Raw genomic sequence first — 114,260 nt, forward strand, 5'->3', positions numbered from 1 at the left:
CGGTTACGCCGCCCCGAGATAGGCCGCCTCCAGGGCGGCGTCCGCCTTCAGTTCGGCCGCGGTGCCCGATGCGGCGACGCGCCCCTGCTCCAGCACGTAGCCCCGATCCGCCACGGTCAGCGCGAGTGCTGCCATCTGATCGACGATCAGGATGGTGGTGCCGGCGTCGCGCAACTCGGCGACGGTGGCGTAGAGGCTGTTGATGATCGCGGGCGCGAGCCCCAGCGAGGGCTCGTCGAGGAGCAGGATGCGCGGGCGCGCCATCATCCCGCGGGCGATGGCGAGCATCTGCTGCTCCCCGCCCGAGAGCAGCCCGGCGCGGCTGCCGGCCCGCTCGCGCAGCCGCGGGAAGCGGTCGAGCAGGGCTTCGACCTCGGCCGGATCGACCCGGCCACCCCGACTCCACGCGCCGAGGCGGATGTTCTCGACCACCGTGAGCTCGGGAAAGACCTGGCGCCCCTCCGGCACCAAAGCGAGGCCGAGCCGGGCGATCCGGTGCGCCGGCAGCGCGGCGATCGGCTGATCCTCCAGCACGATCGAACCCTCGACCGGGCGCAGCAGGCCGGCGAGCGCGCGCATCGCCGTCGACTTGCCGGCCCCGTTCGAGCCCAGCAGCGCCACGGTCTCGCCGGGCCGTACCGCCAGCGCCACGTCGTCGAGGACGGGCGCGGCGCCGTAGCCGGCGGTGAGGCCGTGGGCGGAGAGCACCGCGTCGGCCGGGCCGCTCCAGGGGGCGGCGCGCGGCCGGGCCGGGGTCTCGGCGGCGCCGAGATAGGCCCGCAGCACCGCCGGGTTCCGGCGAATCTCGGCGGGCGTGCCGAGGGCGATGGGGCGGCCGGCATCCATCACGAGGATGCGGTCGGACAGGCCCATCACCAGCGGCATGTCGTGTTCCACGAGGATCACGGCGATGCCGCGGGCCGCGATTCGCCGCAGCAGGCTCCCGAGGCGGTCGGTCTCGGCGCGGGACAGGCCGGCGGCGGGCTCGTCGAGGAGGAGGACGCGGGGTGCGCCGGCCAGCGCGCGGGCGATCTCCACGAGGCGCCGGTCGACATGGGGCAGTTCGGAGGCCGGACGGTCGAGGGGGCCGGCATAGCCGACGAAGGCGAGCAGGGCCGCGGCCTCGTGCCGGTCTTGGGTTTGCGCCCGGCGCAGCAGGCGGCCGGGGGCGCGGGCGAGCGTCACGTTCTCGATCACGCTGAGCGAGCCGAACAGCCGCGTGGTCTGATAGGTGCGGGCGATGCCGGCGCGGGCGATGGTGTGGGCCGGCCGCCCGGCCAGTTCCCGGTCGCCGAAGCGGATGCGGCCCGCGCTCGGCCGGTAGAAGCCCGAGATCATGTTGAGGACGGTGGTCTTGCCCGCCCCGTTCGGGCCGATCACGCTGGTGACGGCGCCGGGCTGGGCTTCGAAGGCGACGCCTTCCGCCGCGCGGATCCCGCCGAAGGCGATGCCGAGGCCCTCGACCGCGAGCCCTTCGCCCTCGCTCCGGTTCAGGAAGGCCGGCGGCTCTGCCCCGGCATCCGCGCGCGCCTGCCCGCCCCGCGGCAGGAGGCGTGCGAGGCTGCCGACGAGGCCGGCGGGCACGAGCCAGAGCACCACCAGCGTCGTCAGGCCGAAGAACAGCAGGCGGTACTCGGCCAGCCCGGCGAGCGCTTCCGGCAGCAGGACCGTCACCAGCGCGCCGAACAGCGGCCCGAGCACGGTGCCGGTGCCCCCGACCACCACGGCCAGCACGAACAGGATCGACTGGGTGAACGGGAACGAACTCGGCGCGATGAACAGCATCAAGGGCGGCAGCACCGCGCCGGCCAACCCGGTGAGTGCTGCCGAGATCGCGAAGGCCGCGGTCTTCACCCGCACCGGATCGAAGCCGAGGGAGGCGGCGGCGACGTCCGCGTCGCGCACGGCGCGCAGCGCCTGGCCGAGGCGGGCGTGGCGCAGGCGGTGGAAGCCGTAGAGGCTCGCGCCCGCCAGGATCACGGCGAGACTCGCGAGGTCGCGCTCGCCGAGCGCCACGCCGAACAGGCTCGGGCCGGTGGCGACCACGAGGCCGTTCTGCCCGCCGGTGAGTTCGCCGCCCTCGATCAGCGCGTGCTCGACGAGGAAGCCGAAGGCGATCGTCACCATGGCGAGATAGGGTCCGCGCACCCGCATCGCCGGCACCGCGAGCGCCGCGCCGACGAGGCCGGAGAGGGCCGCCGCCGCGGGCAGCGCCAGCCAGAAGCTGAACCCCTTGAGCGTCAGGATCGCGCCGGCATAGGCGCCGAGCGCGTAGAACCCGGCATGGCCGAACGAGATCAGGCCGCCGAGGCCCAGCAGGACGTTGAGGCCGGTGCCGGCGAGCACGGTCAGCGCCACCAGCGCGATGACGAAGTGGCTGTAGCCGCTCGTCAGCCCGACGAGGCCGAGGCCGGCCAGCGTCAGGCCCAGGATGGCGAGCGGCATCGCGGCCGGCGCCCGGGGAAGCGCGCGCATGGGTCAGACCTTGTTGACGGCGGCGCGGCCGAGCAGCCCGTTGGGGCGGAGCGCCAGGGCGAGGATGATGACCGAGAACACGACGATCTGGGTCGCGCCGGAGCCGAGCGTCGCGGTGACGCCGGCCTCGACCACGCCGTAGAGCAGGCCGGCCAGCACCACGCCGGTGGCCGAGCCGATCCCGCCGAGGATCGCGACCGCGAACGCCTTGATCCCGAACAGCGCCCCCATCTCGGCCGAGACGGAGAAGAGCGGCGCGATCAGCAGGCCCGCCGCGCCCGCGAGCACCGCGGAAAGCGCGAAGGCGCAGGCGACGGTGCGGGCCACATCGATGCCCATCAGCCGCGCGGCTTCCGCGTTCTGCGCCACGGCGAGCAGCACGCGGCCGAGTTCGGTCCGGCGGAACACCGCGCGGATCGCGAGTGCCGCCGCGATGCCGACCACCGGGATCACGAGCTGCAACGGGTAGATGCCGGCGCCGAGCACCTGGATCGGCGCCGAGACCAGGGCGGAGGGCAGGCCGCGCGGCTCCTTGCCGAAGGTGAACAGCAGCACGTTGTCGAGGATGATGCCGCCGGCGACCGTGGCGAGCAGCCACGCATCGGAGCCGCGCACCACGAAGGGGCGCACCAGCAGGCGCTCCACCGCGAGCCCGAGCAGCGCGCAGCCCGCGAGCGCGGCGGCGGCCGCCAGCGGCATCGGCCAGCCGAGTTGCACCGCGAACACGTAGCCCAAAACCGCCCCCAGCGTGACGGCGCTGCCTTGGGCGAAGTTCACGGTGCCGGAGACCGCGAAGGTGATGTGGAAGCCGAGCGCGACCAGCCCATACATGCTGCCGAGGCCGAGCCCGCTGACGAGGGTTCCGATCAGCATGCGCCTTGCCCCTGGCGGCGCGGGCGAGCCGCAACCGCGATCCCCTTCACCGCCGTCATTCCGGGGCCGCGCAGCGGAACCCGGAATCCACCCGTGATGCGGGAAGCCGGGCTTAAGCTGCTCCGTCGCGGCCAGTCGTGGATTCCGGGTTCGCCTGCGGCGCCCCGGAATGACGGCGGGATAGGAACGAACCTGCCGTTCGCCCGCTGGACGGAACTCCTCACTTCGCCACCGCGACGATCTCGCCGTTGCGGAAGCTGGCGAAGATGTAGTCCTCCGGCCGCAACGCGTCGTGCCGGTCCGGGGCGAAGGGCTTTTCGTAGGTCTTGATCAGGCCGGCATAGGCCGGGACCCCATAGAAGCCGTCGCGGACCTTGGGCCCTTCCGTCGAGCCCGCCGCCTGGATCGCGAGCGCGATCAGGTGGGTGGCGTCGTAGGCGTTGGCGATGCCGACGGCGGGGGTCACGTCGGCCATGGACTTGATCGCCGGGTACTTCGCCTTCAGCGCGTCGAGCACCGCCTTCGCCTTCGGGCTGTCGTTGCCGGCGAAGGTGAAGGTCTGGACGAAGTGGACCCGCGCGGCGCCGGGGCCCGCCAGTTCGTCGAAGCGCCCGCCCGCCGGGCCCCAATGGGAGATGACCGGCACGGTCCAGCCCATCCGGTCGAGCGACTTCACCACCTGCGCCGAGGGGCCGACATTGCCGACGAGGAACAGCGCGTCGGCCCCGGCCTCCCGCAGGCGGGAGAGCTGGGGCACCATGTCGATGTCGTTGGCCTCGTACTTCTCGATGCCCGCGCTCGGCAGGCCCGCCGCCTTCAGCGCCGCGACGAGGCCCTGCTGGTTCGACTCGCCCCAGGCGTTGTTGACGAGGATCGCGCCGGGCTTCTTCGCGCCGTAGGTCTTCACCGCGTAGGCGACGAGCGCCTCGTCCACGAGGGCATCGACCGCCGAGACCCGGAACACGTAGTTGTCGGCGGCGCCGTTGCGGGTGATGCCGGTGCCGGCCGCCCAGGGTCCGACGAAGGGTACCTTCATCTGGTTGGCGATGGGCACGATCGCCATCGAGACCGGCGTGTCGAGCCCGCCGATCAGCGCCACGACGCCGGCCCGCTGGATCAGTTCGCGGGCGGCGAGCACGCCCTTCGACGGGTTGGCCTCGTCGTCGCGCGCCACCAGTTCGAGCGGTCGTCCGAGCACGCCGCCCACCTTGTTGATCTCGTCGATCGCCAGCCCGATCCCGCGGGAGATCGCCTCGCCGGACTTGGCCGACTGGCCGCTCAGCGCAGTGACGAGCCCGAGCCGGATCGGCTCCGCGGCTTGGACCGGAGCGAGGCCGGCGAAGCCCGCGAGCAGGGCACCGAGGGCGAGGCGCCGCGTGAGGGTGCGGGCAGCGGTGAGGCGTCGAGGCATGGCGGTCCGGTCCCCATATCTGGTCGACCCATGTCCGCAACGGCCGTGCCAGTCGGGCAGCCGTTGATTTCGTTCGGTTTTTCCGAATCGCGCGCGACCTGCGGAAGGAGTGTGCACAAATCTCCAACAAAGTGCATACACTTTCTGCATGCACGGCGATGGTGGCTGCGCCAAGCTGGCTTGGCGGCGCCGCGCTTGCTTGCAGGAAACCGGGCACCGGGGAGATTGCGGATGGACATTCAGGACACGGGGGCCGCGCGCGACGCGGCGGCGGTGACGGCCTATCTCGAAGCCTCGATGGTACCCGATCCCGAGACGGCGGCGCGCTACATGGCGCCCGGCATCGCCATCGTCTTCACCGGCGGCCGGGTGTTCCGGCATCCGCGCGAGGTCACGGCCTTCAACGCGGGCCGCTACGCCTGGGTCAAGAAGCGGATGGAGCGGCTCGACGTGGTGCCCGGCGAGGGGCTGACCACGGTCTACAGCCTCGGCACGCTCTACGGCGCGTGGCCGGACGGCACCGCCTTCGAGGGCAACCGCTACGTCGATCGCTTCACCGTGCGCGACGGTCTGATCGTCTCGATGGAAGTGTGGAACGACAGCGCCGAACGCATCCTCGACCGCCAGGGCATGTCGGATTAGGTCCTGGGATACCGAAGGGATCATCCCTTCGGCGGGGTTTGGGGCAGAGCCCCATGATGGCTTCGCCGACCGGGCTCCGCCCTGGACCCGCGAAGGGCTTGCCCTTCGATCCCAAAAATCCTCAGCCTTCGACGTAGGGGGCGAGCAGGCGGATGAGGTCGCGTTCGCGCCTCGGTTCGGCGACGATGCGGGCGCGCTCGGCCACCGCGTCGAGATGGTGGTCCATCAGGGCCACCGCCCGCCCAGCATCGCCCGCGGCCAGCGCCGCCACGATCTCCCGGTGCTCGCTCACCGCGCAGTCGGACGAGTGCGGCCGGCTGTAGAGCGACAGGACCAGGGCGCAGCGGTAGCCGAGTTCGGCGACGTAGCGGGTCAGCACCGGGCTGCCGGTCATCTCGGCGAGCAGCAGGTGGAACTCGGTGGCGAGCCGGATCGAGGCCGCCTCCGGGCCGCCGCTCGCCCGCTCCTCGCCCGCGATATGCGCCTCCAGCGCGGCGCGCTGCGTCTCGCTCAGGGTGCCGGCGAGCCGCTGGACCACCAGCCGCTCCAGGCTGATGCGCACGTCGAAGGTGTCGCGCGCCTCCTCCCAGCTCGGGCTCGCGACCGTGGCGATGCGGTTGCGGCGCAGTTCCACCAGCCCCTCGCCCGCGAGTTGCAGCAGGGCTTGGCGCGCGATGGTGCGGCTGACGCCGAAGCGCTCGCCCAGCGCATCCTCGGGCAGCCGGTCCCCGGGGGCGAGCGCCCGCTCGACGATGGCCCGCCGCAGCGACCGGCAGATCGTTCCGACGCGGTCGGTCGGGGGGCTTGTCTCGCCCTGTCTCATCGTCGATGCAGATCCAATCGCAGACAACGCGCGCTCGCCCGATCCGGCATGCCCGCCCCGTGAGGCGCGGGGCCCCGTCTCCCGCCAGATGCATGATCGACGCCGAGGCGTCTCGGCCCCATCGCCGCGACCGTGTGAAACCCGGTTCGCCCGCAAATGGGAAGACCGACCCGCTGCCGGCCCACAGGGTCGCCGGCATCCGGCCGGAATCGGCGCGGGCCCTGTCGAGCCGGCGACGCCTCGGCCCTCGATCGTATCGATCCGGCCGCCGACACGCGCGCGGCGACGCTCGTTGCGTCGTCGCTCAGACGTCCCGGAGGCACTTGACGCGCGAGGATTGCACGGACATAGTGAGTCACAATCGATTTGTCTGTATAAATGCAAAATTGATCCTCCCGTTTCAGCGGCTTACAGATCAAGCAAAAAAGAATTTAAGATAAGATTTGGAGGTTGAGATGGACGCCTTGCCATCGACGATGCCGGGTCGTTGGACATACCGGAGCTATCGAAACACGTTCGACCTCGTCAACGGCGAAGCCGAGAAGGCACTGCGGCTGATCTTCGGGGAGGGGACGTTCCTCTTGGAAGAGAGCGCCGGGGGCGGCCTTCAGGGTACGCTCGACATGGGCGGCGGCTATGTCCTCGACCTCTCGGGCACGGTCTCGACCGACGAGACGGCGGCGTTCTCCCTCGTCGGCCTCGGCCGGCCGGGAAGCGCGACCGCGGGATGGCAATACGATTATCGCGGCCAGCGTGCCCCGACCTGGCCGAACGGGGTCGATCAGGTTCCGGCCCTCCTGGGCAGCGTGATCCGGGCGAAACCGCACGACGGCGCGCCGGCGGGCGTCACGGCCTCGTTCATCGCCGTCCGGCAGCCCTGACCGGTTGCGTCGTCGCCCCGGCCGCGCATCGCGCGCTTCGAACACGAACTCTCGTCTTGAGGAGATCCCGATGACCTCATTGTCCGGGTTGGCCGCGCGTCTCGGTCCGGCAGCGGCAGGGATGCTACTCGTCTCGGTCGGCGCCGCGCAGGCCGCCGACCGCCCGTTCGCGAATCCCACCGAGATGACGGTGGTCCGCAACGCCCCGGAGGCACGTCGCCTCTCGGCCCCCGGCCTGACCCCGATGTCGGCGCAGCCCGGACTCCGCGCGGCCGAGCCGGTGGGAACGCCGGTTCCCGGCGAGGCGGCGATCGATCTCGGCATCCGCATGGTGGACGGGACGATCGCCAACCCGACCACGAACACGCGCGATGCCGTGCAACTGCGCGCCTACGTCGATCTGAAGCGACCGCCGGCGGAGGACAAGGATCAGGCCGTCTACGCGGGCCCGACCATCCGGGTCCTGCCCGGCGACACCGTGCGGATCACGCTCCGCAACGAACTGCCGCTGGAGAACTGCGTCGCGCCCGAGGGCACGCACAACATCCCGAACTGCTTCAACGTCACGAACCTGCACTCGCACGGCCTGTGGGTGTCGCCGACGGGCAACAGCGACAACGTCCTGCTGGAGATCCAGCCGGGCAACGTCTTCCAGTACGAGTACAACATCCCCGCCGACCACCCGGCCGGGACCTTCTGGTATCACCCGCACCGGCACGGCTCGACGGCGCTGCAGGTCGCCAGCGGCATAGCGGGCGCGCTGATCGTGCGCGGGACGCGCAAGCCCGGCCAGAACGGCGAGGTCGGCGACATCGACGTCCTCCTGCCGAACGGCCAGGACGAGCGGGAGAAGGCCTACGAGAAGGTGCTGGTGATGACGCAGGTCCAGTACGCCTGCCGCGACGCCAACGGCAACATCGAGGTCGATTCGGCGAGCCAGGCGTGGCTCTGCCAGGCCGGCGAGACCGGCACCGTGAGCCGGTACGACCAGTTCGGGCCCGGGAGCTGGAACACGTCCGGCCGCTACACCTCGATCAACGGCCTCGTCCAGCCCACGCTGTCGATGGAGCCGGGCAAGGTCGAACGCTGGCGGCTCGTCCATGCGGGCGTGCGCGACACCATCTCGTTCGAGCTGCGCCGCGCCAAGGGGCGCGTCACGCTGCCGGAATACGGCATCTCGGTCCGACAGTCCGAGGCGTGGGTCAAGGAGAACTGCGAGACGACGCCGATCGAGACCTTCGAGATCGCCGCCGACGGCCTGACGCACGCGCGGGCGCTGCCGAAGACGACGGACGTGCTCCAGCCCGGCTACCGCAGCGATCTGCTCGTCTCGGTGCCGACCGGCGGCGATTACTGCGTGATCGACAACCGTCTGAACAACGCCAACAGCGATGTCGGCGGCCCGAACAAGACGATCCGGCTGCTGGCGCTCGTGCGGGCCGGCGCCGCGGAGGGCGGGTCCGCCCCGGGCGGGCCGTCCGCCCCGCCCGCCGCTTCCGATCCGGCGAGCGTGATCCGGGACTATCTCGTCGCGCGCGCCGAGGCGGTGCTGTCGGCGCCGGTCGCCGCCCGCGTCGTGGCCGACCTGAAGGACGGCCTCAAGCTCGCGGCCTTCGTCCCGCACAAGCCCATCGCGGCCGACGAGGTCCGGGGCCGCCAGGACGTGATCTTCAGCATCGATCTCTCCGCCGGCGCCCCCCGCTTCGGCATCAATCACAAGGCCTACGCGCCCGAGCGGGTCGATCGGCTGCTGGCGCTCGGCGGCGTCGAGGAATGGCACCTCACCTCGACCATCGCCGGCCACCCCTTCCACATCCACGTCAACCCGTTCGAGATCATCGCGATCTACAACACCGTCGGCGGCAAGCGGGTCGATCTCACGGACCCCGCCATCCCCTACGCGGAGCGGCTGAAGATGGAGAACGGCGATCCGCAGTTCCTCGATCTCAAGGGCGTCTGGAAGGACACGATCTTCACCAAGCAGGGCTACGAGGTCGTCATCCGCACCCGCTATCAGCGCTACATCGGCGAGTTCGTCCTGCACTGTCACATCCTCGACCACGAGGATCAGGGCATGATGCAGAACGTCAAGATCGTCCTTCCCAACACCCACGGCCTGCCGGCCGGCCCGGGCGGGCACGCCCATTGAGGCCGACCGAAGGCGGGTGTCGAAGTCCCGTCGGTGCACCGAAGCGTGACGTGGAGGAGCGTCTAGAGAGCGATGAGGCGGAAGCGGTCACGCGCAGTGGTTGGCGCCCCGCCGAATGGCTGCGTTATCGACACGCATCAAACTCCGGCGGCGAGCTTCGCTTGATCGAGGTGGATGAGCCATCGAAGGTAGCCTGCGCCCGAACTCAGGATGGCGACAGCAACCTCTAGCGGGGGCTGGTTGGGCTCCTCCTGCCCCTGGCCGTGACGGTAGAATTGAGCGGAGGCCACCCAGTTGGTGAACCCTTGTACGAGCTTCTTCGCGGCCTCTTGGGCAGGCGCGTCGCTTGCGTAATACTGCTCAACGAACGGCATCAGGTTCGATCCAATCTCGGGTGCACCCACGCGCCGAGCGGAGGGGAACATGAGCTTGAAAGTCACCTCGCAGGCTTCGAAGATGCCTCGGATCGCCTGCTTGCCGTCCGCGTGGGTAGCGGAGAGGGCTGTATAGGCACCCTCAAACTCGGCTCGGACACCTCCGTAACGACTGGACTGAAGGCCAGCGAGTGCCGCTTCTCTATCAAGCTCAAATGAAGCGTCTACACGAAGCCGGACAGAACCACCGGAATCGATAGCATACTTAACATGCTGCTGGTCAAATATACGCTGAACCTCTCGAACCCATTCGTCCCTTGAAACTTCATCATCTTGATTGATAAACCAATCTGCGATTGCAGTAAGCGAGTCGAGAACATCAACCAACTCGCCTTCGCTGAAATGAATATCCAGCGGGGCATACATCTTACTAGATTGAGGCATGATGCCACTATGTTGCTGAATATAGTCGCGAACATCAATCCGGAAACCTGAACCAACAAAATTTGCATAAGCAGCAGCGAGTTGAGCGCGCATACGCTTAGAGTCATCCTGCAATGCGGAAGGCCGGAGGTAGGTATCGCTAAAAGTAGCTGTCATGGCTCTGCCACCCTGGGGGACACATTGGGTGCCAACTTGGGGGACAAGCCCATCATGGCGCCAGCCAAGTCACTGATTATAAATCAAAATTTATCACTAAGAACAAGTGGCGGAGGGAGCGGGATTCGAACCCGCGATACCGTTTCCGGTATACACACTTTCCAGGCGTGCGCCTTCAACCACTCGGCCACCCCTCCGGAGTCCCACCGGGAACCGCGGTGAGCCGAGGCTCGGTGCGGTCCCGCGCGGCGGGAGCCGTGCTGTAACCGGGGCGCCGGCTTCTGGCAAGCGGGAGCGTGAGGCTCCCGATCGATCGCCGCGGAAGCGCGCGATCCGCTTGGCCGAGGCCGGCGCCCCGCGCCGTCAAGCGATGTGGCGCGGGCGCTCCACCGGTGTGCCCGGCGGGACCGGGGCGCGGGGGATGGCGGGCGGCGTGGGTGTCGCCGCGGGCGCCGTCGTCGCGGCGGGCGTCGCCGGGGCGGAGGAGCCGGCGCCGGTCTCGAGGAAGCCGGGCTTTGCGGCCGGCGCGGCCTCGACGGTGGTCGGCGGCGGGACCGGCACGGCCGGGGGCGGAACCGGCGCGGTGGGGGCAGCGGGCGCCGGGGCGGCCGCCTCGATCCGGGGGGCGTCGGGCTCCGGGGCCACGGGGGCGTCGTCGTCCTCGGGCGCCGCCAGGATTTCCGGCGGGGTCTTCCAGACGAAGGCGTCGAGGCGCCCGGTCGTCGGCGAGATCGGGGCCCAGCGCTCGGAGATGACGCCGTCGGCGACCCAGGCCGGATCGCGCGGGGCGCGGGCGGCGCGGGCCAGCCACTCGCGGGCGCGTCCGCTGTCGCCGCCGTGCTCGGCGGCCTCGATCCGCGCCATCATCCGGCAGACCCGCACGGTCGGGCGGTCGTCGAGAAGCGGGGTCAGGGTCTCGCGGGCGCGGCCGAACTCCTTGGCCTCGGCCGCGGCCTGGGCCAGCACCAGCCGGGCCTCCGGATCCCAGGACGAGAGCTTGGCCAGCGTCTCGGCGCGGGCGACGCGGTCGCGGGCGGAATCGCCCGTGCGCAGGTTGAGATAGACGCGCCCGAGTTCGGGATGCGGCGTGGATTTCCACGCGGCCTCGACGATCTTGGCGGCCTTGCGCAGGTCGTTGCGGCGCGCGAGCAAGCGCCCGGCGATGACGGCGGCGGGCACGAGGTCGGGGGCGAGCTTGACGGCCTTGAGCGCCTGATCGGTGGCGGTGTCGGGGGCGCCGGCCTCGTTGCTCTGGGCGGCGGCGGTGAGCAGCACCGCGCGCTGGCGGCGGGCGGCGTGCTTGTCCATCAGGCCGAGCGAAGCGCGGCGCTCCACGGTCTCGGTCGCGGCTGACCAATCGCCGTCGGCGCAATGGGCCTCCATCACCGCCTCGTTGGCCCAGGTGACGCTGGGGGCGAGGCGCGCGGCCTCCACGGCGTAGGCGCGGGCGGTCGGCTCGTCCTCGCGGCGGCGCGCCTCGACGAACAGGCCGCGCAGACCCAGCACCCGCGTCTCGGGATCGTCGGCCATGCTGCGGAAGGCGCGCTCGGCGGCGTCGCGGTCGCCCGAGATCTGGGCGGCCTGCGCCTTGAGCAGCAGGGTGAGGGGCTGCGAGCCCAGCAGCCGCTCGGCGTCGCTGGCATGGCGGCGGGCGGCGAGCGGATCGCCCGAGCCCACCGCGATCATGCCGCGCGACAGCGAGGCGAGGCCCTTGTTGCGGCGGCGCTCACGGGTGGAGCGGCTGATGCTCGCCGGCAGGCCGATGACGCCGGTGACGATCGCCCAGATCAGAGCGACCACGATCGCGGCCACCAGCACGCCGGTGAGCGCGATGGCGAGGCTCATCTGGACGTCGTAACCGCCCCAATTGACGTTCACGGTGCCCGGATGGTCGGCGATCCACACGGCCCCGTAGGCCGCAAGGGCCAGGAGGGCCAGGAAAACGAGGGCGCGCCACATGGGTCAGGGCCTCCTTGGAAGCACGGCGAGCGGGCGCTCGCGGCCCGGACAAGCAGGAAGGGAATGAGGGCGCGCGGAACGCGGGCCCCTCGTCGAAAACACCGTCATCGGCCGCGCGGGTCCTAGCGCGCCGGGGGGAGGCCGGTGAAGGCGTCGGTGAGCAGCGACTGCGCCGCCTTGCCGGCCTCGGCCCGCGCGGTCAGCCGGGCGCCGAAATCGCCGGCCTGCGACTTCGCCTCCTCGGGCAGAGCCGCGAAGGCCGCCGCGGCCGCGGGCAGGTCGCCGTTGTCGAGGGCGGCCTGGACCTGCGCGGTCGAGCCCTCGGCGCCCGCAGCGGGTTGGCCTTGAGCCGGGGCGTCGGCGCGCTTCACCTGCACCAGCGAACTCGCCATGTTCATCAGCCGGTCGCCGACGCTGCCGCTCTCGGCCACCGCCTTGGCCTGGGCGGCGCGCTTGGCCTCCGCGATCTTGGCCGAGATGGTGCGGAACTCGGCAGCGAGCTTCGCCGGGGTCGGCGCGCCCTTGTCAGCGAAGGGCGCCAGCGCCGCGACGCGCTTGGAATCCGCCGGCTCCTGGCTGCGCAGGCTCGCCAGCGCCTCCGGATAGGGCTGGCCGGCATCGAGCGCGGTCGCGATGCGGTCGGCGGCGACGATCCGGAGCGCCGATTGCACGGTGGCCGCCTTGGCGGTCTGGTCGAGCGCCTTGTCGAGGGTGGCGAGCTTGTCGGCCTGCTCCTGAAGCTTCCGGTCGAGACCCTTCACGGTCTCGTCGGAACGGGCCTGGGAGGCTTCCGCCGCCTGCTTGCCGGCTTGCGTGGCGTCCTGCACGGCCTGCGTCGCCGCGCCGATCTTCGCGTCCAGCGACTTCTGCAGCTCGTCGAGGCGCTTGGCGAGGCCGGCATCCGCCGTCTCGTTGGCCTTGGTGCGGCTGTCGATCTCGCCCTGGAGCGCGGCAAGCTTCTGGGTCAGGTCGGGCGCGGGGGCCCCATCCTTGCCCGCGGCCTCCAGCGTCTTGATCCGCTCGTCGAGGGCGGCGAGCGCCGTGCCGTCGTTCGGCTGCGCCTGCACCGCCTTGGCTTCCGCGTTGCCGTCGCGGCCGGGCTCTTCCTGCAGGGCCGAGACGCTCTGGTCGAGGGCGTCGAGGCGGGCAGCGAGGTCGGCGGGCACGGAAGGCGCCGGGGCGGCGCCGTCACCCGTGGGCGCGGCGGCAGGGGCGGAGCCGGCCTTCTGCAGGGCTTCCTGCGCCTTGTCGCCCGCCGTCTTGGCGGCGGCCTCGGCGCGCTTGATCGCCTCCGACAGGGGCTTCAAAGCCTGCTCGTCGGCGGCGATGCGCTTGTCGAGGGCGGCCACGGCATCCTTGGTGGCCAGCCCCGCCACCGCCTTGTCGAGGGTGTCCTGGCGGGAATCCCCCGCGCGCTGGAACGAGGTCACGCCGTAGAGCAGGCCCGCGCCGACGAGACCGCCGAGCAGACCGGAGACCGCCACGGCGCCGAGGCCCGCCCGGGCCTTCGCCGTCTCGGCGGATTTGGGATCGGGGCGGGTCTGGCCCTTTGCCGCGTCCTTGGCGGCATCCTTGGCCGCGTCCTTCGCGCTGCCCTTGCCGGCCTCGGCCGGGTCGGGGACGCGCTTGGCCTTCATGTCGAGGATCGGCCCATCGGTGAGCGAGGCAGCCTCGGTCACGCGGGTCGGGCCCGCCCCGGACGGGCTGCCGGTGGTGGTGCCGGAGGGTTTTCCGTCGGATGGCTTGGCGCCAACGGGGGGCACGGCGCTGCTGCCGGTGGCGCCGGGCTTGGCCGGGCTGTCGGGCTTCAATTCAGCGGACTTCGCGGCGGCGCCCACGGGCGGCACGGCGCTGCTGCCGGTAGCGCCGGGCTTCAGCGGCGTGGCGCCGCCGGAGGTGCTGGCCGTGGCGGTGCCCGGCGTCGGGGAGGCGGCGACCGACGCCTTGGCCGGCTCGGAGGGCTTGGACTCGGAGGGCTTGGACTCGGAGGGTTTGGCACCGACCGGCGGCACGGGGCTGCCCGCGGTGCCGGGCTTCGGCGGCGTGGCGGACGCGCTGGTGGTCGATCCGGCGGACGAGGCCGACGGCGCGGCGCCTGCGGGCTTCACGGGCTCGGACGGCTTGCCGCCCACCGGCGGCACGGCGCTGCTGCCGGTGGGGCCAGGCTTGAGCGGCTCGCCGGGCTTGGCGTCCTGGGGGCGGCCGGCGCCGGTCGAGGCGCCACCGGGCAGCGCGCTGCTGCCGGTCGGGCCGGGCTTCACCGGCTCGGATTTCGTCAAGACAGGCTTGCCGGCCGGGGGCGTACCCGCGGCGGCGGGCGTGCCGGGCTTCGGCGTGGGGGAAGAGGCGGGGGACGCGCCCTTGTCCGCAGGCTTCGGACCATCCTTGGGTGAAGTCACCGGCGTTCGCTCCCTTCGCCACCTTTGCGAGGCACCGCGCTCCCTTAGAGCGGTCGGGCGGCGCCATCCATCCCGTCGTTTCGTTCGAACCGTCCTCGGGCCTCGGGACGGTCCCTCAAGAGGGACGATCCGGTCGGTCCGGGGGCGGAAGTCCGGCGAGGAGGGCGTCCTCGCTCGGTCGCGTCGCCACAAAATGGGCCGCGAGTCCGAACTCGGCCAGTCCCGCTTCCACATCCGGCGACAGGCAGTAATGCTTCAACGCGCGAAACGCTCCGGCCAAGCCGGCCTCGCGGCACAATTCCGCGGCCACGCGGGCGCTGCGGCGGGAGAAGTGCAGCGCGATCTCCGGCCCCGGCCCGTCCTCATCCCGAAGTGCTCGTGCCGCGGCCTCCGGCAGGGCGCCCTCCGCCCGCGCCGCGTAAGCCGCCCACACCGCAATGTGAAAGCCCGCCGCCGTCAGGCTCGCTGCGGGCTCGGCCTTGCGATCCTCGCCCGCGGCGTGGAGCAGGCGGCGGCCCGGCGGCAGGCTCGCCGCGACCAGGGCCGCGAGATCGCCCGCATCCCCTTCCGCGCAGTGAACGCGCGAAAACCTCGCCCGGCGGGCGCGCTCGGCGGTGCGGGTGCCGACGGCAAAGACCAGGCGATCGCGCGGCAGGCCCTCCGTGGCGGCCACCGCGTTGCCGCTCGTCAGGATCAGCCCGTCGAAGGGGCCCTCCGGCACCGGCGCCCCGGTCGGGGCGATCCGCAGCACCGGCGCGACGAGGACGGCGTGGCCGAGTTCCTGAAGGCGCCGGGCCGTGCGCGCGGCGCCGGGCTCGGGCCGTGACACCCAGATCCGCATCTGTCCTCCGGATTCCCGTGCCGCATCGGCTTTTTCCCGAAAGCCGGCATCCACCTTGCGGGCCGATGCTCCCGCCCACGGCAAAGCGCGGCCTCGTCCCTGTCGAACGTCGCGGTTTTTGCGTAAACCTGCCCCGCGAGGCGGTGAAGGTGGCGCGCGGGGTCCCGGCGCGCAACGGCGCCTCGCCCGTTTGAGAGCCCGTTGAAAACCCGATGAAGATCCTCGGCATCGAGACGACCTGCGACGAGACCGCCGCCGCCGTGGTGGCCCTCGCCGAGGACGAGCGCGGACACATCTTGTCCAATGAAATCCTGAGCCAGATCGCCGAGCACGCGGCCTATGGCGGCGTCGTGCCCGAGATCGCGGCACGCGCCCATGTCGAGGTGCTCGACCGGCTGATCGCCCGCGCGCTGGAGCGGGCCGGCACCGATCTCACGGGGCTCGACGGCATCGCGGTCGCGGCCGGGCCCGGTCTGATCGGCGGGGTGCTGGTCGGGCTCGTCACCGCCAAGACCCTGTCGCTGGTGGCGCGCAAGCCGCTGCTGGCCGTCAACCACCTGGAGGCGCACGCGCTGACCCCGCGCCTCACCGACGGGCTCGCCTTCCCCTACCTGCTGCTGCTGGCGTCGGGCGGCCACACCCAGCTCGTCGCCGTGAAGGGCGTGGGCGACTACGTCCGCCTCGGCACCACCATCGACGACGCCATCGGCGAGGCCTTCGACAAGGTCGCCAAGCTCCTGGGGCTGGCCTATCCCGGCGGGCCGGAGGTGGAGCGGCTGGCGGAGGGAGGCGATCCCGAGCGCTTCGCCCTGCCCCGGCCGATGCTGGGCCGGCGCGAGGCCGACTTCTCGCTGTCGGGCCTCAAGACGGCTTTGCGCATCGAGGCCGAGCGCCTCGCCCCGCTCGCGAGCCGCGACGTGGCCGACCTCTGCGCGAGCTTCCAGGCCGCCGTCGTCGATGTGGTCGTGGACCGCGTCCGGGTGGCGTTGCGCGGGTTCGGTGCGGTCGCGGGCCATCCGACGGCGCTGGTGGCGGCAGGCGGCGTCGCCGCCAACGGCGCGATCCGCCGGGCGCTCGCCGCGCAGGCCGGCGAGGTGGGCCTGAGCTTCGTCGCCCCGCCGCTGCCGCTGTGCGGCGACAACGGCGCGATGATCGCCTGGGCCGGGCTGGAGCGGCTGCGCCTCGGCTTGGTCGATGATCTCACCGCCCCGGCGCGGGCGCGCTGGCCGTTCGCGAAGGCGTCTTAATTGTTTAGCCTCAAGCGCCGGCGGCCGCATCCGCGGCCTTAGGCTTCTCGCTCCGCTAGACGGCCTCGGCTGGCGCCGAGGCCCGCTGCGCGGGGCGCTCTTCGCGCCCGGCCATACGGCCGTTCCTTTTTCGAGCGATCATCCTAGCCGCACGCGGCCCGGCTCAGCCGATGGCGCGGGCCGCCGCCGTCACCTTCTGCACGGAGGTGTCGATCTCGCCCGCGGCGGTGGCGATGCCCTCGGCGTTGCGGCGCACGGCATCGACGTTGCGGGCCGCGACCTGCATGTTGTTCGAGATCTCGTGGGTGACCGCGGCCTGCTCGGTCACCGCCGAGGAGACGCTGAGCGAGATCTCCGACAGGTTGCCGATGGTGGCGGTGATCGCCCGGATCGCCTCGACGGCGCGGCTCGTCGAATCCTGCACCGCCGCGATCTGGTGGCCGATATCCTCGGTCGCCCGCGAGGACTGGCTCGCCAGCGCCTTCACCTCGGTGGCCACGACCGCGAAACCCCGTCCGGCCTGGCCGGCGCGGGCCGCCTCGATGGTGGCGTTGAGGGCGAGGAGGTTGGTCTGGTCGGCGATGGAGCGGATCACCGAGACCACCTCGCCGATGCGCTCGGCCGCCGAGGTGAGCCCGGCGACGATGCCGCTCGCCTCCTCGGCCCGCGCGACGGCCTCGTCTGAGGCGCCCTTGGCCTGCGCGGCGTGCCGGCTGATCTCGGAGATCGAGGCGGCGAATTCCTCCGAGCCGGCGGCCACCGCCTGGACGTTGCCGGAGGTGATCGTGACGGCCTGCGCGGTCTCCTGAGCCTGCCGGGTCACGTCGGACATGGCGAGGGTGATGTCGCCGAGCTCGCGCTTGATCGAGCGCTGCCCGTCGGCGCGGCGGTTGCGCTCGGCCACCTGCGCGGTGACGTCGCTGGCGAACTTCACCACGGCGCAGGGGCGCCCATCGCTGTCGAGCACCGGGTTGTAGGAGCCGTAGATCCAGACCTCGCGCCCGCCCTTGGCCAACCGCCGGAACTCGCCCGCCCGGTACTGCCCGGCCCCGAGCGAGCGCCAGAACGCGGCGTAGTCGGCCCCGCCGACTTCCTGGGGCTCGACGAACAGGCTGTGGTGGCGTCCGCGGATCTCGTCCAGCGCATAGCCCATCGCGGCCAAAAACTTGTCGTTGGCGTCGGTGATGGTGCCGTCGAGCGCGAAATGGATCACCGCCTGCGAGCGGTTGATGGCGGCGATCTGCCCTTCGTAGGAGGCGTTGCGCTGCCGCTCGGCGGTGATGTCGGCGGCGAACTTCACCACCTTGAACGGGCGCCCGCGCCGGTCGAGCACCGGGTTGTAGGAGGCCTGGATCCAGACCGGCCGCCCGTCCTTGGCGATGCGCCGGAATTCGCCCGCGCGGAATTCGCCCGCGCGCAAGGCCTCCCAGAACGCCCGGTAGGCCGCGCTCTCGCGCTCGGATTCTGGCATCAGCGCGGCGTGCTTGCGCCCGCGCAGTTCGTCGAGGCCGTAACCGACCAGCGCCAGGAAACTCGCGTTGGCGTCGGTGATCGTGCCGTCGAGGGTGAATTCGATGCGCCCCATCGACCGGTCGATGGCAGCGATCAGGGAGCCGGAATCGGAACGGAACAACGACACGGCGCGAAACTCCCGGCGCCCTGGCCGGCGCCGGATATATGTTGCACGCAATTCTTTTCAGCCCCTTAATTCGGCGGGCGAAGACCGGATTTTACAGACGCCGCGGACACCGACCAAAGATCACGAAACCGTGTCGCGGGACGTATTATCATTTGTTGAGCATATTCGATCGCCAACACTGTCTAGGCAGGTCGGGCTAGGCCTCGCCGCCGCGAATTCAAAATTCGCCGCCCCGGCCGCCCCGGCCGCCCAGCGGATCGGAGCCGCCCTTGCCGCGACCGCATGCACCAAAGTGCCGGCCCCGCACGTCGCGGCGAGCCAAGGGAATGTCGCTGCCGTGGCAGCGGGCCGGGGTCGCAACCGCGATAGTCGTCTCAAGCCTGATCATGGCTTTGCGAGGCCACCATGCTCGACGTGACCCCGACTCCTCTGCAGCGCCTCCTGCGCGAGCGCCGCCGCGGCTACACGCTCCCGGCCCCCTTCTATCTCAGCCCCGAGATCTTCGAGGCCGACATGGAGGTGATCTTCGGCCGGCACTGGATCTATGTCGGCGTCGAGCCCGACGTGCCGGAGGCCGGCGACGTCATGGTGGTCGATATCGGCAAGACCTCGGTCGCCATCGTCCGCGACGACGACAACGAGATCCGCGCCTTCCACAACGTCTGCCGCCACCGCGGCGCGCGCCTCGTCCACGACGAGAAGTCCACCGTCGGCAACCTCGTCTGCCGCTACCATTCGTGGACCTACGACCTCACCGGCAACCTGATCCATGCCGAGCATATGGGCCCGGACTTCAAGAAGGGCTGCCACGGCCTGAAGCCGGTCCACATCCGCTCGCTCGAAGGCCTGCTGTTCATCTGCCTCGCCGACGAGCCGCCGGCCGATTTCGACGAGATGGCCGAGCGCCTCGGGCCCTACCTCGCGCCCCACAACGTGCGCGAGACCAAGGTCGCGTTCCAGAAGGACATCATCGAGCCGGGCAACTGGAAGCTCACGATGGAGAACAACCGCGAGTGCTACCATTGCGGGGCCAACCATCCCGAGCTGACCGTGCCGCTCTTCGCCTACGGCTTCGGCTTCGCCCCCGAGGAGATGGACGAGCACGACCGCGCCAACGCCGAGCGCTACGGCTGCCTGCTCAAGACGCGCCACACCGAGTGGGAGGCCGACGGCCTGCCCTCGCGCGAGATCGACGAACTCGACACCATGGTCACCGCCTTCCGCACCGAGCGCCTGCCGCTCGACGGTGACGGCGAGTCCCACACCCTCGACACCAAGGCGGCCTGCAAGAAGCTTCTGGGCAACCTGACGAACGCCAAGCTCGGCGGCCTCTCGGTCTGGACGCAGCCAAATTCCTGGCACCACTTCCTCGGCGACCACATCGTCACCTTCTCGGTGCTGCCGCTCGATGCCGAGCGCTCGCTGCTGCGCACCAAGTGGCTGGTCCACAAGGATGCGGTCGAGGGCGTCGACTACGATCTCGCCAACCTGATCGGCGTCTGGGAAGCCACCAACGATCAGGACAGCGAACTCGTCGGCATCTGCCAGCAGGGCGTGAAGAGCCCGGCCTACGAGCCCGGCCCCTACTCCCCGAACACCGAGATGCTCGTGGAGAAGTTCTGCAACTGGTACGTCGGTCGCATGACCGCGCATCTGGGGCGCTAGCCATGGCGTCGGTCCCCTCCTCCGAGCCGGCCGCCCGGCGGCTCACGGCCTCCACGCCCTGGGATGCGGAGGCCGACGACAGGCTGGTCTGCCTCGCGGTGCGCGACGAGACGCACGACGTGAAGACCTTCGTGCTGGCCCCGAAGGAACCCCGGCTGTTCGCCTACGCGCCGGGCCAGTTCCTCACCTTCTCGTTCGAGATCGGCGGCGAGACCATCCACCGCTGCTACACGATCTCCTCGACCCCGACCCGGCCGCACGCCGTGTCGTTCACGGTCAAGCGCATGCCCGGCGGCCCGGTCTCGAACTGGCTGCACGACAACCTCAAGCCCGGCGACACCGTCCGCGCGCTGGGGCCGATGGGCGACTTCTCCTGCTTTCAGCATCCGGCCCCAAAATACCTGCTGCTGTCGGGCGGCAGCGGCGTGACGCCGATGATGTCGATGGCGCGCACTTTTTACGATCTGGCCGAGGCTCGCGACGTGGCTTTCGTCCACTCCGCCCGCACCCCCACCGACATCGTTTTTCGCGCCGAACTCGAGACGATGGCGCGGCTCGACAAGAATTTCCGCTTCCACGCGGTCTGCGAGGCCGACGCACCGGACGAGGCCTGGACCGGGCCGAAGGGGCGGCTCTCGCTCGACATCCTGCGCCAAGTCGTGCTGGATTTCATGGACCGCGAAGTCTTCGTCTGCGGCCCAAAACCCTACATGGACGCCGTCAAGGCGATGCTGAAGGACGCGGGCTTCGACATGGCCCGGCACCATCAGGAGAGCTTCGACTTCGGCGAGTTGCCCGAGGCCGAGCAGGCCGCTGCCGCGGAGGCCGAGAAGAGCCTCGACGCCGCGCCCGCGCGGGGCGTGCGCACCTTCCGGGTCGAGTTCGCCAAGACCCGGCGCGTGCTCGAATGCCCCGAGGACACCACGGTGCTCGACGCCGCCCGCAAGGCCGGCATCCGCCTGCCCTCGTCCTGCGCCAAGGGCCTGTGCGGCACCTGCAAGTCGAAGCTCACCAAGGGCACCGTCTCGATGTCTCACGCGGGCGGCATCCGCCAGCGCGAGATCGATGCCGGCATGGCCCTGCTCTGCTGCTCCAAGCCGACGAGCGACCTCGTGGTCGAGCGCTGAAGCGCGCGCCCGACCCGTTCGAAGACTCGCAAAAAATCGTTCAACTGTCGGGAGTCGTCCCGTGATCGCCAATGCCGACGCGCTTCTGAAGCCCCTGACCATCAAGGGCCTCACCATCCGCAACCGGGTGATGTCCACGAGTCACGCCCCCGGCTACGGCAAGGACGGCAAGCCGCAGGAGCGCTACCAGCTCTACCACGCCGAGAAGGCCAAGGGCGGCATCGGGCTCACCATGTTCGGCGGCTCCTCCTCCGTCGCCGTCGACAGCCCGGCCGCGCCCTGGAACCAGATCTCGGTCGCCGACGATTCGGTGATCCCCTACTTCCGCCAGTTCGCCGACCGGGTGCACGCGCATGGCGGCAAGCTGATGATCCAGCTCACCCATATGGGCCGGCGCACCAAATGGGACACGGAGCACTGGCTCCCCACGGTCTCGCCCTCGCCCCGGCGCGAGCCCGCCTCCCGCACCATCCCGAAGGAGATGGAGGCCGAGGACATCGCCCGCATCGTCAAGAGCTTCGCGCAGGCCGCGCGCCGCTGCCGCGAGGGCGGTCTCGACGGCTGCGAGGTCTCCGCCGCCCACGGCCACCTGATCGATCAGTTCTGGTCGCCCTCCGTCAACCAGCGCACCGACAAGTACGGCGGCAGCCTGGAGAACCGGATGCGCTTCGGCATCGAGGTGCTGGAAGCGATGCGGGCGGAAGCGGGCGACGACTACGTCATCGGCATCCGCATGTCGGGCGACGAGATGATCGCCGATGGCCTCTCGCAAGAGGATTGCGTGACGATCGCGTCCGAGTACGCTCGGCGCGGCCTCGTCGATTTCCTCAACATCCTCGGCGGGCAGGCGCGCGACCACATCGCCCACGCGATCTCGCTGCCGAATATGTCGTTTCCCGTGGCGCCGTTCCTGTTCCTGCCGAGCGCGATCAAGCGCGAGGTGGACGTACCGGTGTTCCACGCCCAGCGCGTCACCGATCTGGCGACCGCCGCGAGGGCGGTCGCGGAGGGCCATGTCGACATGGTGGCGATGACCCGCGCCCACATCGCCGACCCGCATCTGGTCAAGAAGCTGTCGGAAGGCCGGGCCGACGACATCCGGCAATGCGTCGGCGCGGGCTACTGCATCGACCGCATCTATGTCGGCGGCGACGCCCTCTGCATCCAGAACGCCGCCACCGGCCGCGAAGCCACCATGCCGCACGAGATCCGCAAGGCGGATGTCCGCCGCCGGGTCGTGGTGATCGGTGCCGGCCCCGGTGGGCTGGAAGCCGCCCGCGTCTGCGCCGAGCGCGGCCACGCGGTCGTGCTGTTCGAGAAGAGCGGGCAGGCCGGCGGCCAGATCGGCCTTGCCGCCAAGGCCGGCTGGCGCGAGGCGATGTCCGGCATCACCCGCTGGCTCGTGTCGCAAGTGCAGAAGCTCGGCGTCGATCTCCGGCTCAACACCGAGGCGACCGAAGCGGCGGTTCTGGCGGAGAAGCCCGACGTGGTGATCGTCGCCACCGGCGGCACGCCGTTCCGCGGCCACGCCAAGGGCGCCGCCGAGCACGCGGTGACCACCGCCGAGGTGCTGGCCGGCACGGTCGAGCCGACCGGCTCGGTCCTGCTCTACGACGAGATGGGCCAGCACAACGCCGCCTCCGTCGCCGAGTTGCTGGCCAAGCGCGGCTGCCTCGTCGAGATCGCCACCCACGACCGCATGATCGCGGAGGAGGTCGGTACCACGAACCAGCCGATCCACCTGCGCGAACTGTACAAGCTCGGCGTGGTGATGAGCCCGAACATGGAGCTGATCGAGGTCTACCCCGAGGGCAACCGGCTGGTGGCGGCTCTGCGCAACACCATGACGGATGCCGAGGAAGAGCGCGTCATCGACCGCCTCGTGGTCGAGCACGGCACGCTGCCGGTGGAAGGCCTCTACCGCGCGCTGAAGGACGCCTCGATCAACCGCGGCCAGACCGACGCCGAGGCGATGATCCGCGGCGAGCCGCAGCCCTACGACCTCTCGAAGGGCTACGCCCTCTACCGCATCGGCGATGCGGTCGCCGGCCGCAACATCCACGCGGCGATCTACGACGCGCTGCGGCTGTGCAAGGACATCTGATCCGGGTGGGGCGCTAGCGCCGCCGCATCGTCCCTCCCCCCAACGAATCTCGGGCTTGCCCGAGATTCGCATATGGAAGCCCAAGTCAGGCAGGCCTGACTTGGGTGGGGGAGGGTGGCCCCCGAAGGGGGTCGGGAGAGGGAGCGACGGTGCCGCTTGGCCGCCCTCGCAAGCGAATTCACCGGAAGCGGCGCTCCCCTCTCCCGCCTCGCTCCGCGAGGCACCCTCCCCCGCAGAGGGGGGAGGGTTCGTGCTGTCGCCAAGCCTTAGGCACCGTCATGACCAGCCTCATGCCCCTGACCACGGTGTTTCCCGGCCTCGTCTGGCTGATGGCCGCGCTCGCCCTCATCCAGGGCCTGCGCCGTGCCGCGCTCTGGCGGGTGGGCGCGAGCGCGCCCGTGGCGTGGCTCGACGGGCTCGTGAAGCTGCCCAAGCGCTACCTTGTCGATGTCCACCACGTGGTCGCCCGCGATCCTTACGCCTCCCGCATGCACGCGGTCGTGGCCGGCGGCCTGCTCGCGGCCTCGATCCTCACGGCGCTCGCGATCCTGCCGCCGATCGCGAGCTTTCGCCCCTACTGGTTCGTCGTCGCGCTGGCCTTCGGCGTGACGGCCATCGGCTCGCTGCTGGTGGGCGCCCGGCGCTACCCGGCCAAGCAGAAGCGCCTCTCCGCCGGCCGCTTCCAGATCCTGCCGTTCCTGCTCGTCGCTTACGCCGTCGGCGGCACCATGACCGCGCTGCTGCTCGCCTTCGGCGTCGGTGGCGTGTTCGCGCCGCTGGCCCTCGCGCTCGCGGCGGCCGGGGGGCTCGGCCTCGCCTTCGAGGTGCGGCACGGGCCGATGCGCCACGCGGCGGCCGGCGCGCTGCATCTCGTCGCCCATCCCCGCCCCGGCCGGTTCGAGGGCCGGCCCGACACCGCGCTCCAGCCCCTCGACCTCGACGCGCCCCGGCTCGGCTCGGAGATGCCCGCCGACTTCACGTGGAACCGGCTGCTCTCCTACGACGCCTGCGTCAGCTGCGGGCGCTGCGAGATCGCCTGCCCGGCCTTCGCCGCGGGCCAGCCGCTGAATCCGAAGCGCCTGATCCAAGACCTCGTCGCCGGCCTCTCGCCCGCCGAGCCCGCCTACGCCGGCAACTCCTACCCAGGCGGGCGCGAGGCCCAGGGCGAGCGCGGAGCGCTGGCCGGGCTGATCGGGCCGGATGCGCGCATCCATCCGGACACGCTGTGGTCCTGCACCACCTGCCGCGCCTGCGTCGAGGAATGCCCGATGATGATCGAGCACGTCGATGCCGTGGTGAGCTTACGCCGTCACCAGACCCTGGAGCGCGGCGCGCTCCCCGAGAAGGCCGTCGGCCCGGTGACCGAGCTGCGCCAGTCCGGCGATCCCGGCGGGCGCCCGCTCTCGGCCCGCACCGACTTCGCCGCGGGCGTCGATCTGCCGGTGATGGCCGACCGAAAGCAGGCCGACATCCTGCTCTGGCTCGGCGAGGGCGCCTACGACCTGCGCTACGGCCGCTCGTTGCGCGCCCTGATCCGCCTGCTGCGCGAGGCCGGCGTCGATTTCGCGGTGCTGGGCGCCGAAGAGCGCGACACCGGCGACCTCGCCCGCCGGCTCGGCGACGAGGCGACCTTCCAGGCTCTGGCACGGGAGAACATCGCGACCCTCGCCAAATACCGCTTCGAGCGGATCGTGACGGCCGATCCGCACGCGCTCCATGCGCTCCGCAACGAGTACCCCGCAATGGGCGGGCACTTCGAAGTGACCCACCACACCGCCTTCCTGCTGGAACTGATCCGGGCGGCCAAGCTGAACCCGGCCCGACTGCCGGACCTGTCGGTGACCTATCACGACCCCTGCTACCTCGCCCGCTACAACGGGGAGACCGAGGCGCCGCGCGCCGTGCTCGACGCCATCGGGGTGTCGCGCTCGGAGATGGCCCGGTCGGGCAAGCGCGCGATGTGCTGCGGCGGCGGCGGCGGCGCGCCGGTCAGCGACATTCCGGGCGAGCGGCGCATCCCCGACATCCGCATGGCCCAGGCCGCCGAGACCGGCGCCGGCATCGTTGCGGTGGCCTGCCCGTCCTGTACGGCGATGCTGGAAGGCGTGACCGGCCGCGATGCGGAGATCCGCGACATCGCCGAATTGCTGCTCCAGGCGGTGGAGGCCGGCCGATGACCCGCCCCCGCCGCGATCCCCGCGCCGAGCGAGCCTCCATTCAGGTCGCCGGTGAGGCCCGTCCCCGCTTCGACCGCACCGCCCGCCGCACGGGCAGCGGCCGGCCCCGCCGCGACCCGCGAACTGAACGCGCCGGTCAGCGCGTCGCCGCCGAGGCGCGCCCGCGCTACGACCTCAGCCAGACGGTGCGCTTCGACGCGCCCGTGGCCACCGACGCCCAGCCCAAAACCGCGGCGGCGCCCCCCCCAAAGATCCTCATCGTTGAGGCCCCCGCCTTCCTCGTCGCGGTGGTGCCGGACGCACCCGGCGGGCGCCTCTCGTCGCACGACCGACAGGTGCTCGGCGCCGCCCGCGCGCTCGCCGGCCGCGAGGGCGGCGTGGCGATCCTCACCCTCGGCGCGTGCGAGGGCGTCGGTCCGGCCGGGGCCGACCGTTGGCTCCCGCTCGATGTGGTGGAGGGCTACGATCCCGCCACCCAGGCCGCCCGCGTCGCCGCGGCGCTGACGGCTTTGGCGCCGCGCTACGTCCTGTTCCCCGAATCCCTCGACGGCGGCGACCTCGCCCGCCGGGTCGCGGTGCGGATGGGCGAGCCCGTCTTCACCAATGCCGAGGTGGTCGCCGCCAACGGCCTCGTGCGCCCGGCCAGGGGGCGCCGCGTCGAGCAGCGGATCGCGCCGGGTCTGCTCGCCACCGTCGCGCCGGACGCGGTCGCCGAGTACGGCGGCCCGCCCCGCGAGGCCCGCCCGCTGCCGGTCGAGGCCGAGGCGCCGACGCCAAGTCTCAAAAGAATCGTGTCGGCGACTCGCGTCCCGGCCGATCCGGCGACGGTGCCGCTGGCGCTCGCCGAGTTCGTGGCGTCCGTCGGCAACGGCATCACCGATCTCGACACGTTTCGCCAAGTCGTCGCGGCGCTGCGCGCCACGCCCGGTGCCAGCCGCGTGCTGTGCGATGCCGGCTTGATGCCGCGCCACACCCAGGTCGGCGCCTCCGGCACGGTGCTGGCCGCCACCTGCTACTTCGCGCTCGGCATCTCCGGCGCGCCGCAGCACCTCCAGGGCGTGGCCGGCTGCGAGCACGTGGTCGCGGTCAACACCGACCTGCACGCCGCGATGATCGAGCGCGCGGGCCTCGCCATCGTGCAGGACGCGCAAGTCGTGATGCCGGCCCTGCTCCGACTGCTGGCTGACGAAGCGGGAGAGAGCGTATGAAAATCGTGGTCCTGCTCTCGGCCGGGCGCCATCCAGTCTCCGGCGCCCCCGTCCTGCCGCGGATGGAGGCGCAGGCGATCCGCATCGCAGCCTCGCTCGGCGAAGTTTTGGGCCTCCATGCCGGGCCGGACGCGGACGCCGTGCGGGAAGCGCTCGGCCTCGGCCTCACCCGCATCGAGCACATCGCCGTTGCGAAGGGCCTCGATCCGGTGCCGGCGCTCGCGGCCCGGCTCGCCGCGCTGGCGCCCGACCTCGTGCTCGCCGGACGGCGCGGCCAGGGCGGCGCGGAGAGCGGCGTCGTCCCCTACGCGCTGGCCGAGGCCCTCGATCTGCTGCTGATCCCCGACGTGGTCGCGGTCTCGGGCGGCGGCGACACGCTGACCCTCGACCAGAGCCTCGGCCGCGGCGCCCTGCGGCGCGTCGCCGTGCGCGGGCCCGTCCTCGCCACGGTGCATCCCGACGCCGCCGCCCCGCTGGCCTACGCCTACGGCAAGGCCCGCCGCGGCACGATCGAACGCGTCGGCGCTGCCGCCACCGCGGCGGATGGGCCGGAGGCCGCGGTCGAGGAACGGCCCTATCGCCGCCGCCCCAAACTGGTGAAGGGCGCGCCGACCGGCGGCTCGGCCGCCGAGCGTCTGAAGGCCGCGACCGGCGAGGGCGGCTCGGCCACCAAGGGCCGGCTCCTCGTCGAACCCGACCCGGAAGAGGCGGCGCGCGAGATCCTTGCCTATCTGCGCCAGATCGGCGTGATCGCCGACGCTTCGAAGCCAAAGCAGTGAGTGTTTCCGCGATGCCCCTGAGCCCCGACGACCTCCTGACCCGCCTGCGCGAGCGGGGCATCGCCTACAAGCTGTTCGAGCACCCGCCGGTGCTGACCGTCGAGGCGATGATGGCGGTGTGCGGCGACATCGCGGGCGCGCACACGAAGAACCTGTTCCTGCGCGACGGGAAGAAGACCTATTTCCTCGTCACGCTCCACCACGACGCGGCGGTCGATCTCAAGGCGTTCCGGGCGGTGCTCGGCGCCCGCGGCGGGCTGTCGTTTGCCAGCGCCGACGCGTTGCGCGAACAGCTCGGCGTCGAGAGCGGCGCCGTCTCGCCGCTCGCCGCGCTCAACGCGGCGCCGGGCAGTGTGAAAGTCTTCGTTCAAGACAGCCTGCTGGAGGAGACGCGGGTCAACGTCCATCCGCTGGTGAGCACCCGCACCCTCAACCTCGTGCCGGGCGACCTCGTGCAGGCTTTGCGCGCGGAGGGCCACGAGGTCACCGCCTTCGCCCTGCCGCAGGCCGGCACCGAGGCGGCCTGAACGACAAAGGCCCGGACGCGATTCCGGGCCTTCGAAACTCTAATCACTTGTCTCGGTAAGACCGACGGCGATGATCCCCGATCATCGCCGTTCGTGTTTTCAGGCCGCCTGCGCCATCGGCGCGAAGGGCATCGCGAACAGCGAACCGGTCAGGCCGCCGGTCTCGAGGCGGGCCGTCTCCGGCGGCACCGACACGCGGCCGAGATCGGCGCGGATCAGGCCGATGTCGTCGAGGGCAGCGTCGCTCAGATCGGCCAACGCGACTTCCATCTCCTTGGCGCGGAGATAGGCGAGCAAACCTTTCGTCAGCTTGGTGAACATGATCTTAACCTCGAACGCAGGGCCGCTGGACTTGCATTCCGCAGCGCGACACGTCCTGAATATGGCGTTTGTTGCAGTGCGAGAGGAGCGCCGACTCCGAGGATCAGCCCCGCTCGGCGCGCATGCATTGAGCAGAAAGTAATCGATCGGGGCAGTGTGCCGTCTTTTGGTGCAGGGCATGGCGGAGTGTGGGTGGCTCGGCGGGGCCGCCGGATGACGTGGTACATCGGACGACGCGGAGTTCGGTCGCTCTTCGGCATGTCGGTCGGGAAGACGCGGCGAAGCGGTATCGCGTCCTCGCTTATCCGCCTTATCCGTTCAATCGCACTGGCCTCCGCCTCACACCGTCATTGGAGGCGAAGCCGAAGCAATCCAGTGCTCTGCACTGTCCAGCGGAGGCGCATCGTCGATGACGGGACGGCCGTCGTCGCCTCACCTTCTCCGGACAACCCGCGCCCTGGATCGCTTCGGCTCCGCCTCGCGATGACGGAGCGCGTTGGTACACGGCGGATCCCGCCCTCACCCTCATCCTGAGGTGGCGACGCGAAGCGGCGCCCTCGAAGGAGGGCTCCAGAAGTCGCGAGATCCCTGGAGCCCTCCTTCGAGGCCCGCCGAGGCGGGCACCTCAGGATGAGGGTGAGGATGGAATGGATCCGAACCGCAGCATTGGGCCGGATCACCTCGACCTGCGGCCAGCACCTCCGCCCAGGATCATCCTTGGGGCGGAGGCGCCCGACACAAAGTCAGCTCAAGCAGCCTGTCGTCGTAACGCGACCGCGGCGGTCTCGGCAGCGATCTCCGGCGCGGGGGCGAGGCGACCGGTGGCCTGGAGGGTGCCGGTCGCGCCCGCGAGCGCCCCGGCGGTCAGCTCGAGGCCGAGGAAGCGGGCGCGCTCGAACGGGCCGGGCATGGCGAGGCCCGCCGCCTGCGCCTCGGTGAAGCCGAAGCGGGCGTAATAGGGTGCATCACCGACGAGCAGCACGGCCGCGTGGCCGAGTGTGGCGGCACGAGTGAGGGCCGCCCGCATCAGCCGGCCGCCGAGGCCTTCGCCCTGAAGCGACGGATCGACCGCGAGCGGCCCGAGCAGCAGGGCGGGCCGGCCGCAGCCGGTCGCGACGTCCCACAGGCGCACGGTGCCGACGAGTTTTCCGTCCTGCATCGCCGAGAGGGCGAGCCCTCGCGCGGGCAGGCGGCCCTCGCGCAGGCGCTGCGAGGTCTTCAGAAGGCGGGACGGGCCGAAGCAGGCGTCGAGCAGGCGCTCGCGCGCGGCGACGTCGAAAGCGATTTCATCACGGATCTGGATCACGGCCGTACCCTCCCCAACTCGCCGTCCGGCGGGAAGAAACAGCCCTCGCACCTGCGTTGCAGGCCGTCCGGGACACGTCGATGGCGCGCCCCGTGGGGCGCGCGGTTTTCTGTCGGATCGGGGGTGAACAAATCCTGAGTGTTTCCCGTGAAACATTTTGCTTCATGGTGAACGAAGCGTTTCACGGGATACGTGGACCCGGCTCAGATCACGATCTGCTCCAGCGGCGGGAAGCCGTTGAAGGCGACCGCGGCGTAGGTCGTGGTGTAGGCGCCCGCGCCCTCGATCCACACCTTGTCGCCGATCGAGAGCGAGACCGGCAGCGGGTAGTGGTTCTTCTCGTAGAGCACATCGACCGAGTCGCAGGTCGGCCCGGCGACGACACAGGGCGCCATGCGGTCCTCGTCGTGGTCGGTGCGGATCGCGTAGCGGATCGACTCGTCCATGGTCTCGGCCAGCCCACCGAACTTGCCGATGTCGAGATAGACCCAGCGCACCTCGTCGTCGGCCTCGGACTTCTTCGACACCAACACGACCTCCGCCTCGATCAGCCCGGCATTGCCGACCATGCCGCGGCCCGGCTCAATGATGGTCTCGGGGATGCGGTTGCCGAAATGCTTGGTGAGCGCGCGGAAGATCGCGTCGCCGTAGGATTCCACGCCCGGCACCGCCTTGAGGTACTTGGTCGGGAAGCCGCCGCCGAGATTGACCATCGACAGGCCGATGCCGCGGAGCGCGCATTCCTGGAAGATCATGGAGGCGGAGGCGAGCGCCCCGTCCCAGGCTTCCGTGTTGGCCTGCTGCGAGCCGACATGGAACGAGACGCCGTAAGCGTTGAGGCCGTTGCGGTGGGCGTGCTCCAGCACGTTCACCGCCATCTCGGGCTCGCAGCCGAACTTGCGCGAGAGCGGCCAGTCGGCGCCGGCGCCGTCGCAGAGGATGCGGCAGAACACCTGCACGTCGGCGGCCTCGACGCCCGCGGCCTCGGCGGCGCGGACGATCTTTTCCACTTCCGCCTGGCAATCGACCGCGTAGAGGCGGATGCCGAGCTTGAGTGCGCGCACCACGTCGCGCTCCTTCTTGATGGTGTTGCCGAAGGAGATGCGATCCGCCGTGGCGCCGGCCGCCAGCGCCATCTCGATCTCAGCGACCGACGCCGTATCGAAGCAGGAGCCCATCTCGGCGAGCAGGCGCAGAACCTCGGCGGCCGGGTTCGCCTTCACGGCGTAGAACACGCGGGTGTCGGGCAGCGCGCGGGCGAACTGCGAAAAGTTCTCGCGCACGACTTCGAGGTCGAGCACCATCACCGGACCCTCGTCCCGGCCGAGGTCACGGCGCGCGCGCAGGTAATCGCGGATGCGATCGGTCATTGGTCGTCCCCACCACAGGTTCGAGGGCGCCGTCACGGGCGCGAGATCGAATCGAGACGATCCCGTCGGGATCGTCGGCGTCAGGGGGCGATGCGTCGCGTCCGTCCTCGCGCTTTGGAGACGCGGGGTCGGCCACGAGTGCAGAGCACCCGGAAGCTGCCGTGGATTGGATGGGGGAACCCCAACCGCACGCCGGGCAAGGAGAAACAAGCCTCTTCGGTGTCGGCCTTTGGAGGGCCGACGAGACCAAAAAAGCCCGTTCGTCGTTGCTTTAAGCTGCGTCCCCCGTGGAGAGCGGGGTTCGCCGGTTTCGCCTCCGGCTGCCGGTTGTTGTTAGGGTCTGGTGTCGCCACCCGGATGCCGGCCGTAGGGATCCACCCCTTGCGACCATCGATCCTTTAAGACCCCTGGCGGCTGTCCGGCAGTTGACCGGATGCCCACCAACCGGCACGCGGCCACAGGCACGTGCGAAATTGGGCGAGGCGGATATACGCATCGGGTCCACCGGAAACAAGCGGTTTCGCACATGCTTAGCCGGCGTTTCCCAACAGGCTCACGGGATTGTGGCTGGCCTGCATCACTTGCGTTGCCGGCTCAGCCTCGCGGATCACCCGGCGGGCCCGATCCACGCGGCGCAGGCGGCCCTTTCCAACGCCGTCCGGACGGTCCATTGAACCGGGCCGAAGCTTGGCCCGCGGCGTCCAGCGGGCCGGCAAACCGAGCCTCAGGAGCCATGACCGAGCCGTCCCGCCGCGCCGTCGTCTCAGGCCTCGCCGCTGGCCTAATGGGCCTGCCCGCCCTCGCCCGGGGGCAGGCGACGCCCTTCGGCTTCGAGACGGTGGAGGGGCAAGCGAAACAGCTCGCCGCCGCGTCGTTCGACGCGTCGGTGCCGCCGCTGCCCGAGGTGCTGGCCAAGCTCGATTACGATGCGTGGCGCGACATCCGCTTCCGGCCGGACCGTGCCTTCCGGGTCGGCGCCGATGGGCGCTTCCGGCTACAACTCTTTCATCTCGGCTTCCTCTATCCGCGCTCTGTCGCGGTGAGCCTCGTGAAGGGCGGGATGGCCACGCCCATCACCTACGATCCGGCCCTGTTCGATCTCGGCCGGACCAAGCTCGATGCGCCGCTCCCCAAAGACCTCGGCTATGCCGGCATCCGGCTCCATACCGCGCTGAACCGCCCGGACGTGATCGACGAACTCATCGTCTTCGTCGGCGCGAGCTATTTTCGGTTTCTCGGCCAGAACCAGCTCTACGGCCTCTCGGCCCGCGCGCTCGCGGTGAACACGGAAGCCAACGGCGGCCCGGAGGAATTTCCGTTCTTCCGCGCCTTCTGGATCGAGGCGGAGGGCGAGCCCGGCACCTGCACGATCCACGCGCTGCTCGACGGCCCGTCGCAGACCGGCGCCTACCGCTTCACCGTGCGGCCGGGCGCCGAGACCACCGTCTCGGTCACCGCGACGCTGTTTCCGCGGCGCGACCTGAACGACGCTGGCCTCGCGCCGCTGACCTCGATGTACTTCATCGGCGAGACGGACCGCGGCCACAGCGACGATTACCGCCCGGAACTGCACGATTCCGACGGGCTCCAGATCGCGGCGGGCTCCGGCGAGTGGCTGTGGCGGCCCCTCGACAATCCGCGGGAGCGGCGCATTTCGACCCTCTCGGTCAAAGCGCCCAAGGGCTTCGGGCTGATGCAGCGCGACCGGTCCTTTGCCGACTATCAGGATCTTGAGGCCGGCTACGAACGCCGCCCCGGCTACTTCGTCGAGCCCGAGGGCGATTGGGGCGAGGGCAGCGTCGTGCTGGTCGAACTGCCGACCGACAACGAGACCGCCGACAACATCGTCGCCTATTGGCAGCCCAAGGCGCCCTTCCCCGCCGGGCAGCCGGCGCGGCTCGCCTACCGCATCCGCGCGGTCGGCGGCGAGCACCTCCATCCGAACGGGCAGGTGGCCCACACCTTCCTGGCGGCCTCCGCGGCGAGCGGCGCGGCGCGGAAGGAGGGCGACCCGGAGGGCCGGCTCGCCCGGCGCTTCCTCATCGATTTCGGCGGCGGCACGCTGGACAAGCGCCCCGCCGGGGGCCCGCCGCCGGAGGTGGTGGCGAGCGCGAGCGTCGGCACCATCGTCGCCACCTCGATCGTCCCGAACCCCCATGTCGGCGGGTTTCGCGCGGCGCTCGACGTGCGCCTCGACGCGCCGGGCACGACGGAACTGCGCGCCTACCTGCGCGATGGGGACGGCGCGGCGCTGACCGAGACCTGGACCTTCCCCTGGAGCGCCGCGTGAGCCGCCACGCGCGCGCGCCCGCGGCGCTCAAGGTGACGATCCGTCCGGCGGTGCCGGCGGACCTCGACGCCCTGGTCGCCCTGGAGCACGCTGCGTTTTCCACCGACCGGGCCGAGCGCCGGGCGATCCGCCACGCGATCCGCTCGCCCAGCATGACCCTGCTCGCCGCGCTGGCGCGGGACGGCGGCGAGGACGTTCTGGTCGGCGCCGCGACCCTGGAGCGGCGGCGCCCCAGCCTCGGCGCGCGGCTCTCCTCCATCGCCGTCGCGCCGGCGCGGGCCGGCCACGGCCTCGGCAGCCTGCTGCTCGACGCGGCGGAGGCCGACACGCTCGGCCACGGCCGCACCCGGCTGCGGCTGGAGGTGCGGGCCGACAACGGCGCGGGCATCCGCCTCTACGAGCGGCACGGCTACGTCCGCACCGGGACGAAGCCCGACTATTACGAGGACGGCATGGAGGCGTGGTGCTACGAGAAGGCGCTGGTCCCGGCCTGAGCCTTTCCGGAACCGCGCCGGGGTGAGCGGCTTTCATCCCGGATCGCGCTGCACCGCAACGGGCGACGTGCGCCAGCGCACTGGCAGGCCCAGCCGTTGGGGCCACGTTGCGGGTACCTACCCGCGTTGCCCCACGGATGCCGGCAGCGCCCCGACTTCTGACAAAGAGAGCCGAATGCCGAACCTGTTCGATCCGATCACGCTGGGCGCCATTGAGCTGCCCAACCGCATCCTCATGGCGCCGCTGACCCGCGCCCGCGGCACCCGCACCCACGTGCCGACGCCGCTCATGGCCGAGTACTACGCCCAGCGCGCGGGCGCCGGCCTCATCATCTCGGAAGCCACCGGCATCAGCCAGGAGGGGCTGGGCTGGCCCTACGCGCCGGGCATCTGGTCGGACGAGCAGGTCGAGGCCTGGAAGCCGGTGGTGAAGGCGGTCCACGACAAGGGCGGGCGCATCGTCAGCCAGCTCTGGCACATGGGCTACCTCGTCCATCCGGACTTTTTGGGCGGCGAGCCGCCGGTCGCAGCGTCCGAGGCGACCGCGCCGGACGAGGCCCACACCTACGAGGGCAAGAAGCCCTACGGGAAGGCGCGCGCCTTACGCGAGGACGAGATCCCGCGCCTACTCGCCGACTACGAGCGCGCGGCGCGCAACGCGGTCGCGGCGGGCTTCGACGGCGTGCAGATCCACGCGGCCAACGGCTATCTCCTCGACGAGTTCATCCGCGACGGCTCGAACAAGCGCACCGACCGCTACGGCGGCTCGGTGGAGAACCGGGTGCGGCTCGTCACCAAGGTGGCGCAGACGGTGGCCGGCGTCGTCGGCCCGGAGCGCACCGGCATCCGCTTCTCGCCCAACGGCCCGATCCAGGGCGTGGACGATTCGAACCCGCACGAGGTCTTTGGCCTCGCCGCCGAGATGATGGGCCGCGTCGGCCTCGCCTTCATCGAGATGCGCGAGCCCGGCCCCAACGGCACCTTCGGCAAGGCGACCGTGCCGCCGGTGGCGCCCGTCATCAAGGAGCGCTTCGGCGGTCCGGTCATCCTCAACTGCGACTACGACGGCCCGCGCGCCCAGGCCGCGGTCGAATCGGGCGAGGCCGACGCCATCGCCTTCGGCCGCCCCTACATCGCCAACCCGGACCTGCCCGAGCGCATCGCGAAAGGGCTGCCGTTCGCCAAGGACGATATGAAGACCTGGTACAGCCAGGGCCCGGAGGGCTACGTCGATTATCCGACGATGGAAAAGCAGGCGGCTTGAGGCGTTTCCCCTCCCCCTTGCGGGGAGGGGTTAGGGGTGGGGGCCGGGCAGAAGACACCGTAACGGTTCCTCCTGAACCACCCCCACCTCCTACCTCCTCCCCGCAAGGGGGAGGAGAAGCCCGGCGGCGACCGCGCGACCCACGCCCTACGGCGTGAACTCGTAGGCGCGCTCGCCGTGGCTGGTCAGGTCGAGGCCGTCGTGCTCGGCTTCCTGATCGACGCGCAGCGGCGTGACGAGGCGGATGAGCTTGACGAGGCCTACGGTCAGGAGCGCCGACCACACGGCGGTCACGCCGATGGCGAGCGCCTGGACGCCGAGTTGGCTCACCACCGTCTTGCCCTCGCTGAGCCCGATGCCGCCGAGGCCGGGCAGCAGGAACACCGCGAGCAGCAGCGAGCCCAGGATGCCGCCGACGCCGTGGACGGCGAAGACGTCGAGCGAGTCGTCGATGACGAGGCGGTGCTTTACGTACAAGGTGACGAAGAAGCAGACGAGGCCGCCCGCGGTACCGATCAGCAGGCCCGCGGCGGGCGAGACGTAGCCCGCGGCCGGGGTGATCGTGGCGAGGCCGGCGATGCAGCCGGTGACGATGCCGATCGAGGTGGGCTTGCGGATCTTGATCCACTCGGCGGCCGTCCAGGCCATGGCGCCGGCCGACGCCGAGAGGTGAGTGACGAGGATGGCGTTGCCGGCGGCCGTGTCGGCGGTGAGCGCGCTGCCGCCGTTGAAGCCGAACCAGCCGACCCAGAGCATGCCGGCGCCCATCATGGTCATGCCGGGGCTGTGGGGCGGGGTCAGCGTCGTCGGGAAGCCGCGGCGGCGCCCGATCAGGATCGCCAGCACCAGCGCCGAGACGCCCGCTGTGGTGTGGACGACGATGCCGCCGGCAAAATCCAGCGTCCCGAGCCCGGCGAGCCAGCCGCCGCCCCAGATCCAATGCGCCACCGGCACGTAGACGAGGAGCAGCCACAGGGCGGAGAACAGGGCGACGAAGGGGAAGGTGACCCGCTCGGGGATGGCGCCGATGATGAGCGCCGGGGTGATGACCGCGAAGGTCATCTGGAACAGCGCGAACACGGTCTCGGGCAGCACCGTGCCGGAGCGGACCGGATCGAGGCCCGCGAGGAAGGCCTTGTTCAGCGTGCCGAGGACGGCGCCGTCGCCGTCGAACACGAGGCTGTAACCGCAGATCGCCCATAGGACGGAAGCGATGCAGCAGATGGTGAAGCACTGCATCAGGACGGAGAGCACGTTCCGCGCGTGGACGAGGCCGCCGTAGAACAGGGCCAGCCCCGGCAGCGTCATGAACAGCACGAGCGCGGAAGCGGTCAGCACCCAGGCGGTGCTGCCGGTCTCAGGAGCCGGGGCGGCCAGCGCCGGGGAAGCCGAGAGGATCAGGAGCGCGAGGCCCGAAAGGCCTCGGGCGGGGAGCGACACCATGGACGGAACCTTGCGAGGAAACAGCCGCGCTCAGAAGCAGATTGCCTCATGGTTAGGCAAGCCTGCTCACGCGGCAGCCGGGCGGAAGGCGGACAAGATGTTGTGTTCGCGCCACCCTCAGGCGCGCTCCGCGTGAGCCGTCCGCCCTACCGCCTCGTCGCTTTCGACTTCGACGGGACGCTCGCCGACACGTTTGCGTGGTTCGGCTCGGTGCTGAACGGGGTCGCCGACCGCTACCGCTTCCGCCGCGTGGAGGCGGACGAGGTCGAGCGGCTGCGGGGTCTGAGCGCCCGCGCGATCATCGCCGATCTCGGCATCCCGGCCTGGAAGATGCCGCTGATCGCCCGGCACATGCGGGCGCTGGCGGCGCGGGACGCGCACGACATCCGGCTGTTTCCCGGCGTACCGGAGATGCTGGGGGCCCTCGACGCGGCCGGGATCGGGCTCGCCGTGGTCAGTTCCAACGGCGAGGCGACGGTGCGGCGGGCGCTGGGGGACTCAGGCGACCACATCCGCCACTACGCCTGCGGCGCTGCGCTCTTCGGCAAGGCGCGCCATCTCCGGGCGGTCGCGCGCGAAGCGGGCGTGGCGCCGGGCGAGATGCTGGCGGTGGGGGACGAGATTCGCGACGCAGAGGCGGCGGCCAAGGCCGGTTGCGCCTTCGGAGCGGTGGCCTGGGGCTACACCGACCGCGCGGCTCTGCAAGCGAAAGCGCCGGCCCACCTGTTCGGCGAGCCGGCGGAGATCGTGGAAGCGGTCGCTTACTGTCCGGCGCGGGCGCCCGGGACGATCGAGGCGCCGGCGCCGCTGCCGAACGGCTCGTAGCGGGTCAGGCCGCGGAAGAGCTGGCTGAGGAAGGCGCGGTCGGCGCCGCTCGACGGGGTCTTGCGCTCGATGAAGTCGAACACGCGCCCGTCCTGCAGGCCGTAGAGCGCCACGCGCTCCACCTTCATGCCGGGGGTGAAGTAGACCGCCGTCACCTTCTGGTCCTGCACGCTCTCGCCGAGGAACAGCACCGTGCGGCTGGTGGTCTGGCTGATGTAGTACCAGGACTTGTTGCCCACCGTGGAGACGGTGGACGGCGTACCGAGGATCTGCAGCACCTGCTCGGCGCTCAGGCCCGGCTTCACCGTGGCGAGCGCGGCCTGATCGATCTGGTAGCCGTGGCGGATTTCCTCGCCGATGCAGCCCGAGACGCCGAGCGCGATCGTGCCGAGGACAGTCGCGCGGACGAGCGACGAGACGAGACGGCGCGACATCGGCCCCCCTGTTTCCATCATGATGGATTTCAGGTCCGCGGCACGATTTCGCTCGTGCGTCTTCGGACTTGCACCCTGGTCGAGGGTTGCCGTACCGCGGGGATATGGCTTTGACAAGGCAAGCTCGGCCACAGGCCCGGCCGATCCGGTGGACCGCATGATTCAAGGGGTTCCATGATTCCCGGCTTCATTCGCCGCGCCCGCGAGCGGCGCCGGACGATCGGGACGCTGCACCAGCGCATCGGCGAGGCCGCGCGCCTGCCCGATCTCTACGAGGCGCTCGGCGTGCCCGACACGGTGGAGGGGCGGTTCGAGGCGTTGAGCCTGCACGTCATCCTCGTGCTGCGCCGCCTCGGGCAATTGCCGCCGCCCGCCGACGAGGTCGCGCAGGAGCTGATCGATTCGGTGTTCGTGCAGTTGGACGAGAGCCTGCGCGAACTCGGCGTCGGCGACATGGGCGTGTCGAAGCGCATCAAGAAGCTCGGCGCCTCGTTCTACGCCCGCGCGGGCGCCTACGGCACCGCGCTGGACGAGGGCGACCGGCACGGCCTCGCCACGGCGCTCGCCCGCAACGTGCTGGCGCAGGACGACGCGGCCGCCGCGGACGGGCTCGCGGCCTATGTCGCGGAGAGCGCCGACCGCCTCGCCGCCCAGGACCTCGACGCCCTGCTGACCCAAGGTCCGCATTTCGCCGCCGCGCCGCAGGAGGCTCGATGACCGCCCCGAACGGACCGCTCTCGCGCACGGTCAACGTCGAGCGGCTGAACAAGGACCGCGCCGAGATCACCGTCGAGGCGAGCCCGGAGGAATGCGCCGCGCTCGCCCGCGACTTCAAGATACCGGGCATCCGCGACCTCGTCGGCCGTTTTTCGCTGGGCGGCTCGCTGACCCGATTGCATGTCGGCGGAACGGTCGAGGCGACCGTGACCCAGGTCTGCACGGTGACGCTGGAGCCGTTCGAGGCGAGGGTGGAGGAGCCGGTCGATGTCGAGTTCACCAACGCCGACATCCTGAACGACACCGACGCCGAGGATGTCGAACTGCCCGACCCGATCGTGAACGGGCGGATCGATTTCGGCGCGCTCACCGCCGAGTTCCTAGCGCTCGGGCTCGACCCCTATCCGAGGAAACCCGGCGTCGCCTTCGAGCCCGTGACCGCGGGCGAGGATCCGCTGCCCTTCGCCGACCTCAAGGCGCTCAAGCAGAAGCTCGGCGGCACCGACTGACCGAGCCGAAAAGCCGAGGACAAGAGTTTTTGTTTGCCCGGCGGGGCATGCTCGTTATTTTGCGCGCCGCCGAACCGGGCCTGACCAGGCCCTCACCGCCCGCATGCAGGACGCCCCAACGGCCTCCGGTCCCAAGGAATCATGTCGAACCGCGTTTGCATCTCGCTCGACGCCATGGGCGGCGATCACGGCCCCTCGACCGTCGTGCCCGGCGCGGCCATCGCCCGTGAGCGCCACCCCGAGATGACTTTTCTGATGTTCGGCGACGAGGCGGTCGTGAGACCGCTGGTCGAGGCCGAGCCGCGGCTGAAGGGGGCGGTCGAGATCCGCCACACCACCGTGTCGGTCGCCATGGACGACAAGCCGAGCCAGGCGGTGCGCCAGGGCCGCGGCAAGTCCTCAATGTGGCGGGCGATCCAGGCGGTGCGCGACGGCGAGGCCCAGGCCGCAGTCTCGGCCGGCAACACCGGCGCGCTGATGGCGATGTCGAAGATCTGCCTCAAGACCATGGCGGGCATCGAGCGCCCGGCCATCGCCTGCCTGTGGCCGACGGTGCGCGGCGAGAGCGTGGTGTTGGACGTCGGCGCCACCATCGGCACCGATGCCGAGCACTTGGTCGAGATGGCCGTGATGGGCTCGGCCATGGCCCGCATCGTGCTCGATCTGGAGCGCCCGACGGTGGGGCTCCTCAACGTCGGCACCGAGGAGATGAAGGGCAACGAGGCGGTGAAGGAAGCCGCCCGGCTCCTGCGCGAGACGGAGTTGTCGAACTTCACCTATTACGGCTTCGTCGAGGGCAACGATCTCGGGCGCGGCACCACCGACGTCGTCGTCACCGAGGGTTTTACGGGCAACATCGCCCTGAAGACGGCTGAAGGCACCGCCAAGCAGATCGGCAGCTACCTCAAGGCCGCCATGGGCCGGACGTTGTCGGCCAAGATCGGCTACCTGTTCGCCCGCCAAGCCTTCGCGGCGTTGCGCGAAAAAATGAACCCGAGCCGGGCCAATGGCGGCGTGTTCCTCGGGCTGGAGGGCATCGTCATCAAGAGTCACGGCTCGGAGAACGCGCAAGGGTTCGCCTCGGCGGTCGATCTCGCCCACGACATGGCCCAGCACGACCTGATGCGGACGATCCGGGAGATGCTGGAGCAGACCCCCGCCGTCGCGCCGGCCTAAGCAGATTCGGCCCGGCAGGGTCGTCGGAATTGAGGAAGGGACGGATCCGATGGCGCTTCTGCGCTCCGTCGTGGTCGGGTGCGGTGCGTACCTGCCCGGAAACGTGGTCACCAACGCGGCTTTGGCCGAGCGGGGGATCGAGACCTCGGACGAGTGGATCGTCCAGCGCACCGGCATCCGCCAGCGCCACATCGCCGGCCCGGACGAGACCACCTCGGTGCTCGGCACGCGGGCGGCGCAAGCGGCGCTCGACGAGGCCGGGCTCTCGCCCGCCGACATCGACCTCGTGCTCTGCGCCACCTCGACGCCGGACCACACCTTCCCCTCCACCGCGACCCAGATCCAGGCGGCGCTCGGGATCGAGGGCGGCTTCGCCTTCGATCTGCAGGCGGTCTGCGCCGGCTTCGTTTACGCGGTCGCCACCGCCGACCGCTTCCTCTCGACGGGCGGGGCCAAGCGCGCGCTCGTGATCGGCGCCGAGACGTTCTCACGGATCGTCGATTGGGAGGACCGCACCACCTGCGTGCTGTTCGGCGACGGCGCCGGGGCGATCGTGCTGGAGGCGCGCGAGAACGACGCCTCGGACCGCGGCGTGCTGACGAGCTGCCTGCGCTCCGACGGGCGCCACCGTTCGAAACTCTACGTCGATGGCGGGCCGGGCTCGACCGGCACCACCGGCAAGCTCCGGATGGAGGGCCGCGAGGTGTTCCGCTTCGCCGTCGGCTCCGTCACCGACGTGATCGAGGAGGCGTTTCGCACTTCCGGCACCACGGCCGACGACCTGACGTGGTTCGTGCCACATCAGGCCAACCGCCGGATCATCGAGGCGTCCGCCGACAAGCTCGGCATCGCCCGCGAGAAGGTAGTGCTGACGGTCGACCGCCACGGCAACACCTCCGCGGCCTCGATTCCGCTCGCGCTCGCCGCCGCCCGCAGCGACGGGCGGATCAAGCCCGGCGACCTCGTGATGATCGAGGCGATCGGCGGCGGCTTCACCTGGGGCGCCGCGCTGATCCGGTGGTAGAATCGGGTGCGTCGGCGACGGGCGCCGAAGGTTGTCCGGCAAGGAATCCGTATGGCCGGGCGCGAAGAGCGCCCCGCGCAGCGGCCTCGACCTCTGTCGAGGCGTCTAGCGAAGCGTAAGCCAAAGCCGCGGACGCGGCTGCCGGCGCCTGAGGCTGGAAAAGAATACGGTTCGATCGCCGGAAGCGATCGAACCGTGTCAAGACCAAGGTTCGGTTGACCGTCGAAGTCCGGCCGATTAGCGTGTCCGATCATAGAGATACGCGTCGGACTGAAACGCGACCGGGAGGGGAGTGCATGTCGGGACGGACGGTCACACGCGCCGATCTGAGCGAGGCCGTCTACCAGCAGGTCGGCCTGTCGCGGGCCGAATCGGCGGCCCTGGTCGAGACGGTGCTAGCCGAGATCTGCCAGTGCCTGTCGCAGGGCGAGACGGTAAAGCTCTCCTCGTTCGGCTCGTTCGTGGTGCGCTCCAAGGGCAAGCGCATCGGCCGCAACCCGAAGACCGGCGTCGAGGTCGAGATCGAGCCACGTCAGGTCATGGTGTTCAAGCCCTCGAACGTGCTCAAGGCGCGCATCAACGGCGGCACCGTCAACGGCCACGACGAGGACGACGACTAGAACTTTTTCGTACGGGCGTCGGCGATCCCCCCGGGGGAGCGGCGCCCCGTTAAGTCCGAGCCGCATCCGACCGAGGTCACGACATGGGGCTGCCGCTCGCATCCGTCGAAAGTCATTCCGAAAAGAGCCCCGGCGCCTTCCGCACCATCACCGAGGTGTCCGAAGACCTCGGCGTGCCCCAGCACGTCCTGCGCTTCTGGGAGAGCCGGTTCAGCCAGATCCGGCCGACGAAGCGCGCGGGCGGGCGGCGCTACTACCGGCCCGACGACGTCGATCTGCTCAGGGGCATCCGCCGCATCCTGCACGGGCAGGGCTACACCATCCGCGGGGCGCAGCGCATCCTTAAGGAGCACGGCGTGCGCTTCGTCCAGGGGATCGGCCGGGGCGAGGCGGAGGCCGGCCCGCCCCTGCCGCAGGACCGCGACGAGGAGGTGACCGAGGGCATCGCCTCCGATCGCGCCGCGCTGGAAGTGGTGCTGTCCGAACTGCGCTCGTGCCGGGCGCTGCTCGCCGGCCTCGAAGACGCCGACCCGGAGCCGCTGGCCTGAGACAACTCGCTTGCGCGCAAGTGATTGTCGTCTCTCACGGTTTCGTGTCCGCGCTCGCGGAACGCCGCGAACTTTCTGTCTCCGCGCACGTTGAGGCGCCATGGCTCCCCCCCGCGCCCGGATGTCTCCGACTCAGGAACTCATCGCCCGCATGATGCGGATCGTGCGCGCCTGCCCGGAGGCCGCGAACGAGGTTCTGGAACTGATGTTCCTCGTCAGCCAGATCGAGGCCTCGACCACGGTGGACCGCGAGTACCGCGACGCCCGCCGGGTCATCAGCCGCCTGCGCGCCCCGCTCTGGGAGATGGGCCCGGCCGACCGCGCGGCGCTGCTCAAGGCCGCCGAGACGATCCGCAAGGCTTGCGACCTGTCGGATGCCGACATCCCCTCGACGCCCGGCGCCGATCTCGGCGAGCGCGCGCGGATCGAGGCGGTGCTGAGCCACACGCTGGCCGGCGAACTCTCGGAGGCGCAGATCGCCCGCGTGGCCGGCGCCGTCGCCGCCGCGATCCAGCACTGACGCCAACCTTTTCGCGAGCAGCCTCGACGCGCGGTGCCCTCGCTCCCACATCCGCCCTGCCCCCGCCGCGTGAGCCGGATTCCCCGGGCTTCGGAGCGGGACAGCGTGACGACGAGGAAACGCCGATGACGTCCACGACCTCCGCCCTCCGCTCCGGTGCGACCGGGGCCCTGGTGCTCGCCGTCGCCCTCGGGCTCGCCGGCAGCGCGGCGGCGCAGACCACCGTGACCCGCAGCGAGACCGTGCCGGCCGGCAAATCGGCCCGCCTCGTGATCGTGCCGAACCTCAAGAAGGATTGCTCGACCGGGCCGATGCCCGAGATTCGCGTCGTGACGCCGCCGAAGTTCGGCTCGCTCATCACCAAGAGCGGCAAGCTGAAGACGCCGGCCAAGTACCGCTGCCCGAACAAGGACACCGAGGCGCAGGCGATCTTCTATCAGGGCAACGCCGGCTACACGGGCAACGACACCGTGGTGGTCGAGATCAAGGATTCAGACGGCCAGATCGAGAAGCGCGACATCCGCATCACGGTCGAGGCCGGCAAGCCCGACGACAAGGCCAAGGAGAAGAAAGACACCACCGACCTGTAAGGTCCGGCGCCCGCCCTTCATTGCTGCGACGCAACAGGCCGGCGGCCTCCGCCGGCCCCAGACGCATGGCCGAACGCGCGTTCGCGCTTATCCGAACAGGGTTGCCGGGCCGCTAACCCGCAGGCCCCGTTCGAGTGTGACCCGTTTGCGACGCGTATCCCTCCGTATCTTCGCGCTGCGACAAATCCCCCAATGCCAGTTGCATCCGAGGCGAGACAGGATGAAGCTGTCATCAGCCTGAAGGGGGTGTTCGAATGCCGCTGCACTCGACGAACGACCTGTTCCAGAGCTTCGCTCGCGGTTACGAAGCGCGCCGCGACACGGAGATGACGCTCTCCGAGTATCTCGAAGCCTGCCGCGACAATCCGCTGATGTACGCCTCCGCGGCCGAGCGCATCCTCGATGCCATCGGCAAGCCGGAGATGGTGGACACCGCCAAGGACTCACGGCTGGGCCGCGTGTTCATGAACCGGACGATCCGGATCTACCCGGCCTTCTCCGAGTTCTACGGCATGGAGGAGACGATCGAGCGGATCGTCTCGTTCTTCCGCCACGCCGCGCAGGGGTTGGAGGAGCGCAAGCAGATCCTCTACCTGCTCGGGCCGGTCGGCGGCGGCAAGTCCTCGCTCGCCGAGCGGCTGAAGGCCCTGATGGAGGTCCATCCGGTCTACGTGCTCAAGGCCGGCGACGAGGTCTCCCCCGTCTTCGAGAGCCCGCTCGGCCTGTTCGACCCCGAGACCATGGGCCGGGAGATCGAGGAGCGCTTCGGCATCCCGCGCCGGCGGCTGACCGGGCTGATGAGCCCCTGGGCCTTGAAGCGCCTCGACGAGTTCGACGGCGACATCTCCCGCTTCAAGGTGATCAAGGTCAGGCCCTCGCGCCTGCGCCAGATCGCCATCGCCAAGACCGAGCCGGGCGACGAGAACAATCAGGACATCTCGTCCCTCGTCGGCAAGGTCGACATCCGCCGCCTCGAGACGCTGTCCCAGGCCGACCCGGACGCCTACTCCTACTCGGGCGGCCTCAACCGGGCGAACCAGGGCGTCCTCGAATTCGTCGAGATGTTCAAGGCGCCGATCAAGATGCTCCACCCGCTGCTCACGGCGACGCAGGAGGGCAACTATGTCGGCACCGAGAATATCGGCGCGATCCCCTTCACCGGCGTGATCCTGGCCCACTCGAACGAGGCCGAGTGGCAGTCGTTCAAGACCAACAAGAACAACGAAGCCTTCATCGACCGCATCTACGTCATCAAGGTGCCCTACTGCCTTCGCGTCACGGAGGAGCAGCGCATCTACGAGAAGCTGATCTCCGGCTCCGAACTCTCCGCCGCGGCCTGCGCGCCGGGCACGCTGGAGATGCTGGCCCGCTTCTCGGTGCTCTCGCGCCTGCGGGAACACGCCAACTCCAACCTGTTCTCGAAGATGCGGGTCTACGACGGCGAGTCCTTACGCGAGGTCGATCCCCGCGCCCGCTCGATGCAGGAATACAAGGACACCGGCGGCGTCGACGAGGGCATGGACGGGATCTCGACCCGCTTCGCCTTCAAGGTGCTGGCCGCGACCTTCAACCACGACACCACCGAGGTTTCGGCCGATCCGGTCCACCTGATGTACGTGCTGGAGCAGGCGATCCGGCGCGAGCAGCTGCCGCCGGAAACCGAGAAGCGCTACATGGAGTTCATCAAGACCGAACTCGCCCCGCGCTACGCCGAGTTCATCGGCCACGAGATCCAGAAGGCCTATCTCGAATCGTACCACGATTACGGCCAGAACCTGTTCGACCGCTACATCGACTACGCCGACGCCTGGATCGAGGATCAGGACTTCAAGGACGCCGAGACCGGCCAGCTCCTCAACCGCGAACTCCTGAATCAGGAGCTGACCAAGATCGAGAAGCCCGCGGGCATCGCCAACCCGAAGGATTTCCGCAACGAGGTGGTGAAGTTCGCGCTCCGCTCGCGGGCGCAGCACGGCGGTCGCAACCCGTCGTGGACCTCCTACGAAAAACTGCGCGAGGTGATCGAGCGGCGGATGTTCTCCCAGGTCGAGGAGCTGCTGCCCGTCATCTCGTTCGGCTCCAAGAAGGACAGCGAGACCGAGAAGAAGCACGGCGAGTTCGTCGATCGGATGACCGACCGCGGCTACACCGAGCGTCAGGTTCGGCGCCTCGTGGAATGGTACATGCGGGTGAAGCAGGCGGGGTGAGGCGGGCGCCCCACCTCGGGCATCCGCCGCAATTCCGCACCTTATGTCCCTGAACCAGGGACGCGAAACCAGGCGCTGAGCGACACCGGATGCACATCGTCGACCGTCGGCTCAATCCAGGCGGAAAGAGCCTCCCCAACCGCCAGCGCTTCCTGCGCCGGGTCAAGGACGTCGCTCAGCGGGCGGTGCGCGAATCCGCCCGCGAGAAGGACATCAAGGACCTCGGCAAGGACGGGCGCATCACCGTGCCGGGCGACGGCGTGCGCGAGCCGCGCTTCTCGCGCCAGCCCGGCACGGGCCATCAGGACTACATCCTGCCGGGCAACAAGACCTACGTGGAGGGCGACCGGATCGAGCGCCCGCCGGGCGGCGGGGGAGGCGGCGGCGGCGGTGCGGGCGAAGGCGGCGGCGGCTCTGAGAACAGCGAGGACGCCTTCCACTTCGTGCTGACGCGCGAGGAATTTTTGGACCTGTTCCTCGAAGACCTCGAACTGCCCGACCTCGCCAAGCGCCGGCTGGCGCTGGTCGAGACCGAGGGGCTGCGCCGGGCCGGCTACACCGTCTCGGGCTCGCCCGCGAACCTCGCCCTGTCGCGGACCCTGCGGAACTCGATGTCCCGCCGCATCGCCCTCAAGCGGCCGAAGCTCGAAGAGATGCAGGCCTTGGAGGCCGAGGTCGCGCGGGCCCGCGAGACCGACGATCCGGGCCTGCCCGATCTGATCTTGAAGCTGGAATTCCTGCGCGAGCGCTCCAAGCGCATCCCCTATGTCGATCCGATCGACCTGCGCTTCCGCCGGTTCGAGCCTTATCCGAAGCCGATCGCCCAGGCCGTGATGTTCTGCCTGATGGACGTGTCCGGCTCGATGACCGAGCACATGAAGGACCTCGCCAAGCGGTTCTACATCCTGCTGCACATCTTCCTGACGCGCCGCTACAAGCACGTCGAGATCGTGTTCATCCGCCACACCGACCGGGCGACGGAGGTGGACGAGGAGACCTTCTTCGGCTCCCGCGAGACCGGCGGCACGCTGGTCTCCTCCGCCCTCGTCGAGATGAAGCGCATCGTGGCCGAGCGCTACTCGCCCGACGACTGGAACATCTACGCGGCGCAGGCGTCCGACGGCGACAACGTCTCCTCCGACGGCCCGACCTCGACGGAACTCTTGCGCGCCCACATCCTGCCGGCCTGCCAGCACTTCGCCTACCTCGAAGTCGGCGACGAGAACGGCCCCCGCGCCGGGTTCGTGGAGCACCGCACCACCCTGTGGCGGACCTACGAGGCGCTCGCCAAGGCCGGCGAGCCGCTCGCCATGCGGAAAGTGAACCACCGCCGCGACATCTACCCGGTCTTCCGCGAGCTGTTCGGCCGCAAGGACGCCAAGGCGGAAGCATGAGGCTCTTCCCCTCCCCCACAGATCTCGGGCTTGCCCGAGATCTGCATCAAGTTGACCATGATTGGGCAAGCCCAATCATGGGCGGGGAGGGGCCAGGGGTGGGGGGCGTGCAGAAGGCACCGTGACGGTTCCTCCTGAACCACCCCCAACCCCCTTCCCCTCCCCGCAAGGGGGAGGGGAGACAGCGTCGAGGAGAAGGACCGCCATGGTCGCGAGCCTGAGCCGCAAGACATCCGCAGCGCCCCAACCGGGCGAGCTGCTGTTTTCCGGCAACGACTGGGACTTCCACACGATCCGGCGCATCCACGACGCCTGCGAGGCGGTGGCGGGGCCGGAACTCGGCCTGTCGTGGTACCCGAACCAGATCGAGATCATCACCGCCGAGCAGATGCTCGACGCCTATGCCTCGATCGGCATGCCGCTGTTCTACAAGCACTGGTCGTTCGGCAAGCACTTCGCCCAGCAGGAGGCGAGCTACCGCCGCGGCCTGATGGGGCTCGCCTACGAGATCGTTATCAACTCCGATCCGTGCATCTCCTACGTGATGGAGGAGAACACGGCGACGATGCAGACGCTCGTCATCGCGCACGCCGCCTTCGGCCATAACCACTTCTTCAAGAACAACTATCTGTTCAAGCAGTGGACCGACGCGGAGGGCATCCTCGACTATCTCGACTTCGCCAAGGGCTACATCAGCCGCTGCGAGGAGCGCTACGGCCACGGGGCCGTTGAGCAGGTGCTGGATGCCGCCCACGCCCTGATGAGCCAGGGCGTCCACCGCTATCCGCGCAAGAAGCGCCCGGACCTCGCCAGCGAGCAGCGGCGCGAGCGCGAGCGCGAGCAGCACGGCGAGCAGATCTACAACGACCTCTGGCGCACCCTTCCCGCCAAGGCGGGCGCGGCCAAGGGCGATCCGGCGCTGGAGCGGCGCAAGGCGCTGCTCGAACTGCCCCAGGAGAACATCCTCTACTTCTTGGAGAAAGTGGCCCCGCGCCTGCGGCCGTGGCAGCGCGAGATTCTTCGTATTGTCCGCCTCGTCGCGCAGTACTTCTACCCGCAGCGCCAGACCAAGGTGATGAACGAGGGCTGCGCCACCTACTGCCACTACCGGATCATGAACGCGCTGTCGCAGAAGGGGCAGCTTAGCGAGGCGGCCTATCTCGAATTCCTGACCTCGCACACCAACGTCATCCGCCAGCCGACCTTCGACGACCGCTCGTTCGGCGGCCACAACCCGTATGCGCTGGGCTTTGCCATGATGCAGGACATCGCCCGCATCGTGGAGCAGCCGACCGACGAGGACCGCGACTGGTTCCCCGACATCGCCGGCCAGGGCGACGCCATGGGGGTGCTGCGCGATTGCTGGGAGAACTACCGCGACGAGAGCTTCATCGCGCAGTTCCTCAGCCCGAAGCTCATGCGCGACATGCGCCTGTTCCACGTGACCGACGATCCCGACGAGCCGGAGATGCGCGTCGCGGCGATCCACGACGAGCGCGGCTACCGCAAGATGCGCCGCTCCTTCGCCCGCCAGTACGACGTGGCGTGGCTCGACCCCGATATCGAGGTGGTGGACGTCGATCTGGAGGGCGACCGCCGACTGATCCTCCACCACAAGGCGCTCAACCGCATCACCCTGCAGAAGGACGACGCCCGGCGCGTGCTGCAGCACCTCGCCGACCTCTGGGGCTACGACGCGGTGCTGAAGGAGATCGACCCGGCCAGCGGCGCCGTGCTGGTGGAGCACACGGCGAGCGCCCGGCCGATCTTCTTCTGAAGGTAACGCAGACGGGGCGCAGCCCCGGCGGCTCAGGCGGGCGCGTCGGCGGCTTTCCGAGCGGTCTCCTCGATGAACCGCGCCATCACGTCGGTCAGTTCCGGCCCGTTGCCCCAGAAGTGAACGAAGCCGAGCGGCTCGTCGCCGCCGACCATCACGGCGTTCTGGGTGTAGCGGACCCGCGGAGTCAGGAACGCGTAGTCGATCGGCGCCAACTTGACGGTCACGTAGTTGACGATCGGCTGATCGAAATGACTGAGGGACTTGGGGCCATGCTGCTCGAGGTAGCGGCGAATGGCTTCCCTGATCTTGCGCAGCGTGCCTTCGTGCGGCGTCAGCGACGGTACGGTGAAAATCCCCGAGTTGAAGCCCGGCAGGTCGTGGGCCTCCAGCCCGGGATCGTTCCGCACGAGGGCGCTCCCGGCCGGGATGTGCGTGTCGAGCCGCGTCCAGGTCTCGGCCTGGAACGACAGCTTGTCGTGGAACGCGACGGCCTCGAAGAACGGCATGACCGGGCAATCGACGGCCGCATCGAGATCCATGTAGAGGAACGGCTGATAGAGATGCGCCGATTCCCAATCGGAGAAATAGTATCGCGCGCTGTAATAATCGAAGCTGCTCACCGCCCGCAGATTCTGCACGTGGATGCGATCCATCGGCAATCGCGGCAACAGCGCGGAGAGTTCCCGATGGCTCTTGTCGCCGATGACGAGGACATCCCCCTCATAGCGACCCAACTCGAACAGGGACCGCAGGCACAGGTGCAGGCGCTCGAAGATCTCGTCGGGCCCGTAGGCGACGACGAAGACGAGCGGGCGGAACAGCTGAAACGCCTCGATGCGCCAGCCGTCGAAGAAGAGAACCGCTTCGGACCGGCGGATGTCGCCATCGGGGCCCCGTCCCCATTCACGGGCCGAGGGCAGACCGCGCGGCACGGGCAGTTCGTCGGAGCCGACCTTCAGCTTGAAGCCGGGAAGAAGGGCGATCTCGTGCGCGCGCAGGAAGGTGTTGTCGCTCCGGCGCCACCAATCGTTGCCCTGAAAGAAATCCAGGAAATCCAATTCCGCCTTTGAAATCACCACGAAGGCTTCCCAGGCCTTGGCCGCCGGCATCATGGCCATGGTGGATCCGCCCGGGCGCGCCGAGAGGAATTTGTCGTCCCGCTTGAGAGACAGGCCGACCTTGGGATGTGCCCCGGAGGCATAGACGAACGATCCGTGCTCGTCCGAGGCCGTGGTGCGGACGGCCCTGCATTGCCGAGCCGGACGCAGAACAAGGAGGCCGGTGTCGAAAGCATCGCTGTCCTCGACAAGTACAGGCAGATCGTCGTCGCATAATTCCTTGATCGGGCGATGAAGCAGCTGCCCGGTGCGGGGATTGTGGCAGACAATGGTCCCGAACCAAGTCATCAAATGCTTCATTCCGACCTCTCAGGCTTCCTCACGGAATGGTCCCGTGGAGCGTTTGTAGGCTCGATTTGCCGTCGATGTCGAAAGAATCGCGATTGAACCTTTGCCCCTCCCCTGAGGGCACGCTCGCACGCGGTTCCGCTGCCGCTGGGGAAGCCGCCCGGATCGGTGGTGTCCGGGGCGAGGCCGTCAGAGCGAGAGCAGCGCGGCGCCCGCGTCGCGCTCCGCCTCACCGAGGCGCACGCGGCCACCCTCCAGCACCGCACCGCCCCCCGCGATCAGCGCGAGGGCTGCCGGATACAGCCGGTGCTCCTGCACGATGACGCGGGCGGCCAGCGCGTCGGCGTCGTCGCCGGGCAGCACCGGCACGGCGGCCTGGGCCACGATCGGCCCGGCGTCGAGTTCCGGCACGACGTAGTGGACGGTGCAGCCGTGGAGCCGCACGCCGGCTGTAATCGCCCGCTCATGCGTGTGCGTGCCCTTGAACAGCGGCAGCAGCGAGGGGTGGATGTTGATCATCCGCCCGGCCCACGCCTCGACGAAGGCGTCGGTGAGGATGCGCATGAAGCCCGCCAGCACGATCAGCTCGATCCCGGCGGCGTCCAGCTCCTTTTGGAGCGCGGCGTCGAACGCGGTGCGGTTGGGGTAGACTTTGTGGTCGACGGCGCGGGCCGGGATGCCGGCCTCCCGCGCGCGGGTCAGCCCGGCGGCGTCGGGACGGTTCGACAGCACCAGCACGATCTCGGCCGGGTAATCCGGCGCGCGCGCCGCCTCGATCAGCGAGACCATGTTGGAGCCGCGGCCGGAGATGAGGATCGCGACGCGTTTTTTCGTGACGTGGGCTGACATGGGCGTTCCGGGCAACCTCCGGTCATCCCATCCACCCCCTCATCCTGAGGTGCCGCGTCAGCGGCCTCGAAGGAGGGCTCCAGGGATCGCTGAGACTTCTGGAGCCCTCCTTCGAGGCCTCCGCTTCGCTACGGCACCTCAGGATGAGGTGGGTGGATGGGAAACGGTATGGTCCTGCGCCTTACAGCCCCAGCGTCCCCGTGAACGTCACGGCGTCCGCCCCGCGCTCGGTGATCCGCCCCAACCGCACCGGCGCCTCGCCGGCCTCGGTCAGCGCGTCGGCGACCGCATCGGCCGCGTCGGCGGCGGCGACCACCACCATGCCGATGCCGCAGTTGAAGGTGCGCAGCATCTCGGATTCGGCCACGCCCCCTTCCCGCGCCAGCCAGCCGAAGACCGGCGGCACGGCAATCGCCGAAAGATCGATCTCGATGCCGACGCCCTCGGGCAGCACGCGGGGCAGGTTGTCGGGAAAACCGCCGCCGGTGATGTGGGCGAGCGCGCGGATGCCGCCCGCGCGCTTGAGGGCGGCGAGCAGCGGCTTCACGTAGATGCGGGTCGGCTCCAAGAGCGCCTCGCCGAGCGTGCGGCCCGGCGCGAACGGCGCGTCGGCGTCCCATCCGAGGTCGGTCTTGGCCACGATCCGGCGCACCAGCGAGAAGCCGTTGGAATGGACGCCCGACGAGGGCAGCCCGAGCACCGCGTCGCCCGGGCCGATGCCCGGCCGCGGCAGCAGCGTGCCGCGCTCGGCCGCGCCCACCGAGAAGCCGGCGAGATCGTAGTCGGCGCCGTCGTAGAGGCCCGGCATCTCGGCGGTCTCGCCGCCGATCAGCGCGCAGCCCGCCTGCCGACAGCCATCGGCGATGCCGCGCACGATGTCGGCGCCGACGCCGGGCACCAGTTTGCCGGTCGCGTAGTAGTCGAGGAAGAACAGCGGCTCGGCGCCCTGGACGATGATGTCGTTGACGCACATCGCCACGAGGTCGATGCCGATGGTACTGTGCCGCCCCGTCTCGATGGCGATCTTCACCTTGGTGCCGACGCCGTCGTTGGCAGCGACCAGGATCGCGTCCTTGAAGCCCGCGGCCTTGAGGTCGAACAGGCCGCCGAAGCCGCCGATCTCCGCATCCGCCCCCGGCCGGCGCGTGGCGCGCACCAGCGGCTTGATGGTCTCCACGAGCGCGTTGCCCGCGTCGATATCGACGCCGGCCTGCGCGTAGGTGAGCCCGTTCCCGTCCTGCGCCGTCATCGCCGTCCCGCCGCGCTCCCACAATTCACGGATATGCGCTGCCACATCGCGCCGCGCTTGACCACACCCGCGCGCGCAAGGCACCGCGCCGGGGCACAGCATCCTGCGCCGCGCCTTGACCCGCCCGCCCCCGCTTCCCACTCTCCCGGTGACGACGGCGACGGGACGGCAAGGAGCCTCGATGCGCGCACGGGCCATCATCGGGCTCTCGATTCTCGCGGTCCTGCTCTTCCTGCTCTACGAGCTGCGCGAGGTGATGCTGCCCTTCGTGGCGGGGCTGGCGCTCGCCTACCTGCTCGATCCGCTCGCCGACCGGCTGGAGCGGCTCGGCCTCGGGCGCTTGGCTGCGACCCTCATCATCCTGGCGGGCTTCGTCGTCGGCTTCGTGGTGCTGCTGATCATCGTGGTGCCGCTCGCCGCCGGGCAGATCGCCGCGCTCGTCAACACCCTGCCGGGCACGGTCTCGCGGCTGCAATCGATCCTGGTCGAGCGGGCCGGGCCGTTGTTGGAGCGGCTCGGCGGCAAGGAGGGGGTGGGCGAGCTGCAATCCTCCGTCGGCACCCTGGTGGGCCAGGGGGGCACGTGGTTCCTCGCCTTCCTCAAGTCGCTCTGGACGGGCAGCCAGGCGCTCGTCTCCATCGCCTCGCTGCTCGTGGTCACCCCGGTCGTCGCCTTCTACCTGCTGCACGACTGGGACCGGATGATCGCCGCGCTGGACCGCTGGGTGCCGCCGCGCCATCGCCCGACCGTGCGTCGGCTCGCGGGCGAGATCGACGGGGCCGTCACCGGCTTCGTGCGCGGGCAGAGCCTCGTCTGCCTCATCCTCGGCTCGTTCTACGCCGTCGGCCTGTTCATGGTCGGGCTGAACTTCGGCGTGCTGATCGGGATGATCTCGGGGTTCCTCACCTCCATCCCCTATGTCGGCACGCTGACCGGTTTCATGCTCTCGGTCGGCGTCGCGCTCGCGCAATGGTGGCCCACCGGCGACTGGCTGTTCATCGGCCTCACCGTCGGCGTGTTCCTCGTCGGCCAGTTCCTCGAAGGCAACGTCATCTCGCCCAAGCTCGTCGGCGATTCGGTCGGCCTGCATCCGGTCTGGCTGATGTTCGCGCTGCTCGCCTTCGGCTCGCTGTTCGGCTTCGTCGGCCTGCTGCTCGCCGTGCCGGTCGCGGCCTCCATCGGCGTGGTCGTGCGCTTCGGCATCGAGCGCTATCTGGAGAGCCGGCTCTATCGCGGCGACGGACCGGTGCTGATCGGCGAGGCCGAGGCGCCCAAGCTCTCCACCCGCGACTGACGAGACCCGAAACGCGGCGCCGGATCGGTCACCGAGGCGATCGATCGGGAGCGCTGACTAAACGATGGGCCGCCGTGCGGCATGCCGGATGGTGGCGATCGCCACCTCCCCGGCCGTCTCATCGATCCGGTAGACGATGAGATAGGGCTGGCGCGGCACGGCGAAGCGGCGCACGCCGCGCCCGATCGAGCGGCCAGATTGCGGATGCTCGGTCAGCAGACGCAGGGCGGCAGCGAGTTGCGCCTGCACCAGCAAGGCCGCCTGCGGGTTGCGGGGTTCGAGATAGGCGGCGATGCGGTCGAGATCGTCCTCGGCGCGCGGGGATAGGCGCAGTTTCAAGGGCGACGGTGACGGGCGAAGGCCGCCGCCACCAAGTCCTCGGGCTCGCCCACCACGCCCTCGCCGCGCTCGAGCTGCGCCAACCCTTCCATGACGGCGGCCATGTGCTCCGGCTCGATGTCGATGGGAGCACTCCCCTGCGCGAGCGTGAGAATGGCCTGGGCCACGCTGTCCCGCGTGGCGGGCGGCATCTGCCGCATGGCTTCGACGGCTTGGTCGAGAACGGTCATGGCAACACCTCTCACGGCATCCTAGAGCATCGGTCCGAAAGGTGGATGCTGGCTTTCGGGAAAAAAGCCGATGCGGCATAGAAACTTAGACAATCGTCCTGGATTTCATATCCAGGACGATTGTCTAGCACAGCATACGGCGTCGCTGGTCCAGATCGTCGATCGGCACGAAGCCATCGGGCCTGCCGCGATGCGCGGGCGGGTGGGGCGGCCCGTCCGCGCCCGAATATGCCTCGAAACGCCGCGCGGTGTATGCTCCCGCCCATGCGCGACACCGCCCCCCCGAAGCAGCTGGCCTTCGATCTGCCGCTGGACCCGCGCTACGGCGCGGAGGATTTTCTGGTCAGCCCCTCCAACGAGGAGGCCTACGGCCTGATCGAGGCGTGGCCGGATTGGCCCGACACGGTGTTCCTGCTGCGTGGGCCCCCAGGCAGCGGCAAGAGCCATCTGGCCTCGATCTGGGCGAGCCGGGCGCAAGCCTGGACCGTCTCCGCCGCGGAGGTCGGCCATGGCGACGTCGCGCATCTCATCTCCAACGGCGCCCTCGTGGTCGAGGACGTGGACCGCGAGGCCGGCCGCGACGAGGCGGCCCTGTTCCACCTGCTCAACCTCGCCCGCGAGCGACGCTTCCCCGTGCTGCTCACGGCGTCGGGCCCGGTCGACGGCTTCGGCCTGAAGGTGGCGGACCTGCGCTCGCGCCTTCGCCTCGCCCCCGGCGCCGAGATCGGCCCGCCGGACGACGCGCTGCTCAAGGCGGTGATCGTCAAGCTGTTCGTGGACCGCCAGCTCGTGGTCGATCTCTCCGTGGTCGAGGCGCTGGCCCTGCGCATCGACCGCTCGCTCGCCCGCGCCCGCGAGGTCGTGGCGGAACTCGACCGCGACGCGCTGGGGCGGCGGCGGCGCATCTCGAAACCGCTGGCGCTCGCCGTGCTCGACCGGCTCGACCCCGAAGACGCCGACGAGACGGATGCGGAGCCCGACGATCCGGCTTGAGTCGTCCGTTCGGTGTCACGAAACTGTCAAACGGCCGCGCCGCGCCCATGTTAGGGAGCCGGCCGAAAATCGGAACGGAGAGGAGCCCGCACGTTGTCGGAAGCCGAGTCGGACGCTCTGGTGCAGGACGCCGAGGCGATGGAGACCGAAGAGACCAGTCTCGCCACCGAGCGGGGGGTGCGCAGCGAGACCGCGCGGGCCCGCACGGCACGCGCCGCGCGCATCCTCGCCGCCGAGAAGGCCGCCGAAAAACCCTCCGAGCCGGAGGCCGGCGCCGACCCCGCCGCCACCGAGGCCGCCCGCGAGCCGGTGATCGAGGCGGGCCGCGCGCTCCGCCACTCGCCCGAGCGCTTCGTCAACCGAGAGCTGTCCTGGCTCCAGTTCAACCGCCGGGTGCTGGAAGAGGCCTCGAACCCCAACCATCCGCTGTTGGAGCGGCTGCGCTTCCTCTCGATCTCGGCCAACAACCTCGACGAGTTCTTCATGGTGCGGGTGGCCGGCCTGCACGATCAGGTCCGCGCCGGCATCACCACGCCGTCGCAGGACGGCTTGAGTCCCGCCGAGCAGCTCACGCGCATCGGCGCCGAGGTCTCGCGGCTGGCGCTGGACCAGCAGGAGCGCTGGCGGCAGCTGCGCGAGGAGCTGAACGACAACGGCATTCATCTCGCCGAGCCGGTGGAGCTGTCGCCCGAGCAGATGGCGTGGCTGGAGGAGTACTTCCTCGCCCACGTCTTCCCGGTGCTGACGCCGCTCGCCATCGATCCGGCCCATCCGTTCCCGTTCATCCCGAATCTCGGCTCGACCATCGCCTTCATGCTGGTGCGCCCCCGCGACGGGCGGACCCTGCGCGCGCTGATCCGCATGCCGTCGGTGCTCGACCGGTTCGTGCGCCTGCCCGACCGCGAGGGCGAGACGACCGCCCGCTTCATCGCCATCGAGCAGGTGATCGTGAAGTTCGCCGCCCGGCTGTTTCCCGGCTACACCCTCAAGGCCCAGGGCGCCTTCCGCGTCGTGCGCGATTCCGATCTGGAGATCGAGGAGGAGGCGGAAGACCTCGTCCTGCACTTCGAATCGGCGATCAAGCGCCGCCGCCGCGGCGTGGTCATCCGCCTCGAAGTCGAGGCCGGCATGACCGAGGAGCTGCGCGCCTTCGTGGCCGACGAGCTGGAGATCGCCCCCGACGCGATCTTCCTCGTGGAGGGGACGCTGGCGCTCAACGAGCTGTCGCAGATCGTCGGGATCGACCGGCCGGACCTCAAGTTCAAGCCCTACAACCCGCGCTTCCCCGAGCGCATCCGCGAGTCCGGCGGCGACGTGTTCGCGGCGATACGCCAGAAGGATTTCTGCGTCCACCACCCCTACGAGTCGTTCGATTCGGTGGTGCAGTTCCTCCATCAGGCCGCCCGCGACCCGAACGTGGTGGCGATCAAGCAGACGCTCTACCGCACCTCCTCGAACTCGCCGATCGTCGCGGCGCTCGCCGAGGCCGCGGAGGCCGGCAAGTCGGTGACCGCGCTGGTCGAACTGAAGGCCCGTTTCGACGAGGAAGCCAACATCCGCTGGGCGCGCAACCTCGAAAAGGCCGGCGCGCAGGTGGTGTTCGGCTTCGTCGAGCTGAAGACCCACGCCAAGCTGTCGATGGTGGTGCGCCGCGAGGGCGATCGCCTCGTCACCTACTGCCATATCGGCACCGGCAACTATCACCCGATCACGGCGCGGGTTTACACCGACCTGTCGTTCTTCACCGCCGACCCGGCGATCGGCCGGGACGTGTCGCGCATCTTCAACTACATCACCGGCTATGCCGAGCCGGCCGAGCTGGAGCGCATGGCGGTCTCGCCGCTCACCTTGAAGCCGCGCCTGCTCCAGCACATCGAGGAGGAGATCGCCCACGCGAAGGCCGGGCGGCCGGCGGCGATCTGGATCAAGTGCAACTCGCTGGTCGACAGCCAGATCATCGACGCGCTCTACGACGCCAGCCAGGAGGGCGTGCAGATCGATTGCGTGGTGCGCGGCATCTGCTGCCTGCGCCCCGGCATCCCCGGCCTGTCGGAGACGATCCGGGTGAAGTCGATCGTCGGGCGCTTCCTCGAACACGGGCGCGTCTACGCCTTCGGCAACGGCGCCGGGCTGCCGCATCCGAAGGCGACCGTCTACATCTCGTCCGCCGACCTGATGAGCCGCAACCTCGACCGGCGCGTCGAGGCGCTCTTGCCGATCACGAATCCCACTGTGCATCAGCAGGTGCTGGACCAGATCATGCTGGCCAACCTCCTCGACAACCGCCAGAGCTGGCGTGTACTGGCGTCGGGTGCCTGCGAGCGGATCGGCCCCGCGGAAGGGGAAGAGCCGTTCAACGCGCACAAGTATTTCATGACGAATCCGAGCCTGTCCGGGCGCGGCAAGTCGTCGAAGAAGTCGAGCCCGCGGGCGCTCAGCCGCCGCGCGCAGCGCTCCTGACCGCTAGGCTCCGTGCCGGGGCAACGACGCTCCGGCGCGTCTCCATCGACAGGCGCCCCTCCCCCCGGCGCCCTGGCAAGGGGATCGCATGGGTCCGCACCGTTCGCACCTCACGCTCGCCCACGATGCCGAATGGCCGGGTTCCATGACGAGCCGCACGACCGCCCCCGTCGCGATCATCGATATCGGCTCGAACTCGGTGCGGCTCGTCGCCTATGACGGGCTTCAGCGGGCGCCGACGCCGCTCTACAACGAGAAGGTCCTGTGCGGGCTCGGCCGCTCGGTCTTCTCCACGGGGCGGCTCAATGAGGATTCGGTGCTGCGGGCGCTGACGGCGCTGCGGCGCTTCCGCGTCCTGTGCGACACGATGCGGGTCGGCCGCATCTTCGTGCTGGCGACCGCCGCCGCCCGCGACGCCGCCAACGGCCCGGCCTTCCTGGAAGCCGCGCAGGCCGCGCTCGGCCAGGAGATTCAGCTGCTGTCGGGCCGGCGCGAGGCGGAGCTGTCGGCGCTCGGCGTCGTCTCGGGCTTCTACGCGCCGGACGGCGTGGTGGGCGATCTCGGCGGCGGCTCGCTCGAACTGGTCGATGTCCACGGCGTCACGGTGGGCCTCGGCGTGACGATGCCGCTCGGCGGGCTGGCGCTGCAGGACCTCTCCGAGAACTCGCCGAAAAAAGCGCGAAAGATCGCCCGCGAGCATCTCAGGAAGGCCGAGCCGCAGCTGGAGACCCTGCGCGGGCGCACCTTCTACGCCGTCGGCGGCACGTGGCGGGCGCTGGCCCGGCTGCATCAGGCGGCCCGCGGCTACCCGCTCCACGTCATGCACGGCTACACCGTCGAGCCCTCCGACGAGCTGAGCTTCCTCGAAATGGTCGAGACGACCGACGCAGCGGCGTTGCAGGAGGTCGAGACCATCTCCGAGGCGCGCCGGCCCCTGCTCGCCTACGGCGCCGTCGTGCTCGAGGAGATCATCCGCTTAGGGCGTCCCCGCGAGATCGCGATCTCGGCCGGCGGCGTGCGCGAGGGCCTGCTGTTCGAGCAGCTCGACCGCGACACCCGCGCGCTCGATCCGCTGATCGTCTCGGCCCAGGAGCTGAACGAGCAGCGCGCCCGCTCCCCCGGCCACGGCGAGGAACTGCGCGCCTGGACCGACCGCTTCATCGAGACGCTGGACGGCCCCGAGACCGCGGGCGAGCGGCGCCTGCGCCACGCCGCCTGCCTGCTCTCGGATATCGGCTGGCGGGCGCATCCCGATTATCGCGGGGAGCAGAGCCTCAACGTCATCGCCAACGCGGCCTTCACCGGTATCGACCATCCGGGCCGGGCCTATCTCGCCCTGTCGGGCTATTTCCGCCACGAGGGCGTCGCCCCGGAGAAGGCGAGCCCGATGCTGCGGGGCTTGGCCGGCCCCCGCCTGTTCGACCGCGCCCGGCTGATCGGCGCGCTGCTGCGGGTCGCCTTCCCGGTCTCCGCGGGCATGGCCGGCCCGCTCGCCCGGATGCCGGTGACGGTCGAGGACGGCAAGGTGGTCTTACGCCTGCCGCGGGACTGGGAGGCGCTGAACGGCGAGCGCATGCTCAACCGCGTGCGCGGCCTCGCCCGCGTGATCGGCCTCGACGGCCGGATCGACGTCGCCTGATTTTTTTGAGCATCGGCCCGAAAAGTGGCCGCCGGTTTTCGGAAAAAGCCGATGCGGCACAAGCTTCACCGCAGCGTCAGCGGGAAGCTGAGTTCAGTGTAGCCTTCCAGGGTCAGCAGGCCGGGCGGGGGTGGGGCGAACGGCCCGGCGGCTTGCGCGGCCCGGCGCGCCCGCTCGGCCAGAGCCGGCGCGCCCTCCTCGATCTCGACCCCGTCGAGCGTCCCGTTGGCGGCGATCCGCACCCGCAGGGTCACCGGCCCGCCGCGCCCCGGCGCCGCCGCGCGGTCGGCCGCGCCGATGCGGTTGACCACGTCGGCGACCCAGGCCCGCGCCTTGGTATCCACCCGCGGCGCGGCCAGGGCGGAGACGGACAGGAGCGTCAGGACGAGAAGGGCCGGCAGGAAGCGGGACACCACGCGAGAAAACTCCGACGGACCTGATGGGACACGGCCGCTCGGGGCGCGGCCGGTGGAGGACGAGTGGTGCCCGGCGCCGCCCGAGGCCACAACGAAAGCAGGATAGGAACGAAAAAGGGCGCCCTGAGGCGCCCCGGACACGGCCCGGCCGGCGATCATAGCGCCGTGCCGGCCATGGCCGCTTCGCTCACATGCGGTTCTTCTTGGACTTCATCTTCTTCGACTTCATCGGGGCGCCGCCGGACATCTTGCCGCTCATCTTGCTGTCGGGCTGCACGCCGGTGGCGTTGGAGCCGGTCATCTGCGCGCTGTTGCCGCCGCTTTGCGCCAGGACCGGCGTGCTGACGGCCGCCGAGCCGATGACGAGGGCAGCCGCGAGACCGAGGGCGTATTTCATGGGGCGTCTCCCGATTTGTCGTTGTGGTTCAAGGACCGTGAAACCAACAGCGCGCCCCGGCCGAGGTTCCACCGCCCGCCGCCGCCTTTGTCATTGCAGCGCAACAGGAATTTGCCGCAGCGCCGCTTGGCCGGGCGCTCAGATCGAGGCCGCCGCGCCCCGGCGCAGATGCTCGTCGAGCCGCGGCATGATCTCGACGAAGTTGCAAGGGCGGTGCCGGTAATCGAGCTGGCTCGCCAGGATGCCGTCCCAGGCATCGCGGCAGGCCCCGGGCGAGCCCGGCAGCACGAAGATGTAGGTCGCCCCCGCCACCCCCGCGGTCGCCCGCGACTGCAGCGTCGAGGTGCCGATCTTTTCGTAGGAGATGCGATGGAAGATGGCGGAGAACCCGTCCATCCGCTTCTCGAACAGCGGCTCCAGCGCCTCTGGCGTCACGTCGCGCCCGGTGAACCCGGTGCCGCCGGTGGTGAGGATCACGTCGATCCCCGGATCGCGCACCCAGGCCCCGACCCGCTCGCGGATGGCGCCCACCTCGTCCGGCACGATGTCCCGCTCCGCCAGCCGATGCCCGGCCTCCGTCAGCCGCGCCGCCAGCGTGTCGCCGGACCGGTCGTCGGCCAGCGTGCGGGTGTCGGACACCGTGAGCACGGCGATCGAGAGGGGGATGAAGGCGCGGGCGGGTTTTGCATCGGACATCGGCGTCTCACGGGCGTTCACGGCGGATAGCGTCGCATATGGCGTCGGACAGGCGACTTGTCCTGCGGACACGTCAGAGGTGCCGACCGTCCGCGTTTACGCTCCCGCCCGCCCCATGCTAGGCGCCCGCGAGAGAGATTCCTCCGAGCCGAGGCGAAAAAATGATCCCCCGCTACTCCCGCCCCGAGATGGCCGCGATCTGGTCGCCGGAGAGCCGGTTCCGGATCTGGTTCGAGATCGAAGCCCACGCCACCACCGCTCTCGCCAATATCGGCGTGGTCCCGAAGGAGGCGGCCGATAAGGTGTGGGAGAAGGGCCGCGACGCGGTGTTCGACGTCGCGCGGATCGACGCGATCGAGGCGGTGACGAAGCACGACGTCATCGCCTTCCTGACACATCTGGCCGAGATCGTCGGGCCGGAGGCGCGGTTCGTCCACCAGGGCATGACCTCGTCGGACGTGCTCGACACCTGCCTCAACGTGCAGCTCACCAAGGCCGCCGACATCCTGATCAAGGATCTCGATGCGCTGCTCGCCGCGCTCAAGCGGCGCGCCTTCGAGCACAAATTGACCCCGACCATCGGCCGCTCGCACGGCATCCACGCCGAGCCCGTCACCTTCGGCCTCAAGCTCGCCCAGGCCTATGCCGAGTTCGACCGCGCCAAGGAGCGGCTGATCGCGGCGCGGAAAGAGGTCGCGACCTGCGCGATCTCCGGCGCCGTCGGCACCTTCGCCAACATCGACCCGCGGGTGGAGGAGTACGTCGCCGCGCAGATGGGCCTCGTCCCTGAGCCGGTCTCGACCCAGGTGATCCCGCGGGATCGTCACGCCATGTTCTTCGCCGTGCTCGGCGTGATCGCCTCGTCGATGGAGCGGCTCGCCATTGAGGTGCGCCATCTCCAGCGCACAGAGGTGCTGGAAGCGGAAGAATTCTTCTCCGAGGGGCAGAAGGGCTCCTCGGCCATGCCGCACAAGCGCAACCCGGTGCTGACCGAGAACATCACCGGCCTCGCCCGCATGGTGCGCGGGTACGTGACCCCGGCCTTGGAGAACGTCGTGCTCTGGCACGAGCGGGACATCTCCCACTCCTCGGTCGAGCGGATGATCGGCCCGGACGCGACCGTGACCCTCGATTTCGCGCTCGCGCGGATGACGGGCGTGATCGACAAGCTGCTGATCTACCCGGCCAACATGCAGAAGAACTTGGACAAGCTCGGCGGCCTCGTCCACTCGCAGCGGGTGCTGCTGGCGCTGACGCAAGGGGGGCTCTCGCGCGAGGATTCCTACCGGCTGGTCCAGCGCAACGCGATGCCGGTCTGGCGCGGCGAAGGCGATTTTTTGTCACTTCTCAAGGCCGACGCGGAAGTGACCGCCGTCTTGAAGCCTGAGCAGATCGAGGAATGCTTCGACCTCGGGTACCACTTCAAGCACGTCGACACGATCTTTGCGCGGGTGTTCGGGGCGGCGTAGGGCGGCCTTCGCACGGAACCTGCTTCACCCGCGTTCGATGCACGCCCGAGACCTCCGATGACCCGCACCGCCTACCTCAACGGCAGCTTCCTCCCCCTCGACGAGGCCCGCGTGCCGGTGATGGACCGCGGCTTCCTGTTCGCCGACGGGATCTACGAGGTCGCGGCGGTGCTGGGCGGTAAGCTCGTGGACAACGCGGCGCATCTGGCCCGGCTCGACCGCTCGATGTGCGAGATCGGCATCCGCAATCCCCACACGTCCGAGGAGTGGGAGCGGCTGGAGACGGAGCTGGCGACGCGCAACGGCCTGACGGAGGGCCTCGTCTATATCCAGGTGACGCGGGGCGTGGCCGAGCGCGACTTCTCCTTCCCCAAGGGCGAGGTCGCCCCGACCGTGATGATGTTCACGCAAGCGAAAAGCATCGTCGCCAACCCGCTGGCCGAGACCGGGGCCAAGGCGATCACCGTGCCGGACCTGCGCTGGAAGCGGCGCGACATCAAGTCGGTGGCCTTGCTCGCCCAGGTCATCGCCAAGCAGCAGGCGGCGGAAGCGGGTGCGGCCGAGGCCTTCATGGTCGAGGACGGCGTCGTGACCGAGGGCTCCTCGTCCTCCGTCTTCATCGTGACGAAGGCGGGTGCGCTGGTGACGCGCCCGCTCTCGCACGCGCTGCTGCCCGGCATCACGCGGGCCGCCGTGCTGGCCCTCGCCGAGGAGACCGGGATCGCATTCGAGGAACGGATCATCGCGGCCGACGAGCTGCCCGAGGCGGCGGAGGCGTTCTACACCTCGGCCTCGGCCTTCGTGATGCCGGTGGTCGAGATCGACGGGAAGACGCTGGGCGACGGCCGCCCCGGCCCGGTGGCGCGGCGCCTGCGCGAACTCTACTTCGCCTTCGCCGAGGGGCGACGCGCCTCGTAAAGAGGAACGCGCAGCGGGGGGCCCTCGTTGGTTCGTGAAGGACCGACCGAGGATACGATGACTTTCGGAAAGACGCTCTTTGTGGCCGCCGCCCTGCTGACGGCCTCCGCCGGCACGGTGGCGTTTGCGCAGGACCCCTCCGTGCCCCAGCGCGGCCAGGACAGCGACCCGAAGCTGCCCGGCCCCAACGACCGGGTGCCGGAGAAGGTGCGCCCGGAGGGCGACACCACCGGCTCGACGCTGAGCGACAAGCTCGAGAAGTCGGACGGCGTGATCAAGCCGCCGGCCGGCGTCGATCCCGAGATCAAGACCATCGCCCCCGATCCGAGCCCGAACTCGACGCCCGTCATCAAGCCGCCGGGTGATGCGAAGTAAGGGCGTTTGGGCTGAAGCCGGATCGGTGCAGATTCAACACAACCTCAGCCGTCCCCCCTCACCGTCATTCCGGGGCCGCGTAGCGGAACCCGGAATCCACCCGTGATGCGCGGCTACTCACACCGTCGCGGCCAGTCGTGGATTCCGGGTTCTCGCCTTCGGCAAGCCCCGGAATGACGGGGGTTGGCATCCGAAACGGTCGGGTGCTGGCCAAAATCATCGCCCCCACGACGCACACTGAAGGCCGAACTCGTCGGCATCTGCACGGCTTGTCTCCCTCCAAGGCCGGTCCATTCGCTTGACGGACCTGTTCAGATCGCCGAAGAGGCCTCGCATGCTCCATCCCCGGCTCACGCCGGGGTTTTTGCGCGTGCGCAACCGCTCGGTGCCCGCGCTCGAAAGACGGCCCGGACGGGGATTGCCGGCTTCGCGAGAGGCCGAGGCACGAAACCGAGGTGGCCGGACCGCCGGCCCGGATACGACCGGGGCGGGGCTCCGGCGAACGCGAGACAGGTCTGACCGCATGGCGAACGTCGTCGTCGTAGGCGCCCAGTGGGGCGACGAGGGCAAGGGCAAGATCGTCGACTGGCTCTCCGAGCAGGCCGACATCGTGGTGCGCTTCCAGGGCGGCCACAACGCGGGCCACACGCTGGTGGTCGGCAACGCCGTCTACAAGCTGTCGCTGCTGCCCTCCGGCGTGGTCCGCCAGGGCACGCTCGGCGTCATCGGCAACGGCGTGGTGCTCGACCCCTACGCGCTCGCCTCCGAGATCGACCGGCTCGCCGGCCAGGGCGTCGCCATCTCCCGCGACAACCTGCGGGTGGCCGACAACGCCACCCTGATCCTGTCGCTGCACCGCGAACTCGACGCGCTGCGCGAGGACGGGGCCCAGGGCACCAAGATTGGCACGACCAAGCGCGGCATCGGCCCGGCCTACGAGGACAAGGTCGGTCGCCGCGCGATCCGCCTGATGGATCTGGCCGAGCCCGAGACTCTGCCGCCGAAGATCGAGCGCCTGCTCGCCCACCACAACGCCTTGCGCCGCGGCTTCGGCCTCGAAGAGATCGCCGAACAGACCGTCCTCGACGAAATCACGGCCATCGCCGACCGGGTGCTGCCGTTCCAGGACACCGTCTGGCACCTGCTCGACGAGGCCCGCCGCAAGGGCAGCCGCATCCTGTTCGAGGGCGCGCAGGGCGCGCTGCTCGACGTCGATCACGGCACCTACCCGTTCGTCACCTCGTCCAATACCGTGGCCGGGCAGGCCGCGACCGGCTCGGGGCTCGGCCCGCGCGCCATCGGCTACGTGCTCGGCATCGCCAAGGCCTACACCACCCGCGTCGGCGAGGGGCCGTTCCCGACCGAACTGCACGACGAGATCGGCCAGCGCATCGGCGAGCGCGGCCACGAATTCGGCACCGTGACCGGGCGCAAGCGCCGCTGCGGCTGGTTCGACGCCTGCCTCGTGCGCCAGACGGTGCAGACGTCCGGCATCGACGGCATCGCGCTGACCAAGCTCGACGTGCTCGACGGCTTCGACGAGATCCGGGTCTGCACCGCCTACGACATCGACGGCAAGCGCCTCGACCACCTGCCGGCGAGCCAGGCACAGCAGCAGCGCGCCGTGCCGGTCTACGAGACGATTCCGGGCTGGACCGGGACGACCGCCGGCGCCCGCTCCTGGGCCGATCTGCCGGCGCAGGCGATCAAGTACGTGCGCCGGATCGAGGAGCTGATCGGGGCCCCGGTCGCCCTGCTTTCGACCTCGCCGGAGCGCGACGACACGATCCTGATGCACAACCCCTTCGAGGATTGAGCGAAACGGCCGGACAGCAGGACAGGCGGATCGGGGCACGATGGCCGACTATTATCCGTTGCTGGCGCGGGCGCTCGACGCCCTGCCCGACCGGACGCCGGCCCTGCGCAAGGCCGTCTACGACCGCGCCCGCAGCGCCCTGATCGGGCAGTTGCGCAACCTCGACCCGCCGGTGCCGGAAGCCGACATCGAGCTGGAGCGCAAGGCGCTGGACGCGGCGATCGAGCGGCTGGAGGCCGGCTACGGCGCCGCGCCTGCCGCCCCGGCGGTGACGCCTGCGCCGGCCCCGCCACCTCCGCCCGCCGAGCCCAAACCGGCGGCGAAGCCCGCGGCGACGCCTGAGCCGAAGCCGGCACCGGTGAGCCCCCCTCCCCCGTCGCCGGAGGCCACGCCGCCCAAGGCGACGGAAGCGAAGCCCGCGGACGTCAAGCCCGTGGCGCTGGCGAAGACCGAACAGCCGAAGCCGCCCGCGGAGCCCAAGCCCGCCGCTCCCCAAAAGAAACCGGCGCCCGAGCCGCTGCCGCCGGCCACGCTGCCCGCCGACCTGCTGCCCGAGCCCGGCCCGCCGGTGGACGCGCAGCCCTTCGTGCCGCCGCCGCGGCGACCGAAGCCGGAGGAACGCGCCGAGCCGCGCCCCGAGGCAGCGGGCTTCATCCCGACCGTGCCGACGGCCGAGAACGAGGATACGGCTGCTGAGGGCGCGAACGGGCGCCAGCGCCCGCGCATCGACGTGGTGGCCCGGCCCGCCGGGCGCTCGCGCATGCTGCGCAACCTGTTCGTCGGCGGCGTGCTCGCCAGCGTGATCGCCCTGATCGCGGTGACGGCATTCTTCCTGCGCGACCGGCCCTCCGATCTCCAGCGCACCATCGCCGAGACGCAAGGCGGCGACCCGGCCGAGACGCCGGACGCCAAGTTCGCCGACCGGGTCGGCGGCGAGGCCGAGCCGAAACCGAAGCCGGCCGCGCCCGGCGCGAGCCCGGCCCAGCCGGAGGTCGCGGTCTCGCAGCGCGCGGTGCTCTACGAGGAGAACACCGCCGATCCCCGCGCTCAGCCCGCGGCCATCAGCGGTCACGCGATCTGGCGGCTCGACACCGTGGCTGGCGAGCAGGGCGAGCCGCTGCAGACCGTGCTGCGTGCCACCGTCGAGTATCCGGAGGCCGGCCTAACGCTCGGCATGACGATCCGCCGCAACCGCGACGCGACGCTGCCGGCCTCGCACACGATCGAGCTGGCCTTCACCAATTACGGCTCGGGCGCCAAGCGCGCGGTGCAGAATGTCGGGCTGCTCCAGCCCAAGGAGGAGGAGGCCTCGCGCGGCTCGCCCGTGTCCGGGCTGCCGGTGCGGGTGCGGGAGAACCTGTTTCTGATCGGCCTGTCGTCGCTGAAGAGCGACGTGGATCGCAACACCGACCTGCTGCTCCACCGCAACTGGTTCGACCTGCCGATCTCCTACGCCTCGGGCACGCGGGCGATCCTGACCTTCGAGAAGGGCAATTCCGGCACCCGCGCGATGCAGGCCGCCTTCGACGCCTGGAAAGACTGAGGTCGATATCGGGATTCCGAAGGGATCATCCCTTCGGCGGGGCGCCGGGGCAGAGCCCCGGCTTCCCTTCGACCAGGGCTCTGCCCTGGACCCGCGAAAGGACTCGTCCTTTCGAAACCTGTTACGTCAGACCCGCGCTTCGGCCCGCGGCAGCTCGCGGGTGGCGAGGTTGCGCTTGACCGCTTCCTGCACCTTCTCGAACGCCCGCACCTCGATCTGGCGCACGCGCTCGCGGGAGACGCCGAACTCGCCGGACAGGTCCTCCAGCGTGATCGGGTCGTCGGCGAGCCGCCGCGCCTCGAAGATGCGCCGCTCGCGCGGGTTCAGCACGCCGAGCGCGTCGCGCAGCGCCGAGAGGCGGTTGCGCCCCTCCTCCTCGCGGGCCAGCACGGTCTCCTGGCTCGGGCTGTTGTCCACCAGCCAATCCTGCCACTCGCCCTCGCCTTCCTCACGCAGCGGCGCGTTGAGCGAGGTGTCGCCGGACAGGCGGCGGTTCATGTCGACCACGTCCTGCTCCGGCACGCCGAGCGAGGTGGCGATCGACTTGACCTGTTCGGGACGCAGGTCGCCCTCGTCCAGCGCCGAGATGCGGCCCTTGGCCTTGCGCAGGTTGAAGAACAGCTTCTTCTGGTTGGCCGTGGTGCCCATCTTCACGAGCGACCACGAGCGCAGGATGTATTCCTGGATCGCCGCCTTGATCCACCACATGGCGTAGGTGGCCAGCCGGAAGCCCTTGTCCGGATCGAAGCGCTTGACCGCCTGCATCAGGCCGACATTGCCCTCGGACACGACCTCGCTGATCGGCAGCCCGTAGCCGCGGTAGCCCATGGCGATCTTGGCCACCAGCCGCAGGTGCGAGGTGACGAGCCGGTGGGCCGCGTCGCGGTCGCCGCCGTCGCGCCAGCTCTTGGCCAGGGTGAATTCCTCCGCGGGCTCCAGCATCGGGAACTTGCGGATCTCGTCGAGGTAGCGCGAAAGGCCTCCCTCGTTGGCGAGCACGGGCAGTGCGCCAGCCATGTGCACCTCCTTCAACAGCCCCCCGAATCGGGCAGGCTCCAAGCACGGCCGCTCCTCTTGAGCCGGCCACGCCGCTTCCCATCTTAGACGGGTCCCGCCGTGCCCGGTAGCGGCCAACGCTGTTCACGCGGGGTCCAACGCGCGAAGCGGAGTCCGGGTTTAACGTGTCACGCGGGCGCACCCGTCGCGGTGCCGAAACGCACCTTCGTTCGATCACCCCTCCAACGCCGCCAGCAGCCCGGAAAAGTCCTCCGGCAGCGCGCTCTCGAAGCGTAGCCGCTCCTGCGTGCGCGGATGCAGGAAGCCGAGTTCGGCCGCGTGCAGGGCTTGCCGCCCGAGCGCCGTCAGCGCCGCCCGAGGACCCTCGCCGAGGCGGGCCGCCTTGGTCTTGAAGGCGGCGCCGTAGGTCGCGTCCCCCAAGAGCGGATGGCCGCGATGGCTGAGATGCACCCGGATCTGGTGGGTGCGCCCGGTCTCCAGGCGGCAGCGCACCAGGGCGGTGAGCCTGTCGCCGCCCGGCAGCCCCTCGACCCGGTAATGCGTCACGGCGTGGCGCCCCTCGCCTTCGCGCACCACGGCGATCTTTTCGCGGTTGTGGCGCGAGCGGGCGAGCGAGGCGGTGATAGTGCCGGCCCGCGGCTCGGGCACGCCCCAGACCAGGGCGAGATAGGCCCGCTCCAGCGCGCCGCTGCGGCCGTGGTCGGCGAACTGCGCCGAGAGGCCCTGATGCGCCAGATCGTTCTTGGCGACGACGAGCAGCCCGCTCGTGTCCTTGTCGAGACGATGGACGATGCCGGGCCGGCGCACCCCGCCGATCCCCGACAGGCTCTCCCCACAATGGGCGATGAGCCGATTGACCAGCGTGCCGTCCTCGTGCCCCGCTGCCGGATGCACGACGAGGCCCGCGGGCTTGTCGATGACGATCAGGTCGTCGTCCTCGTGCACCACGGTCAGCGGCAGCGCCTCGCCCCGCGGCTGGGCGGGCACAGGCGCCGGCACCACCACCTCGATCCGGCTCCCGCCCCCCACCTTCCGCGCGGGATCGCGCACCTCCACCTCGTCGCAGCGCACGAAGCCGTCGCGGGCGAGCGCCTGGAGCCGGGCGCGGGAGAGATCCTCGAGGCCGCGGGCGAGCACGCGGTCGAGCCGCTCGGGCGCGGCGCCTTCCTCGACGACGAGGCTGCGGACGGTCGTATCCTGAGTCACCGAACTTTTCTCGCTGCAGCGCCCGAAACGGCTTGCCCGGGCGCGGAGGCGTCGCTATAGCACCTCTCGCCGGCCCGGAAGCTCCCATCGTCTAGCGGTCTAGGACGTCGCCCTCTCACGGCGAAAACAGGGGTTCGATTCCCCTTGGGAGCGCCATCCGGATCAAGCACTCAGCTCGATCCAGCCCGCGCATCACGATCATCGTTGTCGATGTCGCCGCCGAGGGGCTCACGCCATGAGCAGCATCGACGAAGCGCGTCCACCCGCGTGGACACCGCGACGCCCGCGGGCAAGCTCATGCGGAAGGCGCCTACAAGGGCCGTAAGCCCACCGTGCGGGCGCGGGCGGAGCCGATCAGGGCTCTGTGCGGTCAGAGCCTCAGCATGGGCGCGATCGCGACGCAGCTCGAGATCGGCAAGGGGGCCGTGCACCGGGTGCTGGTGAGGCACAGGGCGGCGGCGCGCGCTTCGCCAAGGACATCGCCGGCACCGATCAGCCGGAGCGCAACCTTCGTGCCGTCATGACAGCGCTGCAGCCCCCGGCAGCGCCGCGGGCTGCGGACGACATGCTCGACGTGTTCCGCGCGACCGGCACGCGCAAGCCGCGTGGAGGCATCGAAGCGCGCCGAAGCATGATCCAGACATAAAGCCTATGTCCGGTCGGCTTCGAGCCGGATGCGGCGAGGTGCCCGCCCCTTTGGCCCGGCGGCCCGATCCGCCGGGTTTTCGCCTTCGTCCCGCTCCGGCACCCTCGTCAGTAAGATATTTCTCGGATACAACCAGCACGCCGCCTGAAACGACGGTGCTTTTACCGGTAATGCATCGCAATTTGGCTGCGGCGTCGAAGCAGGGGGTGGGTTCGTGGCTGAGTTTCCTTTCAATTATGAGATCGATCATCCGTCGCTGCCGGTCTTCTTGACGATACGGGAACAGCCCGAACCGGACGTTCTGACATCGGTCGATGGAAGATTTTCGGCCTCGTCGGAGAGTGGCGTCGTCACCATCGAAGACAGGACGACCGGCGAAAAGACGACGCTCCAGGGATATGGCGTGCTGGCGTTCTCGCCCGATGGTAAATACATATACCTCGAAGATTCCAATTTCAGCACCACGCCTTATAAGACGGAGATCTATCGTTACGATCTGCAGCAAAAAGGTGAGACAGAGCTTTTATCCGAACTGGATGGTCTCTATTCGGTCGACTCGGTGGCGACCGATCAATCCCTGGTCGTTCTGTCGAAGGGGGTCGCTCCCAATCAGAGGGGGGCTTACGTGGCGTTCGATACGAGCGCGGAAACCGTGACGTCCTTGAACACCACGGCGTCCGGGAGCGCGGGAAACGGGACCGTCACCGAAGCCCTTGCGCTCAACGGCACCTCCGTCGTCTTCGTCAGCACGTCGAGCAACCTCGTCGCCGGTGACACCAACGGCGTCGCCGACGTGTTCCTGAGGAACCTCAAGACGGGCGAGATCACGCTGCTGTCCAAGTCGGCCTCGGGGGCGCAGGCGAACGGCGCCTCCGGCGGCCTCGACGTCTCGGCGGACGGCAGCCGGATCCTCTTCAGCAGCAAGGCCACCAACCTGACCTCGGCCGGCACCGCCGGCTTCGAGAACGTCTACGTGAAGGATATCGCCACGGGTGCGGTCACGCTGGTGTCCGCGACGGCCTCCGACGCGGCCGGCAACGGCGATTCGACCGCCGGCGTGTTCTCGCCCGACGGCCGATCCGTCGCCTTCCAGAGCACGGCGTCCAACCTCGTCGCCGACGACACCAACGGCGTGAAGGACGTCTTCCTCAAGACGCTCGACGGCGGCGCCATCGCGTCGCTCTCCTCCCCCAAGGAGGGCGGCAGCGCGGTCGAGGTGCCGGTCACCGACAAGCCCGCCTTCAGCGCCGACGGCGGCATCGTCACCTTCGGCAGCTATTCCTACGCGATCGACGACGCCGGCTTCGTCATCTTCAACGTGTCGACCAACTTTACTGCATTATACTACAATGACCTATCCGTCTCGAAGGGTGACGGAACGGCCGCCACCGTCTACCCGAGCGGCCACGCCGACGGCTTCGATTGGAACATCACGTTCCAGGTGAGTCTTGATTACGACCGGGACGGCGACTTCTGGGCGACGCTCACGGCTCAGAATTTGATTGGGAGTGGTTCGAGGCCGGATGTGAGCGAGAGCTTCCTCGTCAAGGTCCGGGCCCATTCCGGCGCCCAGAACTTCGTCGGCGACGGCACCGGCGAACTGGTGCTGCTGTCGTCGGCCAACGACAAGGCCGACGGTGGGGGCGGCGACGACACGCTGTACGGCTATCGCGGCGCGGACGACCTGAGCGGCGGGGCCGGCAACGACGTCCTCGACGGCGGATTCGGCGACGACATCCTGCGCGGCGGCATCGGCGACGACACCTACTACATCGACAGCCCCTCCGACAGGATCGTCGAGGCGGCCGGCGCCGGCCGCGACACGGCCATCGCCTCCTACTCGGCGACGCTGGCGGCGAATGTCGAGGATCTGAAGCTCACCGGCTTCGCCGACCTCACCGGCACCGGCAACGCGCTCGGCAACGTCATCACCGGCAACTTCGCCGCCAACACCCTCTACGGGCTCGACGGCGACGACGTCCTCGACGGCGGGGACGGTTTGGGCAATGTCGACCGGCTGATCGGCGGGGCCGGCAACGATACCTACCACATCTATTTCGACATCGATGTGATCGAAGAGCAGGCGGGCGGCGGCATCGACACCGTCATCAGCAGTGCCGACCTGACGCTCGGTGCCAACGTCGAGAATCTGACCCTCATCGAAGGGTGGGCGCACTACGAGACGAGGGGAGGTCGGGACGGCACCGGAAACGCCCTCGACAACGTCATCACCGGAAACTCCTTCCGGAATACGCTGACGGGTCTCGACGGCGACGACACGCTGATCGGCGGCGGCGCCGACGATGAGCTCCTGGGCGGCGCAGGCAACGACCTGCTCGACGGCGGGACCGGTGCCGACCGCATGACCGGCGGGAGCGGCAACGACACCTACGTGATCGACGATGCCGGCGATCAGATGTTCGAGTCGGCGGGCCGGGGCACCGACACCCTGCGCACCTCCATCAGCTACGCGCTGGCGCCGGGCCACTCGATCGAGATCCTCAAGCTCGCCGGCACCGCCTCGATCAACCTCACCGGCAACGAACTCGCCAACACGCTCACCGATAACGCCGGCAACAATCTCCTCAACGGCGGCGGCGGCGGCGACCGGATCTTCAGCACCGGCGGCGTCGACACCCTGATCGGCGGGGGCGATGACGCCAGCGCGGTCATCGACCGCTCCGGCGCCACCGCGGCGCTCAGCTTCGTCATGACCAGCGCCGGGGGCACCACCACGCTGGTCGGCGACGGCACCACCACTCAGGGCATCGGCAACCTCACGCTCATCGGCGGGTCCGGCAACGACCGCTTCCTGACGCTCGACGGCACCGACACGCTCAACGGCGGGGCGGGCGACGACAAGCTGACGAGCGGGGCCGGCGACGACACCCTCAACGGCGGCGCGGGCAACGACACGCTGGAGGGCGGCACCGGCACCGACCGGATGACGGGCGGGGCGGGCAACGACCTCTACCTCGTCGACAGCTCGACCGACCGGGTGTTCGAGACGGCGGGCGGCGGCTCCGACCGCATCTTCTCGACGAGCCACTACGCGCTCGCCGGCGGGCAGGAAGTGGAGGGCTTGAGCCTGCTGGCCTCGACGGGCACGGCACGGCTGAACCTCGCGGGCAACGAGTTCGGCCAGACGCTGGTGGGCAATGCCGGGGCCAACGGTCTGGAGGGCAAGGGCGGCAACGACGTGCTGACCGGGGGCCGCGGCGCCGACAGCTTCGTGTTCGCCACCGCGCTCGGGGCGGGCAACGTCGATCGCATCACCGACTTCGCCGCCGAGGATCGGTTCCTGCTGGGCAAGACCGTGTTCTCGGCGCTGGCCCCGGGTCAGCTCGCCGAGAGCGCGTTCAAGAACCTCGACCGCGGCGCGGTCGATGCCGACGACCGCATCCTCTACAAGCAATCGACCGGCGAGGTGTTCTACGACGCCGACGGCTCAGGCAACGGGGCGGCGGTGAAGTTCGCCGTCCTCGACAACAAGGCCGCGCTCACCGCCGCCGACTTCGTGGTGTGAGACCCGGCATGAGGGGCGCCCGCCCGGCGCCCCTCATGCCCATGTGGTCGATTGCTCCTCTAGACAATCGTCCCGGATATGAAATCCGGGACGATTGTCTAGGTTACTGTGCCGCATCGGCTTTCTCTGAAAAGCCGGTATCCACCTTTCGGGCCGATGCTCTAGGCGATCCGAGCCAGCCCCTCGGGAAGGGGCGTCTCCAGCCCATACTTCACCGCGAGCCGCGCAAACCGGTCGCAGGCGTTCAGCAGGTACTGCTTGGATCGATCGGGACGGGCCGACCCGGGATCACTCGGTCAGGAATTCCTGGATCGTCAGCCAGTAGCTGTAGGAGTCGCCGGCGGAGGGCTGGCCCTGCTGGATCGCCGCACCGATCTGCTGCGCGGCCTCGGCACCGAACACGGCCTGAAGATCGATGACCGCGAGGCTCTGCGCACCGCCGGTGAACGGACCGAACGGCACCGTCTGCCGGCCGCAATACCACTTCAACTGCACTTCCTGCGCTTGCCGGGTCGGCCACGTGCCGTTCTCGTTGATCGCGATGGCGAAGGGGCCGGAGCCCGGCACGCTCGGGGTCTGGACGAGGGCCTGCATGTAGTGGGCGCTGTTGTCCGCCGAGCGGGCCTGCAGCCACACCACGTTGCTCGGGCCGTCGTTGTTCGGGCCGACATTGATCTGCAGGTCGGCCCCGTCGTCCTCGTCGCCCACGCCGCGCAGGAACTGCAGCATGTAGCTGGCCGATCCCTGAACATCGGCGATCGTGCCGGTACCGCCGGGGAACCAGGAATTCATCTGGTACTGATTGTTCTTACCCTCATTGCTTCCGCCGTTCCCGCTGAACAGGGCGGCGTTGGTGACGTTCACGATCTGAAGGTTCGTCGAGACATCCGGCGTCATGGTCTTCCCCCTCTTGAGCGGCAGGCCTCTAGGCCCTTATCGACCGCTCGAACGATATTCCAAAAATATACCGACATGCTCGTAGACATACCGCCGGACATCGGCGGCATATTTCAGTCTGGATCCAAGGAAACATCACCCTCGATGCAGTCTTTGGCGATGTCGATCCACTCGCCTCTCGTCCGAGCACTTGGTGATCCTCGCCTCAAAATCCCAACACCGCGTTAATCGCACTGGTTGCGAAAATCTATCGAAACACCTTCAAATCATCGCGCCGGCCGCCCTGCGAGGGACGAGCCCCGAGGCGGGCGCGAGCGGCGTGGACGCAAACTTGCTACAGCTCGCTCCATCGCCGCCCCGACACGGCACAAGGCCGGGCTCGTTCATGGACCTCGACACCATCACCGCCGTGCTGGCGCCGCGCGGATCGGACGACATCCCGCAGTGGCGCGAAGGGGATGCGTGGCTCGCGGGCGGGACGTGGCTGTTCTCGCAGCCGCAGCCGGGGCTGACCCGGCTGATCGACCTCGTCGGCCTCGGCTGGCCGGCGATCGAGGCGGATGCGGAGGGCCTGAGCCTGTCGGCGACCTGCACCATCGCCGAACTCGACCGGCACGAATGGCCCGCCGCATGGATCGCCGCGCCGCTGGTCGGGCAGTGCTGCCGGGCGCTGCTCGGCTCGTTCAAGATCTGGAACCGGGCGACGGTGGGCGGCAACCTCTGCATGGCGCTGCCGGCCGGGCCGATGATCGCGCTCACCGCCGCCCTGGACGGCACTTGCGTGATTTGGGGACCGGACGGGGCCGAGCGGCGGCTGCCCGTGCTCGATTTCGTGCTCGGGCCCCAGGTGACGGCGTTGCAGCCGGGCGAAATTCTGCGGCGGGTGGCGATGCCGGCCGTAGCGCTCAGGCGGCGCACGGCGTTCCGGCGGATTTCGCTGTCGCCCAACGGTCGATCCGGCGCGCTGGTGATCGGCACGCGCGACGCGGACGGCTTCGCTCTCACGGTCACCGCCGCGACGCCGCGGCCCTACCGGTTGCGTTTCCCCGGCGTGCCGGAGGCGGCGGAAGTACGGGCGGCGCTGAGCGCGGCCATCCCCGAGGACGGCTGGTACGACGACGTGCACGGCGCGCCGGACTGGCGCGCCCACGTCACCGGCCTTCTGGCGGAAGAAATCAGGCAGGAGCTTTCGCGGTGAGGCTGACGGTCAACGGGCAGGCGCAGGACGCCGCCATCCGGCCGGGGCAGTGCCTGCGCACGCTCTTGCGCGATCTCGGCTGGTTCGGGGTCAAGAAGGGGTGCGACGCGGGCGATTGCGGTGCCTGCACGGTCCATCTCGACGGCGAGCCGATCCATTCCTGCCTGCTGCCGGCCCACCGGGCGGAGGGACACAGCATCACCACCATCGAGGGGCTGGCCGGCCCCTGCGCACCGGGTTCGGCTCCGCCCGACCAGTTGCACCCGATGCAGGCGGGCTTCGTCGCGGCGCAAGGGTTCCAGTGCGGCTTCTGCACGCCGGGCATGATCATGACGGCGGCTGCCCTCGACCAGGGCCAGCGGCAGGACCTCGCCACCGCGCTCAAGGGCAACCTCTGCCGCTGCACCGGCTACCGGGCCATCCGCGACGCGGTGGCCGGGGTCGGTCATGCCGCAGCCGTGGACGCGCACGAGCCCGTCGGGTGCAGCCTGCCCGCGCCCGCGAGCCTCGGCATCGTCTCGGGACGGACCGCCTACACCCTCGACCACGCGATGCCGGGCTTGACCCATCTCAAGGTGCTGCGCTCGCCCCATCCGCATGCCGAGATCGTCGCGATCGACCGCGCGGCGGCCCTGGCCGTGCCGGGCGTCGTCGCCGTGCTGACCCACGAGGACGCCCCGCAGGCGCGGTTCTCCACCGGGCGCCACGAGGACCCGCGGGACGACGCCGCCGACACGCGGGTGCTCGATCCCGTGATCCGCTTCATCGGCCAACGCGTCGCCGCGGTGGTCGCCGAGAGCGAGGCCGCGGCGCAGACCGGCCTGCGGGCGTTGCGCGTGGAATACCGCCTGCGCCCGGCGGTGTTCGACCCGGAAGAGGCCCTGCGACCGGGCGCGCCGCTGGTGCACGACCCGGCCGACCGCACGCCCGGCACGGATGCACCGCCGCTCCATCCGCATCCGAACCTCGCCGCGGAGGCCCATGGCGAGGTCGGCGACGTCGAGGCGGGCTTCGCCGCGGCGCACCGCGTCTATGAGGGGGAGTACGTCTCGCAGCGGGTGCAGCACGCCCATCTCGAGACCCACGCCGCCATCGGCTGGCGCGACGCGGACGGGCGGCTGACGCTGCGCTCCTCGACCCAGGTGCCGTTCCTGACCCGCGACGCGCTCTGCGCCCTGTTCGATCTGCCGCGCGACGCGGTGCGCGTCGTCTGCGGCCGGGTCGGCGGCGGCTTCGGCGGCAAGCAGGAGATGCTGGTCGAGGATCTGGTGACGCTCGCCGTCCTCAAGACCGGGCGCCCGGTGAAGTACGAGACGACGCGCACCGAGAACTTCTCCGCCGCCACCACGCGCCATCCGATGCGGGTGCGGGTGAAGCTCGGCGCCGCCGCCGACGGCCGCCTCACCGCGATCTCGTTGAAGGTGCTCTCGAACACCGGCGCCTACGGCAACCATGCCGGCGGCGTGCTGCATCACGGCTGCAACGAGAGCATCGCGGCCTATGCCTGCCCCAACAAGCGGGTCGAAGGCTACGCCGCCTATACGCACACCCTGCCGGCCGGGGCGTTTCGCGGCTACGGCCTGAGCCAGACCATTTTTGCCGTCGAATCCGCGATGGACGAGCTGGCGCGGGAACTCGGCATCGACCCGTTCGAGATGCGCCGCCGCAACGCCGTGCGCCCCGGCGATCCGCTGATCTCGACGAGCCTGGAGCCGCACGACGTGCGCTACGGCTCCTACGGGCTCGACCAGTGCCTCGACCGCGCCGAGGCCGCGCTCGCCGCCGATCCGGGCGCGGCGCCGCCCGCCCCCGATTGGCTCGTCGGCCAGGGCATGGCGATGGCGATGATCGACACGGTGCCGCCGCGGGGCCACTTCGCCCATGCGGGCATCCGCCTGGAGGCCGACGGGTCTTATGCCCTCTCGGTCGGCACCGCCGAGTTCGGCAACGGCACCAGCACGGTCCACGGGCAGATCGCGGCCCAGGCCCTCGGCACCACGCCGGACCGCATCCGCCTGATCCAGGCCGACACCGATGCGGTCGCCCACGACACCGGCGCCTACGGCAGCACCGGCACCGTGGTGGCGGGGCAGGCCAATTTTCTAGCCAGCACCGCGCTCGCGGAAAAACTCCGGGCGGCCGCGGCGGAAAAAACCGGATCGGACCCCGCCGCCTGCCGCCTGACCCGCGAGGGCGTCGCGACGCCCGCGCGCCTCGTGCCGCTGCCCGAGTTGGCCGAGGGCGGGGCGATGGCGGCGGAGGGCCGGGCCGACGGCACGCCGCGCTCGGTCGCCTTCAACGTCCAGGCGTTTCGCGTCGCCGTGCATCCGCTGAGCGGCGAGGTGCGCATCCTCAAGAGCATCCAGGCGGCCGATGCCGGTACGGTCATCAACCCGATGCAGTGCCGCGGGCAGGTCGAGGGCGGCGTCGCCCAGGCGCTCGGCGCGGCGCTCTACGAGGATCTGCGCCTGGAGCCGGACGGCAGCGTGCTCACCGCCACCTTCCGCAACTACCACATCCCGGCCTGCGCCGACGTGCCGACGACGGAGGTGATCTTCGCCGACACCCACGATTCCGTCGGGCCGCTCGGGGCCAAGTCGATGAGCGAATCGCCGTTCAACCCCGTCGCCGCCGCACTCGGCAACGCCATCCGCGACGCCACCGGCGCGCGCCTCACCGCGACGCCGTTCGCCCCCGACCGCATCTTCCGCGCGGTGATGGCGGCGCAAGAGACGGCCCTGGCCTGACGGGACTTGCCTCGCCGTCATGGCGAGGCGAAGGCCCGGTGCGACCAACCGGATGCGAGAGGGGAGGCATCATGGACGTGAAGCGGGATCACGGCGCGCCGCCCGGCCTCTTGGAGCGGTGGTTCCGGCTCTCCGAGCACGGCACCACGGTCCGCACCGAGTTGCTCGCCGGCCTGACCACCTTCCTGACGATGGCCTACATCGTCTTCATCAACCCCAACATCCTGGCGGATGCCGGGATGCCCAAGGGCGCGGTCTTCGTCGCCACCTGCCTCGTGGCGGCTTTGGGCTCCCTGGTGATGGCGCTCTACGCCAACTACCCGATCGCGCTGGCGCCCGGCATGGGGCTCAACGCCTATTTCGCCTACGTCGTCGTGCTGCAGATGGGCTATACATGGCAGGCGGCGCTCGGCGCGGTGTTCATCTCCGGCTGCCTGTTTCTCGCCGTCACGCTGACGGGCCTGCGCTCGGTCATCGTCGACGGCATCCCGCGCTCCATGCGCATCGCCATCACGGTCGGCATCGGGCTGTTCCTGGCGATCATCGCGCTCAAGAACGCGGGCGTCGTCGCGGCGAGCCCGGCGACCTTCGTCACCATCGGCGACCTGCACAAGCCCTCGACGGTGCTCGCCGTCATCGGCTTCCTGATGGTCGCGGCGCTGTCGGTGCGCAAGGTGAAGGGGGCGCTGCTCGCCACCATCCTGACGATCACGGCCCTCAGCTTCATCTTCGCCGACAACACCTTCCAGGGCGTCGTCTCGCTGCCGCCCTCGATCGCCCCGACCCTGTTCGCCCTCGACCTCTCCGGCGCGCTGAGCGGGGGCATCCTCAACGTCGTGCTGGTGTTCTTCCTCGTCGAACTGTTCGACGCCACCGGCACGCTGATGGGCGTCGCCAACCGCGCCGGGCTGCTGACCGAGGGGAAGATGGACCGGCTCGACCGGGCCCTGATGGCCGATTCCTCCTCGATCTTCGCCGGCGCGCTGCTCGGCACGTCGAGCACCACCGCGTATCTGGAGAGCGCGTCGGGCGTCGAGGAGGGCGGGCGCACCGGGCTCACCGCGGCGACCGTGGCGGTGCTGTTCCTCGCCTGCCTGTTCTTCGCGCCGCTCGCGGGCTCGGTGCCGGCCTACGCGACCGCGCCGGCCCTGTTCTACGTCGCCTGCCTGATGCTGCACGAGCTGGTCGATCTCGACTGGGACGACCTCACCGAGGTGATCCCGGCCTGCGTGACGGCGCTCCTGATGCCGTTCACCTACTCCATCGCCAACGGCGTGGCGTTCGGCTTCATCACCTACGCGGTGCTGAAGGGGCTCACGGGCCGCGCCCGCGAGGTGAAGCCGATCGTCTGGGTGATCGCGGCGGTGTTCCTGTTCAAGTTCGTGGAGAGCGGCGGGGCGCATTGAACCGCCGGTTCACCCGGCTCGTCCCACCCAACCCCCTCATCCTGAGGTGCCCCTTGCCTCGGCAAGGGGCCTCGAAGGAGGGCTCCAGCGTATCGCGCGATTCCTGGAGCCCTCCTTCGAGGGCGACGCTTCGCGTCGCCACCTCAGGATGAGGGACAGGATGGGATAAGCTCCGCACCGCGAGGGCCGAGGCTCACGCCCCCGGCGGCAGCGGGATCGGATAGAACCGCGCGCCCGCGGCCGCGGCCAGCACTTCCACCGCGCCGATGGTCGAGGCGCAGCCGGAGGCGTGGACCGCGTCCGTGGTGCGCAAGGTCGGCACGTGGGCGGTGAGCGGGCCGGGGCGCACGTCCGGCGGGCGCTGGCGGTGGCGGTCGGCGGCGAGCGTGATGCGGGTGACGCCGGTGGCGCGCAGCCATTCGAGCGCCGGGCGCATGTAAAGGTCGAGGGGATCGCGCGCGCCCGCGATCAGGCAGATTTCGCGGGCGGGCTCGATGTAGCGGGCGGCCCGCGCGATCGCCCAGATGCCGGCGAATCCCGTCTCGGCGCCGACCAGCACGAGGCGCCCGCCGCCGGGCCGGTAGGTGCCGTTCCCGAGAGGGCCCTTGGCCTTCACGACGAGGCCGGGCGCCGGGACGACGCCGAACAGCGCTTCGAGGTCCTCGGCGCACTCGCCGCGCAGATGGAACACCAGTTCGTTCAGCTCGCACCCGCCCTCGATACTGAGCGTCGGCGCGAGCGTCACCGGGCGCCCGCCCTCAAGGGTGAGGCAGACCTGATCGCCGGGCTCGAACGGCAGCCGCCGCTCCAGGACGACGACGAGTTGCAGCACGCGGGGGCCGAGCGCCGTCACGGCCTCGACGCTGCCGACGCGTCGCACCAGCGCGCGGGCCGGGGCCTTGGCGGGATGGACCAGGGGGGCGGCATCCTGCACCGTCAGAGCAGGGTTGTCCGCGCGCCGCGCCCGCGCCCTCAGGCGCCGGCCCGCGGGGGCGGCGCCCTGCCCCATGAGCAGGCCGCTCTGCAAACCCTGCATCGGCGCGATCACACCGTCGGCGAGCGCGGTCTCGAGGGAGGTGTCCCCCGGCGAGACCCGCAGGGTCTGGCCGTTCACCACGAGGGAGCAACGGGCGCTCAAGCGAGCACGCATGGCGGGCATCCCGCTCCGGATTCTTTTGAAGGGAAGGTGTGGGCCGTCAGAGCTTGCCGTGGATCAGGCGTCCGACCAGGGCGGCCCAGCGATCACGCTCGGCCCGCGCCTCGTCGCCGAGTTCGACGTCACCGAGGCCGAGGCTGGAGCGCAGGGCCTCGCTCTCGCGCCGCTCGGCGGCGAGCGCCGCCTTCATCATCAGGACTTCCATGCGCAGCCGCGCCACGTCGTCCGTCTCGGGCCGCACGGGCTCGGGGGCCGGCGCTTCCGTCTTGAGGACCGACATTGGGGGTTGGGCGGCGCCGGCGATGTGGGCGCGGATCGGACGCGCCATCAGGCGGCGCACCGCGTTGCCTCCGCTTCCCGGCTCCCTGCGTCTGTGCGCCTCGGTCATCGCTCATCCCCGGTCCGGTCGGGGCTGCACGCGAAGTACCCCCGAAACCTGAGCGTGACCATGCCGGCTTATGGTTAAGGGAGGTTTAAGCCGTTGCCGGAGCGACCGTATCAGGCCGCCTCCGGCGCCGCTCCGACGAGTTGGCGGGCCTGGAGCATGGTCATCGGCTCGCCGAAGGCCGCGCCTTGCGCGTAGTCGCAGCCGAGTTCCTGCAGCCCCTGCGCATCCTCTTCCGATTCCGCGCCCTCGGCGACGACGGCGAGGCCGAGTTCCTGCGCCATGCGGACGAGGGATCGCAGCATCGTGGTGCGGCCCTGGCCCATCTGGCGCACGAAGCTGTGGTCGATCTTGAGCGTGTCGAAGGGAAAGCGCTGGAGATAGGCCAGCGCCGAGTAGCCGGTGCCGAAATCGTCGAGGCACAGGCCCGCGCCGAGATCGTGGATGCGGGTCAGCATCTGGGCTGCGTATTCGGGGTTCTCCATCACCAGCCCCTCGCTCAGTTCCAGCTTGAGCGAGCCCGGCAGCACGCCGGTGCGGGCGATCACCGTCTTCACGTCGTGCAGGAGGTCGTGGCGCAGCAACTGGCGCGAGGAGACGTTGACGGAGGCGAAGATCGGCGGCTCGACATCGAGCGAGCGCTGCCACGCGGCGAGTTCCAGCGCGGTACGCTCGATGGCGAAGTTGCCGAGCGCGACGATGGCGCCGATCTCTTCCGCCACCGGCAGGAAGGTCGCGGGCGGGATGCGCCCGAGCTTCGGATGATCCCAGCGCAGCAGGGTCTCGAAGCCGGCCACGGTGCGGTCTTCGAGCCGCACGATCGGCTGGAACAGCACGCGGATCTCGTTGCGCTCCAGCGCCTTGCGCAGATCGGCCTCCAGCATCAGCCGGTCGGAGCGCTCGGTGCGCATGTTGGCGCGGAAGATCTCGATGCGGTCGCCGCCGCCGCGCTTGGCCTGGATCATCGCCATCTGCGCGCTCTTGACCACCTCGTCGCGCTTCGGCTGACCCGCATGGCCGGGCCCGGCCTCGTGCAGCGCCACGCCGACCGAGACCGTGAGGAACACCTCGCGGTCGGCGTAGGTGACCGGCGTGGCGATCGCCCGGCGGATCATCTCGGCGAAGGCGAGGATGCGGTCGGGCTCGCGCTCGGAGAGCAGGATCACGGCGAACTCGTCGCCCGCCACGCGGGCCAGCGTGTCCTGCGGGCGCAGGAGCCGCCCGAGCCGGCGCGACAGGGTGAGCAGGATCGAATCGCCCGCCGAGAGGCCGATGGCGTCGTTGATCGCCTTGAACCGGTCGATGTCGAGCACGATCACCGCAGGTTTCAGCCGGGCGTCCTGGCTCGCCAGCGCCAAAGCCGCATCGAGCCGGTCGTGCAGCAATTCGCGGTTCGGCAGGCCGGTGAGGCTGTCGTGCACGGCATCGTGCAGCAGGCGCTCCTCGGCGGTCTTGAGTTCGGTGACGTCGCTGATGGTGCCGACGATGCGGATCACCTCGCCGTCGGTGCCGATCACGGGGCGCGCCTTCAGGCGGTACCACGCATAGGGGCCGGCCGCCGAGCGCAGGCGGAAATCGTGGACGATGCGGCCGCGCCGCTCCTCGATCACCGTGTCGAGGGCCGCCGAGTAGCGCTCGACGTCGAAGGGATGGAGGAGACCCAGCCAGTTGGCGGCGGGGCCTTCCAGCGCGCCGCGCTTGAGGCCGAGCTGCGCCTCGATCTCGGGGCCGGCGAAGACGCGGTCGCCCGGCACGTCCCAGTCGAACACGATGTCGCCCGCGCCCATCAGGGCCAGCGCCCGGCGCTCGGTGTCGGAGACGAGGCTGTGGCTGAGGCCCCCGCCCGCGAAGGCGTGCTGCATCACGGTGAAGCCGATCAGCATGACGATGAGCACGAGGCCGCCGATCAGCGCCGGCTGGACGAGGTCCGAGCCGATCTGACCCGTGATGGCGAAGCCCGCCGCCACCACCCAGAACAGCAGCAGCAGCCACGTCGGCACCAGCAGGATCGCCCGGTCGTAGCCGTTGTGGACGGCCAGATACAGGATCAGCATCAGCCCGACGCCGGCCACCGCCGCGATCGAGATGCGCGCCACGCCCGCGGCCACCGGCGGATCGAACACCGCGAGCCCAACGAGGCCGGCGAGGAAGATCAGCCAGAAGAAGGCGACGTGGCTGTAGCGCACGTGCCAGCGCGACAAATTCAGGTAGGCGAACAGGAACACCAAGAGCGTGGCGCCGAGCACGGCCTCGGCCGAGGCCCGGTAGATGCGCTCCGCCCCCTCGGTGACGGGGAAGACGCGCTGCAGGAAGCCGAAATCGATGCAGGCATAGGCCAGCACCGCCCAGGACAGCGCGGCGGCGGCGGGAAAGATGATCGCGCCCTTCACGACGAAGATGATCGTCAGGAACAGCGCCAGCAGCCCGCTGATGCCGATGATGATGCCCTTGTAGAGCGTCAGCCCCGCGGTCTTCTTGCGGTAGGCGTCCTGGTCCCAGAGGTAGACCTGCGGGATGTTGGGACCCTTCAGCTCGGCGACGTAGGTGACCGTGGTGCCCGGATCGATGGTGATCAGGAACTGGTCGGCCTCCAGGCTCTCGTCGCGCTCGGGGCGGATGCCCTCGCTCGCGGTGATGGCGGCGATGCGCGAGCCGCCGAGATCGGGCCAGACCACGCCGGAGCCGACGAGGCGGAAATGCGGGGCGACCAGCAGCCGGTCGATCTGCTCGTCGGTGTCGTTGGTGAGCGCGAACACCATCCAGTCGGGCCGGGCGCCGGGCTCGCGCGCCTTGACCGCGATGCGCCGCACGATGCCGTCCTTGCCCGGCGCGGTCGAGATCTGGATCAGGTCGCCGTCCGAGCGGTAGCGCTCGATCATCGGCGTCAGGTCCACGGCGGGCGCGTCGAGGGTGACGCGCACGGCCTCCACCGCGTGGGCGGGCGAGAGGGCCCCGAGGAGGCCGAGCACGAAGCCGGCCAGAACCGTCAGGGCCGCGAGGGCCGGGGACAGGATGCGCAACGGGCTTTTCTTGGACCGGCGAGGCGGAGCGAGATGACGGCGAGTGCGGTCGGCCAGAGTCGTATCGGCGGGGCCCCGCCCCCGCAAGGCGCCCGCACGACGGCACGGGGCTCGGCCCACCGGCGATTGAGGCCCCGCGGCCCCAGCGGATCGCGCGCCTTTGCGGCCAAAACAAGCCGAGCCCTCGCCCGGCCGCGCCGCGGCGGGTAGAGCGGGGGGATGATCTTGGACGAAAGACGGCACGGCCCGACCCTCCCCCCTACGCATCTCGGGCTTGCCCGAGATGCGCAGCCTCTTGCCCAAGTCGGGCAAGCCCGACTTGGGTGGGGGAGGGTGCCTCGCGGATGCGGGGCGGGAGAGGGGGCGACGCTTCCGGAGATATCTGGACGAACGCGGCCAAGCGGCGGCGTCGCTCCCCTCTCCCGCCCCCCTTCGGGGGCCACCCTCCCCCACCTCAAGTCGGGCTTGCCCGACTTGAGCAAGCAGGATGCGGGTATCGGGCGAGCCCGATATCCGTTGGGGGGGAGGTATTGGGCGCGGTGGGTCGGGAATCCTGGCGCATGATCTTCGCCCCCCTCCTCGCCGTGCCGCTGGCGGCTGCCCTCTCGGCCGGCCTGATCGTGCTCCTGAAGCCCCTACTCCAACGCTACGCGCTCGCCCGCCCGAACGCCCGCTCCAGCCATAAAGTGCCGACCCCGCAGGGCGGCGGCATCGCCATCGTCGGCGCGGCGTTCATCGCGGCGGCGCTCCTGGCCGCCTTCCTCGGGATCGGCCCGCGCGGAACCGAGGGCGCGGCGCTCACCCTCGCCGTCCTCGTCCTCGCCGCCGTCGGCGCGATCGACGACATCCGGCCGCTGCCGGCCTCGCTGCGTCTCGTGGTGCAGGCCGGCGCCGTCGCCGCCGTGGTGGCGGTCGCGCCGGGGCGGCTCCTGCCGGAGGGGTTCGCGTGGCTCGAACTCCCCTTGGCCCTCGTGGCCGGCCTGTGGTTCGTCAACCTCGTCAACTTCATGGACGGGCTCGACTGGATGACGGTCGCCGAGTTCGTGCCGCTCACCGCCTTCCTCGCCGGTCTCGGTCTCGTCGGCGGCTACGCGCCCGAGCCGGCCCTGGTCGCGGGCGCCCTGCTCGGGGGCCTGTTGGGCTTCGCGCCGTTCAACCGGCCGGTGGCCCGCCTCTTCATGGGCGATGTCGGCTCGCTGCCGGTCGGGCTGATCGTGGCGTGGCTGCTGTTTCGGCTGGCCGCGGAGGGGGGGCTCGCCGCCGCGCTGATCCTGCCGCTCTACCCCGTGGCGGACGCGACGCTGACGCTGCTGTGGCGGCTCCGGCGCGGCGAGAAGGTGTGGCAGGCCCACCGCAGCCACTTCTATCAGGTCGCCACCGTGAACGGGTTTTCCGTGACGGGGGTGGTCGCCCGCGTCTTCGCCGTGCAGGGCGCGCTGGCCGGGCTCGCGCTGATCACCTTGCTTTGGCCGTCCTGGCCGGTCACGCTTTCTGGTCTCGCCGCTGCGGCGGGGCTCGTCGGGTGGCTGCTGCGTCTGTTCGCGACGCCGCGCCCGCACGCCATGAAGGGGGCAAGAGCTTGAGCGGAAAGCTGATCGCGCTGACGGGGGCGACGGGCTTCATCGGCCGCCACCTGCTCACGGCCTTGTCCGCCCGCGGCCACCGGGTGCGGGTGCTGCTGCGCCGGCCGGTGGAGGTGCCGGAGGGGGCGAGCGGCGCGGTCGTCGGCGATCTGGCGCGGCCCATGAACATGGCCGCCGCGCTCAGCGGGGTCGATGCCGTGGTGCATTCGGCGGGGCTCGCGCACGCCATGTCCGGCGCCCCCGAGGACGACTTTCGCACCTCCAACACCGAGGCCACGCGCAAGCTCGCCGAGGCGGCGCAGCGGGCGAGGGTCGGGCGCTTCGTGTTCCTGTCCTCGATCCGGGCGCAATCCGGCCCGAGCGCGGGCGCCCCGCTCACCGACGGGGACGCCCCGGCCCCGACCGACGCCTACGGCCGCTCGAAGCTCGCGGCGGAAGCGGCGCTGGCCGAGATCGGCCTCGACTGGGTCGCGCTCCGCCCGGTGCTGGTCTACGGCGCGGGCGTGAAGGGCAACATGGCCGCGCTGCTGCGGCTCGCCCGCGCGCCCTACCCGCTGCCGCTGGGAAGCTTGAGCGGGCGCCGCTCCCTCGTCTCGGTCGAGAGTCTGGCGGCGGCCGTCGCCGCCGCCCTCGACGCGCCGGGCCCGATCGGCCGCCCGCTGATCGTGGCCGATCCCGATCCCCTGACGCTGCCCGAGATGATCGCGGCGCTCCGCGCCGGCCTCGGCCGGGGGCCGGGCCTGCTGCCCTGCCCCACGCCGCTGATCGGGCTGGCCTGCCGCGCCACCGGCCGGCAGGAGGTTTTCGACCGCCTGTCGGGCTCGCTCGTCGCCCGCCCCGACGGACTGACGGCGCTCGGCTGGCAACCGGCGCAGGGCACGCGCGACGGGCTCGCCGCCCTGGCGCGGGCGGGCGGATAGGCGGGCCTGCGTTGGGAGCATAGGGAGCCCCGCCCGCCCGCAGGCGTCGCACACAGACCAAACCCTACATCCTCCGCCGGCGGCCGATCCGGCCGTTCCGGGAACCTGATCGATGCGGATCGCGATCGTCGGCGCCGGCATGGCGGGGTTGGCCTGCGGCCGGGCGCTGACTGAGGCCGGCCACGACGTCGCGCTGTTCGACAAGGGCCGCCGCCCCGGCGGGCGCATGGCCTCCCGGCAGACCGACACGCCGCTCGGGCCCGCCGGCTTCGATCACGGCGCGCAGTACCTGACCGCCCGCGACCCCGGCTTTCGCGCCGAGCTGGAGGCGTGGCGCGCCAAAAAAATCGTCGCACCCTGGCCGGCGGCGGGGCCGGAGGCCTGGGTCGGCGTGCCGGACATGAGCGCGCCGCTGCGGGCCATGGCCGACGGGCTCCCGATCCGCTGGAGCCACCGCATCGAAATTCTTGCGCGCGAGACCGAGGGTTGGCGCCTGCGCGGCCAAGAGTTCGACGCGGGCGGCTTCGACGCCGTGCTGACGGCGCTCCCCGCCGAGCAGACCGCCGCCCTCCTGCACGAGGCCGCCCCCGAGATCGCCGCGACGGCCGCGGCCACGCCGTCCGAGCCCTGCTGGACCGCGATGGCGGCCTTTTCCGAGAGGCTCGACGGGATTCCCGACACCCTTCGCTCCGAGGGCGACGTGGCCTGGGCGGCGCGCGACAGCGCCAAGCCGGGCCGCGGCGGTCCCGAGGCCTTCGTGATCCAGGCCTCGGCCGCATGGTCGCGCGAGAACCTCGAACGCTCCGCCGAGGACGTGGCGCGCGACCTCCTCACCCGCTTCTTCGAAGCCGGCGGCGCGACCCCGGTCGCGCCCGCCCACCTCGCCGCCCATCGCTGGCGCTACGCCGCCTCGGGCAAGGCCGGGCGCGACAGGCTGTGGGACCCCGCCCGCGGGATCGGCGCCTGCGGCGACTGGCTGATCGGGCCCCGGATCGAGAATGCGTGGCTGTCCGGGCACCGCCTCGCCGCCGCGCTCGGGCGGTGAGGCGGGACGAGTTAGCGCACCCCGCCGCTCGCCGCGATATCCTCGCCGGTCACCCAGCGGGCGTCGTCGGAGGCCAGGAACGCCACCACGCCGGCGATGTCGTCGGGCTGGCCGGCGCGGCCGAGCGGCGTCTGCGCGACGATGCCGGCCTCCATCTCCGAGCCGACGATGCCCGCCGTCTGCGCGCCCTCGGTCACGACGAAGCCGGGGCTGACGCCGTTGACCCGGATGCGGCGCGGCGCCAACTCGTTGGCCAGCACGCCGGTAATGGCGTTGAGCGCGCCCTTGGTCGCGGTATAGGCGGCCGAGGTCGGCATGTTCACGAGCGTCGCCGCCGAGGAGATGTTGACGATGCTGCCGCCCTCGCCGAGGTGCCGGGCCGCCGCCCGCGTCGTCAGCAGCACGCCGAGCACGTTCACGTCGAACAGCCGGCGGTAATGCGCTTCGGTCACCTCCTCGATGGGGGCGAATTCGTACACGCCGGAATTGTTGACGAGGATGTCGAGGCGGCCGAACTCCCGCACCGCCGCCGCGATCAGGCCCTCGGCCTGCTCGCCCTTCGACACGTCGCCCTGCACCGCGACGGCCCGGCCGCCTTCCGCGGCGATGGCCGCGACGACGGCGTCGGCGCCGGCCTTGCTCGACGCGTAGTTGACGACGACCGAAGCGCCGTCCCGCGCCAGCGCCTTGGCGATGGCCGCGCCGATCCCCTTGGAGGCCCCCGTCACCACGGCGACCTTGCCTGCGAGCTTCGACATCCGTGCTATCCTTTTCATGGGCCGGCGCCGGAACGGTCGCCTTTGTCCCATAGTTCGGAAATTCGGAACTAACGGAGCGCCGTTCAAGCCTCCATATGGATGAATGATGCGACCGTTGTTTCACCCTGCGATTGAGGACGTGCGCCCCGAGGCGATCCTGCACGCGCTGGCCGACCCGGCCCGCGCCGCGATCTTCGCCAGCATCACCCAGGCCGGCTGCGTCCAGGCCTGCGCGGCGCTCGCGTCGCTGGGCGAGCGGGTAATCCCGAAATCCTCGCTGTCGGCCCATTTCAAGGTGCTGCGCGAGGCCGGCCTGATCCGCAGCGAGCGCCACGGCGTCGAGATGCGCAACCACTCGCGCTGTGCCGAGGTGGAGGCCCGCTTTCCCGGGCTGCTCGCGGCGATCCTGAACGCCTATGCCGGGGTGAAGGGGTGCACGGCGCCGTAGGCCGGACTTCTACAGGGTAGCCGCTACGGCTAGTGCCGGTGCGGCGGGCACCTCCGCCTTCGGCACGGCGCCCGCCCGATGCCGGAAATCGGGAATCGCCTCCTCGAACACCGCCTCGGCCGCAGCCCGGTCGCCGGTCTCCACGGCGGCGTGCAGGCGACGAATCCAGCCCTCCAGCACGGTGCGGTCGGCGAAGACGGGCTTGGCCGCCATCACCCCGTCGATGCCGTCGAGCTGGACCCGCGGCTCCTCGCGGGCGAACAGAATTTCGTTGAGGCGCTCGCCCGGCCGCGCGCCGGTGACCTGGATCTCGATGTCCTCGCCGGGCTCGAAGCCGGCGAGCCGGATCATCCGCTCGGCGAGTTCGCGGATGCGCACCGGCTGGCCCATCTTGAGGACGTAGACCGCCGCGCGCTGCTCGCCGGTGGCGCCGCGGCCTTCCGCGTCGGCGTGGGAGGCCGCGGTCAGCACGAGGTCGGAGGCCTCGCGCACGGTCATGAAGTAGCGCACCATCTCCGGGTGGGTGACGGTGACCGGCCCGCCGCGGGCGATCTGCGCCTTGAACACCGGCACCACCGAGCCGGCCGAGCCCAGCACGTTGCCGAAGCGCACGGCGATGAGGCGGGTGGCCTGCGCGCCGGACTGCTCGGCGTCCAGCGCCTGCGCCACCATCTCGGCGAAGCGCTTGGTGACGCCGAGCTGCGACACCGGCTCGATCGCCTTGTCGGTCGAGATCATCACCAGCGCCCGCGCCCCCGCGGCCACCGTCGCCTCGGCCACGTTGATCGAGCCGAACACGTTGGTCTTGATGCCCTCGGCCCAGTCGCGCTCCAGATACGGCACCTGCTTGAGCGCGGCGGCGTGAAACACGTGGGTCGGCCGGAACGCGGCGATGACCGCCGACAGCCGCTCGCGGTCGCGGATGTCGGCAATCGTGCCCTGCACGTCGGCCTCGGCCTGGAGCAGGGTCGGGCTGTTGAGGACGCCGTGGAGCGCCGGCTCCGAATTCTCGATGACGAGGAGCGCCGAGGCACCGAAGGCGACCGCGCGGGCGCAGATCTCCGAGCCGATGGAGCCGCCGCCGCCCGTCACCACCACGCGGGCGCCGGACAGGAAGCCTTCGAGGCGCGGCCGGTCGATGGCCACCGTCGGCCGCAGCAGCAGGTCCTCGATCTCCAGCGGCGCGAGTTCGGCGTCGCGCATGCCCTCGCCGAGGCTGGTGACGCGGGCGAGCGGCAGCCCCAGGCGCCGGGCGCGGGCGATGAGGTCGTCGGGCTCGGATTCCGGCGCCAGCGCGGAGGGCGTCGCCACGAGGCGGCGCACCGGCAGGCCGCGGTTGGCCAGATCGGCCACCACCTGTTCGAGATCGCGGAAGCCGCCGAGCACGGGCACGCCGCGCATCATCTGCCCGGCCTCGTCGGCCCGCGGTGAGAGGATGCCCTTGGGCGAGAGCCGCTTGACCGAGCCGGATTCGATCGCCCGCAGCACCGTCTCGATGTCGGCGCCGCGCCCGAGCAGCAGCGTCGGCGTGGTCGCCGTCCGCGCGTGGCTCTGCCGGGAGCGGGCGTATTTCAGGTAGCGGAACGCCAGCCGCGGCCCGCCGAGCAGGAAGACCTGCAGCACCCAGTAGAGCAGGATCGCGATCTTGCCGAAGAAGTAGAACCCGTGGAGGTTGGCCGAGACCAGCACGTAGTCGAGCACCAAGAGCGTCAGCGCCATGACGCTGGCGGCCCGCACGATGCCGGCGAGATCGGGCAGCGAGGCGAAGCGCCACTTGGTGCGGTAGAGCTTGAACCACGCGTAGATCAGCCCGGCATAGGCCAGGAACGGCGGCAGCAAGAGCGGCAGCGCGTGCAGGCGCTCGGCCAGCAACTCGCCTTGGAAGCGGAAGACGAAGGTCAGCACCACGGCCGCCGCGGTGGCGGCGAGATCGTGGGCGACCATCACCGCCGTCTTGAGGGTGCGCTTCTGCATGGTGCTTTTGTCGGGGACGCGGGGCGGTATCGGCGCGCCCTCGCCCCGTGTCAACGAGAGGGGTTCAGGCGACCGAGCGCTTGGCCCGCTCAAGCGCCGCGTCGGCTTCGCCCAAGTCCGGGGCGTCGATATGGCGGTAGCGCGCCTGGATCAGGCCGAAGGCTCCGAAGGCGAAGTGGCCCGCGGCCACCACCGCCAGCAGCACCCAGCCGTAGGGCTGGGCGCGCAACGCCGCGAAGGCGCCGGACAGGCCGTGCGCCTCGGACGGCCCCTGCGTCCAGGCCGCGGTGGCGAGGAAGCCCGCGATGAGGAGGAACACCACCGCGCGCGCCGCGTAGCCGAACCGGCCGAGCGGCTTGGCCCAGCGCTCGCTCCCGCCCGGCAGCGACAGCCGGTCGGTCACGTCGCCGGTCCAGGCCTTTTTCGCGTAGGCGAGCCCGGCCGCCGCCACGCCCGCTGCCGCGAGCCCGACGAGCCAGGGCCCGAACGGCTGGCGCAGCAGCCACGCGGTCCAGTCCTGCACGCCGTCGCCGCCGGCCGAGGCCCGGCCGATGCCGAAGGCGAGCCGCCCGGCGGTCAGCGCGAGGCCGGCATAGATGACGGCGCTGATGAGATGCGCTCCGCGCACCGCCAGCGCCTTGGCCGAGTTGCCGCGCCGGTCGGCGTCGGTCACGCCCTCGACGAGACGCCATAGGGCGAAACCCGCGAGCCCGAGCGCGATCAGCCCGACGATGACGGCGCCGAACGGCCCGCCGAGCACCGCCCGCAGCGCGCCCTTGCTATCGCCGGCCGAACCGCCCTGGCCGAGTGCGGCCAGCAGCGCCAGCACGCCGACGACGCAGTAGACGAACCCGCGGGCGCCGAAGCCGAAGCGGGCGAGATGTTCGAGGGCGTTGTCGTCCCGGCTCCAACCCATCCCGGTCGATGCCATCGCGCTTATTCGCGCTCGCGCGCGGGCTTACCCGCCAGCGCCACGTAGAAGCCGAGCCCGTCGCCGGACGGCAGCGTCTGCAGCCGGTCGATCCAGCCGCGGCGCTTGGCCTCGAGCAGCAGCCGCCCGACCGGCTGGAACAGCGTCTCGCCCCCGCCCTCGGGGGGCGCGGCGAGGCGCACCGCCACCGTCTTGCCCTTGGCGAAGCGGCTGCGCTCCAGCATGTCGCCGATGGAGGCCTCCGCCGTCGCCCGGTTGGCCTCGCGCAGGTCGAGCACGGATTCGGCGTCGGTGACGCCGAGGGAGCCGCGCAGCTTGTTGGCATAAAAGTCTTCGAAATGGGGCAAGGGCGGAGCGCTCGCGTCAGAAGTCGATGTCGTCGTAGATGTCGGCAACGGCGAGCCGGCCGCCGAGTTCGGGCAGATCGATGCGCGCGTCGCGCCCCCGGACTTCCTGGGCCCAGGCACCCTGCGCGTCGCGCCGCCAAGCCTCAACGCACGGCGCGTCCTGATCGACCAGCAGAAATGCGTCGAGCGAGGCGATGGTTCGATAGAACGCGGCCTTGGGCCCACGGTCGCGACTCACGGTCGAGGGTGAGACCACTTCGGCCACGAGGATCGGATCGCGGGCGTAGCCGTGGTCCAGCACGGGACCGCAGCGGACCAGCACGTCGGGGATCGGCGCGAACCTGTCCACGGCGTCGCTCAGCACGGCGATGCCGGGGATCGCGCGGCCGCCCTTGGCGCGGGCGAGCGGCGCGAGTTGCCGGAGCAGGTTCATGACGATCATCTGGTGCTGCTCGCCCGGCGGCGGCGCGAGCACGGGTTCGCCGTCGATGAGCTCCCAGCGCTCCTCGTCGGGCCGATCCGCGACCCATACCTGATACTCCGCAACCCCCATGCCGGGGTCGCGCCGAACGGCGAGCGCCATCGAGAGGCCTCCGAGACGAGGCGATGCTAGCACCCGGTTCGGGCGAGGCAAACGCGGGACGGATCAGAGGTCGATCCCGTCGTAGACGTCCGCCACCGCAAGGGCGCCGCCCAGTTCGGGTAGGTCGATCGTCTCGCCGGAGCCGGCGAACCGTAGGGTCCATTCAGCCTCGCGGCGCCAAACCTCAATCCGCTCCTCGTCCGGATAGATCAGCAGGAGCGTCTGAAGGGACGGGACCGATTGGTATAAATCCGCCTTGTATCCGCGGTCGTTGTTCATGGTGGAGGGTGAGAGGACTTCGGCCACGAGCAGCGGATCGCGCACGTAGCCGTCCTTTAGTGCGGCTCCGCAGCGGACCAATGCATCCGGGATCGGCGCGTAGTCGTCGAACGCCTCGCTCAGGACGGCGAGGTTGGACAGGGCCCAGCAGCCCCGCGGGCGGGCGAGGCGACGCAGGGCCGCTTCGAGATTCGAGACGATCTGCTGATGCCGGTAAGCCGGCGGCGCCATCAGCACCGGCGCGCCGTCGATCAACTCCCAGCGCTCGTCCTCGGGCCGAGCGGCGACCCATTCCTTGTATTCCGCGACCCGCATGCGGGTGTCCCGCCGAACCGCCACGGCCATCGCCGATCCTCCGGATGAGCCAGTGGAGGCTAGCAGCCGATCGGGGGGCAGCCAATGCGGGTGCCGACGCTCAGAGGTCGATCCGCTTGTAGACATCCGCCACGGCGAGAAAGCCGCCCAGTTCGGGTAGATCGATCCGCTCGTCGGCTCTGGCGAGCTGCATCGTCCAGCTGGGTCCCCGCCGCCACACTTCGATCCGCGCTTCGTCCTGCTCGATCAGCAGGAGGGTCCGAAGGGACGGGATCGATTGATAGAAGCGCGCCTTGAGCCCGCGGTCGTTGATCAGGGTGGAGGGCGAGAGGACTTCGGCCACCAGCAGCGGATCGTCGGCGTAGCCGTCCGGCAGTTCGGCCCCGCAGCGGACGAGCGCGTCCGGGATCGGCGCGTAGTCATCGAACGCCTCGCTCAGGACGGCGAGGCCGGATTGCGCCCAGCATCCCCGCGGATCGGCGAGGTCGCCGAGCGCCCGAAGGAGGTTGTAGACGATGCGGTGATGACGGTCCTTGGCGGGCGCCATCAGCACCGGCGCGCCGTCGATCAGCTCCCAGCGCTCGCCCTCGGGCCGGGCGGCGACCCATTGCTTGTAGTCCGCGACCCGCATGGGCGGATCGCGGCGGACGGCGACGGCCATCGTGTGAGCCTCCGCATGAAGGCCCTCACCCTAGCATCGCGGGGCCGCCCTGTCGCGGGCGGCCCCCTCATTACCTCAGCGGTGCACGAGCACGTTGCGGAACTGCCAGGGATCGCTCGTGTCGATGTCCTCCGGGAATAGGCCGGGGCGGTCGGTGAGCGGGGTCCAGTCGGTGTACACGCCCACCACCGGGCCGAGATACGGCGTCTGCACTTCGAGGCAGCGGCGGAAGTCGATCTCGTCGGCCTCGACGATGCCGGCCTCCGGGTTCTCCAGCGCCCAGACCATGCCGGCGAGCACGGCCGAGGTCACCTGCAGGCCGGTGGCGTTCTGGTAGGGGGCGACGCGGCGGGTCTCCTCGATGGAGAGCTGCGAGCCGTACCAGTAGGCGTTCTTCCTGTGGCCATAGAGCAGCACGCCGAGCTCGTCGATGCCGTCGACGATCTCGTTCTCGTCGAGGATGTGCTGCGTCTCCTGCACCTTGCCCGCGTTGCCCCACATCTCGTGCAGCGAGAGCACGGCGTCGTTGGCCGGGTGGTAGGCGTAGTGGCAGGTCGGGCGGTAGACCGGCTCGCCGTTCTCGCGCACCGTGTAGTAGTCCGAGATCGAGATCGCCTCGTTGTGGGTGACGAGGAAGCCGAACTGCGCGCCCACCGTCGGCACCCAGGTGCGGACGCGGGTGTCGGCGCCAGGCTGGAGCAGGAAGATCGCGCAACGCGAGCCCTTGGTCTGGCCTTCGGCGTTGTCCGGCTTCCATGTCTCGTGCGTGCCCCAGCCGAGTTCGGCCGGCTGGTTGCCCTCGGACACGAAGCCCTCGACCGACCACGTGTTGACGAACACGCCCATCGGCTTCGGGTGCTTGGCGCGCTGGGTGTCGCGCTCGGCGATGTGGACGCCCTTGACGCCGACCTTGTGCATCAGCGCGGCCCATTCCTCGCGGGTCCTGGGCTCGGGATCGGTGACGCCAGTGTCCTGGGCGATGTTGAGCAGCGCCTGCTTGACGAACCACGACACCATGCCGGGGTTGGCGCCGCAGCACGACACCGCGGTCGGGCCGCCCGGCGCGGCGCGGCGGGCGTCGAGGATGTTTTCGCGGAGCGCATAGTTGGTACGGTCGGCCTGGGTCAGGCCCTTGTCGAAGTAGAAGCCGGCCCAGGGCTCGGCCACCGTGTCGATGTAGAGCGCGCCGAGTTCACGGCAGAGTTCGAGGATGTCGCGCGAGGAGGTGTCGACCGACAGGTTCACGCAGAAGCCCTGGCCGCCGCCCTCGGTCAGCAACGGGGTGAGGACGTCGCGGTAGTTCTCCTTGGTCAGCGCCACCTGCTCGAAGCGCAGGCCGTGCTGATCGGCCAGCGCCTTGTGCGCGTCGGAGGGCTCGACCACCGTGAAGCGGTTCTTGTCGTACTCGAAATGCCGCTCGATCAGGGGAAGCGTGCCGCGACCGATCGAGCCGAAGCCGATCATCACGATCGGGCCGGTGATGCGGCCGTGGACGGGCCAATCCTGCTTCTGACCGTCGGACATGGTGGAACGCTCCTCGTCGGGCTGCTCGGGGTGTGAGAGCGGCGTGAGTGATGCCTGGAAATGACGAGCGGATGACGGTTACGCGCCGCGCGGTCAACCGGGCGAGCCACGAGAGTGTTGCAAAACTGTGAAGGTCTGGAGGCACCGGCATGAGCCCAGCGCAGGCCTGCGGCGGACATCGCGTGGGGCCCACTCGGCCCGGAAGCGCTTACATTGCACTGCAACAAGGGAGCGACGCCCAGGGCCCACCATAAACCAGGGGACCTGATCCATGCTGACCATCCTGACCGCCCAGCCCGTCCACCCCGAGGTCGAGCCGATCGACCGTGATCCGGGCATCATCACCCTCTTCGCCGCCCTTCTGCGCTCCGCCCGCCGGACCAAGGGCGACCGCGCCGGCGAAGGCATCGGCCTGTTCGCCTCGTCCACGGCCTGGCCGCACAACGAGCGCTGATTTCTTTTCGGATGCCACGGCGTGGCCGAGCGATCGGCAACGCCGTAGGTCTATCCAACCCCATCCCCTCATCCTGAGGTGCGCAGCCGAAGGCGGAGCCTCGAAGGAGGGCTCCAGGGATCGCGCACTCCGCTGGAGCCCTCCTTCGAGGCCTCCGCTTCGCTACGGCACCTCAGGATGAGGGTGTGGGTGGGAGAGGCGTCGAAACGCAAAGCGGGCAGGGGAGGCGTCGCCTCCCCTGCCCGCTTTGCGTTTCCGATCAATCCGTAGGCGTCAGCCCAGCTTCACCTGCCAGATCTCCTCGGCGTATTCCCGCATCGAGCGGTCGGAGGAGAACCACGCCATCCGGGCGGTGTTGAGGATGGCGGTGCGCCACCACTGGGCCGGGCGGCGCCACGCGGCGTCGATCTCGCGCTGGACGCGCCAGTAATCGTCGAAATCGACCGTGGTCAGGTAGCGGTCGCGGTGGCGCAGCTCGTCGATGAGCGGCGCGAAGCGGCGCGGCTCGTCGGGCGAGAAGACGCCGCTGCCGATGGCGTCGAGCGCCGCGGCCAGACGCGGCGAGGCCGAGATCGCCTTATTGGCGTAGGCCGGCTCGTCGATGCGGGCGAGCACCCCTTCGGCGTCGAGGCCGAAGATGAAGATGTTCTCCGCGCCGACATGGTCCTTGATCTCGATGTTGGCCCCGTCGAGCGTGCCGATGGTGAGCGCGCCGTTGAGCGCCAGCTTCATGTTGCCGGTGCCCGACGCCTCCATGCCCGCGGTCGAGATCTGCTCCGACAGGTCGGCGGCCGGGATGATCACTTCCGCCAGGCTCACCGAGTAGTTCGGCAGGAACACGACCTTGAGCTTGTTGCCGACATCCGGATCCTCGTTGACGACTTTCGCGATGTCGCCCGCGAGCTTGATGATGAGCTTGGCCTGGACGTAGCTCGGTGCCGCCTTGCCGGCGAAGATCTTGACCCGGGGCGTCCAGTCCTTGTGGGGCGCCTTCTTGATCGCTTGGTAGAGGGCGACCGTCTCGACGAGGTTGAGCAGCTGGCGCTTGTACTCGTGGATGCGCTTGATCTGCACGTCGAACAGGGCGGTCGGATCGACCGCGATGCCGGTGCGCTCGGCGATCACCTGGGCGAGGCGCTTCTTGCGCAGCTTGCGCACCGCCGCGTAGCGGGTGCGGAACTCGGCGTCGTCGGCGTAGGGGACGAGCTTCGTCAGCTCGGTCGGATCGTCGAGCACCCCCGCGCCGATCGTCTCGACGGCGAGCTTGGTCAGTTCCGGGTTGGCGTTGTGCAGCCAGCGGCGGAAGGTGATGCCGTTGGTCTTGTTGACGATCTTTTCCGGCTCGATCTCGTGGAGATCCTTGAACACCGTCGACTTCAACAGGTCGCTGTGCAGCGCCGAGACGCCGTTGACCCGGCGCGAGCCGTGGAAGGCGAGCGGTCCCATGCGCACGCGCCGACCGTGCGACTCGTCGATGAGCGAGACGGCGGCGATGTGGGCCGCGCCGCCCTTGGCGTTCTTGCTCTGCGCTTCGAGGTGCAGCCAGTTGATCAGGTAGATGATCTGCATGTGGCGCGGCAGCAGCCGCTCCATCAGCTCCACCGGCCACGTCTCCAGCGCCTCGGGCAGGAGGGTGTGGTTGGTGTAGTGCAGGGTGTTGGAGGTGATCTGCCACGCGTCCTCCCAGAGGAACTCGTGCTCCTCCAGCAGGATGCGCATCAGCTCCGGCACCGCGATGGCCGGGTGCGTGTCGTTGAGCTGGATCGCGGCGTGGTCGGGCAGCGTGCGTAAGCTGCCGCGCTCGGCCACGTGGCGCCGCACGAGGTCCTGCAGCGAGGCCGAGGTGAAGAAGTATTCCTGGCGCAGGCGCAGTTCCTGCCCCTCGGCCGACGAGTCGCTCGGATAGAGCACCCGCGAGATCGCCTCGGCCCGCGCGCGACCGGCCACCGCGCCGACATGGTCGCCCGCGTTGAAGCGGGCGAGTTCCACGGGGGCGTCCGACTCCGCTTTCCACAGGCGCAGCATGTTGACGTGCTTACCCCGCCAGCCGACCACCGGGATGTCGTAGGCGACCGCGTTGACGGTCTCGGCCGGGTGCCAGTGGCGGCGGATGTGATGGTCGCCGTGGCTCGTCATGGTGACGTGGCCGCCGAAGCCGATCTTGTAGGTCGATTCCTGGCGGGCGAACTCCCACGGGTTGCCCTCGGCGAGCCACGTCTCCGGCGCCTCGCGCTGCCAGCCGTCCTCGAGCGACTGGCGGAAGATGCCGTGATCGTAGCGGATGCCGTAGCCGATCGCCGGGATCGACAGGCTCGCCATGCTCTCCATGAAGCAGGCCGCCAACCGCCCGAGGCCGCCGTTGCCGAGCGCGGCATCGGGCTCGGCCCCCTCGACCTCGCCGAGATCGACGCCGAGGTCGCGCAGCGCCTGCTTGGTGGCCTCGACGAGGCCGAGATTGTTCATCGCGTCCGACAGCAGACGGCCGATGAGGAATTCGAGCGAGAGATAATAGACCCGCTTGTCCGGCACGGTGCCGGCCTGCCCCTCGTGGCAGGCATCGACGATCCGGTCGCGCAGCGCCAAGGCGGTCGCGGCGAACCAGTCGCGGTCGCGCGCGCTCTCCGGCGTCTTGCCGAGCACGTAGATCAGCTTGGCGCGGATGTCCTCGCGCAGCGCCACCACGGGATCGCGGTCGTCGGCGGAGCGCGGCTTCACATATGTGGCTGCGGCCTTCGCCGGTTTCGCGGAAGAAACGGATGCCTCCGCATCGCCGTTCCGGAGAACGGACAAAGCTTCGTTCAGCACTGGACCAACCCCCTTCGTCGCAGCCGATTCGATCGGTGATGTGATCGGACCCTGCCCGCTTCTTGCGGCAGGACGAGGTCCGACAACCCTGCGCCCGCATGGTGTTGCGGATGCAGGGGCTTGTCGAGACACATGCGGGCGGAGATCACCTTTGCAAACGTCGTGCCTGCACGCCTGTGTCCTTGTCGACACAAGGGTCCGGCTCCGCACGGTCCCGAGGCGCCGAAATGCGGCCGCCCGCTTGAAGGCAGCCTGAACGGCCCTACCCCACCCCCGAGAGAAGGCGCGTCGTCGGGCCGGTCCCGAGAAGAGCGCCGAGGAGGTCCGATGGCCGAAGCGATCTGGTGGAAGAGCGGGACCGTCTATCAGGTCTATCCGCGCTCGTTCCAGGACACGAACGGCGACGGCGTCGGCGACCTGCCCGGCATCACGGCGCGGCTCGACCATCTGGCGTGGCTCGGCGTCGATGCGGTGTGGATCTCGCCCTTCTTCCGCTCGCCCATGGCCGATTTCGGCTACGACGTGGCCGATTACTGCGCCGTCGATCCGCTGTTCGGCACGCTCGACGATTTCGACGCGCTGATCGCCGAGGCGCATCGGCGCAAGCTGCGGGTGATCCTCGATTTCGTGCCGAACCACTCCTCGATCGAGCATCCGTGGTTCGCGGAGAGCAGGGCGAGCCGGACTTCGCAAAAGCGCGACTGGTACATCTGGCGCGATCCGAGCCCCGACGGCGGACCGCCGAACAACTGGCTCTCGAATTTCGGCGGCCCGGCCTGGACTAAGGATGAGGCGACCGGTCAATATTACTACCACGCCTTCCTGAGCCAGCAGCCGGACCTGAACTGGCGCAACCCGGCGGTGCGCGCGGCGATGCACGACGTGCTGCGCTTCTGGCTGGAGCGGGGCGTCGACGGCTTCCGCGTCGACGTGATCTGGCACCTGATCAAGGACGAGGGGTTTCGCGACAACCCGGTGAATCCGGACTTCGCGGCCGACCGGCCGGGCATCGAGCGGTTCTCGCAGGTCTATTCCTGCGACCGGCCGGAGGTGATCGAGGTGATCGCGGGCATGCGCAGCGTCCTGCGCGAATACGGCGAGCGGGTGCTGATCGGCGAGATCTACCTGCCGATCGAGCGGCTGGTGGCCTATTACGGCCCCGACCTCACGGCGGCCGACCTGCCGTTCAACTTCCAGCTCCTGGAAACGCCCTGGCGGGCCGACGCGGTGGCGGCGCTGGTGGCCGAGTACGAGGCGGCGCTGCCCGAGGGCGGCTGGCCGAACTGGGTGCTGGGCAACCACGACCGGCCGCGCATCGCCGCCCGCGTCGGCGAGGCGCAGGCGCGGGTCGCCGCGATGCTGCTCCTCACCTTACGCGGCACGCCGACGCTCTATTACGGCGACGAGATCGGCGTCAGTCACGTGCCGATCCCGGCGGACCGGGTGCAGGACCCGTGGGAGAGGAACGAGCCCGGCCACGGCCGCGACCCCGTGCGCACGCCGATGCAGTGGGACGAGGGCGCGAACGCGGGCTTCAGCACCGTGGAACCCTGGCTGCCGCTGACGGCGGATCACGAGCGGCGCAACGTCGATGTCCTGCGCGACGATTCCCGCTCGATCCTGACGCTCTACCGTCGCCTGCTCTCGCTGCGGCGCGATCACCCCGCCCTCTCGGTCGGCGGCTGGCGCGGCCTCCCGCTCGCACCGGATCTGGCCGCGGAGGTGTTCGCCTACGAGCGGCTCGAGGGTGCCGAAACCTTGCGCATCCTGCTCAATTTCGGAGGCGCCGAGCACGCGGTGCCGCTCGACGGCGGGCGGGACTGGACGGTCCTGCTCTCGACCCGTCCGGGCCGGGCGGGCGAGACCGCCCGCGCGGCGCTGACGCTGGCACCGGACGAGGGCGTGGTGCTGCGCGCCGATCCGTCCAGATGAGGCGGCACGCGCCCGGCGCATGCGCGCCATGATGCAACGGCGTGCACTCGGCCAACAATCTTCATCTGAACATGGCCTGAATTGTGCGATGCAACGGAACAAGGTGCCTTCCGGAGCATTGTGATGCTGAGCGCGGCGGTAACGGCCCACACGGTCCGGATGCGGCGTGAAGGGCGTAAGGGCGAGTCCATGGCATACGTCGATCTCGGTGAGCTGCCGGCTGCCGAGGTAACGCCGTTCCCGTCCTTCGCACCTGCACCACAGACCGACCACTCCCTCCTTCCCCGCATCCTGTTCGCCACCCCCGAGATGGCGGATTTCGTGAAGACCGGCGGCCTCGGCGAGGTCGCGGGTGCGCTGCCGCGCGCGCTGCGGCGCCACTACGATGTGCGCGTGCTGATCCCCGGCTACGCCTCGGTCATCGCCGGCCTGCAGAACTTTTCGACCATCGCCCGGATGGGCGCCTTCGCCGGCGTACCGGCCTGCGAACTCGGCTACGGCACCACGCCGGACGGGCTCGGCGTCTACGCGCTGGTCGCTCCCGACCTGTACGAGCGCGACGGCACGCCCTACGGCGACGCCGAGGGCGATTTCGGCGACAACGACATCCGCTTCGCCCGGCTCGGCCGCGCGGCGGCCGAACTCGCCGCCGGGCTCGACCCGTTCTGGTCGGCCGACCTGCTGCATCTCAACGACTGGCAGACGGCGCTGGCCCCGGCCTACATGGCATGGCTCGGCATCCGCCGCCCGAGCGTGCTGACGATCCACAACCTCGCCTATCAGGGCCTGTTTCCGCGCGACAACCTCGGGCGGATCGGCGCGCCGGACTACGCCTTCCAGATGGACGGCGTGGAATTCTACGGCCAGCTCTCGTTCCTGAAGGCCGGGCTCTACCACGCCTCGCACGTCACCACGGTGAGCGACACCTACGCCCGCGAGATCACCACGGCCGAGGGCGGCTGCGGTCTCGACGGCCTGCTGCGCACCCGCGCCGCGCAGGGGCGCCTCACCGGCATCCTCAACGGCATCGACGAGAGCTGGGATCCGCGCACCGACCCGCATCTCGCCACGCCCTTCGAGGCCGACGACTGGAAGGGCAAGCGTGCCAACGCCGACGAGGTGCGCAAAGCTTTCGGCATGGCGGTCTCGCGCGGGCCGCTCTTCGCCATCGTCTCCCGCCTCGTCCACCAGAAGGGCATCGACCTCAGCTTGGCTGCCGCCGAATCCATCGTCGCCGAGGGCGGACAGCTCGTCGTCATCGGCCAGGGCGAGGGCCGGTTCGAGGAGGCGCTGCGCGACCTCGCCGGGCGCCACCCCGACAACGTCGGCGTCCATGTGGGTTTTCGCGAAACCGAGGCGCGAAGAATCTTCGCCGGCAGCGACTTCCTGCTGATGCCGTCGCGCTTCGAGCCCTGCGGGCTCGCCCAGATGTACGCCCAGCGCTTCGGCTCCCTGCCGATCGTGCGCCGCACCGGCGGCCTCAACGACACCGTCGAGGACGGCGTGACCGGCTTCACCTTCGCCGACGCCTCGCCCCGCGGCCTGAATTCGGCGATCCGGCGCGCCTTCGAGACCTTCGGCCAGAAGAAGCGCCTCAACGCCATGCGCCGCACCGCGATGTCGCGCGAGTTCGGCTGGGACCGCGCCGCGCTCAACTATTGCGGCCTCTATTCCCGCGCCTTCGGCAACAACGCCGCCCGGCGCTGGAAGGCGGCCTGATCATCGCCACCTGCGCAACGGAGCGGCGTCTGCCGCGTTGAGCGGCCATGGATGCAATGGTGGCGGTCCCGCGCAGCAATCCTCTGATCCGCAAGCTGCGGCACGGCGTCGATCTCGATGACGGCGACCGCTCGCTCCTCGCCGGGATGTTCCGACCGGGGCGCACCCTGGAGCCGCAGCAGGACATCGTCCGCGCGGGCGAGCCGGCACCGGGCGTCCACCTCGTCGTCGAGGGCTTCGCCTTCCGCTACAAGCTCGTCGGCGACGGGCGCCGCCAGATCCTCGGCCTGCTCCTGCCGGGCGATTTCTGCGATCTGCAATCGATCGTGCTCGGCCCCTCCGACCACTACATCGCCGCGCTGACCCCCTGCACCGTCGCCGACGTGCCGCAGGACCGGATCGACGCCCTCGTCTTCCGCGATTCGCGCATCGCCCGTGCCCTGTGGTGGGCGACGCTCGTCGATGAGAGCATCGTGCGCGAATGGCTCGCCAATATGGGCCAGCGCGCCGCCGACCGGCGCATCGCCCACTTGTTCTGCGAGTTGTTGCTGCGCCAGCAAATCGTCGCCGCCGCCGGCTCCAACGACTGCGCCATGCCGATGACCCAGCCGATGCTGGCCGACATCCTCGGCATCACCACGATCCACGTCAGCCGCGTCCTGCGCGACCTGCGCGAGCAGAATCTGGTCCGGCTCCAGGACCGGCGGCTGCACGTGCCCGACGTGGCCCGCCTCCACGCCTTCTGCGACTTCGACCCGACCTACCTCCACCTGCTGCGCCAACCCGGCGAGGCGGACGCGATGGAGGCGAGCGCGGCGGGCCGGGGCCGGTCGTGATCCAGGACGGTCCGTCCCACCCACTCCCCTCATCCTGAGTGCCGCGAAGCGGCCTCGAAGGAGGGCTCCAGAAGTCTCAGCGATCCCTGGAGCCCTCCTTCGAGGCCTGCGCTTCGCTTCGGCACCTCAGGATGAGGGGGATGGGTGGGACGGCGGCAGCCCACCCGACCAGAAACCCCTGCCCTGATCCCGGCGCAGGCCAGCCCCTCCGGTGAGACGGCTACACGACCGGCAAAATCCTGCCGATTCTCCCCGCGTTTTTCAGGCCCTCGCTCGGGGCCGCGCACAGGCTGGCCCCATGGCGTTTCACGATCCCGTCCCGCCGATCGCGCTGAACGACGGGCACACGATCCCTCAGCTCGGCTTCGGCGTGTACCGGCTGGAGGACGCGCAGGCGCCGGCCATGGTCGGCACCGCGCTCGGCAGCGGCTACCGCTCGGTCGACACCGCGTCGGTCTACGGCAACGAGGCCGGCGTCGGGCGCGCCTTGCGCGAGACCACGGTCCAGCGCGCCGACGTGTTCGTGACGACCAAGCTGTGGAACGACGACCAGGGCTACGACGCCACCCTGCGGGCGTTCGAGGCGAGCTTGGCGCGCCTCGCGGTCGAGCAGGTCGATCTCTACCTGATCCACTGGCCCTGCCCGGCCCGCGGGCTCTATCTCGACAGCTGGCGCGCCCTGATCCGCCTGCGCGAGGAGGGCCGCGCCCGCTCCATCGGCGTGTCGAACTTCACCGAATCCCAGCTCGACCGGCTCGTCTCTGAGACCGGCGTGACGCCCGCCCTCAACCAGATCGAGCTGCATCCCCGCTTCCAGCAGCGACGTTTGCGCGAGGCGCATGCCCGGCTCGGCATCGTCACCGAGGCCTGGAGCCCGCTGGGCAAGGCGCAGATCCTCGACGATCCGATCATCACCCGCATCGCCGGCAGGCTGGGGCGCAACCCAGCCCAGATCGTGCTGCGCTGGCACGTCGAATGCGGCTTCGTCGCAATCCCGAAATCCGCCACGCCCACGCGGATCAGCGAGAACCTCGACGTGTTCGGCTTTTCGCTCACCGAGGACGACCACGCGGCCATCGCCGGGCTCGACCGGGCGGACGGGCGGATCGGGCCGGACCCGGCGACGCTGCAGTAGCCCCCCGTCACTCCGGGGCTCGCCGCAGGCGAGAACCCGGACCCGAAGGGGCGCGCCGGAGGCGTGCAATCCACCCGTGATGCGGGATGCCCGGTTGAAGTCGAACCGTCGCGGCCAGTCGTGGATTCCGGGTTCGCTTCGCGCCCCGGAATGACGGGGGTTGGGAGGATACGGCGCGTCGAAGATCGACGGCACCCGAAGCAGGCGGCCCCTACCCCGCCAGCGGCAGCGGCTTCACCGCCGCCAGCTCCGTCCCGCCCTTGCGCTCCAGCAGGCCCGGCGGCGGGACCGGTGCCTCGATGGTGCAGACCACGCCGTCGGGCTCGTAGAGCAGTTCGACCGTGCCGGCGAGTTCGCGGGCGAGGCTGCGCTCGATCAGGCGCGAGCCGAAACCGCGGCGGGTCGGCGGCGTCACGGGCGGGCCGCCGGCCTCGCTCCAGCGCAGCGACAGGCGCAGTTCGGGCTTGCGCTGCACCGTCCACGTGATCGTCACGACGCCGCCCTCTTTCGAGAGCGCCCCGTACTTGACCGCGTTGGTGCCGAGTTCATGGAGCGCCATGGCGATGGAGAGCGCGAGCCGCGGCGCGAGGCGCAGGCGCGGGCCAGAGACGGAAAAGCGCGGCGTCTGCCCGTCGCCGGCCTCCAGCGGGCGGATCGCGTCGGCCACCACGGTCTTCAGCTCGGCGCCGTCCCAGCTCTCGCGGGTCAGCACATCGTGGGCGCGGGCGAGCGCCAGCAGACGCGCCTCGAAGGCGGCGCGGGCAGTGTCCGCCTCCTCGCCTTCCAGGCCGCGCAGCGACTGCATCGCGATCGACTGCACGGTGGCGAGCGTGTTCTTCACCCGGTGGTTCAGCTCGTTGATGAGGAGCCGCAGGTGCTCCTCGGCGCGTTTGGCGTCGGTGACGTCGACGCTGCATCCGGTGAAGCCGAGGAAGGTGCCGTGGTCGTCGAGGCGCGGCACGCCCTCGCAGCGCAGCCAGCGCACCTCGCCGGCCCGGTCCACCACCCGCATCTCGGCCCGGAACGGGCGGCGGCTCTCGAACGCCTCCTCGAAGGTCGAGAGGAACAGCGGCAGGTCCGGCGGATGGACGATCGTTTCCCAGCCCGATCCCGACATCTCGGCCGCCGGGCGGCCGAACAGGTGGTCGAAATGCATGTTGGCGAAGGTGACCTGGGCGGTCTCGTCGGTCATCCAGATGAGCGCCGGCGCGGAATCGGCCATGTGGCGGAAGCGCGCCTCGCTCTCCTTCAACGCCGAGAGGCCGCGCTGGGTCTCGGCCAGCGCCCGGTCGCGCTCCTCGCTGCGGGTGCGTAGCCGCAGGGAGGCTTCCGAGAGCACGTCGCCGAGGCGGCGGATCTCGTGGATCGGCGAGGCGATGCGCGGGATCGCCTGTCCGCGGGCGAGCGCGGGACCGGACGCCGCGAGCTGGCGCAGGGGCTTCGACACCCGCGACCACAGATGCACCGCGAGCACCGAGGAGGTCGCGAGCACGAGCAGGCCGAAGCCGCCGAAGGCCCAGAGCCAGCGGTGCAGCCGCTCGTCCACGAGTTCGCGCGGGATGCTGGCAGCCGCCGTCCAGCCGTTGAGCCGCGAGCGCGCCTCGACCACGGTGACGGGTTTGAAGGCGCGGTCGCGCCCCTCCCACACGCCGGGCGTGCCGGTGGCCTTCTGGCGGAGCGTGGCGAGGCGCGGGCGCCCGACCACGCCGGGGAGTTCGGGCAGGCGGGCCAAGACCACGCCGTCCCGGTCGGACACGCCCGAGACCCAGCCCCGCACCTGCTCGCGGGCCAGAATCCCCTCGATGCGGCTGACCGGCACGGTGAAGCTGAGGATGTAGGTGACCGCGTCCTCGATCCGCACCGGCACGGCCACCGCGTAGCTCGCCTGATCGGGCGTGGCGCCCGCAAGATAACCCGTGACCATTGAGCGCTGGCCGCTGGCGCGCAGCTCGTGGTCCACCGGCAGCGTCGTGACCGGCAGCGGCGCGCCGGGGCGGAGCGCCGTGTTGACGATCTGCTGCCCGTCGAGACGGCGCAGCACGATGTCCAGGCCGGTGGCGTCGCGCACCAGCCGCGCCTGGTTCTCGAAATTGAGGAACTCGCCGTCCTTGAGCCGCGGCGAGGTCGCCAGCGTCTGCAGCACCGAGACGAGGCCGGCGGTGTCGCGGTCGATCGACAGCGCGATGCCGCGCACGTTCTCGCGCGCGTCCTGCTCGAAGCGGGCGCGCTCGGTCGAGGCGTAGCGGGCGAGCAGGATCGCGGTGAAGATCAGGCCGGGACCGATCAGCGCGATCACCAGCATGACGAGGTAGAATTGCGTCGAGAAGCCGCGCTGGCCGAGCCGGGTCAGCAGGCGCCGCAGCGGCGCGTCCCGCGGCTCGCGCGGTGAGGCGGACGGGCTGGCGGCCGGCATCGCGGGCGCGGACACGCCCGTAGACGGCTCGGCCTCGGCGCGGGTCTCAGGATCGCTGCGCAGCACGATCGACATGCCCGAGGTCGCGGCCCGGATCGAGCCGGTCGCGCACCCGCTGCTTGAGGGTCTTCACGTCGGGGAATCCACCGTCGCGCACCCGCTCCCAGATCGTCTCGCCCTCGAGTTCGATCGAGAAGGCGCCGCCGGTGGCGGGCCGCAGCGCCACCTCTCCGAGGTCGTCGCGGAAGGTCGAGAGCAGCTCCTGTGCCATCCAGGCGGCGCGCAGCAGCCACTGGCACTGGGTGCAGTAGGTGATCGCGATCCGCGGCCGGGTGGGGGGCGGCGATGGGGTGGGGGCGTCGGAAGCCTCGTCCATGGCCCGCACAGCGGCCCTATCGGCCCGGCCTTGTCAACCGTTCGACGCTGTTCGCGCGGGGTTCGGTACGCAGGATGATGCAGGATGACCGGTCCTTCGTTCCACCACCCCCGTCATTCCGGGGCCGCGAAGCGGAACCCGGAATCCACCCGTGATGCAACGTAAGGCCACCGTCGTGCCCAGTCGTGGATTCCGGGTTCGCTTCGCGCCCCGGAATGACGGCGGGGGTGAAACGGCGAGCCGAAAGCCCCTCTCTCCCCCGAACTTCACCGCCCCGCCTTCCCGCGGCGGCCCGCCGCACCTATCTCACTCTCCGACAAAAGCCCCGCTTCGGAGACACGTTGCCCATGTCCGTCAGCCTCCAGCCCCCCGTGGCGCTGCGCGCGCCCGTGCTCGGCCGGATCGCCAGCGCGTTCGCCGCCCTGTGGCTGGCGCTCTGCCTGTCGGGCTGCGGCGCGATCAACCGGGTGCCGAGCCTGGAGGAGCAGGCGAAGTCCTCGTGGAGCGAGGTGCAGAACCAGTACCAGCGCCGGGCCGACCTGATCCCCAACCTCGTCGAGACGGTGAAGGGCTACGCCAAGCAGGAGCAGGAGACGCTGACCAAGGTGACGGAAGCCCGCGCCAAGGCGACCAGCGTGCAGGTCGATGCCTCGACAGTGAGCGACCCGGAAAAGTTCAAGCAGTTCCAGGACGCGCAGAACCAGCTCTCGGGCGCGCTCGGGCGCCTGCTCGCCTCGGTCGAGGCCTATCCGGACCTCAAGTCGAACCAGAATTTTTTGGCGCTGCAATCGCAGCTGGAGGGCACCGAGAACCGCATCGCGGTGGCGCGGCGCGACTACATCCAGGCGGTCCAGGCCTACAACACCGAGATCCGCACGATTCCGGGCCGCTGGATCGCCTCGTGGTTCTACCCTGAAGCCAAGCCCATGGAGACCTTCACTTCGACGCCGGGCTCGGAGCGCGCGCCGAACGTGAAGTTCTAGCCGCGGTCAGCGGGTGATCCCGCGCACGAAAAACACCTTTGCCCGACTGGCGGCGGCGCTCGCCGTCCTGCTGCTGGCCTTGGGCACGGCCTTCGCCGCCGAGCCCGATCTGCCGAAGCTCACCGGCCGCATCGTCGACGGCGCGAACATCCTCTCGCCCGAGGCCGAGGCGAAGATCGACGCCAAGCTGAAGGCGCACGAGGACAAGTCGGGCGATCAGGTCGCGGTCGCCACCGTGCCCTCGCTCCAGGGCCTCACCGTCGAGGATTTCGCCAACCGCCTGTTCCGGGCGTGGAAGCTCGGGCAGGCCAAGACCAACAACGGCGTGCTCCTCCTCGTGGCGCCGACCGAGCGCAAGGTCCGCATCGAGGTCGGCTACGGGTTGGAGGGTGCGCTCACCGACGCGCTCACCAAGGTCATCATCACCACCGCGATCACGCCTCGGTTCAAGCAGGGCGACTTTTCCGGCGGGGTCGAGGCCGGGGCCGACGCGATCCTGTCGATCCTGTCGGGCGACGCCGAGGAATGGCAGCGCCGCGCCCCGGTGCGCGAGGATTCGGTCGATCCCGTCACGGTCGGGTTCTGGATCCTCGTCATCGTCGTGCTGGTGCTCGTCATGGCCCGGATGAATTCCGGCGGGCGGCGCGGGCGCGGCGGCGGCATCGTCGTCATCCCGACCTCATCCGGCGGCTGGGGTGGCGGCTTCTCCGATGGCGGGTTTTCGGGCGGCGGCGGGTTCTCCGGCGGGGGCGGCTCGTCGGGCGGCGGGGGAGCCTCCGGTGACTGGTAGCGCGGACATCCTCTCCGAGGCGGAGCGTGCGCGGATCGCTCAGGCCATCGGCCAGGCGGAGGCCGGAACCGCGGGCGAGATCGTGGTGCTGGTGGCCGCCCGCGCCGGGCTCTACCGCTCGCCCGCTCTCGCCCTGGCGCTGGCGGTCGCCCTGGCCCTGCCCTGGCCGCTGATCCTGCTGACCCACCTGTCGGCCGCCGAGATCGCCCTGGCCCAGGCCGGCGGCGTGCTCGTGGCGCTCGCCGCCACGCTGAACGACCGGGTGCGGATCGCCCTGACGCCGCGCCCCTGGCGCCACGAGCGCGCCCGAACTGCGGCCCGCCACGAATTCGTCGCCCACGGGATGACCGCCACGCGCGGGCGCACCGGCGTGCTGATCTACGTCGCGCTCGCCGAGCGCTACGCCGAGATCGTCGCGGATTCCGCAGTGCGCGCCCGCATCCCCGACGGCGAGTGGCGCACCGTGCTGGCCGATCTCCTCGCGGCGGCCGGGCGCGGCGAACTTGGGCCCGGTCTCGTGGCGGCGGTGGAGTGGGTCGGTGGCGTGCTGGAGGCGGCGCTGCCCGAGGACGGGACCGGCAACGAACTGCCCAATCGCGTCATCGTGCTGGAGTGAGACGGATGACACGCAAGAGCAGGACGTGCCTCACCGGTTGATGGATCGCCGCGTGTGTAGCCTCTGCAACTGGCCCTCGCGAAAAAATTAAGCCAAACAGGGCCCCTCAAGGCCGCCTGCATCAAGAATGCGGCCATCACGGAGCGAGGCGTCAGATGGGCGCGGTACAGAAACACGGGCCCTGGGCCCTGGTCGGCGCGTTGGGGGCGGCGGCGCTCGCCATCGTCGCCACGCAGCGCGGGGAATCGATCAACGCGCTGTGGGTGGTGGTGGCCGCGGTCTGCGTCTACCTGATCGCCTACCGCTATTATTCGCTCTACATCGCCGACAAGGTAATGCGCCTCGATCCGAAGCGCGAGACCCCGGCCCACCGCCACAACGACGGCCTCGACTACGTCCCCACCAACAAGACCGTGCTGTTCGGCCACCACTTCGCGGCGATCGCGGGCGCGGGCCCGCTGGTCGGCCCGGTGCTCGCTGCGCAGATGGGCTACCTGCCCGGCATGCTGTGGATCCTCTCGGGCGTGGTGCTCGCGGGCGCGGTGCAGGACTTCATGGTCCTGTTCATCTCGATGCGCCGCGACGGGCGCTCGCTCGGCGAGCTGATTCGCGCCGAACTCGGCGTCATCCCCGGCGTCATCGCCCTGTTCGGCACCTTCATGATCATGGTGATCCTGCTGGCGGTGCTGGCGATGATCGTCGTCAAGGCGCTGGCCGAGAGCCCGTGGGGCACCTTCACGGTCGCCGCCACGATCCCGATCGCGATCCTGATGGGCCTCTATGCGCGCTACGTCCGCCCGGGCAAGATCGGCGAGGTCTCGGTCATCGGCTTCGTCCTGCTCATGGCCGCGATCATCGGCGGCGGGCAGATCAACGAGCACCCGGTCTGGGGCCCGGCCTTCACCTTCACCGGCACCCAGCTCACGTGGATGCTGATCGGCTACGGCTTCGTCGCCGCGATCCTGCCGGTCTGGCTGCTACTCGCCCCGCGCGACTACCTCTCGACCTTCCTCAAGATCGGCACCATCATCGGTCTGGCGCTCGGCATCGTCGTCGTCGCCCCGCACATGCAGATGCCGGCGATGACGAAGTTCGTCGACGGCACCGGCCCGGTCTGGGCGGGCTCGCTGTTCCCGTTCCTGTTCATCACCATCGCCTGCGGCGCGGTCTCGGGCTTCCACGCCCTGATCTCGTCGGGCACCACGCCGAAGCTCGTCGACAACGAGATGGACACCCGCTTCATCGGCTACGGCGGCATGCTGATGGAGAGCTTCGTCGCGATCATGGCGCTCGTCGCCGCGAGCGTGATCGATCCGGGCATCTACTTCACCATGAACTCGCCGGGCGCGCTGCTCGGCACCACGCCCGAGACCGCGGCGGCCGCCGTGACGACCAAGCTCGGCTTCCCGATCGCCGCCGAGACCATCGCCCAGACCGCCAAGGACGTCGGCGAGCACTCGATCATCTCGCGCGTCGGCGGCGCCCCGACGCTGGCGGTGGGCATGGCTCACATCATCTCGTCGGCCATCGGCGGCAAGGCGATGATGGCCTTCTGGTACCACTTCGCGATCCTGTTCGAGGCGCTGTTCATCCTCACCGCGGTGGATGCCGGCACGCGCGCCGGGCGCTTCATGCTGCAGGACCTGCTCGGCCTCCTCTCGCCGCGCTTCAAGGACACCTCGGCATGGGCCCCGAGCATGGCGGCCACGGCCCTCTGCGTCGCGGCCTGGGGCTACTTCCTCTACCAGGGCGTGACCGATCCGCTCGGCGGCATCTACACCCTGTGGCCGCTGTTCGGCATCTCGAACCAGATGCTGGCGGCGGTGGCGCTGACGCTCGCCACCGTGGTGATCTTCAAGATGAAGCGCGAGCGCTACGCCTTCGTCACGATCATCCCGACGGTGTGGCTGTGCATCTGCACCCTCACGGCCGGCTGGCAGAAGATCTTCTCCCCCGACCCGAAGATCGGCTTCCTCAGCCACGCCGACCGCTTCTCGGCGGCCATCGCCGAGGGCAAGGTGCTGGCGCCGGCCAAAAGCATGGACGACATGCACAAGATCGTCTTCAACGACCGCATCGACGCGGTGCTCGCCGTGTTCTTCGTCTGCCTCGTCGTGGCGATCGTGGTGTTCGGCGTCATGGCCTGCCTGAAGGCGTATCGCAGCGACCGCTGGACGGCGCTGGAGGCCGATCCCAAGCTCGCCCCGGCGGAGTGAGAGCATGACCGCATCGGCACCGACGCAGAGCTTTCGCGACCGCCTCAAGGCGTTCAACAAATGCGTCTGCGACGGGGCGCGGCTGATGGTGGGCCAGGGTGACTACGGCACCTACGTCGCCCACATCCAGAAGACCCATCCGGACCAGGCGCCGATGACCGAGCGCGAGTTCTTTCGCAATCGCGAGAACGCGCGCTTCGGGGTCGGCAACACCTCGGGCTTCCGCTGCTGCTGACCGGACGCTAACCGCACGAACGACAAGGCGCCGCCATCCGCGACATTCGCGAGATGCGGCGCCTTTTTCGCGTGCAAGTGGCGCAAGCTCGACTAGTCTGCCGCCCGAACGGGGCAAGGTGGGCGAGCATGGACAGAACCGACGAGCGGAGCGGCTCCGAGGGCACCGTCGCCTTCGAGCCGGGGGCGAAGGGCCTGACCGGGCTCGTGGTGAAGGGCCTGCTGCTGACGGCGATCACCTTCACGATCTACCGCTTCTGGTACGTGACCGAGTTGCGGCGCTTCTTGTGGAGCCGCACGCTGATCGCGGGCAGCCCGGCGGAATATCTCGGCCGCGGCAAGGAGCTGTTTCTCGGCTTCCTCGTGGCGCTCGCCATCCTGGTGCCGCTCTACGTCGTCCTGTTTATCCTGAGCATCGCCGTGCCGGTGCTCGCGCCCGCCGTGCCGGTCCTGACGGCGGTATTCCTGTTCGTGCTCGGGCAATACGCGATCTTCCGCGGGCGGCGTTACCGCGCCTCGCGCACCCGCTGGCGCGGCATCCGCCTCGGCCAGGACGGCTCGGCCGCCGCCTACATGGTCCGCGCCAGCCTGTGGTGGCTCGCCACGATCCTGACGCTCGGCCTCGCCTTCCCGTTCATGCGGGCGGCGCTCGAACGCTACCGCATCGATCACACGCTGATCGGCGAGAGCCGCCTGCGCTCGACCGCCACCGGGCGCTCGGTGCTGTGGCCCTGGCTCGCCTTCTACGCGGTCAGCCTGCTGCCGATCGTCGTCGCCGGGCTCGCCTTCCTCGGCAGCGTTGGCTTCCCGCCCCCTGCGGACCTGTTCGTGGCGCATCCGAACGGCCAGACGACCGCCTTGACCTTGAACCCGCGCTACGCGGGCACGGCGGTGGGCGCGGCGCTCGGCTGGCTGATCACCGCGCTCAGCCTCGCCGTCCCGCTGGTCCTGCTGCTGATCCCGTTCTACCGGGCGCGCGAGACCCGCGCCTTCCTCTCCGCCACGCATCTCGGCGAGGCCCGCCTCGTCTCGCGCCTGAAGGCGCGCGAATTCTACTGGCCCTACTTCGTCTACCTCCTGTCGCTGCTCGTCTTCGTGTTCGTGATCGGCATCCTGTTCGCGATCGTGGCCGGCGTCGCCGGCGCGAATGCCAATTCCGGCGCGCAGGCGGCGGCTCTGGTCGGCGGCGGGCTGCTCTATGTCGGCACGCTGCTCGGCCTGGCGGTGATCTACGTCCGCATCGTCACCCACGGCCTGTGGGTCGCGGTGGCCAACGCCACCATGATCGAGAACGGCGCCGCGCTCGAAGCGGTGCTGGCCTCGGCCCGCACGCCCGGCAGCGGTCTCAACGAGGGCCTCGCCGACGCGCTGGATGTCGGCGGCGCCCTGGAAATCGGGCTTTAGCGCCGGGTGAGCGAACCTCTCACCACCACCGGACACTACTTCGACGGGCGCAGCGCGCGGGCTCATCCCGTGCGGCTGCGCCTCGGCGAGCGGCTGGAGATCGCGGGCGAGACTGTGCGCCTCGACTGGAGCCCGCTCGACCTGCGCGCCGCCGAGACGGCGCCGCCGCTCGCCCGGATCGGCCATGCCGAGCACCCCGGCAGCGTCGAGTTCGAGGATGCCGCCTTCGCCGAGGCGCTGGCCGCCCGCTGCCCCGACCTGAAGCGACGCGAGGGCGGGGGCGGTCTCCTGCGGCTCGTGCTCTGGTCGATCGCCGCGGGCGTCTCGGTGGTGCTGACCGCGCTCTACGGCGTGCCGGCGGCAGCCAACCTCCTGGCCCCGCTGGTGCCGCCCTCGGTCGAGGCGCGGCTGGGGCAGGCGGTCGAGACGCAGGTCGTCGGCCTGCTGGGCGATCCGCCGCTCTGCGCGGCGCCGGAGGGGAGAGCCGTGCTCGACCGGCTCGTCGGGCGGCTCTCGCAGACCATGGCGCTGACCCCGCCGCCGCAGGTGAGCGTGCGGCGGCACGCCACCGCCAACGCCCTGGCGCTGCCCGGCGGGCGGATCGTCGTCCTGTCCGACATCCTCGCGAAGGCGAAGAGCGCCGACGAGTTCGCCGGCATCCTGGCCCACGAGTTCGGGCATGTGGCGGCGCGCGATTCCGTTCGCTCGGTGATCCGGGCCGGCGGCACCTCGTTCCTGCTGAGCCTCGTGCTCGGCGACCTCACCGGCTCGACCGTGCTGGTGGCGCTCAGTCAGACGGCGCTCGCGGCGGGTTATTCGCGCGAGGCCGAGCGCGCGGCGGACCGGGCGGCGGTCGCGGGCGTGGATCGCGCCGGCGGCGACGGGCGGGCGCTCGCCGCCATTCTGGAGCGCATCACCGAGAAGTACGACGAGACGCCCGGCGGGCTCACCGGC

General features: G+C 70.3%; 94 protein-coding genes and 2 tRNA genes (1 of these 96 cut by a window edge). 56 read left to right on the forward strand and 40 right to left on the reverse strand.

Translation table 11 applies throughout. From position 1 onward, the window contains the following. Window positions 1-3 precede the first annotated feature (3 nt). The 3 genes from AAHG03_RS15150 to AAHG03_RS15160 all read right to left on the reverse strand — a co-directional run bounded on the left by AAHG03_RS15150 (window position 4) and on the right by AAHG03_RS15160 (window position 4,759). Window positions 4-2,475, reverse strand: coding sequence for a branched-chain amino acid ABC transporter ATP-binding protein/permease (locus tag AAHG03_RS15150; protein WP_342151512.1), 2,472 nt, complete (start codon window positions 2,473-2,475; stop codon window positions 4-6). A 3-nt stretch (window positions 2,476-2,478) separates the two neighbouring features. Beyond that, window positions 2,479-3,348 carry a branched-chain amino acid ABC transporter permease gene (locus AAHG03_RS15155; protein WP_342151513.1) on the reverse strand — a complete coding sequence of 290 codons (870 nt, stop codon included), beginning with the start codon at window positions 3,346-3,348 and terminating at the stop codon, window positions 2,479-2,481. A 220-nt stretch (window positions 3,349-3,568) separates the two neighbouring features. Continuing rightward, window positions 3,569-4,759 (reverse strand): ABC transporter substrate-binding protein, encoded by a 1,191-nt coding sequence (locus AAHG03_RS15160; protein WP_342151515.1) that lies wholly within the window; start codon window positions 4,757-4,759, stop codon window positions 3,569-3,571. Between the two features lie 231 nt (window positions 4,760-4,990). Between AAHG03_RS15160 and AAHG03_RS15165 the strand changes: the two genes are divergently transcribed. Beyond that, a complete protein-coding gene (locus tag AAHG03_RS15165) occupies window positions 4,991-5,401 on the forward strand; it encodes a nuclear transport factor 2 family protein (RefSeq protein ID WP_342151517.1) in 411 nt (136 codons plus the stop codon). 121 nt (window positions 5,402-5,522) lie between these two features. On the opposite strand, the gene AAHG03_RS15170 is transcribed toward AAHG03_RS15165, so the two are convergent. Beyond that, window positions 5,523-6,224 (reverse strand): GntR family transcriptional regulator, encoded by a 702-nt coding sequence (locus AAHG03_RS15170; RefSeq protein ID WP_342151518.1) that lies wholly within the window; start codon window positions 6,222-6,224, stop codon window positions 5,523-5,525. A gap of 455 nt (window positions 6,225-6,679) precedes the next feature. Here AAHG03_RS15170 and AAHG03_RS15175 point away from each other — a divergent pair, with 455 nt between their 5' ends. Continuing rightward, a complete protein-coding gene (locus tag AAHG03_RS15175) occupies window positions 6,680-7,105 on the forward strand; it encodes a hypothetical protein (protein WP_342151519.1) in 426 nt (141 codons plus the stop codon). A 70-nt stretch (window positions 7,106-7,175) separates the two neighbouring features. Continuing rightward, the gene (locus tag AAHG03_RS15180) at window positions 7,176-9,254 is read left to right on the forward strand and encodes a multicopper oxidase family protein (RefSeq protein ID WP_342151520.1); all 2,079 of its coding nucleotides are present in this window, start codon (window positions 7,176-7,178) and stop codon (window positions 9,252-9,254) included. Window positions 9,255-9,391: 137 nt separating this feature from the next. Here the strand turns inward: AAHG03_RS15180 and AAHG03_RS15185 are convergent, their stop codons facing one another. From AAHG03_RS15185 to AAHG03_RS15205, 5 genes are all read right to left on the reverse strand, one after another. After that, window positions 9,392-10,165, reverse strand: a complete 774-nt coding sequence (locus AAHG03_RS15185) for a hypothetical protein (RefSeq protein ID WP_342151521.1) — start codon at window positions 10,163-10,165, stop codon at window positions 9,392-9,394. A gap of 170 nt (window positions 10,166-10,335) precedes the next feature. Then, window positions 10,336-10,425, reverse strand: a tRNA-Ser gene (locus tag AAHG03_RS15190). A gap of 166 nt (window positions 10,426-10,591) precedes the next feature. Then, complete coding sequence (locus AAHG03_RS15195) at window positions 10,592-12,187, reverse strand: heme biosynthesis protein HemY (RefSeq protein WP_342151522.1); 1,596 nt, start codon at window positions 12,185-12,187, stop codon at window positions 10,592-10,594. 122 nt (window positions 12,188-12,309) lie between these two features. Continuing rightward, entirely contained in the window at window positions 12,310-14,586 is a 2,277-nt protein-coding gene (locus AAHG03_RS15200) for a hypothetical protein (protein WP_412759750.1), read from the reverse strand. A 115-nt stretch (window positions 14,587-14,701) separates the two neighbouring features. Then, window positions 14,702-15,427, reverse strand: coding sequence for a uroporphyrinogen-III synthase (locus AAHG03_RS15205; RefSeq protein ID WP_342151525.1), 726 nt, complete (start codon window positions 15,425-15,427; stop codon window positions 14,702-14,704). 212 nt (window positions 15,428-15,639) lie between these two features. On the opposite strand from AAHG03_RS15205, the gene tsaD reads away from it, so the two are divergent. Next, entirely contained in the window at window positions 15,640-16,674 is a 1,035-nt protein-coding gene (gene tsaD / locus AAHG03_RS15210) for a tRNA (adenosine(37)-N6)-threonylcarbamoyltransferase complex transferase subunit TsaD (RefSeq protein ID WP_342151526.1), read from the forward strand. Window positions 16,675-16,837: 163 nt separating this feature from the next. Here the strand turns inward: tsaD and AAHG03_RS15215 are convergent, their stop codons facing one another. Next, the gene (locus AAHG03_RS15215; protein WP_412759754.1) at window positions 16,838-18,259 is read right to left on the reverse strand and encodes a methyl-accepting chemotaxis protein; all 1,422 of its coding nucleotides are present in this window, start codon (window positions 18,257-18,259) and stop codon (window positions 16,838-16,840) included. A gap of 459 nt (window positions 18,260-18,718) precedes the next feature. Here AAHG03_RS15215 and AAHG03_RS15220 point away from each other — a divergent pair, with 459 nt between their 5' ends. From AAHG03_RS15220 to AAHG03_RS15250, 7 genes are all read left to right on the forward strand, one after another. Next, a complete protein-coding gene (locus AAHG03_RS15220) occupies window positions 18,719-19,978 on the forward strand; it encodes an aromatic ring-hydroxylating oxygenase subunit alpha (protein WP_342151529.1) in 1,260 nt (419 codons plus the stop codon). 2 nt (window positions 19,979-19,980) lie between these two features. After that, window positions 19,981-21,105: an FAD-binding oxidoreductase gene (locus AAHG03_RS15225; protein ID WP_342151531.1), complete on the forward strand. Its 1,125-nt coding sequence runs from the start codon at window positions 19,981-19,983 to the stop codon at window positions 21,103-21,105. Window positions 21,106-21,166: 61 nt separating this feature from the next. Next, the gene (locus AAHG03_RS15230; RefSeq protein WP_342151532.1) at window positions 21,167-23,209 is read left to right on the forward strand and encodes an NADH:flavin oxidoreductase; all 2,043 of its coding nucleotides are present in this window, start codon (window positions 21,167-21,169) and stop codon (window positions 23,207-23,209) included. A 278-nt stretch (window positions 23,210-23,487) separates the two neighbouring features. Beyond that, window positions 23,488-25,386, forward strand: coding sequence for a (Fe-S)-binding protein (locus tag AAHG03_RS15235; protein ID WP_342151533.1), 1,899 nt, complete (start codon window positions 23,488-23,490; stop codon window positions 25,384-25,386). After that, entirely contained in the window at window positions 25,383-26,594 is a 1,212-nt protein-coding gene (locus AAHG03_RS15240) for an electron transfer flavoprotein subunit alpha/FixB family protein (RefSeq protein ID WP_342151534.1), read from the forward strand. Before AAHG03_RS15235 ends, AAHG03_RS15240 begins: the two co-directional genes overlap by 4 nt. After that, the gene (locus tag AAHG03_RS15245; protein ID WP_342151535.1) at window positions 26,591-27,373 is read left to right on the forward strand and encodes an electron transfer flavoprotein subunit beta; all 783 of its coding nucleotides are present in this window, start codon (window positions 26,591-26,593) and stop codon (window positions 27,371-27,373) included. The genes AAHG03_RS15240 and AAHG03_RS15245 overlap by 4 nt, the downstream gene beginning before the upstream one ends. Before the next feature lie 11 nt (window positions 27,374-27,384). Then, on the forward strand, window positions 27,385-27,900 hold the full coding sequence (locus AAHG03_RS15250) for a prolyl-tRNA synthetase associated domain-containing protein (protein ID WP_342151536.1): 516 nt from the start codon (window positions 27,385-27,387) through the stop codon (window positions 27,898-27,900). A 99-nt stretch (window positions 27,901-27,999) separates the two neighbouring features. Here the strand turns inward: AAHG03_RS15250 and AAHG03_RS15255 are convergent, their stop codons facing one another. The 3 genes from AAHG03_RS15255 to AAHG03_RS15265 form a co-directional block, all read right to left on the reverse strand. Next, window positions 28,000-28,221 (reverse strand): DUF1127 domain-containing protein, encoded by a 222-nt coding sequence (locus AAHG03_RS15255; RefSeq protein WP_342151537.1) that lies wholly within the window; start codon window positions 28,219-28,221, stop codon window positions 28,000-28,002. 748 nt (window positions 28,222-28,969) lie between these two features. Further along, window positions 28,970-29,527 (reverse strand): GNAT family N-acetyltransferase, encoded by a 558-nt coding sequence (locus tag AAHG03_RS15260; protein ID WP_342151538.1) that lies wholly within the window; start codon window positions 29,525-29,527, stop codon window positions 28,970-28,972. Window positions 29,528-29,730: 203 nt separating this feature from the next. Then, window positions 29,731-30,897 (reverse strand): type III PLP-dependent enzyme, encoded by a 1,167-nt coding sequence (locus tag AAHG03_RS15265; RefSeq protein WP_342151539.1) that lies wholly within the window; start codon window positions 30,895-30,897, stop codon window positions 29,731-29,733. Window positions 30,898-31,630: 733 nt separating this feature from the next. Here AAHG03_RS15265 and AAHG03_RS15270 point away from each other — a divergent pair. The 3 genes from AAHG03_RS15270 to AAHG03_RS15280 all read left to right on the forward strand — a co-directional run bounded on the left by AAHG03_RS15270 (window position 31,631) and on the right by AAHG03_RS15280 (window position 34,945). Then, window positions 31,631-33,187 (forward strand): glucan biosynthesis protein G, encoded by a 1,557-nt coding sequence (locus tag AAHG03_RS15270; RefSeq protein WP_342151540.1) that lies wholly within the window; start codon window positions 31,631-31,633, stop codon window positions 33,185-33,187. Next, window positions 33,184-33,681 (forward strand): GNAT family N-acetyltransferase, encoded by a 498-nt coding sequence (locus tag AAHG03_RS15275; protein ID WP_342151541.1) that lies wholly within the window; start codon window positions 33,184-33,186, stop codon window positions 33,679-33,681. Before AAHG03_RS15270 ends, AAHG03_RS15275 begins: the two co-directional genes overlap by 4 nt. 175 nt (window positions 33,682-33,856) lie before the next feature. Next, window positions 33,857-34,945, forward strand: coding sequence for an alkene reductase (locus tag AAHG03_RS15280; RefSeq protein WP_342151542.1), 1,089 nt, complete (start codon window positions 33,857-33,859; stop codon window positions 34,943-34,945). A 147-nt stretch (window positions 34,946-35,092) separates the two neighbouring features. Here the strand turns inward: AAHG03_RS15280 and AAHG03_RS15285 are convergent, their stop codons facing one another. Then, complete coding sequence (locus tag AAHG03_RS15285) at window positions 35,093-36,388, reverse strand: ammonium transporter (protein WP_342151543.1); 1,296 nt, start codon at window positions 36,386-36,388, stop codon at window positions 35,093-35,095. Window positions 36,389-36,520: 132 nt separating this feature from the next. On the opposite strand from AAHG03_RS15285, the gene AAHG03_RS15290 reads away from it, so the two are divergent. Beyond that, a complete protein-coding gene (locus tag AAHG03_RS15290) occupies window positions 36,521-37,213 on the forward strand; it encodes an HAD hydrolase-like protein (protein WP_342151544.1) in 693 nt (230 codons plus the stop codon). Here AAHG03_RS15290 and AAHG03_RS15295 read toward each other — a convergent pair. After that, the gene (locus AAHG03_RS15295; RefSeq protein ID WP_342151545.1) at window positions 37,150-37,647 is read right to left on the reverse strand and encodes an outer membrane protein assembly factor BamE; all 498 of its coding nucleotides are present in this window, start codon (window positions 37,645-37,647) and stop codon (window positions 37,150-37,152) included. The genes AAHG03_RS15290 and AAHG03_RS15295 overlap by 64 nt on opposite strands. A gap of 174 nt (window positions 37,648-37,821) precedes the next feature. Here AAHG03_RS15295 and AAHG03_RS15300 point away from each other — a divergent pair, with 174 nt between their 5' ends. From AAHG03_RS15300 to AAHG03_RS15350, 11 genes are all read left to right on the forward strand, one after another. Beyond that, entirely contained in the window at window positions 37,822-38,364 is a 543-nt protein-coding gene (locus AAHG03_RS15300; protein WP_342151546.1) for a ubiquinol-cytochrome C chaperone family protein, read from the forward strand. After that, window positions 38,361-38,873 (forward strand): YceD family protein, encoded by a 513-nt coding sequence (locus tag AAHG03_RS15305; protein ID WP_342151547.1) that lies wholly within the window; start codon window positions 38,361-38,363, stop codon window positions 38,871-38,873. Before AAHG03_RS15300 ends, AAHG03_RS15305 begins: the two co-directional genes overlap by 4 nt. A gap of 141 nt (window positions 38,874-39,014) precedes the next feature. Further along, window positions 39,015-40,049, forward strand: a complete 1,035-nt coding sequence (gene plsX / locus AAHG03_RS15310; protein WP_091944901.1) for a phosphate acyltransferase PlsX — start codon at window positions 39,015-39,017, stop codon at window positions 40,047-40,049. Window positions 40,050-40,098: 49 nt separating this feature from the next. After that, on the forward strand, window positions 40,099-41,073 hold the full coding sequence (locus AAHG03_RS15315; RefSeq protein ID WP_342151548.1) for a beta-ketoacyl-ACP synthase III: 975 nt from the start codon (window positions 40,099-40,101) through the stop codon (window positions 41,071-41,073). Window positions 41,074-41,369: 296 nt separating this feature from the next. Beyond that, window positions 41,370-41,693, forward strand: a complete 324-nt coding sequence (locus AAHG03_RS15320; protein ID WP_091944907.1) for an integration host factor subunit alpha — start codon at window positions 41,370-41,372, stop codon at window positions 41,691-41,693. Window positions 41,694-41,776: 83 nt separating this feature from the next. Continuing rightward, window positions 41,777-42,241, forward strand: coding sequence for a MerR family transcriptional regulator (locus tag AAHG03_RS15325; RefSeq protein WP_342151549.1), 465 nt, complete (start codon window positions 41,777-41,779; stop codon window positions 42,239-42,241). Window positions 42,242-42,362: 121 nt separating this feature from the next. Further along, window positions 42,363-42,761 carry a hypothetical protein gene (locus AAHG03_RS15330; protein ID WP_412759751.1) on the forward strand — a complete coding sequence of 133 codons (399 nt, stop codon included), beginning with the start codon at window positions 42,363-42,365 and terminating at the stop codon, window positions 42,759-42,761. Window positions 42,762-42,886: 125 nt separating this feature from the next. Continuing rightward, window positions 42,887-43,351, forward strand: a complete 465-nt coding sequence (locus AAHG03_RS15335) for a 4-aminobutyrate aminotransferase (protein WP_342151551.1) — start codon at window positions 42,887-42,889, stop codon at window positions 43,349-43,351. Window positions 43,352-43,605: 254 nt separating this feature from the next. Continuing rightward, on the forward strand, window positions 43,606-45,558 hold the full coding sequence (locus tag AAHG03_RS15340) for a PrkA family serine protein kinase (protein ID WP_342151552.1): 1,953 nt from the start codon (window positions 43,606-43,608) through the stop codon (window positions 45,556-45,558). 89 nt (window positions 45,559-45,647) lie between these two features. Next, on the forward strand, window positions 45,648-46,952 hold the full coding sequence (locus tag AAHG03_RS15345) for a YeaH/YhbH family protein (protein ID WP_342151553.1): 1,305 nt from the start codon (window positions 45,648-45,650) through the stop codon (window positions 46,950-46,952). A gap of 205 nt (window positions 46,953-47,157) precedes the next feature. Further along, complete coding sequence (locus tag AAHG03_RS15350; protein ID WP_342151554.1) at window positions 47,158-48,729, forward strand: SpoVR family protein; 1,572 nt, start codon at window positions 47,158-47,160, stop codon at window positions 48,727-48,729. 32 nt (window positions 48,730-48,761) lie between these two features. Here AAHG03_RS15350 and AAHG03_RS15355 read toward each other — a convergent pair whose 3' ends face one another. The 3 genes from AAHG03_RS15355 to purM all read right to left on the reverse strand — a co-directional run bounded on the left by AAHG03_RS15355 (window position 48,762) and on the right by purM (window position 52,236). Further along, window positions 48,762-50,138 carry a hypothetical protein gene (locus tag AAHG03_RS15355; RefSeq protein WP_342151555.1) on the reverse strand — a complete coding sequence of 459 codons (1,377 nt, stop codon included), beginning with the start codon at window positions 50,136-50,138 and terminating at the stop codon, window positions 48,762-48,764. A 189-nt stretch (window positions 50,139-50,327) separates the two neighbouring features. Then, window positions 50,328-50,987, reverse strand: a complete 660-nt coding sequence (gene purN, locus AAHG03_RS15360; protein ID WP_342151556.1) for a phosphoribosylglycinamide formyltransferase — start codon at window positions 50,985-50,987, stop codon at window positions 50,328-50,330. A gap of 181 nt (window positions 50,988-51,168) precedes the next feature. Continuing rightward, entirely contained in the window at window positions 51,169-52,236 is a 1,068-nt protein-coding gene (gene purM, locus AAHG03_RS15365; RefSeq protein WP_342151654.1) for a phosphoribosylformylglycinamidine cyclo-ligase, read from the reverse strand. Between the two features lie 181 nt (window positions 52,237-52,417). On the opposite strand from purM, the gene AAHG03_RS15370 reads away from it, so the two are divergent. Then, window positions 52,418-53,530, forward strand: a complete 1,113-nt coding sequence (locus tag AAHG03_RS15370) for an AI-2E family transporter (RefSeq protein WP_342151557.1) — start codon at window positions 52,418-52,420, stop codon at window positions 53,528-53,530. Between the two features lie 57 nt (window positions 53,531-53,587). Here the strand turns inward: AAHG03_RS15370 and AAHG03_RS15375 are convergent, their stop codons facing one another. Together AAHG03_RS15375 and AAHG03_RS15380 are read right to left on the reverse strand one after the other, a co-directional pair. Next, a complete protein-coding gene (locus AAHG03_RS15375; RefSeq protein WP_342151558.1) occupies window positions 53,588-53,869 on the reverse strand; it encodes a type II toxin-antitoxin system RelE/ParE family toxin in 282 nt (93 codons plus the stop codon). Then, window positions 53,866-54,099: an acetyltransferase gene (locus AAHG03_RS15380; protein WP_342151559.1), complete on the reverse strand. Its 234-nt coding sequence runs from the start codon at window positions 54,097-54,099 to the stop codon at window positions 53,866-53,868. Before AAHG03_RS15380 ends, AAHG03_RS15375 begins: the two co-directional genes overlap by 4 nt. Window positions 54,100-54,363: 264 nt before the next feature. Between AAHG03_RS15380 and AAHG03_RS15385 the strand changes: the two genes are divergently transcribed. From AAHG03_RS15385 to ppx, 3 genes are all read left to right on the forward strand, one after another. Then, on the forward strand, window positions 54,364-55,092 hold the full coding sequence (locus AAHG03_RS15385) for a P-loop NTPase family protein (RefSeq protein WP_342151560.1): 729 nt from the start codon (window positions 54,364-54,366) through the stop codon (window positions 55,090-55,092). 93 nt (window positions 55,093-55,185) lie between these two features. Continuing rightward, window positions 55,186-57,552, forward strand: coding sequence for an RNA degradosome polyphosphate kinase (locus tag AAHG03_RS15390; RefSeq protein WP_342151561.1), 2,367 nt, complete (start codon window positions 55,186-55,188; stop codon window positions 57,550-57,552). Window positions 57,553-57,697: 145 nt separating this feature from the next. Continuing rightward, the gene (gene ppx / locus AAHG03_RS15395) at window positions 57,698-59,191 is read left to right on the forward strand and encodes an exopolyphosphatase (RefSeq protein WP_412759752.1); all 1,494 of its coding nucleotides are present in this window, start codon (window positions 57,698-57,700) and stop codon (window positions 59,189-59,191) included. A gap of 65 nt (window positions 59,192-59,256) precedes the next feature. Here the strand turns inward: ppx and AAHG03_RS15400 are convergent, their stop codons facing one another. From AAHG03_RS15400 to moaB, 3 genes are all read right to left on the reverse strand, one after another. Next, complete coding sequence (locus AAHG03_RS15400; protein WP_342151563.1) at window positions 59,257-59,607, reverse strand: TonB family protein; 351 nt, start codon at window positions 59,605-59,607, stop codon at window positions 59,257-59,259. A gap of 187 nt (window positions 59,608-59,794) precedes the next feature. Then, entirely contained in the window at window positions 59,795-60,004 is a 210-nt protein-coding gene (locus AAHG03_RS15405; protein ID WP_342151564.1) for a hypothetical protein, read from the reverse strand. Window positions 60,005-60,142: 138 nt separating this feature from the next. Beyond that, window positions 60,143-60,700 (reverse strand): molybdenum cofactor biosynthesis protein B, encoded by a 558-nt coding sequence (gene moaB, locus AAHG03_RS15410; RefSeq protein ID WP_342151565.1) that lies wholly within the window; start codon window positions 60,698-60,700, stop codon window positions 60,143-60,145. 161 nt (window positions 60,701-60,861) lie between these two features. On the opposite strand from moaB, the gene purB reads away from it, so the two are divergent. The 5 genes from purB (at window position 60,862) to AAHG03_RS15435 (ending at window position 66,821) form a co-directional block, all read left to right on the forward strand. After that, window positions 60,862-62,169 carry an adenylosuccinate lyase gene (purB, locus tag AAHG03_RS15415; RefSeq protein WP_342151566.1) on the forward strand — a complete coding sequence of 436 codons (1,308 nt, stop codon included), beginning with the start codon at window positions 60,862-60,864 and terminating at the stop codon, window positions 62,167-62,169. A gap of 57 nt (window positions 62,170-62,226) precedes the next feature. Continuing rightward, window positions 62,227-63,087 carry a D-amino-acid transaminase gene (locus AAHG03_RS15420; protein WP_342151567.1) on the forward strand — a complete coding sequence of 287 codons (861 nt, stop codon included), beginning with the start codon at window positions 62,227-62,229 and terminating at the stop codon, window positions 63,085-63,087. Window positions 63,088-63,144: 57 nt separating this feature from the next. Continuing rightward, on the forward strand, window positions 63,145-63,462 hold the full coding sequence (locus tag AAHG03_RS15425; RefSeq protein WP_342151568.1) for a hypothetical protein: 318 nt from the start codon (window positions 63,145-63,147) through the stop codon (window positions 63,460-63,462). 523 nt (window positions 63,463-63,985) lie between these two features. After that, window positions 63,986-65,278: an adenylosuccinate synthase gene (locus AAHG03_RS15430; protein WP_342151569.1), complete on the forward strand. Its 1,293-nt coding sequence runs from the start codon at window positions 63,986-63,988 to the stop codon at window positions 65,276-65,278. Between the two features lie 40 nt (window positions 65,279-65,318). After that, the gene (locus tag AAHG03_RS15435) at window positions 65,319-66,821 is read left to right on the forward strand and encodes a histidine kinase (RefSeq protein ID WP_342151570.1); all 1,503 of its coding nucleotides are present in this window, start codon (window positions 65,319-65,321) and stop codon (window positions 66,819-66,821) included. Window positions 66,822-66,947: 126 nt separating this feature from the next. Here the strand turns inward: AAHG03_RS15435 and rpoH are convergent, their stop codons facing one another. After that, window positions 66,948-67,838 carry an RNA polymerase sigma factor RpoH gene (rpoH, locus tag AAHG03_RS15440; protein ID WP_342151571.1) on the reverse strand — a complete coding sequence of 297 codons (891 nt, stop codon included), beginning with the start codon at window positions 67,836-67,838 and terminating at the stop codon, window positions 66,948-66,950. 213 nt (window positions 67,839-68,051) lie between these two features. Then, window positions 68,052-69,044, reverse strand: a complete 993-nt coding sequence (locus tag AAHG03_RS15445; protein WP_342151572.1) for an RluA family pseudouridine synthase — start codon at window positions 69,042-69,044, stop codon at window positions 68,052-68,054. Between the two features lie 80 nt (window positions 69,045-69,124). Between AAHG03_RS15445 and AAHG03_RS15450 the strand changes: the two genes are divergently transcribed. Further along, window positions 69,125-69,200 (forward strand) — tRNA-Glu (locus tag AAHG03_RS15450). A gap of 1,142 nt (window positions 69,201-70,342) precedes the next feature. Then, a complete protein-coding gene (locus AAHG03_RS15455; RefSeq protein WP_342151573.1) occupies window positions 70,343-73,216 on the forward strand; it encodes a hypothetical protein in 2,874 nt (957 codons plus the stop codon). Between the two features lie 288 nt (window positions 73,217-73,504). On the opposite strand, the gene AAHG03_RS15460 is transcribed toward AAHG03_RS15455, so the two are convergent. Beyond that, a complete protein-coding gene (locus AAHG03_RS15460) occupies window positions 73,505-74,113 on the reverse strand; it encodes a hypothetical protein (RefSeq protein ID WP_342151574.1) in 609 nt (202 codons plus the stop codon). 385 nt (window positions 74,114-74,498) lie between these two features. Here AAHG03_RS15460 and AAHG03_RS15465 point away from each other — a divergent pair, with 385 nt between their 5' ends. From AAHG03_RS15465 to AAHG03_RS15475, 3 genes are all read left to right on the forward strand, one after another. After that, window positions 74,499-75,311 (forward strand): FAD binding domain-containing protein, encoded by an 813-nt coding sequence (locus AAHG03_RS15465; RefSeq protein ID WP_342151575.1) that lies wholly within the window; start codon window positions 74,499-74,501, stop codon window positions 75,309-75,311. Further along, window positions 75,308-78,058, forward strand: coding sequence for a molybdopterin-dependent oxidoreductase (locus AAHG03_RS15470; RefSeq protein WP_342151576.1), 2,751 nt, complete (start codon window positions 75,308-75,310; stop codon window positions 78,056-78,058). Before AAHG03_RS15465 ends, AAHG03_RS15470 begins: the two co-directional genes overlap by 4 nt. A gap of 71 nt (window positions 78,059-78,129) precedes the next feature. Continuing rightward, window positions 78,130-79,464: an NCS2 family permease gene (locus tag AAHG03_RS15475; protein ID WP_342151577.1), complete on the forward strand. Its 1,335-nt coding sequence runs from the start codon at window positions 78,130-78,132 to the stop codon at window positions 79,462-79,464. Window positions 79,465-79,657: 193 nt separating this feature from the next. Here the strand turns inward: AAHG03_RS15475 and AAHG03_RS15480 are convergent, their stop codons facing one another. From AAHG03_RS15480 to AAHG03_RS15490, 3 genes are all read right to left on the reverse strand, one after another. Next, a complete protein-coding gene (locus tag AAHG03_RS15480; protein ID WP_342151578.1) occupies window positions 79,658-80,614 on the reverse strand; it encodes a ferredoxin reductase domain-containing protein in 957 nt (318 codons plus the stop codon). Between the two features lie 46 nt (window positions 80,615-80,660). After that, window positions 80,661-80,948 carry a hypothetical protein gene (locus AAHG03_RS15485; RefSeq protein ID WP_342151579.1) on the reverse strand — a complete coding sequence of 96 codons (288 nt, stop codon included), beginning with the start codon at window positions 80,946-80,948 and terminating at the stop codon, window positions 80,661-80,663. A gap of 170 nt (window positions 80,949-81,118) precedes the next feature. Next, complete coding sequence (locus AAHG03_RS15490; protein ID WP_342151580.1) at window positions 81,119-84,025, reverse strand: EAL domain-containing protein; 2,907 nt, start codon at window positions 84,023-84,025, stop codon at window positions 81,119-81,121. Between the two features lie 560 nt (window positions 84,026-84,585). Between AAHG03_RS15490 and AAHG03_RS15495 the strand changes: the two genes are divergently transcribed. The 3 genes from AAHG03_RS15495 to AAHG03_RS15505 all read left to right on the forward strand — a co-directional run bounded on the left by AAHG03_RS15495 (window position 84,586) and on the right by AAHG03_RS15505 (window position 87,573). Next, the gene (locus tag AAHG03_RS15495) at window positions 84,586-85,608 is read left to right on the forward strand and encodes an MraY family glycosyltransferase (RefSeq protein WP_342151581.1); all 1,023 of its coding nucleotides are present in this window, start codon (window positions 84,586-84,588) and stop codon (window positions 85,606-85,608) included. After that, window positions 85,605-86,528, forward strand: a complete 924-nt coding sequence (locus AAHG03_RS15500) for an NAD-dependent epimerase/dehydratase family protein (RefSeq protein WP_342151582.1) — start codon at window positions 85,605-85,607, stop codon at window positions 86,526-86,528. Before AAHG03_RS15495 ends, AAHG03_RS15500 begins: the two co-directional genes overlap by 4 nt. Window positions 86,529-86,640: 112 nt before the next feature. Then, window positions 86,641-87,573: an NAD(P)/FAD-dependent oxidoreductase gene (locus AAHG03_RS15505; protein ID WP_342151583.1), complete on the forward strand. Its 933-nt coding sequence runs from the start codon at window positions 86,641-86,643 to the stop codon at window positions 87,571-87,573. Between the two features lie 11 nt (window positions 87,574-87,584). Here AAHG03_RS15505 and AAHG03_RS15510 read toward each other — a convergent pair whose 3' ends face one another. Next, window positions 87,585-88,331 carry a glucose 1-dehydrogenase gene (locus AAHG03_RS15510; protein WP_342151584.1) on the reverse strand — a complete coding sequence of 249 codons (747 nt, stop codon included), beginning with the start codon at window positions 88,329-88,331 and terminating at the stop codon, window positions 87,585-87,587. Between the two features lie 106 nt (window positions 88,332-88,437). On the opposite strand from AAHG03_RS15510, the gene AAHG03_RS15515 reads away from it, so the two are divergent. Next, window positions 88,438-88,779 (forward strand): ArsR/SmtB family transcription factor, encoded by a 342-nt coding sequence (locus tag AAHG03_RS15515; protein ID WP_342151585.1) that lies wholly within the window; start codon window positions 88,438-88,440, stop codon window positions 88,777-88,779. Between the two features lie 9 nt (window positions 88,780-88,788). Here AAHG03_RS15515 and AAHG03_RS15520 read toward each other — a convergent pair whose 3' ends face one another. The 7 genes from AAHG03_RS15520 to AAHG03_RS15550 all read right to left on the reverse strand — a co-directional run bounded on the left by AAHG03_RS15520 (window position 88,789) and on the right by AAHG03_RS15550 (window position 95,393). Next, on the reverse strand, window positions 88,789-90,753 hold the full coding sequence (locus AAHG03_RS15520) for a polysaccharide biosynthesis protein (RefSeq protein ID WP_342151586.1): 1,965 nt from the start codon (window positions 90,751-90,753) through the stop codon (window positions 88,789-88,791). Between the two features lie 64 nt (window positions 90,754-90,817). Next, entirely contained in the window at window positions 90,818-91,669 is an 852-nt protein-coding gene (locus AAHG03_RS15525; protein WP_342151655.1) for a DUF1206 domain-containing protein, read from the reverse strand. Window positions 91,670-91,689: 20 nt separating this feature from the next. Continuing rightward, window positions 91,690-92,031: a hypothetical protein gene (locus tag AAHG03_RS15530; RefSeq protein ID WP_342151587.1), complete on the reverse strand. Its 342-nt coding sequence runs from the start codon at window positions 92,029-92,031 to the stop codon at window positions 91,690-91,692. A 16-nt stretch (window positions 92,032-92,047) separates the two neighbouring features. After that, window positions 92,048-92,614 carry a Uma2 family endonuclease gene (locus AAHG03_RS15535; RefSeq protein ID WP_342151588.1) on the reverse strand — a complete coding sequence of 189 codons (567 nt, stop codon included), beginning with the start codon at window positions 92,612-92,614 and terminating at the stop codon, window positions 92,048-92,050. Window positions 92,615-92,677: 63 nt separating this feature from the next. After that, window positions 92,678-93,238, reverse strand: a complete 561-nt coding sequence (locus AAHG03_RS15540) for a Uma2 family endonuclease (RefSeq protein ID WP_342151589.1) — start codon at window positions 93,236-93,238, stop codon at window positions 92,678-92,680. 70 nt (window positions 93,239-93,308) lie between these two features. Then, window positions 93,309-93,869 (reverse strand): Uma2 family endonuclease, encoded by a 561-nt coding sequence (locus AAHG03_RS15545; RefSeq protein WP_342151590.1) that lies wholly within the window; start codon window positions 93,867-93,869, stop codon window positions 93,309-93,311. Between the two features lie 75 nt (window positions 93,870-93,944). Next, window positions 93,945-95,393 carry a homospermidine synthase gene (locus AAHG03_RS15550; protein ID WP_342151591.1) on the reverse strand — a complete coding sequence of 483 codons (1,449 nt, stop codon included), beginning with the start codon at window positions 95,391-95,393 and terminating at the stop codon, window positions 93,945-93,947. A 271-nt stretch (window positions 95,394-95,664) separates the two neighbouring features. Here AAHG03_RS15550 and AAHG03_RS15555 point away from each other — a divergent pair, with 271 nt between their 5' ends. Next, window positions 95,665-95,847 (forward strand): hypothetical protein, encoded by a 183-nt coding sequence (locus tag AAHG03_RS15555; RefSeq protein WP_342151592.1) that lies wholly within the window; start codon window positions 95,665-95,667, stop codon window positions 95,845-95,847. A gap of 273 nt (window positions 95,848-96,120) precedes the next feature. Here AAHG03_RS15555 and AAHG03_RS15560 read toward each other — a convergent pair whose 3' ends face one another. Beyond that, the gene (locus AAHG03_RS15560; RefSeq protein WP_342151593.1) at window positions 96,121-98,652 is read right to left on the reverse strand and encodes a glycogen/starch/alpha-glucan phosphorylase; all 2,532 of its coding nucleotides are present in this window, start codon (window positions 98,650-98,652) and stop codon (window positions 96,121-96,123) included. A 327-nt stretch (window positions 98,653-98,979) separates the two neighbouring features. Here AAHG03_RS15560 and AAHG03_RS15565 point away from each other — a divergent pair, with 327 nt between their 5' ends. The 4 genes from AAHG03_RS15565 (at window position 98,980) to AAHG03_RS15580 (ending at window position 104,274) form a co-directional block, all read left to right on the forward strand. Beyond that, complete coding sequence (locus AAHG03_RS15565) at window positions 98,980-100,584, forward strand: alpha-amylase family glycosyl hydrolase (protein WP_342151594.1); 1,605 nt, start codon at window positions 98,980-98,982, stop codon at window positions 100,582-100,584. Between the two features lie 189 nt (window positions 100,585-100,773). Beyond that, window positions 100,774-102,303 (forward strand): glycogen synthase GlgA, encoded by a 1,530-nt coding sequence (gene glgA, locus AAHG03_RS15570; protein ID WP_342151595.1) that lies wholly within the window; start codon window positions 100,774-100,776, stop codon window positions 102,301-102,303. Between the two features lie 47 nt (window positions 102,304-102,350). Beyond that, the gene (locus tag AAHG03_RS15575; protein WP_342151596.1) at window positions 102,351-103,139 is read left to right on the forward strand and encodes a Crp/Fnr family transcriptional regulator; all 789 of its coding nucleotides are present in this window, start codon (window positions 102,351-102,353) and stop codon (window positions 103,137-103,139) included. A 298-nt stretch (window positions 103,140-103,437) separates the two neighbouring features. Next, the gene (locus AAHG03_RS15580) at window positions 103,438-104,274 is read left to right on the forward strand and encodes an aldo/keto reductase (RefSeq protein ID WP_342151597.1); all 837 of its coding nucleotides are present in this window, start codon (window positions 103,438-103,440) and stop codon (window positions 104,272-104,274) included. Between the two features lie 211 nt (window positions 104,275-104,485). On the opposite strand, the gene AAHG03_RS15585 is transcribed toward AAHG03_RS15580, so the two are convergent. Continuing rightward, window positions 104,486-106,627: a sensor histidine kinase gene (locus AAHG03_RS15585; RefSeq protein ID WP_342151656.1), complete on the reverse strand. Its 2,142-nt coding sequence runs from the start codon at window positions 106,625-106,627 to the stop codon at window positions 104,486-104,488. Window positions 106,628-106,733: 106 nt separating this feature from the next. Further along, window positions 106,734-107,063 carry an Rdx family protein gene (locus AAHG03_RS15590; RefSeq protein ID WP_342151598.1) on the reverse strand — a complete coding sequence of 110 codons (330 nt, stop codon included), beginning with the start codon at window positions 107,061-107,063 and terminating at the stop codon, window positions 106,734-106,736. Window positions 107,064-107,410: 347 nt separating this feature from the next. On the opposite strand from AAHG03_RS15590, the gene AAHG03_RS15595 reads away from it, so the two are divergent. The 7 genes from AAHG03_RS15595 to AAHG03_RS15625 all read left to right on the forward strand — a co-directional run. Further along, window positions 107,411-108,046 carry a LemA family protein gene (locus AAHG03_RS15595; protein WP_342151599.1) on the forward strand — a complete coding sequence of 212 codons (636 nt, stop codon included), beginning with the start codon at window positions 107,411-107,413 and terminating at the stop codon, window positions 108,044-108,046. 13 nt (window positions 108,047-108,059) lie between these two features. Next, the gene (locus tag AAHG03_RS15600; RefSeq protein WP_342151600.1) at window positions 108,060-108,836 is read left to right on the forward strand and encodes a TPM domain-containing protein; all 777 of its coding nucleotides are present in this window, start codon (window positions 108,060-108,062) and stop codon (window positions 108,834-108,836) included. Next, window positions 108,826-109,452, forward strand: coding sequence for a TPM domain-containing protein (locus tag AAHG03_RS15605; RefSeq protein WP_342151601.1), 627 nt, complete (start codon window positions 108,826-108,828; stop codon window positions 109,450-109,452). The genes AAHG03_RS15600 and AAHG03_RS15605 overlap by 11 nt, the downstream gene beginning before the upstream one ends. A 155-nt stretch (window positions 109,453-109,607) precedes the next feature. Then, window positions 109,608-111,668 carry a carbon starvation CstA family protein gene (locus tag AAHG03_RS15610; RefSeq protein ID WP_342151602.1) on the forward strand — a complete coding sequence of 687 codons (2,061 nt, stop codon included), beginning with the start codon at window positions 109,608-109,610 and terminating at the stop codon, window positions 111,666-111,668. 4 nt (window positions 111,669-111,672) lie between these two features. Continuing rightward, complete coding sequence (locus AAHG03_RS15615) at window positions 111,673-111,903, forward strand: YbdD/YjiX family protein (RefSeq protein WP_342151603.1); 231 nt, start codon at window positions 111,673-111,675, stop codon at window positions 111,901-111,903. Window positions 111,904-112,031: 128 nt separating this feature from the next. Next, window positions 112,032-113,306 carry a YjgN family protein gene (locus AAHG03_RS15620; RefSeq protein WP_342151604.1) on the forward strand — a complete coding sequence of 425 codons (1,275 nt, stop codon included), beginning with the start codon at window positions 112,032-112,034 and terminating at the stop codon, window positions 113,304-113,306. Between the two features lie 6 nt (window positions 113,307-113,312). Beyond that, a protein-coding gene (locus AAHG03_RS15625; protein WP_342151605.1) for a M48 family metallopeptidase crosses the window boundary here: on the forward strand, window positions 113,313-114,260 show its 5' portion. Its footprint extends 153 nt past the window's final position; only the first 948 of its 1,101 coding nucleotides appear in the window; its start codon is at window positions 113,313-113,315; its stop codon lies beyond the right edge, outside the window.

The organism is Methylorubrum subtropicum, assembly GCF_038442325.1.
Taxonomy (GTDB): Bacteria; Pseudomonadota; Alphaproteobacteria; order Rhizobiales; family Beijerinckiaceae; genus Methylobacterium; species Methylobacterium subtropicum.

Coding starts and splice junctions, on each gene's coding strand:
- AAHG03_RS15150 (WP_342151512.1), bottom strand. CDS start 2,475: ATGCGCGCGCTTCCCCGGGCGCCGGCCGCGATGCCGCTCGCCATCCTG.
- AAHG03_RS15155 (WP_342151513.1), bottom strand. CDS start 3,348: ATGCTGATCGGAACCCTCGTCAGCGGGCTCGGCCTCGGCAGCATGTAT.
- AAHG03_RS15160 (WP_342151515.1), bottom strand. CDS start 4,759: ATGCCTCGACGCCTCACCGCTGCCCGCACCCTCACGCGGCGCCTCGCC.
- AAHG03_RS15165 (WP_342151517.1), top strand. CDS start 4,991: ATGGACATTCAGGACACGGGGGCCGCGCGCGACGCGGCGGCGGTGACG.
- AAHG03_RS15170 (WP_342151518.1), bottom strand. CDS start 6,224: ATGAGACAGGGCGAGACAAGCCCCCCGACCGACCGCGTCGGAACGATC.
- AAHG03_RS15175 (WP_342151519.1), top strand. CDS start 6,680: ATGGACGCCTTGCCATCGACGATGCCGGGTCGTTGGACATACCGGAGC.
- AAHG03_RS15180 (WP_342151520.1), top strand. CDS start 7,176: ATGACCTCATTGTCCGGGTTGGCCGCGCGTCTCGGTCCGGCAGCGGCA.
- AAHG03_RS15185 (WP_342151521.1), bottom strand. CDS start 10,165: ATGCGCGCTCAACTCGCTGCTGCTTATGCAAATTTTGTTGGTTCAGGT.
- AAHG03_RS15195 (WP_342151522.1), bottom strand. CDS start 12,187: ATGTGGCGCGCCCTCGTTTTCCTGGCCCTCCTGGCCCTTGCGGCCTAC.
- AAHG03_RS15205 (WP_342151525.1), bottom strand. CDS start 15,427: ATGCGGATCTGGGTGTCACGGCCCGAGCCCGGCGCCGCGCGCACGGCC.
- tsaD (WP_342151526.1), top strand. CDS start 15,640: ATGAAGATCCTCGGCATCGAGACGACCTGCGACGAGACCGCCGCCGCC.
- AAHG03_RS15215 (WP_412759754.1), bottom strand. CDS start 18,259: ATGGGGCGCATCGAATTCACCCTCGACGGCACGATCACCGACGCCAAC.
- AAHG03_RS15220 (WP_342151529.1), top strand. CDS start 18,719: ATGCTCGACGTGACCCCGACTCCTCTGCAGCGCCTCCTGCGCGAGCGC.
- AAHG03_RS15225 (WP_342151531.1), top strand. CDS start 19,981: ATGGCGTCGGTCCCCTCCTCCGAGCCGGCCGCCCGGCGGCTCACGGCC.
- AAHG03_RS15235 (WP_342151533.1), top strand. CDS start 23,488: ATGACCAGCCTCATGCCCCTGACCACGGTGTTTCCCGGCCTCGTCTGG.
- AAHG03_RS15240 (WP_342151534.1), top strand. CDS start 25,383: ATGACCCGCCCCCGCCGCGATCCCCGCGCCGAGCGAGCCTCCATTCAG.
- AAHG03_RS15245 (WP_342151535.1), top strand. CDS start 26,591: ATGAAAATCGTGGTCCTGCTCTCGGCCGGGCGCCATCCAGTCTCCGGC.
- AAHG03_RS15250 (WP_342151536.1), top strand. CDS start 27,385: ATGCCCCTGAGCCCCGACGACCTCCTGACCCGCCTGCGCGAGCGGGGC.
- AAHG03_RS15255 (WP_342151537.1), bottom strand. CDS start 28,221: ATGTTCACCAAGCTGACGAAAGGTTTGCTCGCCTATCTCCGCGCCAAG.
- AAHG03_RS15265 (WP_342151539.1), bottom strand. CDS start 30,897: ATGACCGATCGCATCCGCGATTACCTGCGCGCGCGCCGTGACCTCGGC.
- AAHG03_RS15270 (WP_342151540.1), top strand. CDS start 31,631: ATGACCGAGCCGTCCCGCCGCGCCGTCGTCTCAGGCCTCGCCGCTGGC.
- AAHG03_RS15280 (WP_342151542.1), top strand. CDS start 33,857: ATGCCGAACCTGTTCGATCCGATCACGCTGGGCGCCATTGAGCTGCCC.
- AAHG03_RS15285 (WP_342151543.1), bottom strand. CDS start 36,388: ATGGTGTCGCTCCCCGCCCGAGGCCTTTCGGGCCTCGCGCTCCTGATC.
- AAHG03_RS15295 (WP_342151545.1), bottom strand. CDS start 37,647: ATGTCGCGCCGTCTCGTCTCGTCGCTCGTCCGCGCGACTGTCCTCGGC.
- AAHG03_RS15300 (WP_342151546.1), top strand. CDS start 37,822: ATGATTCCCGGCTTCATTCGCCGCGCCCGCGAGCGGCGCCGGACGATC.
- AAHG03_RS15305 (WP_342151547.1), top strand. CDS start 38,361: ATGACCGCCCCGAACGGACCGCTCTCGCGCACGGTCAACGTCGAGCGG.
- plsX (WP_091944901.1), top strand. CDS start 39,015: ATGTCGAACCGCGTTTGCATCTCGCTCGACGCCATGGGCGGCGATCAC.
- AAHG03_RS15315 (WP_342151548.1), top strand. CDS start 40,099: ATGGCGCTTCTGCGCTCCGTCGTGGTCGGGTGCGGTGCGTACCTGCCC.
- AAHG03_RS15320 (WP_091944907.1), top strand. CDS start 41,370: ATGTCGGGACGGACGGTCACACGCGCCGATCTGAGCGAGGCCGTCTAC.
- AAHG03_RS15325 (WP_342151549.1), top strand. CDS start 41,777: ATGGGGCTGCCGCTCGCATCCGTCGAAAGTCATTCCGAAAAGAGCCCC.
- AAHG03_RS15330 (WP_412759751.1), top strand. CDS start 42,363: ATGTCTCCGACTCAGGAACTCATCGCCCGCATGATGCGGATCGTGCGC.
- AAHG03_RS15335 (WP_342151551.1), top strand. CDS start 42,887: ATGACGTCCACGACCTCCGCCCTCCGCTCCGGTGCGACCGGGGCCCTG.
- AAHG03_RS15340 (WP_342151552.1), top strand. CDS start 43,606: ATGCCGCTGCACTCGACGAACGACCTGTTCCAGAGCTTCGCTCGCGGT.
- AAHG03_RS15345 (WP_342151553.1), top strand. CDS start 45,648: ATGCACATCGTCGACCGTCGGCTCAATCCAGGCGGAAAGAGCCTCCCC.
- AAHG03_RS15350 (WP_342151554.1), top strand. CDS start 47,158: ATGGTCGCGAGCCTGAGCCGCAAGACATCCGCAGCGCCCCAACCGGGC.
- AAHG03_RS15355 (WP_342151555.1), bottom strand. CDS start 50,138: ATGACTTGGTTCGGGACCATTGTCTGCCACAATCCCCGCACCGGGCAG.
- purN (WP_342151556.1), bottom strand. CDS start 50,987: ATGTCAGCCCACGTCACGAAAAAACGCGTCGCGATCCTCATCTCCGGC.
- purM (WP_342151654.1), bottom strand. CDS start 52,236: ATGACGGCGCAGGACGGGAACGGGCTCACCTACGCGCAGGCCGGCGTC.
- AAHG03_RS15370 (WP_342151557.1), top strand. CDS start 52,418: ATGCGCGCACGGGCCATCATCGGGCTCTCGATTCTCGCGGTCCTGCTC.
- AAHG03_RS15380 (WP_342151559.1), bottom strand. CDS start 54,099: ATGACCGTTCTCGACCAAGCCGTCGAAGCCATGCGGCAGATGCCGCCC.
- AAHG03_RS15385 (WP_342151560.1), top strand. CDS start 54,364: ATGCGCGACACCGCCCCCCCGAAGCAGCTGGCCTTCGATCTGCCGCTG.
- ppx (WP_412759752.1), top strand. CDS start 57,698: ATGACGAGCCGCACGACCGCCCCCGTCGCGATCATCGATATCGGCTCG.
- AAHG03_RS15405 (WP_342151564.1), bottom strand. CDS start 60,004: ATGAAATACGCCCTCGGTCTCGCGGCTGCCCTCGTCATCGGCTCGGCG.
- moaB (WP_342151565.1), bottom strand. CDS start 60,700: ATGTCCGATGCAAAACCCGCCCGCGCCTTCATCCCCCTCTCGATCGCC.
- purB (WP_342151566.1), top strand. CDS start 60,862: ATGATCCCCCGCTACTCCCGCCCCGAGATGGCCGCGATCTGGTCGCCG.
- AAHG03_RS15420 (WP_342151567.1), top strand. CDS start 62,227: ATGACCCGCACCGCCTACCTCAACGGCAGCTTCCTCCCCCTCGACGAG.
- AAHG03_RS15425 (WP_342151568.1), top strand. CDS start 63,145: ATGACTTTCGGAAAGACGCTCTTTGTGGCCGCCGCCCTGCTGACGGCC.
- AAHG03_RS15430 (WP_342151569.1), top strand. CDS start 63,986: ATGGCGAACGTCGTCGTCGTAGGCGCCCAGTGGGGCGACGAGGGCAAG.
- AAHG03_RS15435 (WP_342151570.1), top strand. CDS start 65,319: ATGGCCGACTATTATCCGTTGCTGGCGCGGGCGCTCGACGCCCTGCCC.
- rpoH (WP_342151571.1), bottom strand. CDS start 67,838: ATGGCTGGCGCACTGCCCGTGCTCGCCAACGAGGGAGGCCTTTCGCGC.
- AAHG03_RS15460 (WP_342151574.1), bottom strand. CDS start 74,113: ATGACGCCGGATGTCTCGACGAACCTTCAGATCGTGAACGTCACCAAC.
- AAHG03_RS15465 (WP_342151575.1), top strand. CDS start 74,499: ATGGACCTCGACACCATCACCGCCGTGCTGGCGCCGCGCGGATCGGAC.
- AAHG03_RS15475 (WP_342151577.1), top strand. CDS start 78,130: ATGGACGTGAAGCGGGATCACGGCGCGCCGCCCGGCCTCTTGGAGCGG.
- AAHG03_RS15480 (WP_342151578.1), bottom strand. CDS start 80,614: ATGCGTGCTCGCTTGAGCGCCCGTTGCTCCCTCGTGGTGAACGGCCAG.
- AAHG03_RS15485 (WP_342151579.1), bottom strand. CDS start 80,948: ATGGCGCGTCCGATCCGCGCCCACATCGCCGGCGCCGCCCAACCCCCA.
- AAHG03_RS15495 (WP_342151581.1), top strand. CDS start 84,586: ATGATCTTCGCCCCCCTCCTCGCCGTGCCGCTGGCGGCTGCCCTCTCG.
- AAHG03_RS15505 (WP_342151583.1), top strand. CDS start 86,641: ATGCGGATCGCGATCGTCGGCGCCGGCATGGCGGGGTTGGCCTGCGGC.
- AAHG03_RS15510 (WP_342151584.1), bottom strand. CDS start 88,331: ATGTCGAAGCTCGCAGGCAAGGTCGCCGTGGTGACGGGGGCCTCCAAG.
- AAHG03_RS15515 (WP_342151585.1), top strand. CDS start 88,438: ATGCGACCGTTGTTTCACCCTGCGATTGAGGACGTGCGCCCCGAGGCG.
- AAHG03_RS15520 (WP_342151586.1), bottom strand. CDS start 90,753: ATGCAGAAGCGCACCCTCAAGACGGCGGTGATGGTCGCCCACGATCTC.
- AAHG03_RS15525 (WP_342151655.1), bottom strand. CDS start 91,669: ATGGGTTGGAGCCGGGACGACAACGCCCTCGAACATCTCGCCCGCTTC.
- AAHG03_RS15535 (WP_342151588.1), bottom strand. CDS start 92,614: ATGGCGCTCGCCGTTCGGCGCGACCCCGGCATGGGGGTTGCGGAGTAT.
- AAHG03_RS15540 (WP_342151589.1), bottom strand. CDS start 93,238: ATGGCCGTGGCGGTTCGGCGGGACACCCGCATGCGGGTCGCGGAATAC.
- AAHG03_RS15545 (WP_342151590.1), bottom strand. CDS start 93,869: ATGGCCGTCGCCGTCCGCCGCGATCCGCCCATGCGGGTCGCGGACTAC.
- AAHG03_RS15550 (WP_342151591.1), bottom strand. CDS start 95,393: ATGTCCGACGGTCAGAAGCAGGATTGGCCCGTCCACGGCCGCATCACC.
- AAHG03_RS15555 (WP_342151592.1), top strand. CDS start 95,665: ATGCTGACCATCCTGACCGCCCAGCCCGTCCACCCCGAGGTCGAGCCG.
- AAHG03_RS15565 (WP_342151594.1), top strand. CDS start 98,980: ATGGCCGAAGCGATCTGGTGGAAGAGCGGGACCGTCTATCAGGTCTAT.
- glgA (WP_342151595.1), top strand. CDS start 100,774: ATGGCATACGTCGATCTCGGTGAGCTGCCGGCTGCCGAGGTAACGCCG.
- AAHG03_RS15575 (WP_342151596.1), top strand. CDS start 102,351: ATGGATGCAATGGTGGCGGTCCCGCGCAGCAATCCTCTGATCCGCAAG.
- AAHG03_RS15580 (WP_342151597.1), top strand. CDS start 103,438: ATGGCGTTTCACGATCCCGTCCCGCCGATCGCGCTGAACGACGGGCAC.
- AAHG03_RS15590 (WP_342151598.1), bottom strand. CDS start 107,063: ATGGACGAGGCTTCCGACGCCCCCACCCCATCGCCGCCCCCCACCCGG.
- AAHG03_RS15595 (WP_342151599.1), top strand. CDS start 107,411: ATGTCCGTCAGCCTCCAGCCCCCCGTGGCGCTGCGCGCGCCCGTGCTC.
- AAHG03_RS15610 (WP_342151602.1), top strand. CDS start 109,608: ATGGGCGCGGTACAGAAACACGGGCCCTGGGCCCTGGTCGGCGCGTTG.
- AAHG03_RS15615 (WP_342151603.1), top strand. CDS start 111,673: ATGACCGCATCGGCACCGACGCAGAGCTTTCGCGACCGCCTCAAGGCG.
- AAHG03_RS15620 (WP_342151604.1), top strand. CDS start 112,032: ATGGACAGAACCGACGAGCGGAGCGGCTCCGAGGGCACCGTCGCCTTC.